The organism is Allobosea sp. P4_E12 (genome assembly GCF_056401655.1).
Genome location: NZ_JBFUIY010000002.1, coordinates 57,672 through 173,014 on the forward strand (window position 1 = coordinate 57,672; position 115,343 = coordinate 173,014).

The 115,343-nt window shown below is 64.5% G+C and carries 104 protein-coding genes, 1 tRNA gene and 2 pseudogenes (2 of these 107 cut by a window edge); 36 read left to right on the forward strand and 71 right to left on the reverse strand.

The annotated features are described in order from the left end of the window. Both AC1DW9_RS02345 and AC1DW9_RS02350 read right to left on the reverse strand, forming a co-directional pair. On the reverse strand, positions 1–106 hold the 5' portion of the coding sequence (locus AC1DW9_RS02345; protein WP_476776540.1) for a VOC family protein. The gene continues 1,439 nt to the left of window position 1, outside the view; the window shows 106 of its 1,545 coding nt (coding positions 1–106); its start codon is at positions 104–106; the stop codon falls past the left edge of the window. A gap of 63 nt (positions 107–169) precedes the next feature. Further along, positions 170–664, reverse strand: coding sequence for a class I SAM-dependent methyltransferase (locus AC1DW9_RS02350; RefSeq protein WP_441507817.1), 495 nt, complete (start codon positions 662–664; stop codon positions 170–172). 182 nt (positions 665–846) lie between these two features. Between AC1DW9_RS02350 and AC1DW9_RS02355 the strand changes: the two genes are divergently transcribed. Continuing rightward, a complete protein-coding gene (locus AC1DW9_RS02355) occupies positions 847–1,827 on the forward strand; it encodes a Bug family tripartite tricarboxylate transporter substrate binding protein (RefSeq protein WP_476776541.1) in 981 nt (326 codons plus the stop codon). 23 nt (positions 1,828–1,850) lie between these two features. Here AC1DW9_RS02355 and AC1DW9_RS02360 read toward each other — a convergent pair whose 3' ends face one another. Then, a complete protein-coding gene (locus tag AC1DW9_RS02360) occupies positions 1,851–2,408 on the reverse strand; it encodes a regulatory protein RecX (RefSeq protein WP_476776542.1) in 558 nt (185 codons plus the stop codon). A 1-nt stretch (position 2,409) separates the two neighbouring features. Then, positions 2,410–2,829, reverse strand: coding sequence for an alternative ribosome rescue aminoacyl-tRNA hydrolase ArfB (arfB, locus tag AC1DW9_RS02365; RefSeq protein WP_043234302.1), 420 nt, complete (start codon positions 2,827–2,829; stop codon positions 2,410–2,412). A gap of 37 nt (positions 2,830–2,866) precedes the next feature. Here arfB and mazG point away from each other — a divergent pair, with 37 nt between their 5' ends. Beyond that, positions 2,867–3,712 carry a nucleoside triphosphate pyrophosphohydrolase gene (gene mazG / locus AC1DW9_RS02370; RefSeq protein ID WP_476776543.1) on the forward strand — a complete coding sequence of 282 codons (846 nt, stop codon included), beginning with the start codon at positions 2,867–2,869 and terminating at the stop codon, positions 3,710–3,712. A gap of 97 nt (positions 3,713–3,809) precedes the next feature. On the opposite strand, the gene hflX is transcribed toward mazG, so the two are convergent. The 7 genes from hflX to dusB form a co-directional block, all read right to left on the reverse strand. Next, positions 3,810–5,195, reverse strand: coding sequence for a GTPase HflX (gene hflX, locus AC1DW9_RS02375; RefSeq protein ID WP_476855016.1), 1,386 nt, complete (start codon positions 5,193–5,195; stop codon positions 3,810–3,812). A 4-nt stretch (positions 5,196–5,199) separates the two neighbouring features. Further along, entirely contained in the window at positions 5,200–5,448 is a 249-nt protein-coding gene (hfq, locus tag AC1DW9_RS02380; protein WP_069880868.1) for an RNA chaperone Hfq, read from the reverse strand. A gap of 213 nt (positions 5,449–5,661) precedes the next feature. Beyond that, positions 5,662–7,029, reverse strand: coding sequence for a nitrogen assimilation response regulator NtrX (gene ntrX / locus AC1DW9_RS02385; protein WP_476776545.1), 1,368 nt, complete (start codon positions 7,027–7,029; stop codon positions 5,662–5,664). Beyond that, positions 7,026–9,308, reverse strand: a complete 2,283-nt coding sequence (locus tag AC1DW9_RS02390; protein WP_476776546.1) for a sensor histidine kinase NtrY-like — start codon at positions 9,306–9,308, stop codon at positions 7,026–7,028. Before AC1DW9_RS02390 ends, ntrX begins: the two co-directional genes overlap by 4 nt. A 130-nt stretch (positions 9,309–9,438) precedes the next feature. Beyond that, a complete protein-coding gene (ntrC, locus tag AC1DW9_RS02395; RefSeq protein WP_441491630.1) occupies positions 9,439–10,890 on the reverse strand; it encodes a nitrogen regulation protein NR(I) in 1,452 nt (483 codons plus the stop codon). 18 nt (positions 10,891–10,908) lie between these two features. Further along, on the reverse strand, positions 10,909–11,994 hold the full coding sequence (locus AC1DW9_RS02400; protein ID WP_069882745.1) for a two-component system sensor histidine kinase NtrB: 1,086 nt from the start codon (positions 11,992–11,994) through the stop codon (positions 10,909–10,911). Positions 11,995–12,067: 73 nt separating this feature from the next. Next, a complete protein-coding gene (gene dusB / locus AC1DW9_RS02405) occupies positions 12,068–13,090 on the reverse strand; it encodes a tRNA dihydrouridine synthase DusB (protein ID WP_476776547.1) in 1,023 nt (340 codons plus the stop codon). Between the two features lie 163 nt (positions 13,091–13,253). Between dusB and AC1DW9_RS02410 the strand changes: the two genes are divergently transcribed. Together AC1DW9_RS02410 and AC1DW9_RS02415 are read left to right on the forward strand one after the other, a co-directional pair. Next, positions 13,254–14,459 carry a bifunctional 2-C-methyl-D-erythritol 4-phosphate cytidylyltransferase/2-C-methyl-D-erythritol 2,4-cyclodiphosphate synthase gene (locus AC1DW9_RS02410; protein ID WP_476776548.1) on the forward strand — a complete coding sequence of 402 codons (1,206 nt, stop codon included), beginning with the start codon at positions 13,254–13,256 and terminating at the stop codon, positions 14,457–14,459. Positions 14,460–14,470: 11 nt separating this feature from the next. Further along, positions 14,471–14,968, forward strand: coding sequence for a CinA family protein (locus AC1DW9_RS02415; protein ID WP_441491633.1), 498 nt, complete (start codon positions 14,471–14,473; stop codon positions 14,966–14,968). Here the strand turns inward: AC1DW9_RS02415 and AC1DW9_RS02420 are convergent. The 14 genes from AC1DW9_RS02420 to AC1DW9_RS02485 form a co-directional block, all read right to left on the reverse strand. Continuing rightward, positions 14,940–15,428, reverse strand: coding sequence for a type II toxin-antitoxin system RatA family toxin (locus AC1DW9_RS02420; RefSeq protein ID WP_476776549.1), 489 nt, complete (start codon positions 15,426–15,428; stop codon positions 14,940–14,942). The two genes, AC1DW9_RS02415 and AC1DW9_RS02420, sit on opposite strands and share 29 nt — an antisense overlap. A gap of 14 nt (positions 15,429–15,442) precedes the next feature. Beyond that, a complete protein-coding gene (gene lipA, locus AC1DW9_RS02425; protein ID WP_441491635.1) occupies positions 15,443–16,447 on the reverse strand; it encodes a lipoyl synthase in 1,005 nt (334 codons plus the stop codon). A 91-nt stretch (positions 16,448–16,538) separates the two neighbouring features. Next, positions 16,539–16,823, reverse strand: coding sequence for a GlsB/YeaQ/YmgE family stress response membrane protein (locus tag AC1DW9_RS02430; protein WP_069880860.1), 285 nt, complete (start codon positions 16,821–16,823; stop codon positions 16,539–16,541). Between the two features lie 71 nt (positions 16,824–16,894). Continuing rightward, positions 16,895–17,239, reverse strand: a complete 345-nt coding sequence (locus tag AC1DW9_RS02435; protein ID WP_441491636.1) for a GlsB/YeaQ/YmgE family stress response membrane protein — start codon at positions 17,237–17,239, stop codon at positions 16,895–16,897. 47 nt (positions 17,240–17,286) lie between these two features. Next, entirely contained in the window at positions 17,287–17,535 is a 249-nt protein-coding gene (locus tag AC1DW9_RS02440; protein WP_441491637.1) for a GlsB/YeaQ/YmgE family stress response membrane protein, read from the reverse strand. A gap of 72 nt (positions 17,536–17,607) precedes the next feature. Then, positions 17,608–19,047, reverse strand: a complete 1,440-nt coding sequence (gene lpdA, locus AC1DW9_RS02445; RefSeq protein ID WP_476855017.1) for a dihydrolipoyl dehydrogenase — start codon at positions 19,045–19,047, stop codon at positions 17,608–17,610. A gap of 66 nt (positions 19,048–19,113) precedes the next feature. Beyond that, positions 19,114–19,860 (reverse strand): YqhG/Tai3 family protein, encoded by a 747-nt coding sequence (locus tag AC1DW9_RS02450; protein ID WP_476776551.1) that lies wholly within the window; start codon positions 19,858–19,860, stop codon positions 19,114–19,116. A 60-nt stretch (positions 19,861–19,920) separates the two neighbouring features. Beyond that, positions 19,921–21,252: a pyruvate dehydrogenase complex dihydrolipoamide acetyltransferase gene (locus AC1DW9_RS02455; RefSeq protein WP_476776552.1), complete on the reverse strand. Its 1,332-nt coding sequence runs from the start codon at positions 21,250–21,252 to the stop codon at positions 19,921–19,923. Continuing rightward, entirely contained in the window at positions 21,243–21,626 is a 384-nt protein-coding gene (locus tag AC1DW9_RS02460) for a hypothetical protein (RefSeq protein WP_113512609.1), read from the reverse strand. Before AC1DW9_RS02460 ends, AC1DW9_RS02455 begins: the two co-directional genes overlap by 10 nt. A 4-nt stretch (positions 21,627–21,630) precedes the next feature. Then, a complete protein-coding gene (locus AC1DW9_RS02465; RefSeq protein ID WP_441491641.1) occupies positions 21,631–23,040 on the reverse strand; it encodes a pyruvate dehydrogenase complex E1 component subunit beta in 1,410 nt (469 codons plus the stop codon). A 79-nt stretch (positions 23,041–23,119) separates the two neighbouring features. Further along, positions 23,120–24,100 carry a pyruvate dehydrogenase (acetyl-transferring) E1 component subunit alpha gene (gene pdhA / locus AC1DW9_RS02470; RefSeq protein ID WP_244523678.1) on the reverse strand — a complete coding sequence of 327 codons (981 nt, stop codon included), beginning with the start codon at positions 24,098–24,100 and terminating at the stop codon, positions 23,120–23,122. Between the two features lie 298 nt (positions 24,101–24,398). Then, positions 24,399–24,710, reverse strand: a complete 312-nt coding sequence (locus AC1DW9_RS02475) for an FtsB family cell division protein (RefSeq protein WP_113512615.1) — start codon at positions 24,708–24,710, stop codon at positions 24,399–24,401. A 41-nt stretch (positions 24,711–24,751) separates the two neighbouring features. Next, on the reverse strand, positions 24,752–25,834 hold the full coding sequence (locus AC1DW9_RS02480; protein ID WP_441491642.1) for a hypothetical protein: 1,083 nt from the start codon (positions 25,832–25,834) through the stop codon (positions 24,752–24,754). Then, complete coding sequence (locus AC1DW9_RS02485; protein ID WP_441491643.1) at positions 25,827–26,807, reverse strand: threonine dehydratase; 981 nt, start codon at positions 26,805–26,807, stop codon at positions 25,827–25,829. Before AC1DW9_RS02485 ends, AC1DW9_RS02480 begins: the two co-directional genes overlap by 8 nt. Positions 26,808–26,917: 110 nt before the next feature. On the opposite strand from AC1DW9_RS02485, the gene AC1DW9_RS02490 reads away from it, so the two are divergent. The 9 genes from AC1DW9_RS02490 (at position 26,918) to AC1DW9_RS02530 (ending at position 34,711) form a co-directional block, all read left to right on the forward strand. After that, positions 26,918–26,992, forward strand: a tRNA-Lys gene (locus AC1DW9_RS02490). Between the two features lie 252 nt (positions 26,993–27,244). Then, positions 27,245–27,901 (forward strand): NUDIX hydrolase, encoded by a 657-nt coding sequence (locus AC1DW9_RS02495; protein WP_441508741.1) that lies wholly within the window; start codon positions 27,245–27,247, stop codon positions 27,899–27,901. A gap of 268 nt (positions 27,902–28,169) precedes the next feature. Beyond that, positions 28,170–28,820 carry a GntR family transcriptional regulator gene (locus tag AC1DW9_RS02500; protein WP_441508742.1) on the forward strand — a complete coding sequence of 217 codons (651 nt, stop codon included), beginning with the start codon at positions 28,170–28,172 and terminating at the stop codon, positions 28,818–28,820. Between the two features lie 14 nt (positions 28,821–28,834). Then, positions 28,835–29,821, forward strand: coding sequence for an alpha/beta hydrolase (locus AC1DW9_RS02505; RefSeq protein WP_476776553.1), 987 nt, complete (start codon positions 28,835–28,837; stop codon positions 29,819–29,821). After that, on the forward strand, positions 29,794–31,014 hold the full coding sequence (locus AC1DW9_RS02510) for an ABC transporter substrate-binding protein (RefSeq protein WP_441508744.1): 1,221 nt from the start codon (positions 29,794–29,796) through the stop codon (positions 31,012–31,014). Before AC1DW9_RS02505 ends, AC1DW9_RS02510 begins: the two co-directional genes overlap by 28 nt. Positions 31,015–31,078: 64 nt before the next feature. Next, entirely contained in the window at positions 31,079–31,984 is a 906-nt protein-coding gene (locus AC1DW9_RS02515; RefSeq protein ID WP_441508745.1) for a carbohydrate ABC transporter permease, read from the forward strand. After that, positions 31,981–32,817, forward strand: coding sequence for a carbohydrate ABC transporter permease (locus AC1DW9_RS02520; protein ID WP_441508746.1), 837 nt, complete (start codon positions 31,981–31,983; stop codon positions 32,815–32,817). The genes AC1DW9_RS02515 and AC1DW9_RS02520 overlap by 4 nt, the downstream gene beginning before the upstream one ends. Beyond that, positions 32,814–33,701 (forward strand): sugar phosphate isomerase/epimerase family protein, encoded by an 888-nt coding sequence (locus AC1DW9_RS02525; RefSeq protein WP_441508747.1) that lies wholly within the window; start codon positions 32,814–32,816, stop codon positions 33,699–33,701. Before AC1DW9_RS02520 ends, AC1DW9_RS02525 begins: the two co-directional genes overlap by 4 nt. Beyond that, positions 33,698–34,711, forward strand: a complete 1,014-nt coding sequence (locus AC1DW9_RS02530) for a Gfo/Idh/MocA family protein (protein ID WP_441508748.1) — start codon at positions 33,698–33,700, stop codon at positions 34,709–34,711. The genes AC1DW9_RS02525 and AC1DW9_RS02530 overlap by 4 nt, the downstream gene beginning before the upstream one ends. A 50-nt stretch (positions 34,712–34,761) precedes the next feature. On the opposite strand, the gene AC1DW9_RS02535 is transcribed toward AC1DW9_RS02530, so the two are convergent. The 4 genes from AC1DW9_RS02535 to speB all read right to left on the reverse strand — a co-directional run bounded on the left by AC1DW9_RS02535 (position 34,762) and on the right by speB (position 40,803). After that, a complete protein-coding gene (locus AC1DW9_RS02535) occupies positions 34,762–35,664 on the reverse strand; it encodes a GntR family transcriptional regulator (protein ID WP_476770146.1) in 903 nt (300 codons plus the stop codon). A gap of 71 nt (positions 35,665–35,735) precedes the next feature. After that, positions 35,736–36,704, reverse strand: coding sequence for a Bug family tripartite tricarboxylate transporter substrate binding protein (locus AC1DW9_RS02540; RefSeq protein WP_441508750.1), 969 nt, complete (start codon positions 36,702–36,704; stop codon positions 35,736–35,738). Positions 36,705–36,748: 44 nt separating this feature from the next. Next, positions 36,749–39,424: an aconitate hydratase AcnA gene (gene acnA, locus AC1DW9_RS02545; protein ID WP_441508751.1), complete on the reverse strand. Its 2,676-nt coding sequence runs from the start codon at positions 39,422–39,424 to the stop codon at positions 36,749–36,751. Between the two features lie 338 nt (positions 39,425–39,762). Further along, positions 39,763–40,803, reverse strand: a complete 1,041-nt coding sequence (speB, locus tag AC1DW9_RS02550) for an agmatinase (protein WP_441491674.1) — start codon at positions 40,801–40,803, stop codon at positions 39,763–39,765. A gap of 212 nt (positions 40,804–41,015) precedes the next feature. Here speB and AC1DW9_RS02555 point away from each other — a divergent pair, with 212 nt between their 5' ends. The 11 genes and pseudogenes from AC1DW9_RS02555 to AC1DW9_RS02605 form a co-directional block, all read left to right on the forward strand. Beyond that, positions 41,016–41,873 (forward strand): LysR substrate-binding domain-containing protein, encoded by an 858-nt coding sequence (locus AC1DW9_RS02555; RefSeq protein WP_441491675.1) that lies wholly within the window; start codon positions 41,016–41,018, stop codon positions 41,871–41,873. A 170-nt stretch (positions 41,874–42,043) separates the two neighbouring features. Then, entirely contained in the window at positions 42,044–43,111 is a 1,068-nt protein-coding gene (locus AC1DW9_RS02560; protein WP_441508752.1) for an ABC transporter substrate-binding protein, read from the forward strand. A 5-nt stretch (positions 43,112–43,116) separates the two neighbouring features. Beyond that, positions 43,117–44,007: an ABC transporter permease gene (locus tag AC1DW9_RS02565; RefSeq protein ID WP_441508753.1), complete on the forward strand. Its 891-nt coding sequence runs from the start codon at positions 43,117–43,119 to the stop codon at positions 44,005–44,007. After that, entirely contained in the window at positions 44,004–44,837 is an 834-nt protein-coding gene (locus AC1DW9_RS02570; RefSeq protein WP_441508754.1) for an ABC transporter permease, read from the forward strand. Before AC1DW9_RS02565 ends, AC1DW9_RS02570 begins: the two co-directional genes overlap by 4 nt. A 10-nt stretch (positions 44,838–44,847) precedes the next feature. Beyond that, the gene (locus AC1DW9_RS02575; RefSeq protein ID WP_441479061.1) at positions 44,848–45,951 is read left to right on the forward strand and encodes an ABC transporter ATP-binding protein; all 1,104 of its coding nucleotides are present in this window, start codon (positions 44,848–44,850) and stop codon (positions 45,949–45,951) included. Positions 45,952–45,975: 24 nt separating this feature from the next. Then, on the forward strand, positions 45,976–46,773 hold the full coding sequence (locus AC1DW9_RS02580) for a transporter substrate-binding domain-containing protein (protein WP_441508755.1): 798 nt from the start codon (positions 45,976–45,978) through the stop codon (positions 46,771–46,773). A gap of 3 nt (positions 46,774–46,776) precedes the next feature. Then, a complete protein-coding gene (locus tag AC1DW9_RS02585; RefSeq protein ID WP_441508756.1) occupies positions 46,777–47,445 on the forward strand; it encodes an amino acid ABC transporter permease in 669 nt (222 codons plus the stop codon). Next, the gene (locus AC1DW9_RS02590; RefSeq protein WP_441508760.1) at positions 47,442–48,086 is read left to right on the forward strand and encodes an amino acid ABC transporter permease; all 645 of its coding nucleotides are present in this window, start codon (positions 47,442–47,444) and stop codon (positions 48,084–48,086) included. Before AC1DW9_RS02585 ends, AC1DW9_RS02590 begins: the two co-directional genes overlap by 4 nt. 110 nt (positions 48,087–48,196) lie before the next feature. Then, the gene (locus AC1DW9_RS02595) at positions 48,197–49,030 is read left to right on the forward strand and encodes a GNAT family N-acetyltransferase (protein WP_476776555.1); all 834 of its coding nucleotides are present in this window, start codon (positions 48,197–48,199) and stop codon (positions 49,028–49,030) included. 174 nt (positions 49,031–49,204) lie between these two features. Next, positions 49,205–49,684 (forward strand): hypothetical protein, encoded by a 480-nt coding sequence (locus tag AC1DW9_RS02600; RefSeq protein ID WP_441508758.1) that lies wholly within the window; start codon positions 49,205–49,207, stop codon positions 49,682–49,684. Between the two features lie 304 nt (positions 49,685–49,988). Beyond that, a pseudogene (locus AC1DW9_RS02605) lies at positions 49,989–50,177 on the forward strand (helix-turn-helix domain-containing protein); the annotation flags it as partial. A 416-nt stretch (positions 50,178–50,593) separates the two neighbouring features. Here AC1DW9_RS02605 and AC1DW9_RS02610 read toward each other — a convergent pair. Then, positions 50,594–51,628: an IS110 family RNA-guided transposase gene (locus AC1DW9_RS02610; protein WP_476855018.1), complete on the reverse strand. Its 1,035-nt coding sequence runs from the start codon at positions 51,626–51,628 to the stop codon at positions 50,594–50,596. Positions 51,629–51,697: 69 nt separating this feature from the next. Between AC1DW9_RS02610 and AC1DW9_RS02615 the strand changes: the two genes are divergently transcribed. Beyond that, positions 51,698–52,882: a hypothetical protein gene (locus AC1DW9_RS02615; RefSeq protein WP_476775640.1), complete on the forward strand. Its 1,185-nt coding sequence runs from the start codon at positions 51,698–51,700 to the stop codon at positions 52,880–52,882. Positions 52,883–53,026: 144 nt separating this feature from the next. Next, the gene (locus tag AC1DW9_RS02620; RefSeq protein WP_476855019.1) at positions 53,027–54,049 is read left to right on the forward strand and encodes a LysR family transcriptional regulator; all 1,023 of its coding nucleotides are present in this window, start codon (positions 53,027–53,029) and stop codon (positions 54,047–54,049) included. Here AC1DW9_RS02620 and AC1DW9_RS02625 read toward each other — a convergent pair. From AC1DW9_RS02625 to AC1DW9_RS02675, 11 genes and pseudogenes are all read right to left on the reverse strand, one after another. Further along, positions 53,974–55,338 (reverse strand): MmgE/PrpD family protein, encoded by a 1,365-nt coding sequence (locus AC1DW9_RS02625; protein ID WP_476775638.1) that lies wholly within the window; start codon positions 55,336–55,338, stop codon positions 53,974–53,976. The two genes, AC1DW9_RS02620 and AC1DW9_RS02625, sit on opposite strands and share 76 nt — an antisense overlap. Before the next feature lie 49 nt (positions 55,339–55,387). Next, positions 55,388–56,410, reverse strand: a complete 1,023-nt coding sequence (locus tag AC1DW9_RS02630) for a serine hydrolase domain-containing protein (RefSeq protein ID WP_441488122.1) — start codon at positions 56,408–56,410, stop codon at positions 55,388–55,390. A gap of 29 nt (positions 56,411–56,439) precedes the next feature. Then, positions 56,440–57,237, reverse strand: a complete 798-nt coding sequence (locus tag AC1DW9_RS02635) for an ABC transporter ATP-binding protein (RefSeq protein WP_441488121.1) — start codon at positions 57,235–57,237, stop codon at positions 56,440–56,442. Further along, positions 57,234–58,022: pseudogene (locus AC1DW9_RS02640) on the reverse strand (ABC transporter ATP-binding protein); the annotation flags it as partial. The pseudogene AC1DW9_RS02640 and the gene AC1DW9_RS02635, both read right to left, overlap by 4 nt. A 70-nt stretch (positions 58,023–58,092) precedes the next feature. Further along, complete coding sequence (locus AC1DW9_RS02645; RefSeq protein ID WP_441504495.1) at positions 58,093–59,016, reverse strand: ABC transporter permease; 924 nt, start codon at positions 59,014–59,016, stop codon at positions 58,093–58,095. A 9-nt stretch (positions 59,017–59,025) separates the two neighbouring features. Further along, positions 59,026–60,099, reverse strand: a complete 1,074-nt coding sequence (locus tag AC1DW9_RS02650; protein WP_441504516.1) for an ABC transporter permease — start codon at positions 60,097–60,099, stop codon at positions 59,026–59,028. A 6-nt stretch (positions 60,100–60,105) separates the two neighbouring features. Then, positions 60,106–61,746 carry an ABC transporter substrate-binding protein gene (locus AC1DW9_RS02655; protein WP_441488118.1) on the reverse strand — a complete coding sequence of 547 codons (1,641 nt, stop codon included), beginning with the start codon at positions 61,744–61,746 and terminating at the stop codon, positions 60,106–60,108. Positions 61,747–61,839: 93 nt separating this feature from the next. Continuing rightward, positions 61,840–63,267 (reverse strand): M20 family metallopeptidase, encoded by a 1,428-nt coding sequence (locus tag AC1DW9_RS02660; RefSeq protein ID WP_476855020.1) that lies wholly within the window; start codon positions 63,265–63,267, stop codon positions 61,840–61,842. Positions 63,268–63,293: 26 nt separating this feature from the next. Continuing rightward, a complete protein-coding gene (locus AC1DW9_RS02665) occupies positions 63,294–65,108 on the reverse strand; it encodes a S9 family peptidase (protein WP_441504493.1) in 1,815 nt (604 codons plus the stop codon). A 10-nt stretch (positions 65,109–65,118) separates the two neighbouring features. After that, positions 65,119–66,096, reverse strand: coding sequence for a prolyl aminopeptidase (gene pip, locus AC1DW9_RS02670; RefSeq protein WP_441504492.1), 978 nt, complete (start codon positions 66,094–66,096; stop codon positions 65,119–65,121). Positions 66,097–66,288: 192 nt separating this feature from the next. Continuing rightward, positions 66,289–67,203 (reverse strand): LysR family transcriptional regulator, encoded by a 915-nt coding sequence (locus AC1DW9_RS02675; RefSeq protein WP_476775636.1) that lies wholly within the window; start codon positions 67,201–67,203, stop codon positions 66,289–66,291. Positions 67,204–67,289: 86 nt separating this feature from the next. Between AC1DW9_RS02675 and AC1DW9_RS02680 the strand changes: the two genes are divergently transcribed. Together AC1DW9_RS02680 and AC1DW9_RS02685 are read left to right on the forward strand one after the other, a co-directional pair. Then, positions 67,290–68,492: a 4-oxalomesaconate tautomerase gene (locus tag AC1DW9_RS02680; RefSeq protein WP_476770900.1), complete on the forward strand. Its 1,203-nt coding sequence runs from the start codon at positions 67,290–67,292 to the stop codon at positions 68,490–68,492. Then, a complete protein-coding gene (locus tag AC1DW9_RS02685) occupies positions 68,425–69,411 on the forward strand; it encodes a Bug family tripartite tricarboxylate transporter substrate binding protein (protein WP_441504489.1) in 987 nt (328 codons plus the stop codon). The genes AC1DW9_RS02680 and AC1DW9_RS02685 overlap by 68 nt, the downstream gene beginning before the upstream one ends. Positions 69,412–69,507: 96 nt before the next feature. On the opposite strand, the gene AC1DW9_RS02690 is transcribed toward AC1DW9_RS02685, so the two are convergent. Further along, positions 69,508–70,713 (reverse strand): MFS transporter, encoded by a 1,206-nt coding sequence (locus AC1DW9_RS02690; RefSeq protein ID WP_441488111.1) that lies wholly within the window; start codon positions 70,711–70,713, stop codon positions 69,508–69,510. A 119-nt stretch (positions 70,714–70,832) separates the two neighbouring features. Between AC1DW9_RS02690 and AC1DW9_RS02695 the strand changes: the two genes are divergently transcribed. After that, entirely contained in the window at positions 70,833–71,654 is an 822-nt protein-coding gene (locus tag AC1DW9_RS02695; RefSeq protein ID WP_441504488.1) for an AraC family transcriptional regulator, read from the forward strand. Positions 71,655–71,678: 24 nt separating this feature from the next. Here AC1DW9_RS02695 and AC1DW9_RS02700 read toward each other — a convergent pair whose 3' ends face one another. Beyond that, on the reverse strand, positions 71,679–72,605 hold the full coding sequence (locus AC1DW9_RS02700; protein ID WP_441488109.1) for a LysR family transcriptional regulator: 927 nt from the start codon (positions 72,603–72,605) through the stop codon (positions 71,679–71,681). A 91-nt stretch (positions 72,606–72,696) separates the two neighbouring features. Here AC1DW9_RS02700 and AC1DW9_RS02705 point away from each other — a divergent pair, with 91 nt between their 5' ends. After that, positions 72,697–73,128, forward strand: a complete 432-nt coding sequence (locus AC1DW9_RS02705) for a PACE efflux transporter (RefSeq protein ID WP_441488108.1) — start codon at positions 72,697–72,699, stop codon at positions 73,126–73,128. A gap of 221 nt (positions 73,129–73,349) precedes the next feature. Here the strand turns inward: AC1DW9_RS02705 and AC1DW9_RS02710 are convergent, their stop codons facing one another. The 21 genes from AC1DW9_RS02710 to AC1DW9_RS02810 all read right to left on the reverse strand — a co-directional run bounded on the left by AC1DW9_RS02710 (position 73,350) and on the right by AC1DW9_RS02810 (position 95,961). Further along, positions 73,350–74,174 (reverse strand): MipA/OmpV family protein, encoded by an 825-nt coding sequence (locus AC1DW9_RS02710; RefSeq protein WP_441504487.1) that lies wholly within the window; start codon positions 74,172–74,174, stop codon positions 73,350–73,352. 78 nt (positions 74,175–74,252) lie between these two features. Continuing rightward, the gene (locus tag AC1DW9_RS02715) at positions 74,253–75,632 is read right to left on the reverse strand and encodes a sigma-54-dependent transcriptional regulator (RefSeq protein WP_441488106.1); all 1,380 of its coding nucleotides are present in this window, start codon (positions 75,630–75,632) and stop codon (positions 74,253–74,255) included. Continuing rightward, complete coding sequence (locus AC1DW9_RS02720; RefSeq protein ID WP_441504486.1) at positions 75,629–77,359, reverse strand: ATP-binding protein; 1,731 nt, start codon at positions 77,357–77,359, stop codon at positions 75,629–75,631. Before AC1DW9_RS02720 ends, AC1DW9_RS02715 begins: the two co-directional genes overlap by 4 nt. Before the next feature lie 54 nt (positions 77,360–77,413). Beyond that, entirely contained in the window at positions 77,414–77,845 is a 432-nt protein-coding gene (locus AC1DW9_RS02725) for a DUF2147 domain-containing protein (protein WP_441504485.1), read from the reverse strand. Further along, complete coding sequence (locus AC1DW9_RS02730) at positions 77,832–78,248, reverse strand: EamA family transporter (RefSeq protein WP_441504484.1); 417 nt, start codon at positions 78,246–78,248, stop codon at positions 77,832–77,834. The genes AC1DW9_RS02725 and AC1DW9_RS02730 overlap by 14 nt, the downstream gene beginning before the upstream one ends. Further along, positions 78,245–79,432, reverse strand: a complete 1,188-nt coding sequence (locus tag AC1DW9_RS02735; protein ID WP_441504483.1) for a GNAT family N-acetyltransferase — start codon at positions 79,430–79,432, stop codon at positions 78,245–78,247. Before AC1DW9_RS02735 ends, AC1DW9_RS02730 begins: the two co-directional genes overlap by 4 nt. After that, on the reverse strand, positions 79,429–80,283 hold the full coding sequence (locus AC1DW9_RS02740) for an alpha/beta hydrolase (protein ID WP_441488101.1): 855 nt from the start codon (positions 80,281–80,283) through the stop codon (positions 79,429–79,431). Before AC1DW9_RS02740 ends, AC1DW9_RS02735 begins: the two co-directional genes overlap by 4 nt. Before the next feature lie 13 nt (positions 80,284–80,296). Next, positions 80,297–80,650: an EamA family transporter gene (locus tag AC1DW9_RS02745; protein WP_441488100.1), complete on the reverse strand. Its 354-nt coding sequence runs from the start codon at positions 80,648–80,650 to the stop codon at positions 80,297–80,299. Continuing rightward, complete coding sequence (locus tag AC1DW9_RS02750; protein ID WP_473965325.1) at positions 80,647–81,564, reverse strand: arginase family protein; 918 nt, start codon at positions 81,562–81,564, stop codon at positions 80,647–80,649. Before AC1DW9_RS02750 ends, AC1DW9_RS02745 begins: the two co-directional genes overlap by 4 nt. 23 nt (positions 81,565–81,587) lie before the next feature. Beyond that, the gene (locus AC1DW9_RS02755) at positions 81,588–83,042 is read right to left on the reverse strand and encodes an aspartate aminotransferase family protein (RefSeq protein ID WP_441488098.1); all 1,455 of its coding nucleotides are present in this window, start codon (positions 83,040–83,042) and stop codon (positions 81,588–81,590) included. Then, positions 83,035–83,727 (reverse strand): MtnX-like HAD-IB family phosphatase, encoded by a 693-nt coding sequence (locus tag AC1DW9_RS02760; RefSeq protein ID WP_441488097.1) that lies wholly within the window; start codon positions 83,725–83,727, stop codon positions 83,035–83,037. The genes AC1DW9_RS02755 and AC1DW9_RS02760 overlap by 8 nt, the downstream gene beginning before the upstream one ends. A gap of 353 nt (positions 83,728–84,080) precedes the next feature. Beyond that, complete coding sequence (locus AC1DW9_RS02765) at positions 84,081–84,806, reverse strand: HpcH/HpaI aldolase family protein (RefSeq protein ID WP_441504482.1); 726 nt, start codon at positions 84,804–84,806, stop codon at positions 84,081–84,083. 7 nt (positions 84,807–84,813) lie between these two features. Continuing rightward, the gene (locus AC1DW9_RS02770; protein WP_441488095.1) at positions 84,814–85,644 is read right to left on the reverse strand and encodes a carbon-nitrogen hydrolase family protein; all 831 of its coding nucleotides are present in this window, start codon (positions 85,642–85,644) and stop codon (positions 84,814–84,816) included. 78 nt (positions 85,645–85,722) lie between these two features. Continuing rightward, positions 85,723–87,273 carry an ABC transporter substrate-binding protein gene (locus AC1DW9_RS02775; protein ID WP_476775634.1) on the reverse strand — a complete coding sequence of 517 codons (1,551 nt, stop codon included), beginning with the start codon at positions 87,271–87,273 and terminating at the stop codon, positions 85,723–85,725. Between the two features lie 24 nt (positions 87,274–87,297). After that, a complete protein-coding gene (locus AC1DW9_RS02780; RefSeq protein ID WP_441504480.1) occupies positions 87,298–88,437 on the reverse strand; it encodes a C45 family autoproteolytic acyltransferase/hydolase in 1,140 nt (379 codons plus the stop codon). 13 nt (positions 88,438–88,450) lie between these two features. After that, positions 88,451–90,004 carry an ABC transporter substrate-binding protein gene (locus tag AC1DW9_RS02785; RefSeq protein ID WP_476768474.1) on the reverse strand — a complete coding sequence of 518 codons (1,554 nt, stop codon included), beginning with the start codon at positions 90,002–90,004 and terminating at the stop codon, positions 88,451–88,453. A gap of 43 nt (positions 90,005–90,047) precedes the next feature. Then, positions 90,048–90,935: an alpha/beta hydrolase gene (locus AC1DW9_RS02790; protein WP_476775633.1), complete on the reverse strand. Its 888-nt coding sequence runs from the start codon at positions 90,933–90,935 to the stop codon at positions 90,048–90,050. A gap of 22 nt (positions 90,936–90,957) precedes the next feature. Further along, a complete protein-coding gene (locus AC1DW9_RS02795; protein ID WP_476775632.1) occupies positions 90,958–92,388 on the reverse strand; it encodes an NAD-dependent succinate-semialdehyde dehydrogenase in 1,431 nt (476 codons plus the stop codon). 34 nt (positions 92,389–92,422) lie between these two features. Beyond that, a complete protein-coding gene (gene aptA / locus AC1DW9_RS02800) occupies positions 92,423–93,754 on the reverse strand; it encodes an omega-aminotransferase AptA (RefSeq protein WP_476832144.1) in 1,332 nt (443 codons plus the stop codon). A gap of 150 nt (positions 93,755–93,904) precedes the next feature. Further along, a complete protein-coding gene (locus AC1DW9_RS02805; RefSeq protein ID WP_441504476.1) occupies positions 93,905–94,804 on the reverse strand; it encodes a GntR family transcriptional regulator in 900 nt (299 codons plus the stop codon). Between the two features lie 221 nt (positions 94,805–95,025). Continuing rightward, positions 95,026–95,961: an alpha/beta fold hydrolase gene (locus AC1DW9_RS02810; RefSeq protein ID WP_441504475.1), complete on the reverse strand. Its 936-nt coding sequence runs from the start codon at positions 95,959–95,961 to the stop codon at positions 95,026–95,028. 599 nt (positions 95,962–96,560) lie between these two features. Between AC1DW9_RS02810 and AC1DW9_RS02815 the strand changes: the two genes are divergently transcribed. The 4 genes from AC1DW9_RS02815 (at position 96,561) to AC1DW9_RS02830 (ending at position 101,230) form a co-directional block, all read left to right on the forward strand. Then, positions 96,561–97,754 (forward strand): serine hydrolase domain-containing protein, encoded by a 1,194-nt coding sequence (locus AC1DW9_RS02815; RefSeq protein ID WP_441504474.1) that lies wholly within the window; start codon positions 96,561–96,563, stop codon positions 97,752–97,754. Between the two features lie 378 nt (positions 97,755–98,132). Next, on the forward strand, positions 98,133–99,209 hold the full coding sequence (locus tag AC1DW9_RS02820; RefSeq protein WP_441504473.1) for a hypothetical protein: 1,077 nt from the start codon (positions 98,133–98,135) through the stop codon (positions 99,207–99,209). A gap of 101 nt (positions 99,210–99,310) precedes the next feature. Continuing rightward, positions 99,311–100,846 carry a serine hydrolase gene (locus AC1DW9_RS02825; protein ID WP_441504472.1) on the forward strand — a complete coding sequence of 512 codons (1,536 nt, stop codon included), beginning with the start codon at positions 99,311–99,313 and terminating at the stop codon, positions 100,844–100,846. A gap of 36 nt (positions 100,847–100,882) precedes the next feature. Continuing rightward, positions 100,883–101,230, forward strand: a complete 348-nt coding sequence (locus tag AC1DW9_RS02830) for a hypothetical protein (protein WP_441504471.1) — start codon at positions 100,883–100,885, stop codon at positions 101,228–101,230. Positions 101,231–101,567: 337 nt separating this feature from the next. On the opposite strand, the gene AC1DW9_RS02835 is transcribed toward AC1DW9_RS02830, so the two are convergent. From AC1DW9_RS02835 to AC1DW9_RS02855, 5 genes are all read right to left on the reverse strand, one after another. Further along, positions 101,568–104,444, reverse strand: a complete 2,877-nt coding sequence (locus AC1DW9_RS02835) for a hypothetical protein (RefSeq protein WP_441504470.1) — start codon at positions 104,442–104,444, stop codon at positions 101,568–101,570. Between the two features lie 229 nt (positions 104,445–104,673). Continuing rightward, a complete protein-coding gene (locus AC1DW9_RS02840; RefSeq protein WP_476855021.1) occupies positions 104,674–106,302 on the reverse strand; it encodes a GMC oxidoreductase in 1,629 nt (542 codons plus the stop codon). Continuing rightward, positions 106,289–106,567 (reverse strand): hypothetical protein, encoded by a 279-nt coding sequence (locus AC1DW9_RS02845; RefSeq protein WP_441504468.1) that lies wholly within the window; start codon positions 106,565–106,567, stop codon positions 106,289–106,291. The genes AC1DW9_RS02840 and AC1DW9_RS02845 overlap by 14 nt, the downstream gene beginning before the upstream one ends. Before the next feature lie 86 nt (positions 106,568–106,653). Then, on the reverse strand, positions 106,654–108,027 hold the full coding sequence (locus AC1DW9_RS02850; protein WP_476775630.1) for a sugar porter family MFS transporter: 1,374 nt from the start codon (positions 108,025–108,027) through the stop codon (positions 106,654–106,656). 34 nt (positions 108,028–108,061) lie between these two features. Then, on the reverse strand, positions 108,062–109,399 hold the full coding sequence (locus AC1DW9_RS02855; protein WP_441504466.1) for a DegT/DnrJ/EryC1/StrS family aminotransferase: 1,338 nt from the start codon (positions 109,397–109,399) through the stop codon (positions 108,062–108,064). Between the two features lie 193 nt (positions 109,400–109,592). Between AC1DW9_RS02855 and AC1DW9_RS02860 the strand changes: the two genes are divergently transcribed. Continuing rightward, the gene (locus tag AC1DW9_RS02860) at positions 109,593–110,894 is read left to right on the forward strand and encodes a sugar porter family MFS transporter (RefSeq protein WP_476770754.1); all 1,302 of its coding nucleotides are present in this window, start codon (positions 109,593–109,595) and stop codon (positions 110,892–110,894) included. Between the two features lie 155 nt (positions 110,895–111,049). Here AC1DW9_RS02860 and AC1DW9_RS02865 read toward each other — a convergent pair whose 3' ends face one another. Continuing rightward, positions 111,050–111,448 (reverse strand): universal stress protein, encoded by a 399-nt coding sequence (locus tag AC1DW9_RS02865; protein ID WP_441504464.1) that lies wholly within the window; start codon positions 111,446–111,448, stop codon positions 111,050–111,052. Between the two features lie 135 nt (positions 111,449–111,583). Next, entirely contained in the window at positions 111,584–114,370 is a 2,787-nt protein-coding gene (locus tag AC1DW9_RS02870; RefSeq protein ID WP_441504463.1) for a UPF0182 family membrane protein, read from the reverse strand. 298 nt (positions 114,371–114,668) lie between these two features. On the opposite strand from AC1DW9_RS02870, the gene AC1DW9_RS02875 reads away from it, so the two are divergent. Then, positions 114,669–115,343 carry the 5' portion of an NfeD family protein gene (locus tag AC1DW9_RS02875; protein ID WP_476855030.1) on the forward strand. The gene runs 726 nt beyond the window's last position, so the window shows 675 of its 1,401 coding nt (coding positions 1–675); the start codon lies at positions 114,669–114,671; the stop codon falls past the right edge of the window.

Consider the following 115,343-nt stretch of genomic DNA (forward strand, 5'->3'; position numbering starts at 1 on the left):
CGCCGGTCTGCTTGACGAGGCGCAGGCCGAGGAAGCCGACATAGAAATCGACATTGGCCTGCGCATCGCGGGTGATCAGCGTGAGGTGGTGGATGCCTCCGGTCATGTCGTCTCCTCAGACAGGTCCCGCCTCGGCCATAAGATAAGCTCAGGCTTGCAAGCGCGCGCTTTACGGAGCCGCGCGGCGATAGGCGAAGTAGCGCCCTTCCGGGATACCATCGGGGAGCGAAACGGCAACCAGTGCAGGATGCTCGAGATCGGAGCCGCTGATGATGAGTGCATCGTCCTGCGCGAGTGCAGCAACATGCTCCGGCAACCAGGCCAGATGGATACGGTCGCGTTCCGACACACCTGTTGTGGCGTCGACATGGATCAGCGCGGCATTGCGGCCATGCCGCTCCACGAAGTCCGGTAGCGTCTTTGCCATGTCGCCGAGCACCAGCGCGCTCTCCGGAGGCATCGAACGCGGATTGGCCGTGGCCTCACGGTCGAAGGCATAGATCTCCCGCTTCGGCAGGATTTCGCGCAGATGATCGTATGTGCGGCCATTGCCGAGGCCAAGCTCGAGCACGAGCCCATTGCGGTTGGTGACGGACTCTGCCGCCCAGTCGAGGATGCGGCGCTGGGCTTCGAGGCGGCGGATAAAACTGTCGAGGCGGCTCATGAAAAGCGTCTGTCTCCGGCATCGGCGCAATCGCAATTGCGGGCTTCGCATCGGCCAAATGGCTTGCTTGTCATTTGCTGCGGCCGATGCCCTAATCCATTTAGATGCATACAGAATGCCGCAATGGCATCGCGTCAATGGCCATCAAGAGCCTGGTTTCGTTTCAGGGAGGACGAGCATTCATGATCAAGTCTAGCTGGCTCATCGCGCTTGCGGTATCCGCGGGTTTCGGCGTGGCGGCCACTGCTCCGGCGCAGGCCCAGGCCTGGCCGCAGAAACCCATCACCTTCATCGTGCCATTCCCGGCCGGCGGCGGCACCGATGCCTTTGCCAGGCCGATCGCCGCCCAGCTCGAGCAGCAGCTCGGGCAGCGCATCATCATCGACAATCGTGGTGGCGCCGGCGGCACCGTGGGCGCTTCGGCAGCGGCGCGGATGGCTCCGGATGGCTACACCTTCTTCGTTGGGGCCGCGCATCATGCGATTGCGCCTGCGCTCTATCCGAAGCTCGACTACAATATCCAGACCGATTTTGTTCCGGTTGGGGTCATCGCCCAGCCGCCCCAGGTCGTCGTCGTCCATCCGGGCAAGGTCCAGGCCAAGACGCTGGCCGAGCTGATCGACTACGCCAGGAAAAATCCGGACAAACTCAACTACGCATCAGCCGGAAACGGCACGACGCACCATCTTGCAGGTGAACTCTTCAAGCTCGTCACCAAGACCAACCTGACCCATGTTCCCTACCGCGGCGCCGGACCCGCGATGCAGGATCTGGTCGCTGGCCAGGTCGATGTGATGTTCGATGGGCTTGGCTCCTCGGCCGCACAGGTGCAAAGCGGTGCGCTGCGTGCCCTGGCGGTCGCCGCCCCGGCGCGCTCGGATGCCATTCCGGACGTGCCGACCGCCAAGCAGGCCGGCCTTGACGGCTACGAGGTCGCGACCTGGTACGCCATCTGGGCGCCGAAGAACACGCCGGACGACATCGTGACGCGCATGCGCGGCGAGATCGAGAAGGCGCTGAAGGCTCCGATGATCACCGAGGCCTGGAAGAAGAACGGCTCCACGATTCCTGCGATCTACGGAGCCGATTTCGGCAAGTTCGTCACAGCGGAAGTGGCGCGCTGGGGCAAGGTCGTCGACGACGCCAAGATCAAGCTCGACTGAAGCGCCCTTCCCGGAAGTGGCGATCAGCTTTCGTCGCCCGCGCCGTCGATCACGGCGCGGGCGATTGTCATCGTAAAGCCAGCCCGGGCGAGCGCCGCGAGATCCTTCTGGCGGTTCTCGGCACGGTCCCTGCGGCTCCAGGGCCCAAGCCGCTTGCGTCGGGCGGCGATCCGCGCCGCAGCCAGTTCCTCATCCTCGGTGGCGCGGCTCACCTCCGCGACCAGCTCGCGTCCGACGCCCTTGGCCGCAAGTCGCGCGGCAACGGCGCGGGCGGACTGCCCTTTTCGGCGCAAGGTTGCCGCCCTTCCTTCCGCAAAGCGCTTGTCATCGACCAGCCCTGCCGCAACGCAGCGCGCCACCGTTTCATCGATGAGTGCGGCGAAGGATCGGGGTTCGTCGCCATGGTGGCGGCAGCTCATCATCACCTTGCGTTGAAGGACGCGCTGCAACTGCCCGGCAGGGGCCGAGTAGCGCTCAAGATAATGCATCGCCGCTCGCTGCAGATAATCGGCGCTGATCCGCCGTGGCGGTTTGCGCGGACTGGCGCTGTGCGGGGCGCCGGCCCCATTGGTAGCGCTCATTCTAGTCCAGACCAGGTTTCGATCGTGCCGACTTGATCGATGAACGCCGGTCCTTGCTTTGCAGGCGGCGCTCCTTCGATGCCTTTGTCGGCTTGGTCGGCCGGCGTGTTTCGGGGCGGACCGCGGCCTCGCGGATCATGTCCAGCAGGCGCTCCAACGCCTCCTCGCGATTGCGCTTCTGGCTCCTCTGCGCCTGGGCGACGATGACGATGACGCCGTCCTGCGTCAGCCTGCTGCCCGCGATTTTCATCAGCCGGATCGCCACATCATTCGGCAGGGACGGAGATCGGCGCGCATCGAACTTCAACTGGACTGCGCTCGATACCTTGTTGACGTGCTGTCCTCCTGGCCCGGAGGAGCGCACGAAACTCTCCTCGAGCTCGCTCTCGTCGAGGGTAATGGACGGGGTGACTTGAATCATGGGAGGACGGTAGCTCAACCTCCGGAGAATTGCAGCGTTGAAGCCCTCTCGCGATATTGCCCGGCTGATCGAGATCATGGCGGCGCTAAGGACGCCCGGCACCGGCTGCCCCTGGGATCTGGAGCAGGACTTTGCTTCGATCGCCCCTTATACGGTCGAGGAGGCCTATGAGGTCGCCGACGCGATCGCGCGCGGCGACAAGATCGATCTCAAGGACGAACTCGGGGATTTGCTGCTGCAGGTGGTCTTCCATTCGCGCATGGCCGAGGAAGAGGGCTCCTTCTCCTTTCCCGATGTGGTCGAGGCGATCACCAGCAAGCTGATCCGCCGCCACCCGCATGTCTTCGGCGATGCGCGAGACCTCTCGCCGGCCGAGGTCAAGGCGCTCTGGCACCGCATCAAGGCACAGGAGAAGGCCGACAAGGCCGCAGCCCACCGCGCTGCCGGGCTGCCCGAGGCCAGCGAGGACAGGGGTGTTCTCGCCGGCGTTCCCCATACATTGCCCGCTCTCACCCGTGCCTGGAAGCTCCAGGCCAAGGCCTCGACCGTCGGATTCGACTGGAACGATGCCAGGCTCGTTCTGGACAAGATCCGCGAGGAAACGGCGGAGATCGAGGAGGCCCTTGCCGGTGGCAGCAAGGAGGCCATCCGGGAGGAGATCGGAGACCTGCTCTTCGTCGTTGCCAACCTGGCGCGTCATGTCGATGCCGACCCCGAAGGGTGCCTCAACGCGGCCAACATCAAGTTCGAACGCCGATTCCGGGGGATCGAAGACGCCCTTGCCGCCGAGGGCCGGGACGCGAAGGATGCGACGCTCGACGAGCTGGAAGCGCTCTGGCAGGCGGTAAAGCGCATGGAAAAGGCGAAGGCCGGCGCTGGCTAGAGCGTCGGCCCGAAAGGTGGATTGCGGTTTTCGGGAAAGCCGATGCAAACACGGAAGGTCAGATCACCGGACCCGATGTGATATCCGGTCCGGTAGTCTAACCTTGGCGTTCTGCCTGGGGAAAACGCGCCCCAAACGCCCCTTCCCGCTCCGGCGGGAGCCGCACGGTCAAGGCGAGGGCGCCGTCCTCCGCATCCTCGCGGCTGAGGACCTCGCCATTGGTGTGCAGCCAGGCAAGCGACTTGCCGTCGCYGGGCTCGAGCGTGAGCCGGTAGACCGGCCGGCTGCGCGCGATGCGGGTTTCGATCGCGTCGGTCAGGCGGTCAACGCCTTCGCCCGTCAAAGCTGAAACCAGGACGGGACGTGACGCAACCGGCCTGAGCTCTGCCAGCGCAAGCTGCCGGTCGTGCTCGTCTCCGACGAGCAGGTCGGCCTTGTTCCAGACCTCGACGACCCGCTGTCCATCATCGGGATCGATGCCGAGGTCCCTCAGGATGGCCTGCACATCGGCAGCCTGCGCCTGCGTATCGTCATGAGCGAGGTCGCGCACATGCAGCAGCACATCGGCTTCGATCGCATCCTCAAGCGTGGCCCGGAAGGCCGCGATGAGCTGGGTCGGCAGGTCCGAGATGAAGCCGACGGTGTCTGATAGCATGATGCGGGCACCATGCGGCAGCTTGATTGCGCGCGCGGTCGGGTCGAGCGTCGCAAACAGCATGTCCTGGGCCAGGACGTCGGCCGAGGTCAGTCGATTGAACAGCGTCGACTTTCCAGCGTTGGTGTAGCCAACCAGCGCAACAACCGGGTAAGGCACACGTTTCCGGCTGGCACGATGCAGTGAGCGAGTACGTTTCACTGTATCGAGATCGCGCTCGATCTTGGTCATCCGCTCCTGGATGACGCGCCGGTCGGCCTCGATCTGCGTCTCGCCGGGACCGCCAAGGAAGCCGAAGCCGCCACGCTGGCGTTCCAGGTGGGTCCAGGACCGCACCAGGCGGCTCTTCTGGTAATTGAGGTGGGCGAGTTCGACCTGCAGCGCGCCCTCCTTGGTGCGGGCGCGCCGTCCGAAGATCTCAAGGATCAGGCCGGTTCGGTCGATGACCTTGCAGCCCCAGGCCTTTTCAAGATTGCGCTGTTGCACCGGCGACAGCGCGCAATCCATCACGACGAGGGCGATCTCCTCGTTGTTGATGCGCTCGGCGATCTCTTCGACCTTGCCCTTGCCGAGATAGGTCGCCGGTCTCAGCGCCGTCAGCAGCGCAGAGATGGGCTCCACTACGAAAAGATCGATCGCAGCCGCAAGTCCCACCGCCTCGTCCAGCCGCGCGGCGAAGGAGCGTTGATTCGCATCCGCCGCCGCGCCGCGGCGCTGCAGGTAAGGGCCGATGACGAAGGCACGGGTGTTGGCCGCGATGTCGCGCTCGATCTCGTCGAGCGGCTTCACCCCGGCCGGTACGTTGTCCGTGCCCGAGCGCCCCGCCACGGCCTCAGGCCTTGTCCGTTTCCTCAGGCTCGAAGAGCTGAACCGGATGGCCGGGCATAATCGTCGAGATGGCATGCTTGTAGACGAGCTGCGAATGTCCGTCGCGACGGAGTAGCACGCAGAAATTGTCGAACCAGGTGACGACGCCCTGCAGCTTCACGCCGTTGACGAGGAAAATCGTCAGCGGAATTTTCTGCTTGCGGACGTGGTTGAGGAAGGTGTCCTGAAGGTTTTGAGCCCGCTCTGCGGCCATGTTCAGCCCCTGTTGTTGGGATCGCGCTTCGGGTTGCGTTGGCGATCCAATTCGTTCCGTTCAGCGTCCGGCCGAGCGCCGGGGCATTTCGGAACACCGATAAGGTCATTAGACCGCGTGCATATGCTGCAATGCAAGTGGTTCGACAGGCATGCGCAGCAGATAGTCCTGCGTTCGACGCAGGCGCACATGCAGATCGCGCCTGCCTCTCCGTCAGCCGACCCCGAGCGACTTCAGCTTGCGGTGCAGGGCTGAGCGCTCCATGCCGATAAATTCGGCCGTGCGTGAGATATTTCCGGAGAAGCGAGCGATCTGTGCGATCAGATACTCGCGCTCGAAAATCTCGCGCGCATCGCGCAGTGGCAGGCTCATCAAGCGTTCGCCGCCAGACCCCGACGGCGTCGTCGGCACCATGGCGCCCACCTCGGCGGGCAGCATCTCGATGGTGATGTCGGCGCTCGGATCCCCCTTGGTCAGAATCATCAGCCGTTCGACATTGTTGCGCAGTTCGCGGACGTTACCAGGCCATTCATGCGACTGCAGAACCGCCATCGCGTCGCCGCCGATTCTGCGCTTCGGCAGGCCGGTCGCGACCGAGATCTGGTCCATGAAGAACTCGATCAGTTCTGGCACGTCCTCGCGCCGCTCGGAGAGTGACGGCACGCGCACCGGCACCACGCTCAGCCGATGATAGAGATCCTCGCGGAAGCGCCCGTCGGCGATCAACTGGGCGAGATCGCGGCTGGTCGATGAAATGATGCGGACATCGACATGGACGCGCGTCGCGCCGCCGACGCGCTGAAAATTCTGATCGACGAGAACGCGCAGGATACGGTTCTGCGTCTCTCGCGGCATGTCGCCGATTTCGTCGATATAGAGCGAACCGCCATGAGCTTCCTCGAGCGCCCCGACCCGGCGGGAACGGCCCTCCCCGCCCTCGACGCCAAAGAGCTCCTCCTCCATCGTTTCCGGCGTGATCGTCGCTGCGTTGATGACGATGAAGGGGCCGGTCGACCGGCTGGAGGCCTCGTGCAGGGTCCGGGCGGCCAGCTCCTTGCCGCATCCGGGCTCGCCGGTGATCAATACGCGCGCATTGGTGGGCGCGACGCGGTCGATGGTCTGGCGCAACTGGTTGACGACGGTCGACTTGCCGACGATCCGGCTTGCCTGCACCGAGCGCGTCTTCAGTTCGCGCACTTCGCGCCGCAGTCGCGACGCTTCGAGCGCGCGCTCGGCGACCAGGATCAGCCGGTCGGCCTTGAACGGCTTCTCGATGAAGTCATAGGCACCGCTCTTGATGGCGGACACCGCGGTCTCGATGTTGCCGTGACCGGAGATCATCACCACCGCAAGGTCCGGATGACTCTCCTTGATCAGGTCGAGCACCTGCAAGCCGTCGAGCCGGCTGCCCTGCAGCCAGATGTCGAGAAAGACCAGATTCGGCCGGCGGGCCGCGATCGCCGCCAGAGCCTCGTCCGCGGATCCCGCCCTGCGCGTGCGGTAGCCCTCGTCCTCGAGCAGGCCGGAAACCAGTTCTCGGATGTCGACTTCGTCGTCTACGACCAGAATGTCAGCGCTCATTCCTGAGTTCCGTTCTGCTTGTTCATGGCGATATCGGCGGGCTTGCCACCGGCTTCGGCATCAACGGGTTGCTGCTCCGGCCCGGCTTCGGGGAACCAGAGCCTGACGCGCGCGCCGCGTCCGCCTTCATGGACGTCCGGTCGGTCGAGCAGTTCGATGCCCCCGCCATGGTCCTCGAGGATCTTGCCGACGATCGCGAGACCGAGCCCGGTGCCGCCCTCGCGTGTCGTCATATAGGGTTCTAGCAGCTTCTGGCGCTGATCGATGGGCAGGCCTTTGCCGTTATCGATGACGTCGATGATGATCAAGCCATCGTCGCGACGCTGGAAAGAGACATCGATCCTGCCGGGGCCGCGTTGGTCCATCGGCAAGGCTTCGATCGCTTCGGTGGCGTTCTTGATGACATTCGTGAGCGCCTGGGACATCAGCCGGCGGTCGAACTGCGCCAGAACAGGCTCCGCCGGCAGATCCTCCGACAGCGTCAGCTCCGGATTGCCGACACGCATCAGGAAGACGATCTGGCGCACCGTCTCGACGATGTCCTCACGCTCCAACGAGGGCTTCGGCATGCGCGCAAAGGAGGAGAACTCGTCGACCATGCGCCGGATATCCTCGACTTGGCGCACGATCGTCGCCGTGCATTGCTCGAAGATCTCCTTGTCGTCGACGATCACGCGCCCGAACTTGCGCCGGATGCGCTCGGCCGAGAGCTGGATTGGTGTCAGCGGATTCTTGATTTCATGGGCAATGCGCCGTGCGACGTCGGCCCAAGCCGCCGTGCGCTGCGCCGAGACCAGATCGGTTATGTCATCCAGCGTCACGACAAGACCTGCGCCAGCTCCCTCGCCTTCACGCACGGCGCGGACATTGACCATGCGGTCATGGCCGGCACGCGTGATCGCAATCTGACCGGAGCTTTGTCTCTGCCGATTATGCAGCGCTTCGGCAACGAATCCTGCGATTTCGGGGGCGACCTGACCGATCGGCTCGCCCAGCAAACGGCCGCCGGCGCCAAGCAGGATCTCCGCAGAGCGGTTCATGATGGTGATGTGGCCGTCGGCATCGAGGCCGAGCACGCCGGAGGATACACCCGACAGGACCGTTTCGGTGAAGCGCCGTCGTCGATCGATAACTTCGCTGGCCGTGACCAGCCCGTCGCGCTGCCGGCGCAGCTCCGCCGTCATCTTGTTGAAGGTTTCACCGAGATGGGCAAGGTCGCCCTCCGATCGTCGTATCGGGACCTGGACATAGAAATTGCCGCTGGAGACCTGGTCGGTCGCGTGGATCATGCGTCGGATCGGCGCCACGAGCCCGTTGGCGAAACTGAGTCCGATCCAGATCGCCGAAAGCAGCAGGATGACGGCGATCAGGGCATACATCGAGGCAAAGGCGATCTGCACGCCCTTCCGGCGTGCATCGATCGAGAGATACTCGACGGCGGCGCCACGGGCGACGGCCGGAAACTCGACGGCGAGCGGGTTCACCTCACGGGCGACATAGAGGAAAGCGTTGTCGTAGGTCGGCAGCTTGACCAGCGCGCCGAAGATGCGCCCGGTCGAGGGCAGCACGCAGATCGGCTCGGGCGAGGATTGCGCATCCTCGAACGCGGCTTCATCGGGTTTTGGCGCATCGCGCAGCACATCGATATTCGCCCTGACGAGGACCGTCGCCGGCGGGCGCATGATCGTGGCGACTGGCACGCCAAGCGCCGTGGCACGGGCTGTCAGGAAGTTCTCGAACCATTTGCGGTCGGCATCGAAGGCAGGCTTCGCCCGCGTCAGATCGTCCGCCAGCACACGGATTTCGCGGCCGAGCGACTGGCACTGGCCCGCCGCATAGGCGTCGGCGACCTCTACCGATTTGAAGATGGCATCGCGCATCCGATCCGAGAACCAGGGCTCGAGGCCGCGTTCGATGGTAACGGTCGCGATCACCGCCACGAGCACCGCCGGCAAGGCGGCAATGATGCTGAACAGGCCGACGATGCGGACATGCAACCCGGCGGCCGCAGCCCCGGCACGCCTTGCCCGGATCAGCACCGCCGTCTCGAATGCGACGATGATCAGCAGCAGCAGGATCAGGAAGCCGTTGAGCACGAAGACGCCAATGACGACCTCGTGCACCGGCACGATGGGAGTCGCGCCGGACAGGACGAGGAACGTCACCAGTGCCGAGACGAGCGCGAACACGACGACGAGGGCCCCGAGCCAGCCCGAGACGCGTCGCGGCGTATCCTCGCCACGCGGCGTGATCCTGATATCGCTGATGGAGGCGGTCACTCTGTCTCAACAACTCCGCGAAAGCCGGACGCAAGGGTGCCCGGCTCGGCGCACTGATGCGCCGCCGCAACGGTGTTGTCAAAATATGACATATGAAAGGCAGGAAACCGCTGCCCCGCCTTACAAAGGCTCAGCGTGGCGAGCGGACCACCTGCATGTCGAGTTCCCGAATCTTCTTGCGCAGGGTGTTGCGATTGAGCCCGAGCAGCTCGGCTGCGCGGATCTGGTTGCCGCGGGTTGCGGCAAGCGCAGCGGCGATCAATGGCGGTTCGACCTCGCGCAAGATACGGTGATAGAGGCCGGGTGGCGGGATATTGTCGCCGAACCCGCCGAAATACTGACCGAGATGACGCTCGACCGAACCGGACAGGGTCTCCGCCCGCTCCGGCCCCGAGCTATGGGCGAAGCTCGAGGTTGCGGAGGCCGGCTGCAGTTCGGCCTCGACGATCGGTGCGGTGATCGTCTCCTGTGGATAGAGGGCAGCGAGGCGCCGGACGAGATTTTCCAGTTCGCGGACATTGCCCGGCCAGCGATAGCGCCGCATCACGTCCATCGCTTCCGAATCGATCTGCTTGCGCGGCAACCCTTCCTTCTCGACCAGCGAGAAGAAGTGCCGAACGAGATCCGGAATGTCTTCGACCCGCTCGCGCAGCGGCGGCAGCCTGATCGGCACGACGTTGAGCCGGAAGAACAGATCCTCGCGGAACAGTCCCTGCGCGATCGAGATACGCAAATCCTTGTTGGTCGCCGCCACGATCCGGACATTCGTCCTGATCGGCGTGCGTCCACCGACCGTCGTGTATTCGCCCTGCTGCAGCACTCGCAGGAGCCGCGTCTGGGCCTCCATCGGCATGTCGCCGATTTCGTCGAGGAAGAGCGTGCCGCCCTCGGCTTGCTCGAAGCGGCCGGAAGAGCGGGTGAGTGCGCCGGTGAAGGCGCCCTTCTCATGGCCGAACAGTTCGGATTCGATCAGGTCCTTCGGAATGGCGGCCATGTTGATGGCGACGAAGGGACCGTTGCGGCGCTTGCCGTAATCGTGGAGCGCGCGGGCAACCAACTCCTTGCCTGTGCCGGACTCGCCGTTGATCATCACGGTGAGATCGATCGGCATCAGCCTCGCGAGCGCCCGGTAGACGTCCTGCATGGCGGGCGAACGGCCGATCAGCGGAATGTCATCGGGCTCGGCCGCGGCATTGGCACGTCCGCCATCGCCGCGCGGCCGCGAGAGGGCTCTCCCGACGATCGCGACGAGTTCCTTCAGATCGAAGGGCTTCGGCAGATATTCATAAGCGCCGCGCTCGGACGCCTTGATCGCGGTCATGAAGGTGTTCTGCGCGCTCATCACGATGATCGGCAGGTCAGGTCTCACCCGCTTGATGCGCGGCAGCAGATCGAAGGCGTTCCCGTCGGGCATCACCACATCGGTGATGATGAGATCGCCCAGCCCTTGCGCTGCCCAGGTCCAGAGTGTCGCCGCCTGTCCTGTCGTCCGGACCTCGTACCCGGCCCGCGCGAGGGCCTGGTTGAGCACCGTGCGGATCGCGGCGTCGTCGTCGGCGATAAGAATGTTACCGGTGGGCATTCAATTATCCTGTGAACCTCAAGCGCTCCGTGTGGGACGCGCTTCATGCAGGGGCAGAAGAATCCGGAATGTCGTGCGCCGCGGCACAGACTCGCATTCGACGATTCCGCCGTGGTCGCCGATCACCTTCGCTACGAGTGCAAGTCCAAGGCCACTGCCCTGAGCCTTGGTGGTGACGAAGGGATCGAACAGATGCGGCAGCAGGTCGTGAGGCACGCCGGGGCCGTTGTCGCGGATGCCGATCTCCAGCGGTAGTGCGATCCGGCTTGCCGAGCCGGCATGCTGCATGCGGATGCCGGGGCGATAGGCCGTGGTCAGTGTGATCTCGCCATCAATCGCATGTTCACCAATGGCTTCCGCCGCATTCTTCATCAGGTTCAGTAGAACCTGGACCAGCTGATCGCGGTTGCCGGCGACCGGCGGCAGTGAAGGGTCGTAAACCTCGTTGAAGCGGATGTGCCTGGCAAAGCCCGATTGGGCCAGCCGTTTCACATGGTCCAGCACGTCATGGACATTGACCGGCCCGCGCTCACTCGGGCGTTCATCGCCAAACAGCTCGACACGCTCGACAAGCTTCACGATCCGGTCGGCCTCGTCGCAGATCAGCTGGGTCAGCATCCGATCGCTGTCAGGCACCGAGGCTTCAAGAAGCTGCGCCGCACCACGAATGCCGGAGAGCGGGTTCTTGATCTCGTGTGCGAGCATCGCGCCGAGGGCGGTGATGGAGCGGGCTGCTCCTCGATGCGTCAGCTGTCTGTCCATTTTTTCGGCAATTGTTCGTTCTTGCAGCATCAGCACGACGGCTTCGCTCTGATTGGGCAAGGGCGAGGCAAAAACATCGACGATGCGCTCGATGCCGATCCGGGGCGAGCCCAGATCCAGCCGGTACTCGGTGACGCTGGCGCCGCGCCGCTGCACATCCTCCACCAGGGACAGCACGGGGGAGCCAAAGGCGATCACATCGTCGAGACGCTGGCGCTTGAGCACGACCACGCTCGACTGGAAGAAGTCTTCAGCCGCCGTGTTGGCGTAAAGAATGCCGTGCCCTTCGCCGATGACGAGCACCGGCATGGGCAGGACATTCAGCGCCTGCATTTCCACCATATCGAGCAAGGTCAGATCCCGCTCATCGCCAACCTCGTCGGCAAACGCCATCGCCATACGCAATCGTCCTCGCTCAGGCTGCCTCGCGGCTGCATTCAGTGGAAAACAAGGCAGCCAGCGCGCGCAGGGCCTGATGAGGATCATCCGTGGTCAAGAGCGCGCGACGTTGTTCGGGGTCGGGGGCGCAGCCGGTTGCGACCGCCTCATCGGCATAGGCGGCCAGATGCTTCCGGGCATGACGCACGCCCTGCTCGCGGCCGAGCAGGGACAGCAGGCCCTCGTAGTGTTCCTGCGCGACCGCATGCTTCTGTGCTGCGCTCAACTCCGTCACCTGGCGTCCGGCGAGTGCGTCGCCCACCGCGCCGACAAGCCAGGGCCGCCCCAGAGCCGCGCGTCCGACCATGACGAAATTCGCGCCCGAGCGCTCAAGGCATGCCTCGGCATCGGCGACGCCATGAATGTCGCCATTGGCAACGAGCGGGAAATCACCGGTTTCGCGCACGGCCTGAATCGCACGCCAGTCGGCGACGCCCTTGTAGAATTGCTGCCGGGTGCGGCCATGGACCGTGATCATCGCGGCGCCGGCGGATATGGCGCGGTGCGCCAGCTCGGGCGCGTTGCGGGACGCGTCATCCCAGCCGAGCCGCATTTTCACCGTCACCGGAATGTTCACGGAACTGACCGCCGCCTCGACAAGCGAAAGCGCATGGTCGAGATCGCGCATCAGCGCCGAACCGGCCCAGCCGCCCGTCACGCGCTTGGCGGGGCAGCCCATATTGATGTCGACGATCTGCGCCCCGGTTGCTTCGGCCAGCCGGGCAGCCTCTCCGAGCCAGTGCGGATCGCAGCCGGCAAGCTGGACGACATGCGGGAAGACCCCTGCCCCCTCGGCGCGCAACCGGGCCTCTTCGCTGCCGCGCACGAATTCGTCGGATGCGACCATTTCTGAGACGACGAGCCCCGCACCGAATCGCGCAGCGATGCGACGCATCACGACGTCGGTGACGCCCGACATCGGCGCCAGAAAGGCTCGGGAGGCGATCGCAACCCCGGCAATGCCGGAGAGTTCGTCGCCCGATTTTGAGGCAATATCCATTGTGGCTATTTATTGGACATTGCTGCATCAGCGCAAGGGATTTCGAACCAATGCTGCAATGCAATATCGACGCAGCCCGGAACGGATGGTCGCAGCGCTTCGCGCCGCACTTGGCGATTGCATAACCGGCGACTATCAACCGGGCTCTAGCTGGAGCCTTGCCGTGTCGTCCGAAACAGTGACAAGTCTTCCGTCGGTGGCGGCCCTCGTCGTTGCGGCGGGGCGCGGCCTGCGTGCCGGCGGAGACTTGCCAAAGCAATATCGCCTTCTCGCCGGCCTGCCAGTCCTGCGGCGAACCCTGCTTCCATTGCTGGCTGAGCGGGCAATATCCCATGTCGTGGTCGTCATCGGGACCGGTGATGAGGCCTGCTATGCCGATGCTGTCGCAGGCTTCTCGTCCGGCAAGCTGCTCGGCCCGGTCACGGGGGGCGCGACCCGGCAGGACTCGGTGCGACTTGGCCTGCGGGCATTGGCAGCATCAGGATTCGATGGAACCGTGCTGGTCCATGATGCAGCCAGACCGTTCGCGTCCCGAAACTTGATCGAGCGCGCAATCGAAGCCGCGCAGAGCGGTTCGGCTTCTATCCCTGCCCTGCCGGTCACCGACACGATCAAGCGTGTGGACGGCAAGGGACAGATCATCGAGACACCGCCCCGCGACCAGCTCGTCAGCGTGCAGACGCCCCAGGCCTTTGCCTTCCGCTCGTTGCTGGCAGCCCATGAGGCGGCAGCTGCCGCAGCTGTCACCGGTCTCACCGACGATGCCGCCCTGATCGAATGGGCGGGCCATGCGGTCACGACCTTCCCTGGAGAGGCCATGAACGTGAAGCTGACGCATCCCGAGGATTTTGTGCTGGCGGAAGAGAGGCTCCGCAGGCAGCTGACCACCCGGGTCGGTACCGGCTATGATGTCCACGCCTTCACCGATGGCGATCATGTCTGGCTCGGTGGTGTCCGCATTCCGCACTCGCGCGGTGTGCGAGCCCATTCCGACGGCGACGTTGCGTTGCACGCCTTGACCGATGCCATTCTCGGGGCGCTGGCGGATGGCGATATCGGCACGCATTTCCCGCCGAGCGATCCGCAATGGCGCGGGGCCTCATCCGACCGCTTTCTCGCATTTGCCGCCGAGCGCGTCAGCGGGCGCGGCGGCGTGATCGACCATCTCGATCTCAGCATCGTTTGCGAGGCACCGAAGGTCGGCCCCTATCGCGAGCAGATTCGGGCGCGGATCGCCGAAGTCACGGGTGTGCGGCTTGACCAGGTTGGGCTCAAGGCGACGACATCGGAACGCATGGGCTTTACCGGTCGCGGCGAAGGGCTGGCGGCCTTGGCAACAGCCACGCTGCGCCTGCCCAACGACGAGTAGGGGCAACCACCATGTTCGATTCCGAGATCACCGCACTGGCCATCGACGTTCTGACGATCTGCCGTGATCGTGGACTGAGCGTCGCGACGGTCGAGTCCTGCACAGGTGGGCTCGTCTCGGGCGCACTGACCGCAATCCCGGGCTCGTCGGACGTCGTCAATGGCGGGCTGGTGACCTATTCGAACGCCGCCAAGACTGCATTGGCAGGCGTGAGTGCGACGCTGATCGACAGCTACGGTGCGGTCAGCGAGCCGGTTGCCCGCGCCATGGCGGAGGGCGGCCGCGCGGTGCTCAAGGCCGATCTCTCCGTCGCGGTCACCGGCGTTGCCGGGCCGGGCGGAGGCAGCGCCGCCAAACCCGTCGGGCTCGTCCATTTCGGCTGCGCGTCAACCGCGTTGACCACGCATCGGGAAAAGCGCTTCGGCGATCAGGGGAGAGACGAAATCCGCCGCCTCTCGGTCATCGAGGCGCTCGAGATGCTCAAGCAGGCGGCGCTGAGCCATCGGTGACCGTGGTCCGGGCACGGCCATAGACCAGGTCGGCCCGCCTCTCGAAAGCCTCGGCGAACTTGCGAAAGGCCTTGTCGAACATCGTACCCATCAGCAGGCTGAGCATGCGGCTGGCGAACTCATAGGAGATGAAGAAGGCGATCTCGCAGCCTCCTTCCATCGCCTTGAAGCTCCAGCGGTTCTCGAGATGCCGGAACGGGCCGTCGACATACTCGACAAGGATCTTCAGGTTGGCAGGATCAAGCGTGACGCGACTGGTGAAGGTCTCGCGGATCGCCTTGTAGCCGACCGTCATGTCGGCCATCAGCACCTCGCCGCCGCCTTCGCGCGGCGTCCGGCGTCGTACCACCAAGCCTTCGCAAAGCGGCAGGAACTGGGGGTATTTCTCGACATCCGCCACGAGCGCGAACATCCGCTCCGGCGAGTGCTTCACCCGGCGGGTGCTGTTGAACATCGGCATGAGATGCTACGCGCTCAACCGCCGAGCTTGGCTGCGCGGGCGTCCCTCAACCGCGCGAAATCCTCACCCGCGTGATGCGAGGACCGCGTCAGCGGCGTCGAGGACACCATCAGGAAGCCCTTCACATAGGCGATCGCCTCGAAACCCTTGAATTCGTCGGGCGTGACGAAGCGGATCACCGCGTGATGTTTGCGCGAGGGCGCGAGGTACTGGCCGATGGTCATGAAATCGACGTCGGCCGAGCGCAGGTCGTCCATCAGCTGAAGGATCTCGTTCCGCTCCTCGCCGAGACCGACCATGATGCCGGACTTGGTGAAGATGGTGGGGTCGAGTTCCTTCACACGCTGCAGCAGGCGCAGCGAATGGAAGTAGCGCGCGCCGGGGCGCACCTTCAGGTACTTGCCGGGCACCGTTTCGAGATTGTGGTTGAACACGTCCGGCTTGGCCGCGACCACCACTTCGAGCGCGCCGGGCTTGCGCAGGAAATCCGGCGTCAGGATTTCGATCGTCGTGCCGGGCGAAGCCTCGCGGATCGCGCGGATCACGCGGGCGAAATGCTCCGCACCACCGTCATCGAGATCATCGCGGTCGACCGAGGTGATGACGACATGCTCGAGGCCGAGCTTGGCCACGGCTTCGGCGACCTTGCGCGGCTCCTCCTGGTCGAGCGGCTGGGGCACGCCTGTCTTGACGTTGCAGAAGGCGCAGGCCCGCGTGCAGGTGTCACCCATGATCATGAAGGTGGCGTGCTTCTTCTCCCAGCACTCGCCGATATTCGGGCAGCCCGCTTCTTCGCAGACCGTGACGAGCTTGTTCTCCTTCACGATCTTCTGCGTTTCTGCCCATTTCGGTGAGCCGGGCGCCTTCACCCTGATCCAGTCCGGCTTGCGAAGGACGGGATTCTCCGGGCGCTTCTGCTTCTCGGGATGGCGCAACTCGGCCGCAGGTTTGGCATCCGCCTTGGGATTGCCGACATTGGGCCGCGGGTCGCGGTTCAGAAGATCGAGAACGAGAGCCATGTCGTTTCCAGTCACCCGGCGCCTGCAAGAGGCGCCAATTTGCTCTAGCTAATCTGCATCAGGCCCGGCGGCAACCTGACCGGAGGTCGCGTCAGGCTGCAGGTTTCCGCAACGCGTTCCAGATCACGATCACCACGCAGGCGCCCGCGATGGCCGCGACCAGGGTGCGAGGGAAGCCGTGGATCGGGATGTCGAGCAGCTCGGCCAGGCGGCTGCCGACGAAGGAGCCTGCCACGCCCACCAGCATGTTGGTGAAGAGGCCGTGATCGGACGACGTGATGCGCTCCGCGATCCAGCCGGCGAGCAGGCCGATCAGCAGTGTCGCGAAGAAGCCGTAGCCGGGCGTGCCGAGTGCGGCGTAGATGGGGCTATCCATGATCCGTCGTCCCTTTCGTCAGCCTGCAGGATGAATCCGTCGGACAGGCCGGGGACGGCCTGCACCGGTCGTCATGCGATGAACCTGGCCAGCAGCACCACGAGGATCGCGCCGAGCACCGCCATTGCCGCCTCGTCGAGAAAGGCGTGTCCGGTCCGCACCCGCCAGCCGGTGATCCGCACCAGCCCCTGCCCGACCAGCATGCCGAGCACTCCGACAACGGCGTGACGGATCAGCCCGCCACCGCCCACCACGAGGCTGGCGACGAAGCCCGTCACGGTCCCGAGCAGGATCGTCGGCGCGAGCGCCCGCCAATCCAATGGCAGGCCGCGACCAGGAGGCAGGACCTCGACCTTGTCATCGGGGATGACGCGGTCGTGACCACGGGATTTGCGCGTGCGCGGGCGTGTCGTCATCGCTGGGATATGCCCTCGCACAGCGCGAGTTTCCAGACCGGGAAATGTCAGGCGATCAGACGCGCCAGCAGCACCACGACGATGGCGCCGATCGTCGCCGTGATGATCTGCGAGACCAGCGGGTTGCCGATGCCGAGATTCACGCCAATCGCCGAGAGCAGAAAGCTGCCGACGAAGGCGCCGATCAGGCCGGTGATGATGTAGCGGACAAGCCCACCACCACCGACGACGATACTGGCGAGCCAGCCGGCGACGAGACCGATGATGATGGCGACGATAATCGAACGCAGATCCATGGTGGTCTCCAGCTCTCGTGTGTCAGTCTGCCATCACGGAACCTGGCGCGGAGGGCGCCCGGTTCAGCATCTCTACGCGTTCAGCACCTTCCCATAGGCGTCGAGCACGCTTTCCTTCATCGTCTCCGACAGCGTCGGATGCGGGAAGATGGTGTGCATCAGCTCTTCCTCGGTCGTCTCGAGGTTCATGGCGACGACGAAGCCCTGGATCAGCTCGGTCACTTCCGCCCCGACCATATGCGCGCCGAGCAGCTTGCCGGTCTTGGCATCGAAGATCGTCTTGACCAGGCCGCTATCCTCGCCGAGCGCGACCGCCTTGCCGTTGGCAACGAAGTTGAACCGGCCGACCTTGAGCTCGTGCCCTGCCGCCTTGGCCTTGGCCTCGGTCAGGCCGACGCTGGCGATCTGCGGGTGGCAATAGGTGCAGCCCGGGATCATGTTCTTGTCCATCGGGTGCGGATGAAGGCCCTTGATCGCCTCGACGCAGATCACTGCCTCGTGCTCGGCCTTATGCGCCAGCATCGGCGGCCCCGCGACGTCGCCGATCGCGTAGATGCCCTTCACATTGGTCCGGCAGAACTCGTCGATGGCGATGAAGCCGCGATCGGTCTTCACCCCGAGCGTTTCCAGACCGAGATTCTCGACATTGGCAACGACGCCGACGGCGGAGATCATGCGATCGGCTTGAATCGTCTGCTTGGCGCCCTTGTCGTCCTCGATATGGGCCGTGATCGAATCCGCCGATTTCTCGACCTTGGTCACCTTGGCGCTGGTGATGATCTTCATGCCATGCTTCTCGAAGGCCTTGCGGGCGAAGGCGCCGATCTCGGCATCCTCGACCGGCACGACCTGCGGCAGCACCTCGACCACCGTCACCTCGACGCCCATGGTGCGGTAGAATGAGGCGAACTCGATACCGATCGCGCCCGAGCCCATCACCAGCAGCGATTTCGGCATCTTCTGCGGGACCATCGCCTCGAAATAGGTCCAGATCAGCTTGCCATCCGGCTCGAGACCGGGAAGAGCACGCGGGCGTGCGCCCGTCGCGACAATGATGTGGTCGGCGGTGTAGCTGCCCTCGCCCTTGGCATTCTTCGGCGGTGGAACCTGCGGCTGCATGGCAGGCTTCGCCGTCTTGCCGACCACGATCGTGCCGGGCTTGGTCAGCTTGGCCTCGCCCCAGATGACGTCGACCTTGTTCTTCTTCATCAGGAACTGGACGCCATTGTTCATGCGGGCGGCGATGCCGCGCGAGCGTTGAACGATGGCGGCAAGATCGGCCTTGAAGGAGCCCTCGAGCGTCAGCCCATAGTCCTTGGCATGCTGGCCGTAATGCAGAATCTCGGCCGAGCGCAGCAAGGCCTTGGTCGGGATGCAGCCCCAGTTCGAGCAGATGCCGGCAAGGTGTTCGCGCTCGACGATCGCCGTCTTGAAGCCAAGCTGCGCCGAGCGGATCGCTGCGATGTAACCGCCGGGGCCGGAGCCGATGAYGATGACGTCGTAGTCGGACATGTCCCTAACCCTTGTTCTAAATCGAAACCCGTCGCGCCGCGCGGTGCAGACGCCAAGCTCGATCGGCTACCATTGCTGTTTCGCTGCCCCCAGCTTCTGCAAGGCAGCGATGGATTGTGGCTCCCGCCCAAGCAGGAATGGGGCCTTGGTGCGCGCGGCGAGGCCAAAGACGTCGCCCTTGCGGGTCTCCCTCAATGCTTCACGCTGTTTCGCGTAGCTGCCGCATTCAAACCCGCTACCGCGATGCCCCGTCACGGGATTGTAGGAATTCGCAGCATAGCGGAAGCAGACATAGTTGAGGTTGATCTGGCCGCGGTAACGCCCTTCCTGAGGATCGTCGATCTCAGCCGAGGCGTTTTCCCAAAGCACGTTGAAGGTCCCGCGCAGGATCACATCGTTTCCGGGATACCAAAGAAAGGTCGTGCCGTTTGGTGCGATATACTCGACCTGAGTGCCGTGCTGAGGGCTATGGCTAACGATCGTTCTGTCGGCGAAGAACGACGCGCTCACCTCCGGGGCGGCATAGGCTCGGGGGAACGCTGCCGTTCCCGAGGCTGCCTTGGGTTGCGTGTTGCGCGAGGTGTAGTCCGCTTGGGTCAGCACGGGCCGCGGCGCGAACAGTGCCCTCGGCCTGCGATATTCGCGCGCGACCGCTGGTCCGAACTCAACCACAGGCGGATGGCTCGCGTTGACCTCTTTCGCTGGCGAGGTCGCTGCCGAATGAGGGGTCTGACAGGCAGTAAGCAACAGGGGAAGAACTGAGGCGATCAGCGAATACCTTCCCAACCGCCTGTCTCTGTGGCTTGCGCCCATTTGTCCCCTCAACCGATCGTCGTGCAGGCCAATCCGACTCTTGCGACGTCTAAACGCCCATCACACCAGCATCGCTATCGGCTTCTCCACATAGCCTTTGAAGGCCTGCAGCAGTTCCGCCCCGAGCGCGCCATCGACCGCGCGGTGGTCGGTCGAGAGCGTCACCGACATGATGGTCGCAATCGCCAGCGCACCGTTCTTGACCACGGCGCGCTGCTCACCGGCGCCGACCGCAAGGATCGTCGCATGCGGCGGGTTGATCACCGCGGCGAAATCCTTGACGCCGAACATGCCGAGATTGGAGACCGCCGACGTGCCGCCCTGGTATTCCTCGGGCTTGAGCTTGCGGGTCTTGGCACGCGCCGCCATGTCCTTCATCTCGTTCGAGATCTGGCTCAGCGGCTTGTGGCAGGCGTCGCGGATGATCGGCGTAATCAGGCCGCCCGGGATCGATACCGCGACGCCGACATCGGCATGCTTGTGCTTGAGCATGGCACCGTCGGTCCAGCTGACATTGGCATCCGGCACGGCGCGCAGCGCCAGGGCGAGAGCCTTGATCACCATGTCGTTGACCGAAAGCTTGTAAGCCGGCTTGCCGTCCTTCTCGGGTGCCGCAGCATTGAGTTCTGCGCGCAGCTTCAGCAGCGCGTCGAGCTCACAATCGACCGTCACGTAGAAATGCGGGATCGTCTGCTTCGCTTCGGTCAGGCGGCGCGCGATGGTCTTGCGCATGCCGTCATGCGGAATCTCCTCATAGGAGCCTGGCTCGAACAGCTTCTTGACCGCCTCGTCGGAGGGGCCGGCCGCGAGCGGGGCACCCGCCGGCTTGGGCGTGGCTGCCGCAGGAGCGGCTGCCGGCGCGGCCTTGGCGGCGCCGCCGGCCTTCGCCGTCTCGATATCGCGCTCGACGATCCGTCCGTGCGGGCCCGAGCCCTGGACCTTTGCAAGATCGAGCCCGGCATCCCTGGCGAGGCGACGCGCCAGCGGAGAGGCGAAGGGGCGGCTGCCGTCGGCAGCATGCGCAGCGGGCTGCCCAGCCACAACCGGGGCAGCTGCGGGAGCTGCCGCTGCTGCCTTGGCCTCGACCTTCGGCGCAGTCTCGCTCTTGGCGGGCGCGGTGCTGGGGGCCGATACGCTCTTGGCGTCCTCGCCCTCGCCGGCGATCACGCCGATGATTTCGTTGACCGCGACATCGGCCGTGCCTTCCGGCACCACGATCTTGGCCAGGATGCCCTCGTCGACGGCTTCGACCTCCATCGTCGCCTTGTCGGTCTCGATCTCGGCAAGGATGTCGCCGGACTTGATGGCGTCTCCTTCCTTCTTGAGCCACTTGGCGAGATTGCCCTTCTCCATGGTCGGCGAGAGAGCGGGCATCAGGATGTTTACGGGCATGGCTGGAGGCTCGCTTTTTCCAATTGGATGAGCAGCAGGCGGCGTGTCAGGCCCATGCCGAAGCTGAGGGACACGAAAACGAAGGCGATATAGTCGAGATGTTCCAGGGCGGTGCCGGCCAGCGTCCTCCCGAACATCAGCTCGGGAGCGAAGGTCTGGACTGCCTCCGGGATCAGCGTCAGCACGCCGCCCGCCGCCAGCAGGTAGGCGCAGAGATCGAGGCGGTGCAGGCGCAGGCGGGCGCCCGCTAGATGCGGCGGAGCCAGCGGGCGCGGCCGAAGCCGCTCCCGAGGTTTGAAATACGCGACCGCTCCAGAGGCCCCGGCAGCTGCGAGGCCGACCGCTGCGATCATGGCAGGGACGGTCAGCGCCACGGCATCAGGCCCTGTAGCAGACGGCCTTCGCCGCCGCGATGACCTCGCCGACATTCGGCAGGGCGAGCTTCTCGAGATTATGCGCATACGGCATCGGCACGTCCTTGCCGGTGACGCGGGCGACCGGCGCGTCGAGATAATCGAAGGCCGCTTCCATGATGCGCATGCCGATTTCGGCGGTGACGCCGGACTGCGGGAAGCCTTCCTCGACTGCGACGCAGCGGTTGGTCTTCTGCACGGAGGCAATGACCGTCTCGATATCCATCGGCCGGATGGTGCGCAGGTCGATGACTTCGGCCTCGATGCCTTCCTTGGCCAGGGCTTCGGCGGCGCCGAGCGCATAGGTCATGCCGATGCCGAAGGAGACGATGGTGACATCCGTGCCCGGACGCACGACCTTGGCCTTGCCGATCGGGATCAGGAAGTCGTCGCCCTTCGGAACCTCGAAGGTACGCCCGTAGAGAATCTCGTTCTCAAGGAAGATGATCGGGTTCGGATCGCGGATCGCGCTCTTCAGCAGGCCCTTCGCGTCCGAGGCGCTGTAAGGCATCACCACCTTGAGGCCGGGCACATTCGAGTACCAGGCGGCGTAGTCATGGCTGTGCTGGGCGGCGACGCGGGCGGCAGCACCGTTGGGTCCGCGGAAGACGATCGGGCAGCCCATCTGGCCGCCSGACATGTAGAGCGTCTTGGCCGCCGAGTTGATGATCTGGTCGATCGCCTGCATGGCGAAATTGAAGGTCATGAACTCGACGATCGGCCTCAGGCCGGTCAGCGCCGCACCAACGCCGATACCGGCGAAGCCGTGCTCGGTGATCGGGGTGTCGATGACGCGCTTGGGGCCGAATTCCTGGAGCAGGCCCTGCGTGACCTTGTAGGCGCCCTGATACTCGGCGACCTCTTCGCCCATGACGAAGACATCGCCATCCCGACGCATCTCCTCAGCCATGGCATCGCGCAGCGCCTCGCGGACCGTCATGGTGACGACCTCCGCACCCGCGGGGAACTCGCTCGACGCGTCATAGGACTTCGCCTGAGCAGGTACGCTCGGCGTGGCGGCGGCCGCAGGCGCTTCGGCCGAGGCCTTCTCCGCCTTGGCCTCGGGCTCGGCCGGCTTCTCGGCAACCGCCGCCGGCTTGGCGCCGCCTGAGGCTGCCGCCTTCACATCCTCACCATCGGCTGCGATCACGCCGATCGGCGTATTGACCGCGACGTTCTCGGTGCCGTCGGCAACCAGGATCTTGGCAAGGATGCCTTCGTCGACCGCTTCGACTTCCATGGTCGCCTTGTCGGTTTCGATCTCGGCCAGGATGTCGCCTGCCTTGATGGCATCCCCCTCGGCCTTGAGCCATTTGGCGAGCTTGCCCTCCTCCATGGTGGGCGAAAGCGCGGGCATAAGGATATCAATCGGCATGAACACACCCGGAATTTGAAAGGACGCGGGATCAGGAGATGCCGGCAAGGCCGGCAGAGACTTAGGCGCGGTCCGGGCCTCAGGCCCGGGCGTGCTCCAGCGTAATATCGGTGAAGAGCTCCGAGACATCGGGCTCCGGATCATGCGTTGCGAATTCGGCCGCGTCGTTGACGATCTCGCGGATCTTGGCGTCGATCGCCTTGAGCTCGTCTTCGGCGATCTTGAAATCGCGGGTGAGGCGCCCCCTCACCTGCTCGATCGGATCATGCTCCTCGCGCATCCGCTGGACTTCGTCCTTGGAGCGGTACTTTGCCGGATCAGACATCGAGTGACCGCGATAGCGATAGGTCTGCATCTCGAGAATGTAGGGACCCTTGCCCGAGCGGGCATGCGCGATGGCACGCTCGCCGGCAGCGCGCACGGCGCGGACATCCATGCCGTCGACCTGCTCGCCGGGAATGGAGAAGGACAGGCCGCGCTTGGAGAAATCGGTCTGCGCCGAAGCGCGGTTGACCGAAGTGCCCATGGCGTAGCGGTTGTTCTCGATCACGAACACGACCGGCAGCTTCCAGAGCTGGGCCATGTTGAAGCTTTCATAGACCTGGCCCTGATTGGCCGCGCCGTCGCCGAAATAGGTCATCGAGACCCGGCCGTCCTCCCGGTACCAGTTGGCGAAACCGAGGCCTGCACCGAGCGATACCTGCGCGCCGACGATGCCGTGCCCGCCGTAGAAGTTCTTCTCGCGGGAGAACATGTGCATCGAGCCGCCCTTGCCCTTGGAGTAGCCTCCGCGGCGCCCGGTCAGCTCGGCCATCACGCCGCGTGATTCCATTCCGGTCGCAAGCATGTGACCGTGATCGCGATAGCCGGTGATGACCTGATCGCCGTCCTTCGAGGCCATCTGCATGCCGATGACGACGGCTTCCTGGCCGATATAGAGGTGGCAGAAGCCACCGATCAGGCCCATGCCGTACATCTGCCCGGCCTTCTCCTCGAAGCGGCGGATCAGCAGCATCTCGTAATAGGCGTGAAGGTCTTCTTCCCTTGTGAAGGCGGGCATGTTGCTCAACGCTTTGGCCGCCCCCTTCTCCGCAGTTGTCTTGGCTGAACTGGCCTTTGCCGCGCCCTTGGTCGCGGTTTTGGCTTGAGCGGGAGCTTTCGTCTTGCGCGCGGCAACGGCCATCGGCGATCCTCCAAGATCATTCGACCTTGGTTGTAGAGGATCACATACCCCTTGGYGAGGGAGGTATCTCGCAATGCAGCATGAGTTATGTCGCTGATATTTCTAAGATTTCATGTATTAACTGGAATTCAGTTAATCGATGTAACCGGAACTATTCTGCGGCTTTTCCCGCTCCTCAGCGCCCCATGATGATGACATCGTTCCGATGGATCCGGCCGAGCGACGCGCGCGCGCGCTCTTCCAGCAGATCGCGATCGACGGCTTCGTCGCGCATCAGGGCGAGGCGTTGCTCCCAGCTCTTGCGCTCGGTGGTGAGCTCCTTGAGCTCATCCTCCATGACCCGCAGCGATTCCTGCAGGCCGCCGCGGGCCTCGAGCCCGCGCGAGCCATGCTGGGCATGGAACATGAAGTAGCCGACCGCTCCACTCGATACGAGATAGAGCGCGAGCGTGATGAAAAAGGATCTGAGACCACGGCGGACGACCATGCCGGCAGGCTAGCCTTGCGTGGTTTATGCCGGGTTAACGATCAGGGCCGGGAGACCTGCACGAAGCCGTCCGAACTCACCTGGGCGTCGCGCGCGATCGCTGTCAGGTCAGCCTCGACACGCCGCGCGATCGGCAGCCGGAAATGCAGCGGATCCCAGTAATTGCTATCCTGCTGCGTGACCATCGAGCGATGAGCGAAATCGGCGATGACGGCGCCGCGCCGCGCGGCGAGGGTTCGGAGCGCCTCCTTGCAGGCGGCGTAGCGCTGCCAGCCTGCCGAGCCCTCACGCGGCAGTGCCGTGAGATGAGCCGGCGGAAGAACGATCAGCTTTTTCGTCTGCCCCGGAAGTGCTGCCAGGGCCGTGTCGAGCCAGCCCAGCGCGGGAAAGCGCCAGCTTTCCCGTTCCGTCGCGTCCACCTTCGTCGCCGGCACGATCGGAGCCAGGTCTGGAGCAACGCCGCCAAAGTCGTGGAACAAGTGAGAGCGAGCCCGCGCCAGATCATACGTCTGTTCTGGTGGCGTGAACACTTCGTAGCCGTCGCGGCGGATCCGCTCAGGCAGATATCCGAGCCTATGCGCCAGAAGGCGGCCCGCGATTTCCAGCGTGGTCAGGTTGATCAGCTTCGGCCAGTCATTCCAGCGGGCGTCGTCATAGAGCCAGGGCGGAAATGGGCGCGGCGTCAGGCGTTTACCTGGTTCGGTCGCATCGGGATCGCACCATGTCGTGTCGATGCCCCAGATTACAGCCTTGGGCGTAGCCGTTTTGCGCGCGAACAACTCCGCCATCTGGACCTGCTCCCAAGGGGTGGCAGCGTTCATGGCGAGATTGGCCATGCGGACATCGAGGCCTTGCGACAGGACCGCAGGGTCGAGCAGCCGCATCGTCGATGTCCCGAAGATGGCAGAATCGAACGCGCCCGAGCGGACGAGCTGCGGGTACATGTAGCGCTGGTTGAGATCCATCAGCGGGCGCGCCGCCTGTCCGGTGGCAAGGCGCGAACCGAACGGATCCATCACCGCGATGAAGCCGAAGACAAGCAGGACCAGGGCGAGCGCCGCGCTGAGAAATGCCAGCGACCAGCACTTCCAACCCGCTGCGTCGGCAGCTTTCGAACTAGCCAATGCGAGGGGTTTCCCCGGCAAGAACCTTGCGGAAGACCGGCATGTCGATATTGCCGCCCCCAAGGACGACGCCAACCGAGGCGCCCTGGTTGAGTTCGAACTCGGCTGCTGCTGCCGCCAGCGGCGCAGCCCCGGCCCCTTCCGCGAGATTATGGGTGTCGAGATAATAGCTCCGGATCGCCTCGGCGATCGCATCTTCGCTGACGCGCACGATCCGCGCCGCGCCCTTCAGGATGATCGTGAGCGCACCGGCATCGGGCACCCGGACCGCAATGCCGTCAGCAAAGCTCGGAGCATCCTCGACCGCGACCACCTGTTTCGCCTCGACCGAGCGGGCGTAGGAATCGGCGATCTCCGAGACGACGCCGATGATCTCGGTCTTGAGGCCGAGCGCATCGCGCGCGGCAATCAGGCCGCAGATGCCGGAGCCAAGTCCGATCCCGACATAGACGCGCGTCAGATTCGGCCGCGCAGTGAAAAGCTCGAGCGCATAGGTTGCGACACCGCAGACGAGATCGCGATGGAAGGACGGCACCATCTCATAGCTGCGCTCGCGGGCGATTTGCTGAGCCGCGGCCCGGGCCTCGTCGAAATCCCGGCCGGTTTCGATCAGCTCGGCTCCGAGCGCCTTCATGGCGGCGTTCTTTTCCACAGCATTGCCGAGCGGCACGACGATCACCGAAGGCAGCCCGACTCCGCTTGCCGCCATCGCGATGCTCTGGCCGTGATTGCCGCGTGTCGCCGAGACGACGCCCTTCACATGCGGGCGCTCGCGCTTCAGTCGGTCGAGATAGACGATGCCGCCGCGCAGCTTGAAAGCCCCGATCGGCGTGTGATTTTCGTGCTTCACCACGATTTCGAAGCCGTGACGCTGCTGCAGCAGCGGCCAGGCATATTGCGGCGTTCCCGGGAAGACAGTGTCCACAAGAGCCTTGGCGGCCTTGATCTCGGACAGGGTGGGCAAATCGGTCATGCGGATCCTCCGGAGCGCTTCTGCCACATCTCAAAGCCATCGAACAATGACGGGAGTGTGCGAACGATGTTGACCGGCGGGCGGGGCGTCCGTATGTCAGCGCCCTGTGAGGGCGGGTAGCTCAGTGGTAGAGCACGTGACTTTTAATCATGTGGTCGAGGGTTCGATCCCCTCCCCGCTCACCAAAAACTCCACTATATCAGATAGATAAAGCGGATTGACCGCATTTCGTTCCGCCTCGGCGGGGGCCAAGCATATGGTGGTGTCGATTTGCCGCTGCCGTGGGCTCTGCAGGTCCATTCACTCAGGCAATGGCGAGATCACGCCCGTATCAGGTTCAGATCCCGCTGCCAGGCACGCGGGTGGTTCCGGACAAGATGTCGGCGCGGTGTTGAGGCCGCGATTGAGCGGCTAGCTCTCGCCGCCTCGATTCTAATGTGACGATCGCATTGAGGGTCACTGCGGGCGACACCGCCGCCTTGGCGCGCCATGGCGTGCTGGGTATAGCTAAAACTATGGACATGAAATGGCGTACCCTCTCTTCCAGGACATTGCTGAAAGATCGCTGGATTGACGTCAGGGCGGATGAGTGCCTGACGCCGACAGGGCACAGGGTCTCGCCCTACTACGTACTTACTTATCCCGATTGGGTTCAAACGGTCGCGATCACGCCCTGCGACGAGATTGTTTTGGTCCGCCAGTACAGGCACGGCGCGGCGGATACTTTCCTGGAGCTGCCAGGAGGGACGATGGACGAAGGTGATCTCGACCCGGGGCGATCAGCTGCACGTGAACTCGAGGAGGAGACCGGCTATCGCGCGACGGAGTTGCGCCTCGTTTCTTCGCTCTTCGCCAACCCAGCCACCCAACCGAACAGGGTCCACGTCTATCTTGCTATGGGGGCAGAGTTGACGGGGAGCCGGAAACTGGACGCCAGCGAAGAGGGGATGAGCGTTCATCTTATGCCCGTGCGGGAGATCTTGGATCGGCTACACGATGGAATTCTCAAGCATTCGCAACACATATCCTCCCTGCTGCTCGCCCTTTCTGTCTCTGGGCATCTCGCGCTTGGTTCTCCCAAGTCAGCCCTCTGAGTTTGAGTATCCGCTAGCAATGCTGGCGCCGAAGCAGGCGGAATTCATTATTGGCAAGCGTCGAGAATGAGCGCCTGGACGCGCCGCTTTGTCCACCGCCACCGACGATTGGACTACCTGCGGCTGTCCAGCGCTGGTCTGAGTCGTTTTCGTCGAGGCCGATACATCCCCTGACCGCCGCTGCAACAGTGCGCCGTGGGATCGAGGTCCGAGCAAGCCCTCGCAAACTGACTTGACATGTCGAATATCGATATCATTATCGATATTGATGAATGTGCTTATTCCGAACCAGATTCGAAGGCCCCGTGACGTCGTCTACGAGTCACTGAAGCGGCAGATCATGCTGAATGAGTTGCGTCCCGAGAGCGCTCTCACCGAGCTCGGCATGGCGCGCGAGCATGGTTGCAGCCAGGGCACGATCCGCGAGGCGCTCCTGCGCCTGCAGGAGGACGGGCTCGTGACCCGCTCCGGGCATCGCGGCACGATGGTGACCAGGCTTGATCCGGAGGAGGCGGAGGAAATTCTGGCTCTGCGCCGCCGGGTCGAGATCCGTGGCGCCTTGCGGGCGGTGCATCATGTCGAGCGCGACAGCCTGGAGCGGCTATACGCCATACAGGCCGACATGGATGCCGTCGCCGCAGCCGGCGACGAATATGCCCTGATCATCCTCGACATGGCTTTCCACCTGACGATCTTCCGCCTGTCGGGACTGGACGCGCTCGAGCAGATCCTGACCCGCTGCACCCTGCATTCGCACCGCTCGAAGCTCTGGGCACCGGGGCATCGCCGCCCGCTGACCGAGACCGCGACACGCCACCGCTTGCTGCTCGCCTTGCTCGAGGCCCGCGATGGGGAAGGCCTGTCATCGGCCATGGCGGAGCATATCGACACGATCGTCCTGCGTGACGGAACCGCCTAATGAAGAGCCCGCGAATGACGACCTGGATCGATCCGCAGATGCAGGTGCTTCTGGAACTGCTCCGCGCCGGCCCCGCCTTCGATTTCCGCTCCGCACCCATTGCCGAAGCACGTGCAACGGTCGATGCCGCAACATTGCCGTGGAGCGATGGCGCTCCGGCCATCCCGGCGAGCGATCTGGTCATTCCCACGGATGCCGGCGCGATGCGTGCGCGGCTTTACCGACCTGAAGGCGCGCAGGCAGAGTCCGTCATCGTCTATGCGCATGGCGGCGGCTGGACCTTCGGTTCGATCGAGACCCATGACGGAACGATGCGCAATCTCGCGGTGGCAGGGGGCTGCGCCGTGCTGGGCGTCGATTACAGGCTCGCTCCGGAACACCCGTTCCCGGCGCCGCTCGACGATCTCCTGGCCAGCGTCGCCTTCGTCGAGCGTGGCGGCCTGGGCACGCCCATACCGGCGGAGCGGATCGCGATCGCGGGCGATTCCGCCGGCGCCAATATGGCGCTGGCAGCACTGCTGCGCCGGCGCGATGAGGGCTTGCCGCCGCTATCGGCTGCCGCGCTGTTCTACGGCTGCTACGAACCCGACTTCTCGACGGCGAGCCATGCGGCCTTCGGTGGCGGCGACTACCTGCTCACCAGCGCGAACATGCGCTGGTACTGGAACAATTTCCTCGGTGCCGAGCCGGACGAGACGCTGAGTCTCGCGGCGCCTGGCCGGGCTGCGCTTGCCGGCCTGCCGCCGCTCTATCTCTCCGCCGCGGGGCTCGATCCGCTGCGCGACGACACCATCCGGCTGGCCCAGCGCCTGGGCGAGGCCGGCGTGCCCTTCCGTTTCGATCACGTTCCCGGCGTCGTGCATGGCTGCCTGCGCATGAGCAGGGAACTCGCTGCCGCTGCCGACATGATCACCGCTGGCGGCCGCCACATTGCCAACCACCTCAACGATAAAAAAACCGGAGGAAGCCAACCATGGAACGCAGGACTTTCATCAAATTAGCGGGCGCCGGCGCTCTCGCCAGCCCCCTCGCCCGCCCCGCCATCGCCCAAGCCACCACAACGGTGCGCTGGTGGTACCATTTCGACAACCCGCAGCATTCGCCGGCTGAACTCATCGCCAAGTTCGAGGCAGCGAATCCCGGCATCAAGGTCCAGGCCGAGAGCATCCCGTGGGGGGGTGGTAACGACTACCAGACCCGGCTCTTCGCCGCCCTCGTCGCCGGCAACGGACCCGACTGCGCGATGGTGCGGTTGTCCTGGGCTGCGCGCTTCCAGCAGATGAAGGCGCTCTCCCCGATCGATGACCTGATCGCCGGCTGGGCCGGGCGCAGCGACATTGCGGACAACATCTGGAAGATCAACAGGGGCGCCGACGGCAAGCAATATTACCTGCCTCTGCAATATGTCGTGCTCTATCTCTATTATCGGCAGGACCTGTTCGAGCAGGCGGGGCTGAAACCGCCGGCAACCTTCGATGAATTCCGTGCGGCGGCCAAGGCTCTCACGAAGGGCGATGTCTCGGGCTTCGGCTTGCGTGGCGGCGCTGGTGGCTTCGACCACTGGGGGCCGTTCGTGCTCGGCGGCGGCGCCAGTTTCGAGAAGGGCGGAATGGTCAGCGACAAGGCGCTCGCAGCCAACCGCTGGTTCGTGGATCTCACCGTCAAGGACAAGGTGGTGCCGGCCTCGGCACCGACCGACAGCTTCCGGCAGATCGTCGATACCTTCAAGGCTGGCCGGACCGCCATGACCATCCATCATGTCGGCTCGGCCAACGAGATCGTCGGCGTGCTCGGCGACAAGGTTTCGGCTGTGCCGGTCCCGCGAGGCCCGGACGGCAAGGGCTGGACCTATTTCGGCGACGAGTCCAACGCCGTCTTCGCTGCCAGCAAGGCCAGGGAGGCGGCCTTCAAATGGTGCGCCTTCCTCTCCACGGCCGAGAACAACGTCGTGCTGAACAAGTTCACCGGGCAGTTGCCGATCGCGACGTCGGCGGCGAAGGACTGGACGCTGCATCCCAAGCGCTTCGTCGATGCGAGCGCGGCCTCGCTGCCGTTTGCGGCCTCGTTGCCGGATTCGCCCAAGACACCGGATTTCATCGCCCGGATCTGGCCGGCCAACATGCAAAGGGCGCTGCTCGGCCAGATCCAGCCTGACGAGATGATGCGTGCGATCGAGCAGCATTTTCACGGCTGACGGGATTGGCGGCAGACGGGCATCCGGCTGCCGCCTCCAGCCCTCGCTTCGACAGGTTTGAAACGTGACGTCGCTCACCCTCGCGCACAGRCAGCCTCTCGGCCGCAGCCTGACGCCCTTCTGGTTCCTGCTGCCGGCGATCCTGGTCACGGCGGGCGTCGTCCTGATTCCCGTCGCGCAGACGGCCTGGCTCAGCCTGCAGGACTACCTGCTCTACGATCCCGACAACGCCCGCTTCGTCGGACTGGGCAATTTCTCCAGGATCGCGCGAGACGAGGTTTTCTGGATCTCGCTGGGCCAATCCTTCATCTGGATCACTGGCGTTGTCGGACTGCAATTCCTGCTCGGGCTCGCGGCCGCCCTGCTGCTCAACCAGAGCTTCTGGTGGCGCGGACTGGCGCGCGCGCTCGTCATCATTCCCTGGGCGCTGCCAAGCGTCATCATCGGGTTGATGTGGACCTGGATGTACGATTTCAATCTCGGCGTCATCAACGACATCGCGATGCGGCTCGGCCTGATCGCAGCGCCGATCGCCTGGCTGGCCCGGCCCGATACCGCACTCTACGCCATCATGCTGGCGCTGATCTGGCAGGGCTTCCCCTTCTTCGCCGTCACCATTCTGGCCGGCCTGCAGACAGTGCCGGCCGAACTCTATGAGGCAGCCGAGATCGACGGCGCCACCGCCCGACAGCAGCTCTTCTACGTCACCCTGCCCTCGATCGCCGATGTCATCGCAACCGCACTTCTGCTGCGCACGATCTGGGTGGCGAATTCGCTCGACGTCATCCTGGTCATGACCGGCGGCGGACCAGGCTACGCCACCCATACCCTGCCGCTCTACGCCTTCCTGCGCGCGTCGAGCAGCATGGAATTCGGCTATGGCGCGGCGCTGGCATTGATCCTCACGGCGATGCTGCTGGGTGTGGTCTATCTCTATGTCAGGCGGGCGGCCCGGGGCATCGAGACATGATCGAACGACGCACCCGAATCCGGCGGATTCTGGAGGTGGAGCTTCCCGTCCTCCTCATCGTCCTGTTCGCGCTCGGCCCCTATGTCTGGATGATCCTGACCTCGCTGAAGCCGCAGGCGGAGCTTTCCGCCTGGCCGCTCCACTACTGGCCACGAGAGGCGACACTCGAGCATTACCGCGATCTGATCGCCCGCACGAGCTTTGCCGGCAGCCTGGGCAACAGCCTGATCATTGCAGTCGGCGCCAGCGTACTTGGCCTCGGCGTCAGCATCCCCGCGGCCTATGCCTTCTCGCGCTTCCGCTTCTCCGGACGCAGGGGCCTTCTGACCGGCTTCCTCGTCATCAACATGTTCCCGGTCGTGCTGCTCATCATCCCGCTCTTCCTGATGATGCGCCGGCTCGGGCTGATCGACACCTATCTCGGCGTCATTCTCGGTCATTCGACCTTCTCGATTCCCTTCGCGATCTGGATGCTGACGAGCTATTTCAATGCGATCCCCAAGGATCTCGACGAAGCGGCGATGATCGACGGCGCCAGCCGCCTGCAGACCATCCGCCTCATCATCCTGCCCCTGTTGATGCCCGGCGTCGTCACGGCCGGCATCTACATCTTCATCACCTCCTGGAACGAATACCTCTTCGCGATGATGCTCTCGGGCCAGGCGGTGCGCACCGTCACGGTCGCGCTCCAGCTCTTCATCGGCGAGTTCACCATCCAGTGGGGCCTTCTCACGGCCGGCGGCACGCTGATCGCGCTGCCGGTCACCTTCCTCTTCCTTCTGGTGCAAAGGCGGCTCGTGGGCGGGCTCACAGCCGGTGCGGTGAAATCATGACGACAAATCCGATCGGGGTCATCTCGATGTTCTATGCGCGGCCGTTCACGCGCGAGCATTTCGGCTGCTTCCAGCGGATGAAACGGGCCGGAGCCGATGTCGTCGAGTTGCTGGTACCGGAGCCGGGTGAACTCGATCTGGGCGAGACCCGCGCCGCCATCGCCGATGCCGGCCTCTCCTGCGTGCTCGCTGCCCGGGTCAACCTCAACCGCGACCTCGCCAGCGCCGATGCCGGCGCCCACCACGCGGGCGTCACCTATCTCGAAACATGCGTCGATGTGGCCGCAGCCCTCGGCGCAGCCATCGTCGGGGGGCCGCTCTATGGCGCCCCTCTCGTCTTCGCAGGCCGAGCTCCCTCCCCCGTCGACGACGAAGAGCGCAAGCGCCGCATCGATGCGATCGTCGTCGGCCTCTCGCAGGCTGGGAAGCGCGCCGCCGACGCCGGCATCCAGTTCGGCGTCGAGCCGCTCAACCGCTTCGAGACCGATATCTGCAACACGACCCGTCACGCGCTCGAAATCGTCGAGCGCGTGAACAATCCCACCGTCGGCGTGATGCTCGATACCTTCCACATGAACATGGAGGAGTTCGATCTGACCGATGCCATCCGGCAGGCAGGATCGAAACTCCTGCATTTCCAGGCCAACGAGAACAATCGCGGCTTCGTCGGCTCCGGCCATATCGACTGGCCGGCGATCGCCCGTGCACTCCGCGACGTCGCCTATCGCGGGCCGATCGTGCTCGAACCGTTCCGACGCCGCGACGAGCGAGCCGGCACTCCCCTGGCCCAGTGGCGTGCGCCCACGGAGAACGAGGACGAACCGCTGGCCGCCAGCATCGCCTTCCTGAAGGCTGCACTCGCATTCGCCGGGAGGACGGCATGACCGGTTCAAGGACAGGCGCGCTTCGGGTCGGCTGGATCGGCTGCGGCGTCCATGCCAACGAGATGCTGCTGCCGCAGCTGACGCGGCATGATGTCGAGATCACTGCGCTCTGCGACACGGATGAGGCGCGGCTGAATACGACCGCCCGGCGCTACGGCGTCCCCGAAACTGGTCGCCTGCGCGACTGGCGCAGCTTCTTGTCCCGTGGCGATCTCGACGCGGTCGGTCTCGCGGTCGGTCCTGCCCTGCATCACGAGATTGGATTGGCAGCGATCGCGCGCGGCTTGCCGCTCTTCATCGAGAAGCCGCCGGCGCCGACGGCGCGACAAGCGGCCGAACTGGCCGAAGCCGCTGCGAGCCGCAAGGTGCCGGTCGTGCTCGGCTTCATGAAGCGCTATTCGACGGCCAACCGCATTGCCGCCAACGTCATCCGCGCGACGGAGTTCGGCGCAACGGCGAGTTTTCTCGGCGAGTACATGACCGCGCCGACCTATTTCGCCGGGGATCCGGATTATTCCGGCTTTTACCTGCATCATTGCGTGCATTATTTCGACCTCGTGCCGCACCTGATGGGCGAAGTCGCGAGCGTGAGCGCGAGGCGGCACGAACTGGCGCCGGGCAAGCTGCTGCTCCATGTCGATTTCCGCTTTGCCAATGGCGGCATCGGCACCCTGGTCTTGGGCACGCATCAGTCGCGCGGAACGCCGATGGAATGGTGGCAGGTGATGGGCGACCATACCCGCGTCGAGGTCCGCAATGTCCATGAAGTGCGCTATTTCAGAGCGCCCCCCTTCAAGGTCTCACGGGCCGAGGCCAGCCTGATCGATGGCGAAGACACCTTGGTCTGGGAGCCGAATCTGACGGCCGCCGCCAACGAGGACCACAAGGGCTATCACGCGCTTCTCGGCGACTTCGTTCGAGCGGCACGCGGCGAGCCGACGACCGCACCGAACGCGGCCGATGGCGCTGCCGCCATGGCGCTGCTCGAACAGGTAGTCGCCGAGCGTTGAGTCTGCTTGCGCCCCCTTCGGGACGCTGCGCCTCTGCGCCTGGGAGCCTGCTAGGGGGCGAGGAGCGGCCGGATGCTGGATAGGTTCTCGATCGTATGGCCGAGATGCTGCCGCAGCCTCTCGGCCGCCTCCTCCTGGCGGCCGGCGGCCAGGCTATCGAGAATGGCGAGATGCTCTTCGCATTGCCTCCGATAGCGTTTGCGGTCGAGCATCGAACGATAGGACAGCAGCCGGCGGATGCGGTTGATCCGTCGGATCGTCTCCAGAAAGAACGGATTTCCGGAGCCGGCGACGATCGTCTCGTGGAAGCGGACACCGCGTTCGTGGAGCGCGTCCGCGCTGTCTGTCTCGATCGCCCCGTCGAGGAGCCTCCGCTCGGCAGCCCTGCAAGCAGCAATGCTCTCGGGCGCAAGATGATAGCCGGGTTCGAGCAAGGCGGCAGGCTCCAGCGCCAGCCGCAGACGGTAGGTCTGCTCGAGGCTCTCCGGGGTGGTGAGAACCGGCGTGAAGCTCCAGCCATAGCCGGCGCGGCGCTCGGCCCAGCCCTCCTGGCTGATCCGCGTCAGGACTGCATTGAGTTCGGCACGGGTCAGTCCGTAGCTGTCCCTGAGATCGGACTCGGTGACGTGTTCGGACAACCGGCCGCGCAGATGGTCATCGGCGATGCGGAAATAGGCCTTCGTCACGCCGTCCGGCTCGGCGAGGCCAAGGGCTTCGCCGGAGGGAGGCGTCCCCTGAGCGACGAAATAGCCGCGATTGTGCTCGTGGCTCAGGACGCCCTTGTCGGCAAGCAGTTGCAAGGCCTGACCGACGGGAAAGCGCGACACGCCGAAACGCGTCGCGATATCCTGTGAGCGTAGATGTGTCCCGGCACCCAGATGCCCCTCTCGGATCTGATCGAGAATCCGAGCTGCGAGCGGGATCGCCAGGTCTCGTCTCCCACTGCCTGCCATCGTCCCAGCCCTGCCGGCGCGAGCGCGCCGACAGTGGCTCTAGGTGATGACACGGCTCGCAGGCAAGGTGCCTATTTCACCAGACCAATCGTGCGCAGGATGTCGCCGACCCGAATCTGCTCTTCCCTGAGGAAGGCTGCGAACGCCTCCCCCGCAAGATAATAGTCGTCCCAGCCGCGCGCCTTCAGCAGCGCTTTCCACTCGCCGCTCGCAACCATCGTATCGAAGAGCTTGGTCAACTGAGCCCTCTGTTCGGCGCTGATGCCCGGCGCGGCCATGACCGCCCGCCAGTTGACCACCTCGACATCGTAGCCGAGCTCCTTCAGCGTCGGCACATCGACGCCGTCAAGCCGCTTGCCCGAGGAAATGGCCAGCGCGCGCAGCTTGCCGGCCTTGATCTGGCCCTCGAATTCGCCATAGCCGGAAACGCCGGCCGTGACACGGCCTCCGAGCATGGCCGCGAGCGCCTCCCCGCCACCGGAGAATGCGACATAGTTGACCTTGCCGGCATCAGCGCCGGCCACCTTCGTCACGAGCGCAGCAAGGATATGGTCGGCGCCTCCCGCCGATCCGCCGGCCCAGGTCACCCGGGCGACGTCGGCTGTGATCGCGGCGAGGAAGTCCTTCATCGTCTTGTGTGGAGAGGTCTCGGGAACGACGATGACCAGCGGATCGCCGGTGAGACGCGCAAGCGGCGTCACCTGGTCCAGCGTGACCGGCGACTTGTTGGTCAGGATCGCCCCGACCATGGTGATGCCGTTGACCAGGAGCTGGTTCGGATCGCCCTTGGCACCGTTGATGAACTGGGCAAGCCCGATCGTGCCGCCGGCCCCGGTGACATTCGTGACCTGGACGCCGCGGACCGCCTTCGTTTCGGTCAGCACCTGCTGGATCGAGCGGGCGGCGCCATCCCAACCACCGCCTGGCCCGGCGGGTGCGATGATCTTGAGTTCCTGCGGCGGCGTCTGGGCCGTCGCCAGTTCTGGCGTCATCGCCATCGCGGCAAGCAGGCCCGCTGCGAAAATTCTGCCGATGGTCATCTCGATCCTCCCCGATCGTGTTGGATTGGGCGCGTTTGCGCCGGTTACGCCCGCGCTTGGCCGGGCAACTCTTCGCCGCTGACGGTGAAGGACGTGGCGGGTGCCGTCAGGTGGCGCCCGAGGATCAACGGAATGATGCCGCCGGCGCGCAGCGTCGCGCATTCGAGCGCGGTCTCGACTGCGGCGCGCAGGAAGAGTGGTTGGGTACGCCCGGCCTTGCGATGGAGCCTTGCCGGAACCTTGCAGCGCGGAAGGATGGCGTGCGGCATGGCTTCGATCTCGATCATGTCGCCTGGCGCAAGCGCCAGCGCTTCCACGCCCTCCCCGGCCGCGAGCGACAGCGGCAGAATGCCCATCCCGATCAGGTTGGACCGGTGGATGCGCTCGAAACTCTCGGCCAGAACGGCCGCGACACCGAGCAGGCCGAGACCCTTGGCCGCCCAGTCGCGCGATGAACCGGTGCCGTACCGCTCACCCGCGACGACGACCATCGCCTTTCCTGACTGGCGATAGCGCTCGGCCACCCGCCAGAGCGGCAGGGTCTCGCCACTCGGAACATGGATGGTCGAGCCGGGCGCGATGCGCGGCGCGAGACGGTTGACCACCGTGCGATTGGTAAAGAGGCCACGCAGCATGACCTCCCAATTGCCGCGCCGCGAGGCATAGACGTTGAGGTCCTGGGCATCTTCGCCCTGTGCGATCAGCCATTGCGCGGCCTCGCTCTCGGACGGGATCTGGCCTGCGGGCGAAATATGATCGGTCGTGATGTCGTCACCGAGCACAATCAGGGGGTGGGCGCTGTAATGGCCGAGCCGGGCTGGCTGATCTGCGCGGGCAAAGGGTGGCGGGCGCAGATAGGTCGATGACGGATCCCAGGGGAAACCCGCACTCGCCGGAGCATCGAGTTCCTTCCAGCTCCTGCTCGCAGAGGCCTGCGCAAAGGCTTCAGCGAAATCGACGGGATCAAGCGCTCGCGCAAAGGCGGAATCGATCTCGGCCCCGCTCGGCCAGAGTGCTGCCAGGTCGACAGGGGTTCCGTCGGCCGTGGTCGCGAGAGTGCCCTTGGTGATGTCGCGATCGGCATCTCCCGCCAGCGCATAGGCGACGACCAGCGCTGGAGAGGCCAGGAAGCCGGCATCGATCTGGCCATGGACGCGGCCGGGAAAGTTGCGGTTGCCGGACAGGACAGCAACAGGAAGGACCGTGCCCGCGCGCGCGGCTTCATCCATTGCAGGACGAAGTGGGCCGGAATTCCCGATGCAGGTTGTGCAGCCATAACCAACGATTCCGAAGCCAAGCGCTTCGAGATCCTCGAGCAGGCCGGCACGCCGAAGATAGCGCTCGGCCGAGGGTGAACCGGGGGCGAGTGATGTCTTGACCCAGGCGGGGGGGGTGAGGCCGAGCTGGCGTGCCTTGCGCGCCACCAGGCCAGCGGCCACCAGCAACCGCGGATCTGACGTATTGGTGCAGCTTGTGATCGCGGCAATCGCGACGGGAAAGCGTGGCAATCCGGCCGCGGGCGCGGGCGTCTTCGCCTGCGGCATCGCCTCGAGCGCGGGAACCACCTCATCCGGCGCGACCAGATCCTGCGGCCGTCGGGGGCCGGCGAGGCTGATCGAGATCGCCGCCAGATCGATCTCGACGATCTCAGTAAAGCGTGGTTGCGCCTGCGGGTCGAACCACAGCGCCTGAGACCGAGCGTAATCAGAGACGAACGCGATATGATCGGGTTTGCGCCCCGTCTGAGCGAGATAGGCCAGCGTCGCTTCATCGATCGGAAAATATCCGGTCGAGGCACCGAATTCCGGCGCCATATTGGCGATGACAGCGCGCTCACCTCCCGACAGCGTCGCGGCTCCTGGCCCGAAGAACTCGACGAATGCGCCGGCGACGCCCTGCGCACGCAGCCGTTGCGTCACGGTCAGCGCAAGATCCGTGGCACTGACGCCTTCACGCAGGCGGTTGATCAGGCGCACGCCGATCACCTCGGGGATGCGCATCATCACCGGCATGCCGAACATCACGCTCTCGGCCTCGAGCCCGCCAACGCCCCAGCCGAGGACACCGATGCCATTGATCATCGGAGTGTGGCTATCGGTGCCGATCAGTGTGTCCGGGACGGCCCAGACCCGACCGTCGACGGTTTGGGTGGTCACGACCGTCGCGAGTTGCTCCAGATTGATCGTGTGCATGATGCCGGTGCCGGGCGGATGCACCCGGACGCCGTCAAGGGCCAGCGTGGACCATTTGAGAAAGCGATAGCGCTCGCCGTTTCGCTTGTATTCCCGTTCGAGATTGACGCGCATCGCGTCCGGCGACGCCGAAAGATCGACGCCCAGCGAATGGTCGACCGAGACGTCGAGCGACAGGACCGGGCTGAGCCGCTTGGGATCACCGCCGCCTTCGGCGATCGAGTCGCGCATGGCGGCGACATCGACCAGCGCAGGCGTGCATGTCGTGTCATGCATGAGAACACGACCTGGCTGAAAGGCGATCTCGCCATCCGAGCGTCCGCCCGCGAGCCAGCCGCGAATGCCCTGCAATGCGGCATTGCGCTCGTCCGCTCCCATGGGCTGGCGAACGACGTTCTCGGCGAGAATGCGCAGGACATGCGGCAGGCGCAGGAGGTCGGTCCCCAGCGTCGCCTGCAAGTCCGCAACTACATAGTCACGGCCGGCAAGGCGGCTTGTCCTGGAAATCGAGGATGGGTTTGGAATCATACCTCATGATGCATATTAACGACTATAAATGCAATGTCACCGATGGTGCCTCGACCTTCCCTGAACGCCCTGGCATTGCGGGCGCTGCTACGGACGCAACAGCCATAGATTATCGCCGGGTCGCTGGCGGTGACGGCCTTGCGGGTACAGCGGCAATCGCCGCCACCGTTTCCGTGCCGGACGCATCAGGCGCCCCGTGAAGCCATCCCTTCCTCACGGGGCGCTCGGACATCGGTCCCGGACAGATCAGGCAAGCTGAACCAAGGGTCCGGGATCGCTGAAAGGCGGAAGGCGACAGCCGGAGAATTGATCTGTGCTGGGATCCCGCTCGGGCAGGATCACTTCTTGCAGGCCACGAGGCAGAGCAACTGGAACAGAACCTGCGCCGCCACTTGCGCGGTATTGGTGGTTGGATCGTATTGTGGAGCGACTTCGACGACATCGCCGCCGATGATGTCGACGCCTGCGACGCCACGCAGGATCTCCAGCACTTCGCGCGGCAAGAGCCCTCCAACTTCGGGGGTGCCAGTACCAGGGGCGAAGCCCGGGTCCAGGCTGTCGACGTCGAAGGAGACATAGACGGGTCCGGAACCGACGACGGCCTTGGCCTTCTCGATTACCGCCTGCAGCCCCATGGTCCCGACCTCCTCGGCATGGATCACGGTCATTCCGGAATCGAAGGAGAACTCCCAGAGATATTCGCCGCCGCCCCGAATACCGATCTGGATCGTCCGTGTGGGATCGAGCACGCCGGCCAGGACCGCCTCCCGGAACGGGCCACCGTGATGGAATTTCGAGCCTTCATAGGGCCCGGCGGTGTCGCAATGCGCGTCGATGTGGATCATGCCGACCGGGCGCTTGGCGCCCAGTCCCTTCAGGATCGAGCCGGTGATCGAATGATCGCCGCCAACCGAGAGCGGAATCGTCGCGGTTTCGCCGATCATGCGATAGCAGGCTTCGATGTCTGCATGGCAATCAGCCAGACTGTAGCGACTGCTGAGCGCGATATCTCCGACATCGGCGACGCGTAATCTGCCGAGCGGCGCAACGCGCAGCACATGCTCATACGGTCCGATGCGCTCGACGGCGCGGACAGCGCGGGGCCCAAGCCGGGCGCCGGCACGGTTGGTCACGCCCAGATCCATCGGCACGCCGATCAATGCTACGTCGAGCCCGGCCAGTTTTTCAGCCGAGAGCCCGTCCGCCAGAAAGGGAGCGTCGAGGAAAGTTGCCGGATCGGCAAACGGCCATTTGCGCCGGTCCGCGCCCTGAAAAATAGTGTCCGCGACGGCCTTGAAATGAGGATCGTACATCTCGCCACCGCCGGCCGAAGCGTAGCGCTGGCGCAAGCGGTCGAGGGCGGCATTGTCGAAGGGCATGGCAACCTGCAGGGAATGATGCGGAAGCCCGGAAGGCTGGCAAAAGAACGAGGCTGCCGGAACGGCGAAAAGGCACGCGGCCCTATAAGCGAAACTGAATAGCGCCCCCTTTGCCTCCTCCCGGCGGCGGGCGGACGACGCTCGGGTCAGGCGGCTGCAGGCCAGCCGGTATGGCTGCGTAGAACCAGCTTCGATGATATGGTGCGGGTGCGATGCTGGAACTGGACCCTTATCTGCTGCGCGCCTTCCTGACCGTCGCTGAAGTCGGAACGGTCAATGGTGCCGCCTTGTCGCTGAACCGCACACAGGCGGCGGTCAGCATGCAGATTCGCAAGCTTGAAGAACTGCTGGGCAGCGACCTGTTCGAGCGCTCGTCGAAGGGGCTTGAGCTGACCAATAATGGAGTCCTGCTCACGCCCTATGCCCGCGAAATCCTGAGGCTCAACAGCGAGATCGGAAAACGCCTCAACGGCAAGATGATCGAAGGGCGGGTCCGGCTCGGGGTCGTCGAGGATTTCGCCGCGACGCGCCTGATTGAAATCCTGAAAGCCTTTCGCGACCAGAACCCCAAGGTCGACATCGATATCATCGTCGAGCCCAACAAGCGCCTTGCCGCTATGTTCGAGAACGAGAAGCTCGACATCGCAGTCTGTGACACGACACGGCTCAACCGCAAGCCAACCCTGGTCTGGTCGGACCGGCTGCTCTGGGTCGTGCGCTCGGACATGGTGATCTCGACAAGTTCGCCCTTGCCGATCATCATGTTCGAGGAATCCTGCCCGTGGCGCACACCTGCGCTGGCCGCGCTGTCGGGGCATGACCTGCAGTGGAAGATCGTCTGCGAAGCCTCGACGCTGGTTGCCATGGCGACCGCCGTGCGCGTCGGCATCGGCATCGGCCCGATGATCGCGGCGACGATCCCGGAGGATTGCCGGGTGCTCGACCATGCCGCCGGGCTGCCTGAGCCGGTCGAGGTCAGCATCGGGCTCTATTCCCGGACCGGCGCGCCAGGCGAAGCGCGCTACCTCTCGGACTTCATCGCACAGCAGAGCGACCTGCGCCGCCCCTGAATCGGTTCCGGCATTCACGCCCGCTTATAGCCGGACAAGCATTTTCGCCGTACCGCCGCGCCCTGCTTGCGAGTGCAATCGTGCCTCTGAACGGCTCGGGAGCCTGATCGTCCCGCACGATCGGCACAGCCTGTGGCCCCTCGACCCTCTGGCGCGAAGGACCTGACACCATGACGATGACACGCCGACATCTTTTGTCCCTGATAGGCGCGAGCGGCGCCGCAGGGCTCGCCTGGCCCCATGTGGCCGGGGCCCAGACTGCGAGCGGCCTCACGGCTGTCGAATGGGGCGGCGACGTCGTCGAGGCGATGAAGCAGGTCGCCGCCAGGCAAACCGCCGCCCAGTTCAACTGGGTCCTGCATCAGGGCGGAGCCGGAGCGATCCTCCCCAAGATCAAGGCGGGTTGGCCCAGGGTCGACTACGACTACATCGCCGGCTGGGAGGGCTCCTTCAACAGCATGATCACCGAGGACTGGGTCGAGACCATCACGGCGGCCGACGTCCCCAATCTGGCCGATATCCCGGAAAAGATCATGATGAGGGACGCCAAAGGCAATGTGAAAGCGGTGCCTCGCGCCATCGGCGGCATGTATTTCGGCTACCGGACCGACACTGCCCCCTTCGCCATCAGCAAGGTGGACGATCTCTTCGACAAGCGCCTCAAGGGCGCGATCTGCTGGCCCGGACCGACCCAGAGCATGATGCTGCAGATCGTCGCCCTGGCCCTGCAGGGCGGCGGCAACGAGTCCAATATGGAGCCGGGCTGGAAGCTGATGAAGGACCTGGCGAAGTCCGGCAATATCGGCCGCATTGCCGTGACCGACGTCGATTTCACCAACTCTTTCACCTCCGGCGAGACCTCAGTCGGCTTCTTCGCCGAACCGAGCTGGGCTGCCGTCGCCAAGAACTTCAAGATCACCCGCCTTACCAAACAGGCCGGCATGGCGACCTTCCTCTACCAGAGCGGCTTTGCCGTCATGAAGAATCGGTCGAACCGCAAGGCGACCTGCGATTTCATCAATTTTGCGATCAGCCCCGAAATGAGCACGCTTTACGCAAAAGTGGCTGGCGAAGCGCCGCTTAACAGCAAGGCAGCCATCCCGCCGGAGCTGGCTCATCTCTCCTTCACGCCGAAGGAGTTCGAGAGTTTCGTGCATGTGCCGGACTACAAGGTCGTGCTCGGCCAGCAGGATGCCTGGGCCAAGCGTTGGGAGTCCGACATCGCGCCACTGCTGTGAGTGTCATGACCGCTATCCCAGCCCAATACGCGCCGCTCGCGATCCCTGCGCCGCCCCGCACGACGCTCTTCTTGCTCGCACCGGGCTTGCTGCTGCTGTTCGTCATCTTTGCACTCCCCCTGTTCGGGCTCGTGCTGGAAAGCCTCAAGCAATATGTGCCGGGCCGGGTCGGCTCGGCCGTCGATGCGCCTCTGACGTTGGAGAATTATCGCGAGCTCGTGACGCCGTCATTCGCCGGCGTTCTCTACGAAACCTTCAAGCTGAGCGCAGCGGCATCGTTTGTTGGACTGCTGGCGGCGTTTCCACTGGCCTATTGCATCGTGCGGCGGTTTTCGCCGCGCAAGCGCGCCGCCTGCATCGGCTTTCTGGTGATGCTGGTCCTGCTCAGCATGCTGGTGCGCACCTACGCGCTGGAACTGGCCTTCGGCTCGGTCGGGGTTGCGCGCCCACTGCTTCTGGCGCTCGGGATTTCGCCGACAAGCCGCTGGTACACTGAAACCCTGGTCGCGGCCGGCCTACTCCATGCGGTCGTGCCGATGTGCACGCTGACCCTTCTGGGAACGATCCAGAATATCGATCCTCGCTTCTGCGATGCGGCGCAATCGCTGGGCGCTCCGGCCTGGAAGGCGCATCTCGGCATCACCGTTCCGCTGGCCCTGCCCGGGCTGGTATCGGCATTCCTGATCGCCATGACCTTTTCGATCAGCGCCTTCGTCATTCCGATGGTGCTCGGAAAGGGGCGCGTATTGTTTCTCTCGAACACGATCTACACGCGCTTCAGCGATGTCGCGAACTATCCCAGCGGCGCCGCGGTCTCGATCGTGATGCTCGTCATCACGCTGTTCGTGCTGTCTCTGGTTTCGCTGGTGCAGCGTCGTAGGGGCTCGCGCACATGACCGGTACCACAAAGCGCCTTGGCGACCGGCTCCTCGGTGGCGCGATGATCGCGATGCTGGTTCTGGTGCTCGCCTTCCTGGTGACGCCGCTTCTGGTCACCTGCCTGCTCGCCTTCGACGCCCGCAGCTTTCTTGGCCCGTTGCCGCCGCCGGCGCTGTCCATGCGCTGGTTCGAGAAGCTGGTTTCGCTCGACTACGTCACCACCGGCCTGGCGACCAGCCTCAAGATCGCCGTCCTCACGACAGCGGTCGATGTGCTGGTCGGCACGGCCGCCGCGGTCGCGCTCGATCGCAGTAATTTTCACGGTCGCTCGCTGCTGATGGCCGCGTTCCTTTCGCCACTCATCGTGCCGGCGGTGGTGATCGGCTTTGCCTTGCTGCTGTTTCTGTCGCGCATCGGCATCGTCGACGGCTTCACCCGACTGCTCTGCGGCCACATCGTGATCACCCTGCCCTATGTCGTGCGCACCGTGCTCGCCAGCCTGACCGGTCGGGACAGGCGCCTGACAGAAGCGGCGCTGGTCCTTGGCGCGACGGAACGCCAGGCCTTCTGGAACATCACCCTGCCCCTGATCCGGAGCGGTATGATCACAGGCGCAGTCTTCGCCTTCGCCGTATCGTTGGACGACGTTGCAGTCAGCATGTTCCTGACGGACCCGTCGACCTACACCTTGCCGGTCGCCCTCGTCAGCAACATGCGCGCGTCCTTCGATCTCACGATCGCAGCCGCTGCCGTTCTCCTGATGGCGATCAGCGCCGTCCTCATCATCGTTCTGGAGCGCTTCGTCGGTTTCGACCGCCTGTTGGGCCAGGGGCTGTTTCGTTCATAGGGGTCAAACCGTGAGCAACGCCGTCGAATTTCACAGAGTCAGCCGTCGCTTCGGTGCCGTTACGGCCGTCGATGACGTTTCCTTCTCGATCGCCGCCGGCGAAACCGTTGCCCTGCTCGGGCCGAGCGGTTGCGGCAAGACCAGCATCCTGCGGGTCATTGCCGGCTTCGAACGGCCCGACCACGGCACGGTCAGCATCGGGGGGCGCGACGTCACTGCGCTCAAGCCCTATGAGCGCAATGTCGGGCTGCTGTTTCAGCATTATGCCCTGTTCCCGCACATGACCGTTGCGGAGAACATTGCCTACGGACTGCGCCACCGCGGCACTGACAGGCGCGAGATTCCCGATCGTGTCGAGGCGATGCTGGCGCTCGTGAGGTTGCAGGGTTTCGGCAGCCGCCGGCCGCATCAGCTCAGCGGAGGCCAGCAGCAGCGCGTCGCCCTCGCCCGCGCCCTGGCCACGCGGCCAGGCCTCATCCTGCTCGACGAACCGCTTTCGGCGCTCGACGCCAAGCTGCGGCAGGACCTGCGCGCCGAACTCAAGCAGGTCCTGGCCGCCGTCAATTCGACGGCGATGGTCGTCACCCACGACCAGGAAGAGGCGATGAGCCTGGGTGAACGCGTCTTCCTGATGCAGGCGGGCCGCATCGTCCAGGTCGGCGCCCCGTCAGACGTCTATGGTCGCCCCGGCTCGCGCTTCGCCGCCGATTTTATGGGGCGCACCAACTGGATCGAAGCCCAGGTGACGCGGCGCGAAACCGGCCTCGCCCGGGCCCTGAGCCGATCGGGCCTGTCGCTCACCGTGCCGGACTGCCCATCGGACGCAATCGACATCTGTGTCCGCCCCGAGAACATCATCCTGTCCACCGCCGCCGACGCTGATCCGGCTGGAATGGCCAACAGTGCGAAGGGTCGGATCCTCAATGTCGCCCTGCTCGGCTCTACCCGCCAGATCCTGGTCGAGACGGCCGGCGGCGAGCAGATTCTCGTGATGCAAGCCAACCGTGTCGGCGACGGTCTCGGCCCAGGTCAGGCCGTGACGATCGGCTTTCCGGTCGATGCCTGCATCACCATGCCGTCCGGCAACGCGACCGGGCTTGCCGCCGCACTCTAGCGTTCTCAGGGAAGGATGAACGATATGACCACGACCTCCTCGATCAAGACATCGCTGCTGGCACTCAGCCTGCTGGCGGGCATCGGCCTTGCGACGGCCCCGGTTCGTGCCGACGCTCTCGACGACATCACGAAGGCGGGCACCCTGAAGGTCGGTGTCTTCGCGGATTTTCCGCCCTTCTCATCGGCCAGCGCCGATATGAGCCTCAAGGGCTATGACATCGACATCGCCGAGACCATAGCCAACGCGTTGAAGGTGAAGCTCAACCTGGTCAACGTAACCGGCCAGAACCGCATTCCGTATCTGACCGAGCGTCGCGTCGACATCCTGCTCAGCGTCGGCCACAGCGCCGAACGCGAGAAGGTCATCGATTTTACCGCTGCCTACGCCCCTTACTACATCGCCGTCATCGGGCCGCAGGCCGTAAAGGTCGAAGGCAAGGCAGACCTCGCCGGCAAGTCGATCGCGGTGAGCCGCGGCACGCTGGAAGACACCTCGCTCACCGAGGCTGCGCCGCCTTCCGCCGACATCAAGCGCTTCGACAGCTACAACTCCGTCATCCAGGCCTTCATCTCGGGCCAGGCGCAGCTGATGGTCGTCGGCAACGATGTCGGCGCCCAGGTGCTCTCGCGCCAGACCACGTTGAAGCCCGAGCAGAAATTCCAGCTGATGACGTCGCCGGACCATATCGCGCTGAACAAGGACGAGCCGCGTCTCAAGCAGGCACTCAACGAGATTGTCGCCAAACTGCTCGCCGACGGCACGCTGAACAAGGCCTCGCTCAAGTGGCTCGGCAAGCCACTTGATCCCAAGGATCTCTGAAGCTTGGCCTACAGCCTCAACTTCGACTGGCTGAGCCAGGCCTCCGAACCCATCGCGCGCGGCGCGATGGCGACGGTGGGGTTGATCGCCGTCACGACCGTGCTCGGTACAGTCTGCAGCGTGTTGGGGGCAGCGGCGGTGCGCAGCCGCTCTCCCTGGCTGCGCGGCATGGTCGGCAGCTATGTCGAGCTGATCCGGAACACGCCGTTTCTGGTCCAGCTGTTCTTCATCTTCTTCGGCCTGCCCAGTCTTGGCTTGCGGCTTGATCCTGCCGTCGCAGCAATCCTCGCGATGACGATCAACCTCTCGGCCTATGGCACCGAGATCGTCGCCGCGGGGCTGGATGCCGTGCCCAATGGTCAGAGGGAGGCCGGCCGCGCACTTGGGCTGCGACCCGCGCTGGTCTTCGTCAAGATTGTCCTCCCGCAGGCGCTGAAGGTGATTTTCCCGGCGTTGCAGAGCCAGGTCATCATCATGATGCTCGAATCCGCGGCGGTGTCGCAGATCTCGGTGCGCGAACTGACCTATGAGGCGGACATGCTGCAGGCGCGCAGCTTCCGCGCCTTCGAGACCTATTTCGTCGTCACCATGGTCTATCTGGCGTTGAGCATTGGGTTGCGCCGCATCCTCGGCCTCTCCGGACGGAAATTCCTGATCGGGGGGCCGTCCTGATGGACTTCACCTTCTGGGACATCCTGCGCAACCTGCTGCTCGCGACACGCTGGACGGTCCTGCTCTCGATTGTCGCTTTCATCGGCGGTGGCGTGGTGGGGATGGCAATCCTGCTGGCGCGGGTCTCATCCCGTCACTGGCTGCGTCATGTCGCCGATCTCTATATCGGGCTCTTCCAGGGCACGCCCCTGCTGATGCAGCTGTTCCTGGTCTTCTTCGGGCTTCCGCTGATCGGCTTCCGCATTGAACCCTGGTCCGCGGCGGTCGTCGCCTTGACCCTTTGCGCCAGCGCCTATCTCGCGGAAATCTGGCGCGGCGGGGTCGAGGCCCTGCCAAAGGGGCAATGGGATGCTGCCAAGAGCCTCGGCCTGCACTATCCCAATCAGATGCGGCTGGTGATCTTGCCACAGGCCTTTGCGATCACACGGGCGCCGGTGGTCGGCTATCTCGTGCAGCTTGTCAAAAGCACGGCGCTGACCTCGATCATCGGTTTCGACGAGTTGATGCGAACCTCCAATGCCATCTCTAATGCGACCTTTGAGCCTCTCACCGTCTATGGCCTGGTTGCATTGATCTATTTCGTCATCTGCCTGCCGCTCACCCGCTACGCCCGCCATCTCAAGGCTCACGCCCCGGCCTGAACAACGACAGCCCGGCTGACGCCCTCGGAGCGCGGTATCTATGCAATGCCGAGCGCGACGCGTTAGATCTGACCCATGTGGATCCCTCCGCCGCAAAGGCTTACAGCGAGATGAGCGAGCGCATCATTCGCAAGCTCGAGATGCTCGAAGTCGAGCAACTCATGGACTGGGCTGCCGCGGAGGGCTGGAATCCCGGTCTCAATGACGCGGCGGTATTCCGTGCGACCGACCCTGAGGGTTTCATTGGCGCCTTCGTCGATGGCGAGATGGTCGCCGGCATCTCGGCGGTTGCCTATGGAACGACCTACGGGTTCATCGGCCTCTACATCTGCCGCGCGGACATGCGCGGCCAAGGTCATGGCAAGGCCGTCTGGAACGCAGGCATGGCGCGGCTCGATGGGCGCATAATCGGGCTCGATGGGGTCGACGAGCAATTCGAGAATTACCGGCGAAAGGGCTTTGCGCCCTCTTACCGAACCATCCGTTTCGGAGGCACTTTTGCGCGCGGCCTGGCTGATAGCCGGACGGTGGACGGCGTCACCCCGGATCTCCTGCGCGAGATCATGGCCTTTGATCGCAGGAGCTTTCCGGAGACGCGGGAAACCTTCCTGACGCACTGGCTCATGCCCCCGCATCATGCGCGCGTCGCAATCTCGGATGGCGCGGTCACCGGGTACGGCGTGGTGCGCAAGTGCCGCTCGGGCTGGAAGATCGGTTCGCTCACAGCAGTAGACGACGCGACGGCCACCGCGCTGGTGCAGAATCTAGGTTCTTCTGCCGAAGGCGATCTCCATATCGACGTTCCAGCCGCGCGGCAGCGGTTCATCGACATGCTGGTCGGTGCCGGCCTTCGGCCTGGTTTCGAGACGACGCGAATGTATCTGGGCACACCGTTTCCTCTGGCGCCCGAGCTGTTCGGCGTGACCACCCTGGAGCTCGGATAGGCGCACCGCACTGCGAGCGCGGCGGCGATATCGGCGAAACCGGTCTCGACCTTGCGCCAGGCAAAGGGCCTGCGGCTGCGCGGTCGCAGGATCTTACCCTCGACGCTTGCCTGAACCGCGAAAATAGAGTGCCATCTCCACGCCGGCAGTGGCCGGGCATTGGGAGACCAGACCATGGCTAGACAAGTGATCCTGGCAGCCGCGTCGGCATTCGTGCTCGCGACCGTCTTTTCCTCACCGTCCCAGGCACTGACGATGAAGGAATGCAGTACGAAATATCAGGACGCCAAGAAGGCGAATACTCTGAAGGGCCAGAAGTGGAACGATTTCCGCAAGGCTCAGTGCGGTGATGACGATGCCGCGGAGAGCGATGCGGCCGCAGCTGTCCAGGATGCTCCCGTAGCTCCGGCTCCAGCTGCCGCGCCGGCAACGCCCGGAGCCAAGCCGGCCGCCGCTCCTGCGCGGGCAAAGGCGGCGGTGTTCCCCAAGACCGTCGCGCAGAAATACTCGGATGAGTCGCCCGGCAAGGCTCGGCTGAAGACCTGCGCGGATCAATACAATGCCAACAAATCCGCCAACGCCAACGGCACCCTGAAATGGATCGAGAAGGGCGGCGGCTACTGGAGCCAGTGCAACGCCAAGCTCAAGAGCTGACCCGATGTGGCGGCGGCCCAGGCCGCCGCCATTTTGCCAACTGTTTCCATGTAGAAGCGCGCTTTTGCGCGATCAGAACATGAACTCTGGAGTTCATCGCAACCAGGCCGCCCCGGCGCCGCCAGCTTCCCCGGATTGGTGACCGGTCCACGGCAGTATCCTTGCAGAAGATTGAGTGATTGCGATGGTCATTTACCTCTCATTAACCCTTTTCGCCCCCTTTTGGATCGTCTTCTGAGTTGGAGCTGGGGGCTCACAAAGGGAAGATGACATGCAGGCTTTCGACCCTGAGAACGGTGCCGAACATCTCGTCGGACGACCTGTCGCAGATGTCGAGCGCGATCTGATCCTCGCCACCTTGAAGGAAACCGGCGGCAATCGCACCCATGCAGCCGCCATGCTTTGCATATCGATCAGAACGCTCCGCAATAAGCTGGGCGCCTATGCCTCTGACGGCTACGAGATTCCAGAGGCCGGCCAATCCGCGCATTGAGGGATTTTGCGGCGATAAATGGGCTGCTCGCATTGGCGCGGCAGCCCATCTAGGCTCAGGACTTCGGTAACGGGGCCGTCTCAGTCAACTGGATTTTGGCGCAGATCATCGTTCGGCCGCTCTGATCGCGCGGTCGCGTGGCGATCCACATTGGCCGACACCGTCCAGCCTGGCTGGCTACGCGGCCTCGCCCTGAGATCTCCCCGGGTTCATGCTTCGGTCCGTGGTCAGCGCGACGGCTGCCAACATGATGCTGGTCCAATACGGCGTCCGATGTGCCTATCTCATAGGCGCGCTCGACCGAGGTCGGCGACAGTCCTGACCACGGCATCAATCGGAACCGCGTCCCGGTGGGGACCTCGAAGGCCTGCGCTCAGGCAGGCATCAACGGCAGCTTGCGACCACGCGAACGGCGGTCAGGCCGACATGGCGGCCGGGGGAACGTCGGATTGGAACACCGTGCCATCACTCCACATCCGGTGCAGAATAGACCCTATCCGCCGCGCCAGCGCGACCATTGCACGCTTCGTACCCCTGCGCTTCGCCACCTGTGCCGCCCAGCTTCTCAGCCATGATGAGCGCCCACGGTTCATCATGACGGTGGCCGCCTGGCAAAGTGCTCTTCGGAGATTTGCGTCACCGGCGCGGGTGATGCCGCCCGAGACGTCGCGCTCGCCGGATTGGTTGCGCGATGGCGTCARGCCGACCCAGGGTCCCACTTTTTTCGATGAAGAGAACCGCGTCGGATCATCAACCGCGGATCGGAAGGTCAAGCCGACGACAGCGCCGATGCCGGGCATCGTCATCAGGAGGCGGCAGATGGGGTCTTCCTGCGCAAGGAGCCGGACCTGTCGCTCGAGCCCGGCGAGTTCGTGGCGCAAGCTGGCGCGCGCCCGGAGCATGGGCGCTGTTGCGGCCTCCAGCATGGCATTGCCTTCGGCAAGTTCACGAATGCGGACGTCGAAGCGACCGCGGGAGATCGCGCCTACCTTCAAGCCGAAGTTCCTCAGCAGACCCCGCAGCGACAGTTCCAGCGCGATCATCCCCTGCTGAATCGCCTTGCGGGCGCCCAGAAGGGCGCGGACTTCCTGCGCCGARATGGATTTGCAGTGCACCGGGCGGAACCATCCGAGGTGAAGCAGCCGAGCAATCCCCTCGGCGTCACGACGATCGGTTTTGATCGGCATTGCCTTGAGCGCGCCCTTCACCTGGCGGGTCTCCATCAAAACCACATCCAGTCCGACGTCAGTGAGCCCGCGATGCAGCCACTGCGACAAAGGGCCGGCCTCCAGCCCTATCGTTGCAACCGTTCCGCCCAACGCCAGCACATATCCCGCCACGGCCTCTGGGTCACTGGCGACCTGCGCTTCCTTCACGATCTTGCCGTGCTCGGTGATGGCGCAGACCGCAGTCTTCGCCAATGACACATCCAATCCGATGAACAGCCACATCCCGTAATCCTCCACCTTCAGGGTCGGTACGGGAACGGCGACAGCTTGCCCTTCTAGACGCAAGTGGCAATGGGCAGCGCGCGACGCAGGCCCCGTTACAGCATCTCCCTGATCGACAATCAGATCCCGCAGACCGCGACGGTCGACCGCAAGAAGGCGAAGGTGAGCGTTCGCTATGACGGGAAGCCAGACCTGAAACCGATCGAAGGCACCAGCCTCGAATATGTCGCCAATGCCGCGATACCGGTGATCAAGGCCGGCAGTTCCTATTATGCAGTCCAGAACGGTGTCTGGTTCGTCGCGAACAGCGCGGCCGGCCCCTGGACTGTCGCGACCGAAGTCCCGGCAGCGATCTACGCTATTCCGCCGAGTTCGCCCCTGCATTTCGTGACCTATGTCAGGGTCTACAGTTCCACCCCCGAGACCGTCTATGTCGGATATACCCCGGGCTATTACGGCACGGTCACCGCACCGGGCGGCGTCGTCGTCTACGGCACCGGCTATGTCTATCCGGCCTGGATCGGATCGGCCTGGTATCCGGCACCTCTGACCTATGGATATGGCACGGCTTTCGCCTGGGGCGCGGTGTCCGGGTTCACCCTGGGGGCCATTGCCGGCGCGGCCTGGGCCGGTGGCGCCTGGGGCTGGGGCGGCGGCTGGGGTTGGGGCCACAACAATGTGGTGATCAACAACTTCAATACGTTCAACCAGTTCAACTTCAACCACGCCAACATCTACAACCGCTGGACGAACAACTCGGTGCATAGCCGCATCGACACCCGCATCGCCAACCGGGGCGGGCTCACGCCCGGCCAGCGCGCCAATCTCGGCAACGCACGCGCCAATCTGAATGCGCAGGGCGGCCTGGGCGAGCGAGCTGGCAATCTGCGCCTGAATGACGGGAACATCCGTCAGAACGCCGGCGACATCGCCCGCAACCACCCACGCGCGAATGACCACTACGCGGGTCGCAACGGTGAGGTCTTCCGCCGCGGGAGCAATGGCTGGGAGCAGCATCAGAACGGTCGCTGGGCCAATGCCGGTGGCGGAGAGATCCGTAATCTCGACCGTGAGCAGATCGGCCGGTTCCATGGCGAGCGGATGGAAAACTTCCGAGGAGGCGGTGGATTCGCGGAGGCTGGCGGTTTCCGTGGCGGTGGCGGCTTCCACGGCGGCGGCTTCACCGGCGGCGGTGGGTTCCATGGCGGAGGAGGTTTCCGTGGCGGCGGATTCCATGGTGGTTTCCGTCGCTAGCGGAGACGCTGGTGCGGCCACGGCCGGCCGCATCCGGCCATTGCGCCTTCACCGCATCGCCCCCGGTCCCGTTCGCGGCAAGCTGTTTGCTTGTCGCGTCCGGCATGGCAGGTTGCCATCCGCCGGACAGGGAGATGCGACGCGATGGAGCTGAAGTGGCTGGAGGACTTTGTGAGCCTCTCGACAACCTTGAGTTTCTCGCGCTCGGCCCGTGAGCGCAACGTCACGCAATCTGCCCTGAGCCGCCGCATCCGGCAGCTCGAGAGCTGGCTCGGCCTGTCCTTGTTCGACCGCAGCAGCTACCCGATCGGCATCACGGAGGAGGGCAAAATCTTCCTGCCGCGGGCGCGTGAGATCCTGAAGCTGGTCCAGACCTCGCGACAGGAGGCGCGCCAGCAGCATGAAGACACGGCCGAAGTGCTGGTCTTCGCCACGCTCAACACCTTGTCCCTGACCTATTTCCCCGGCTTCATCAGGCGCATCGAGGAGCGGCTTGGGTCGGTGAAGACCCGTTTCTGCGACCAGTATTCGTCCTATGACGGCAATGTCGCGGTCCTGAACCAGGGCGAATGCGATTTCCTGCTGACCTATGCGCATGAGACCGTGCCGCTGCTGCTCGATCCCGCTCGTTTCATCTATCGCCGCCTTGGCTCCGAGCGCGCGATCCCGGTCTCGATCGCCGGCGCCGATGGCAGGCCTGTGCATGCTCTCCGCCCCACAGGAGAGCCCGTCCGAATGCTCAGCTACGGCAGCTGCTCGTTCTTTGCCCGTCGTCTGGCCAAGCTCTTCGCCGATCGGCCCGCCCCTCACGTCACCGTCTACGAGAACCCGATGTCGGTCGGCCTCAAGGCGATGGTTTTGGCTGGGCGCGGCATGGCCTGGATCCCGGAAAGCCTGATTACCGAGGAGCTGCGCAGCGGCGTGCTCGTGCCGGCGGCCGATCCCTCCTGGGAGCTGACCGCCGAAATCCGCCTCTACCGTGCCGCATCGCCAAGCCGGCACGGTGCCGAGCTTTTCTGGGCCGCCGTCGATGAGAACATGCCCCTGAGTGCGCCGGACGCACCTGTGCGCCCGATGCCGGGCAGGCTCTCCTATGCGCGGCCCGTCGCGACCAATGCGGGGGACAGGAAGTTGAGATTGGCTGCTGCGTCGATGCCGGCGAGCTGATCATAGAGCGTCGCGATCTCGGCCTCGTTCATCGTGGCCGCACAGCAATCGAGGAATTTTGACTCGCGATCCATGTCGTCGAAGGGGTCCGCAATCGAGCCCTTTGCCTCCGAGCGTTCGACGGTCAGCGTTCGCCCGTCCGCAAGCCGCACGGTCACACGATGCGGCAGGCGCCCGGCAGCGGCCTCCTCGCTCTTGTCATAGGCCCTCATGACCGTGCGCGGCAGAAGTTCGCGCACGGCCTGGCGCTGCACCGCCTCGGGCGTGAAATCGGCCAGCGACAAGCGGTCCTGCAGGAGCGCGAGCGCGACGCAGTAATGCATCGAGAAACGGGCCTGCATCTCGTCTTCCGGGTCGGGATAGGCGAGGTTACGCGCATTCGCGATACCGACCAGCGTCTCCACCGCAAGCACGTCCCCGCTCGTGAAGCCATGTTCGGCCTTCAGCCCGAGGATCGCGTCCACCGTGTAATGCGTGGAGCCGCAGCAGGGATGGCGCTTGGGGATGAGGCCCTCGCTCTCGATGACATGCGGCTCGGCAATGGCTATCCCGGCCCATCCCGCCGCGCTCGCGTCGCCGAACAGTTCGGCCACCCCCATCGGGCATTCCAGAATGTCGAGACGACCTGTCATGCCAGCCGCCGCAAGCGCAGCCGCGTCAACGGCATTGCGGGCGGCAAGCCCCGCATGCAGCGGCTTTGCCGGGGTCCCGAACTGCCCCTTGGGCCCGGCCGCCATGCTTGCCGCTACGCTCATGGCGCGCGCGATGCCCGCCGCATCGAGTCCCATCAGCCAGGCCGTGCCTGCTGCAGGTCCGATAGCCCCCACCGTCGAGGTCGCGTGCCACCCGAGCGTGTAATGCGCCGGATTGATGCCTCGCCCGACTATCGCCTGCGCCTCGAGCCCGACGAGATAGGCGTCCACGAAGCTGCGCCCGTTCGCGGCTCGACCATGCGCGACGGCAAGCAGGGCCGGCACGAGCACGGCCGAAGCATGGGTGATGCCCGGCCGGAAATTGTCGTCGTAATCGAGAGCATGCGCCGCCGTGCCGTTCACCAGGGCGGCGACGGCTTCCGATGCCCTGCCGCCACCAATGACGGCGGCTGCACCGGACGGCCCGATGCTGGCGGCGAAAGCCGCACGCACCGACTGCGTCGCCTGATCGTCGGCGCCGGCAATCATGCAGCCGATCGTATCGGCGATCGCATGACGCGCACGCGTCCGCGCCAGAGGAGCGAACCCAGGTCCGGACCGGCTCCAGGCCGCAATGCGTTCGATGGCACTCGACATAGGCTCTCCAGATCTGCGACGAGTACGACGAGAAGGGCCAGCGCGTCCGTCAGCCCACGCGCGCGTTGAGGATGAGGCGCAGCAGGCGCCCGAAGGCGAAGCGGTTGACCTCCTCGCCCTTCTTGTCGGTGTTGACGCGGTGCACGATCACCAGGTCGAGCGAGGGAATGACGAGGCAGTACTGCCCGCCGACGCCCTGGGCGCTGTAGCTGCCATCCGGCAGCACGACGCCCGGAAAACCAGCACCGGACCGCGACACCCACCACATATAGCCATAGCCGCCACGCGGGCCTGCATCCGAGAGCGGCAGGACACTGGTCGCCACCCAGTTGGCCGGCACCACCTGCCGGCTGCGCCAGCGGCCTCGCCGCAGGAACATCAGGCCGAAGCGGGCGAGATCGCGCGTCGACATCCGGAACGGATAGGCCGGGTGCACGGAGCAGTCGTCCGGCTCGATCCAGCCGTCGCGACGTTCCTCGTCGAAGCGGAAATCCTGCATGCCGAGCGGCCCGGCGATGCGCCCCTGGAAGTCATCATGGATGCCGGCACCGGTGAGCGCGCCGAAGATCGTGCCGAGAGCGTTGAAGTCCCAGTTGTTATAGGACCAGAAGGCGCCCGGCGCGTGCGAATGGCGCGGCTCCTTGATCGACTTCATCCAGGCCGATTCATACCCGGCCGGGTGAAAGATGCCCGAGCGCGCAGTTAGCAGGTCGTAGATCGTGGCCGCCTTCTCGCGTTCGCTCAGGCCGTCCTTGTCGTCGACTCCGAGCTGCGCCAGGCTGCGCGACAGGTCGATCGTGCCTTCGTCCTCATGGATACCGATGAGAGCGCTGAGGAAGCTCTTGCGGATCGAATGGCACTGGTAACGATGGGCGAGATCGCCGCGGCTCGCGACAACCCGGCCGCCCTGCACGATCATCAGCGTCGCAGTCGCGATCGTGTCGGCATAGCTCCAGACGCGGTCGAGGCCATCCGCGGACCAGCCCGCATCAGCGGGGTTTACCGCACTCCAGTCCTCATTCGGCCAGGCCGCATCCGCAACCTGTCCGTCCCCCGAAACGTCTTTGCGCATGGAAAAATCGCCTCCCCTGAGGATTGCAGTCACGAGGCCGGCCGGTACCCCGTGCTCGCCTCCAGGAATTCCCGCGTGTAAGGCTCGGCGGCGCGGCCGGCGCGCACGTCCTCGGCGCTCATCTCCTCGATGATGCGTCCTTCGCTCATCATGCCGACGCGCTCGCACAGATGCGTCACCACCGCGAGGTCGTGACTGACCATCAGATAGGTCAGGTCGCGGGCACGCCGGAGCTGCTTCAGCAGGTTGAGGATTTCGGCCTGGACCGAAACATCGAGCGCCGAGGTCGGCTCGTCGAGGAGCAGCAGTTCGGGCTCGATGATGAGTGCGCGTGCGATCGCGACGCGCTGGCGCTGGCCGCCCGAAAGCTCATGCGGGAAGCGATAGCGGAACGACGGCCCGAGCCCGACGGCCGATAGGATTTCGTCGATGCGCTCCTGATGCCGGTCGAACCCGTGAATCCGGAGAGGCTCGGCCAGGACGTATTGCACCATCTTGCGCGGATGAAGCGAGGCATAGGGGTCCTGGAAGACCATCTGCACCCGACGAAAAAAGCTCTTGTCGCGCTGGCGCGGCACCACCGTGTCGCGGAACCTGATCGTGCCCTCGTAATCGCGGTTGAGCCCGACGAGCGCACGCAGGATCGTCGACTTGCCGCAGCCGGACTCGCCGATCAGCCCGAAGGCTTCGCCGTGCCCGAGCGTGAAGGAGACATCGTCGACCGCGGTCATCGCGGCTGCGCCGCTGCCGAAGATGATGTTGAGATGGCTGACTGCGAGGGCGGTCTGCTGCGCAGCCCCAGAAGCGTTCGTGGCCGGAGCACTCATGTCGCCACTCCGCTGCGGATCGTCGGACCGTCGAGCCAGGCCGGGTCGCGGCTCGGGACCTGGAGCATGTCGGTGGCGCGGTCGAGCCGCGGCAGGCTGTCGAGCAGCGCGCGCGTATAGGGGTGGCGCGCATTGCGCAGGTCGCGCGCGGCGATGTCCTCCATGATCCGGCCGGCATACATGACCAACACGCGGTCGCAGAAATCGGCGACGAGGTTGAGGTCATGGCTGATGAACATCAGGCCCGCGCCACGCCGCGTGACGAGCTCGTCGAGAATGGTCAGGACCTGCCTTCGCACCGTCACGTCGAGGGCCGAAGTCGGCTCGTCGGCAATGATCAGGTCCGGCTCGGGAATGAGCATCATGGCAATCATGATGCGCTGCCCCATGCCGCCCGAAACCTCGTGCGGGAAGAGCTGGTAGACGCGGTCGGGATCGCGGATCTTCACCGCCTCGAGCATGGCCAGCGCCCGCGCTTCGGCCTCGCGCCGGCCGACCTTGTGATGCAGGCGGTAGGCTTCGGTGATCTGCTGGCCGACCCGCATCAGCGGGTTGAGCGAGAATTTCGGGTCCTGCAGGATCATCGAGATGCGGTTGCCTCGAATGCTCCGCATCTGCCGCTCGCTGGCGGCGAGCAGGTCGATGCCGTCGAAGGAGAGCCGCCTGGCGTCGATATGTGCGGCCTTCGGCGTCAGCTTCAGCACCGTGCGCCCGGTGAGCGACTTGCCCGAACCGGACTCGCCGACGATACCGACCTTCTCCCGGCCGACGTTGAACGAGATGCCCCGGACCGCCTGGGTGGTGCGATGAGCCCCCTTGAAGGACACGAAGAGGTCCTCGACCTCGAGCAGCGGCTTAGCCATGACGCGGATCCAGGATATCGCGCAGGCCATCCCCGAAGAGGTTGAAGGCGAGGCTGGTGATCAGGATGGCGGTACCGGGAATGGCCGCAATCCAGCCATTGGTCAAAATGAACTCCCGGCCGGAAGCCAGCATGGCGCCCCATTCCGGGCTCGGCGGCTGCGCACCGAGGCCGAGGAAACCGAGCCCCGCAGCGGTGAGGATGATCGCTGCCATGTTGAGCGTGAGGCGCACCACGACAGAGGGAATGCACATCGGCACGACATGGCCAAGGATGATGCGCAACGGCGAGGCTCCCTGCAGCCGCACGGCGGCAATATAGTCCGACTTGCGGATCGACAGGGTTTCCGCGCGGGCAAGCCGGGCGATCGGTGGCCAGGCGGCGAGCGCAATCGCGATGATGGCGTTCTCGATGCCCGGGCCGAGCGCGGCGACGAAGGCGAGCGCCAGCACCAGGCTCGGGAAGGCCAGGAAGACATCGACCACGCGCATCAGCACGATATCGACCCAGCCGCCGAGATAACCGGAGGTGGTGCCGATGATCAAACCGAGCGGCGCGACGATGATCGCCGTCAGCAAGGCAATGTAGAGCGTGATGCGGGCGCCGAAGACGAGCCGGCTGAAGATATCGCGGCCGAGTTCGTCCGTGCCGAGCCAATGCGCCGCCGACGGCCGCATCAGCCGCTTGCCGAGATCCTGGGCATAGATGTCATGCGTCGCGATCAGCGGCGCAAACAAGGCCGCCAGCACGATGAGTACGATGACGGCCAGCCCGAACAGCGCCGACGGGTTGGCCTTGAGCCGCCACCATTTCAGGGACAGCTGCTGCATACGCGCCTGGAATGGCGAGGCCGGAACGGGGGCCGTAAGCCAGGCCTTGAGGCCTGTGCCGGACGTTTCAAGAGGGGGAGCGGACATGGCGTGCCTTCACCGGGTGCGCGGGTCGAAGACCCGGTAGAGCAGGTCGCAGAGCAGATTGAGCGTGACGAAGATGACGCCGACGAGCAGCGTGCAGCCGACCACGGCATTCATGTCGCCCGCGAGCAGGGCATTGGTCAGATAGCGGCCGAAACCGGGCCAGGCGAAGACCGTCTCCGTGAGCACCGCCCCTTCCAGCAGGAAGGCGTAGGAGAGCGCCACGACGGTCACGACCTGCACGGCGATATTGCGAAAGGCATGGCCCCAAACGGTGCGCGACCAGGACAGCCCCTTGACCCGCGCCGTCACCACATATTCCTGGCTCAGCTGCTCGATCATGAAGCTGCGCGTCATGCGGCTGATATAGGCGAACGCGCCGAAGGCCAGGATCGAGGCCGGCAGGATGATGTGCGAGAAGGCGTTGCCGAACATCTCCCAGTTGCCCGCCATGGCACTGTCGATGAGCAGGAAGCCGGTCACATGCTCGAGGTCGAACTCATAGGTGAAGTCGATGCGCCCCGGCCCCGCCACCCAGCCGAGCGTGGCGTAGAACAGGACGAGCCCCATCAGGCCGAGCCAGAAATTGGGGGCGGAATAACCGATCAGCCCGACGACGCGTGACAGCTGGTCGATCCACGTATCGCGGTACATGGCGGCGAGCACGCCCATCGGAATGCCGAGCCCCGTACCGATGATGATCGCCACGCTGGCGAGCTCGATCGTCGCCGGGAAGACGCGGGCGATGTCTTCCATCACCGGTTTCCCGGTGGTCAGCGCCGTCCCGAAATCGAGATGCAGGATGCCCCAGACATAGCGCGCGAACTGCACCCAGAGCGGCTGGTCGAGACCGAGCTGCCGGTACATCGCGTCATAGGCTTCCTGGGTCGCGTTGTCGCCGAGCACCGCGGCAACGGGATCAAGCGGCAGCAGGCGACCGATGAAGAAGGTGAGCGCCGCGAGCCCGAACAGGGTCACGGCAACGGAAATGATGGTCCTTCCGGTTGCCCAGACCCAGGACGGAAGACCCTTCCGCCCTGGACTCGCAAACCGACGGGAGCCGACCTCGGCGACTTCGGACACCAGCCAGCCTTACTTGCTGGTTCGGGCGTAGTAGGTCTTGAAGCCGGTCCAGCTCCAGTCCTTCAGGTCCTTGCGGACACCCGCGATGTTGTACATCTGGAACATGAAGGCCATCGGCCCCTTGGCCATGACGTCCTTCTGAATCTCGGCGTAGAGCGCGTCGCGCTTGGCCGTGTCGGCTTCCAGCAAGGCTTCGTCGATCTTGGCGTTGAGCGCCAGGTCCTGATACGACGAACGCCAGCTCGGATATTGCGTCTGCTTCGCCTCGGCCCGGTTGTCGGGATTGAAGACGAGGCGCGAGGCATTCCCATGCGCATCCGGCACGCCGGTCTGCCAGGCCAGCATCGCCGACTGGAATTCGCGGCCGCGAACCTTGCTGAACAGCTGGGCATTGGCCATACGCTCGAGCGACAGCTTCACGCCGATCTTGGAGGCGTTCTGCTGCACGCTTTGGGCGATCGGCGCCGAATGCGGCAAGGTGCCGAAGATCAGGCTGGCTTCGAAACCGTTCGGATAGCCCGCCTCGGTCAGGAGCTGCTTGGCCTTGTCGAGGTCGAGCTTGAAGGGCTGGCCCTCCTTCTCGTCCAATGCGCCGACCGCTCCAAGCTGCGCGAAGCTCGCCCGCGGCACCCCGAGATAGGTCATGATCGTCTTGCCGAGACCGTCATAGTCGATCAGGTAGCGCATCGCGAGGCGCACCTTCTCCTTGGAGAAGGGGCCGTCCGCAACGTTGAAGTTCCAGAAGAACAGCTGCGGCCGCAGAACCTTGAGGATCGAGACATCCTTCGAGGCTTCGAGGTCCTTGACGTCCTCGGGCGTCAGGTCACGCGCGACGTCGACGTCGCCCTGCCCCAGCAGCAGGCGCTGGGTGCCGGCTTCCGCGACATGCCGGATCAGCACGCGCTTCAGCGCCGGAGCCTTGCCCCAATAGCCCTCGTTCGCCTCGAGCACGATGGACTCGCCCGCGTTCCAGCGCGTCAGCTTGTAGGGGCCGACGCAGGCCGTGCGGGTGCCGAGATACTTATTGCCGAGATCACCATTCTGCTCATTGGCCATGATGGTCTTCATGTCCATCACGGCAGCGACGCGGTTGGCGGCGATCGCCTGCAGGATCAGCGTCGTCGGATAGGCCTTGTCGAGCTTGAACACGACCGTATTGGCATCCGGCGCCACGATGCGCTGATCGACCGTGTCCTTGGTGAAGCCGTATTCGGTCAGGGTCGCGGCATTGCCGAAATTGAGTTTGACCACGCGGCGCAGCGACCAGAGGACATCCTCAGCGGTCACCGGATTGCCGGACGGGAACTTGGCGCCCTTGCGCAGGTGGAAGGTGATCTCCTTGCGATCCGGCGAGACGTCCCAGCGCTCGGCGAAGAGCGGGACAACCTTGCGCTCGTCGGCCGGGTCGAAATCGACCAGCGTGTCGCAGGTGTTCTGCAGGATCTCGTTGGTCACGACCTCGCCGACCTGGGCCGGATCGAAAGTGCTGATCGCGTCGATATTCCACGCCATCACCAGGGCGTTCTTCGGCGTGGCGGCGCCGGCCGTCGTGGCAGCAGCGCAAACGGCCGCCGCAGCGGCGACGCTGGAGAGAAGATACCGCGCGGCGCGAGGCGCGCGCGTCTCCGTCGACTGGTCTTGCTTGGCCATGGTCAGTTCCCGCTCTCGTGATTGTTCTTGGTCAAGACTTGCTGTGGTCGCTAGGCCTGCGCTGTGTCTCCCGCGCAGGCCCGGCTGAAAGGCTCAGGCGGCTTCGGGCCGCGGCTGGATCGGCGGCTTCACCTCGGCCGGGATCGGGCAGATATAGGGCGTCCTGGTCGTCCGCTCCTGGTGATCCTTCTTGGCGCGCGCCAGCAGCGTCTCGTCGCTCATCACGTCGACGGCCGTACCGGCCATGATCTTGGCGGCATGAACCATGCCCTTATGCGCGGCCGGGGCCTTGCCTTGCGCCGTGATCTGCCAGGAATGGCCGGGCGTGCCGATGGCATGCGTCGCGACGCGTGCCTGGATGGTCGGCACCTTCCAGCTGACATCCGCGACGTCGGTCGAGCCGACCATCGGCACGCCTCTGGCATCCCTGGGGATCACGAAATCGCAGAGCGGGGTGTTCTCGCGCGGCGCGACGCCGGTGCGGCGATAGTCGTTCAGGATGTCGGCCTCGCTCAGCGTCGCCTGGATCTGGGCGGCGTAGGCGCGGTCGGCATCGTCGAACGGCACGGGCCCGAGGCGCTGGATGTTCTGGAACATCGCCTCTTCGAGCGGCGTATTGCCGAGCATGTTGGAAACCGCGCTCATGATCGAGATCGAGACCTTGGTCTCGGTCATCAGCGCCGCCCCCTCGGCGACTTTCTTGACCCGTTCATTGAGCTCCAGCATGCCCGCGAGATCGCGGGCGCGGATCGCATAACGTACCTTTGCCGAAGCCTGCACGACGTTCGGCGCGATACCCCCGGAATCGAGCATGGCATAGTGGATGCGGGCATCCGACGGCATGTGTTCGCGCATGTAGTTGACGCCGACATTCATCAGCTCGACGGCATCGAGTGCGCTGCGTCCCAGATGCGGCGCCGCCGCCGCGTGCGAGGCGCGGCCGGTGAAGTGGAAGTCCATGCGCGTATTGGCGAGCGACAGCGCCTCGTCGACCCGCGTCATCGACGCCGGGTGCCAGGTGATGGCGACATCGACATCGTCGAAGGCGCCGGCACGCACCATGAAGGCCTTCGCTGCGCCACCCTCTTCCGCCGGGCAGCCGAAATAGCGCACCCGCCCGGGGCGCCCCGTCTCGGCAAGCCAGTCCTTGAGCGCGGTCGCGGCCAGCAGCGCGGCCGAGCCGAGCATGTTGTGGCCGCAGCCATGGCCATGTCCGCTACCCTCGACCGGGCGCGGCTCGGCGATATTCGCCTCCTGGCTCAGGCCGGGCAACGCATCATATTCGCCGAGGAAGGCGATCACCGGGCCGCCCTCGCCCGCTTCGCCCATCACCGCAGTCGGAATGCCGGCGACATTCTCGGTCACGCGGAAGCCCTGTTCCTTCAGCATCGCCGTATGCTCGGCGACCRAGCGGTACTCGGTATAGGCGATCTCGGGCATGCCCCAGACCCGGTCGCTCAGCGCCTCGAAGGGCTGCCGCTTGGCATCGACCAATTGCCAGATCGTCTCTGAATTACGCATGGCGTCCTCTCGTATTCCAGATGCTGTCACAGATGCTTACGCAGAAAGCGTGCGACGGCCCCGAAGACCGTGCGCCGGTTCTCGATCCGGGCGAAGCCATGGCCCTCATGCGGGATGCGGACATACTCGACCGGATGGCCGCGGCCGCGCAGCACCGAATAGATCATCTCGCTCTCGCCGGGAGGCACACGCGGATCGTCGAGCCCCTGCGCGATAAACAGCGGCGCGCGAATATGGCCTGCCTTGTGGATCGGCGAGAAGCGGATCAGGTCGTCCCGATCGGCAACGAGATCGCCATATTCGACCGCGCGCAGATACTTGCGCCACGGCCCCGTGGTTTCGAGCATCGTCAGGAAATTGGCGATGCCGTAGAACTCGACGCCGACCTTCCACAATTCGGGTTGTTCGGTCAGCGCGGCGAGCACCATGAAGCCGCCATAGGAACGCCCATAGACCGCGACGCGCTCGTCATCGACCTCCGGTTGTTCGCGCAGCCACAACCGCACCGCCTTGAGGTCCGCGACACTGTCCATGCGCAGATGCTTGTCGTCGAGATGCTGGTAGGCGCGGCCATAGCCGGTCGAGCCACGCACATTGGGGGCGACGACCATGATGCCTTGGCTCAGGAAGAACTGCAGGTCGGCCCGGAAGATCGGCGTCCACTGCGCTTCCGGTCCGCCATGCACCACGACCACGGCCGGATAGCCGCCCGCCGGAGCCTTGCTCCGCGGCCGGTAGACGAAGAAGGGCACTTCGAGACCGTCGAAGCTCGCGGCGCGCTCGACGCTCGGCTCGACAAAGCTGCTTGAATCGAGACCTGCCTTGGATGCATCCGTCAGCCGCGTTGCCGTGCGGGTAGCCACATCGAAGCGCCAGATATCCGGAGACGAGGTCGCACCATCGAGCGGGAACACGAGGCCGCTGCCGTCGGGAACCCAGGCCACCGAGCCGATGGTCCCGCGCGGCAAGCCGGCGACCTCGAACTCCTCGGCCGTCGCGAGATCACGAATGAAAACGCGGTTCCAGCCTTCCTCGTTCGCCACATAGGCGAGGCGGCCCTGGTCAGGCGCGAGCGCGATCGCCTCGATATCCTGCTTCTCCCGCTCGACGATCCAGGTGACGCGCCCCTCGGCCAGTGCACAGAAGGCGACACCGAGATGCTCGCGCCCCTGATCGGACACGAAGAAGAAGCCGCTGCCATCCTTCTTCATGCGGCTGACGACATAGCGCGCGCGGCCCTCATGCGGCAGCAATGGCGTGAGGCTGCCAGTCTCGAGATCGAGGCGATGCAGGTCCTGATCGCTCATCGAACGCGTGGCGTTGGCGACGAGCAGCGACTTGCCATCGGGGAAGAAGGCGACCGCCTCACGATAGCCGGAGCCTTGATGGACGCGCTTGGCGGTGCGCGTAGCGAGTTCCATGACGTAGACGTCCATATGCTCGCAATCGCGGGCATTGGAGGTGAATGCGATGCGTTGTCCGTCCGGCGCCCAGGCGCCCCAGGCATGCACGACCGTCGGATCGTCGGTAAGCGGCTCAGGCACTCCGGAGGCGCCCGGCACCAACCAGAGTTGGTGCCGCTCGTCGCCACCGCAATCCATCGTGAAGAGGAGGTCGCGGCCCTTGGGGTTGAAGGAGATCGCGCCGATCGGCTCCGGCATATCGGTCAGGCGCCAGGGCGCTCCGCCCGCGAGCGGCCGCAGCCAGATCTGGTGCGTGCCACTCTCGTCGCTGAGATAGGCCAGCAATTCGCCGTCGGGCGCGATGGCGGGGCTCTTTGCGCTCCGGACCTCGAGATAGGGCTCGATGCCGATGCGAATCTGGTTTGCGGCCTCGTACATGGGCTCTCCCTCAGGCCGCCTGGGCCAGCATCACATCGCGCAACCGGTCCGTTGCCTCGCGCAGGGCTTGCGACAACGCCGGCGCACTCGGCGTCGCTGCGTGGTTCGCTTCGGTCACGATCGTGAACCGGGCTTCGGGCCAGGCCTTTTTCAGCTGCCAGGCCGTGCTCATCGGCGTCACCGTATCGTAGCGCCCCTGCACGATCTCGGCCGGCAAATGGCGGATGCGACCGATGTCGCTCAGCAATTGGCCGGAGGGAAGGAAGGCCCCGTTCATGCAGTAATGCGTGAAGATCCGGGAGATCGCGAGCGCGGCGTCGGTGTCGGTCAGCGTCGCGACATGGTCCGGGTCGGGCAGGAACGTCTGGGTCTGCGCCGAAAAGGTCCTGAGGCTGACCGCCGCTGCAGCACGCAACCCGGCATCGTCGCTGGTCAGGCGCTTGTAATAGGCCAAGAGCAGATCATGACGCTCCGCCGCCGGCACGAATTCGGCAAAAGCCTCCCAATGATCCGGGAAGATCATACGCGAGCCCTGGAACCACCAGTCGATCTCCGAGCGCTGCGCCATGAAGATGCCATGCAGACGGAAGCCGAGACAGCGCTCGGGATGGCTCTGGCCGTAGGCGAGCCCAAGACAGCTGCCCCAGGACCCGCCGGTGACGAGCCAGCGCTCGATGCCAAGATGGCTGCGGATACGCTCCAGATCGGCGATCAGGTCCTGCGTCGTGTTGCCGTCGAGTTCCGCATGCGGGGTCGATTTCCCGGCACCGCGCTGGTCGAAGGTCACGATATTGAAGACGGCAGGGTCGAAGGTCCGGCGCTGGGCCGGCTTGGTGCCGCCGCCCGGACCGCCATGCAGAAAAACGACCGGAATGCCGTCCGGATTGCCGCTGGTCTCAACATGGAGTTCATGCGCGCCCCCCACCGCAAGCCGAAAAGCGCGGTAAGGCTCAAGCGCGGGGTAAAGAACGTCATCGTAGGCCGACACGCCTTGCTCCAACGAAAAACGCGCTGAAGCCAGCGCTCAACCATCTCGATGACCTAACGATGCCACGCTCGGCCCGATGCTGGCTAATGCAATTTGGGTTCGATGTTATGCGCCTGTGGAATAGTTTTGCAGCATACCCGTCCCCGACCTCCTGTTGCCTTGGGCGCCGCGGCCAGCCGCGCGGGCAGGCTCTTATTTCCGCTGAGGCAAAGGCCCTCGCCATGTCCCCAGCAGCATATCGAGAAAGCGCTCCGCAGCCGGAGCAAGGCGAACGCCGCGGCGACGCACCACGCCAATGGTCCGCGAGACCTCCGGATCGCGGATCGGGCGCGTCACGATGATGGGATGCTCTCCGGTCGGCGTTGCAAGGCGCGGCAAAACCGAGATGCCAAGCCCGGCTTCGACCAGCCCCAGCGAGGTCGACAGATGCGTGACTTCGAAGGACCAGTCCAGCCGCACGCCGACCCGTACCAGGGCCGCGTCGAGGATGGCGCGATTGCCGCTCGCCCGGCTGACGGTGACCAGTGGATGCCCTTCGAGATCGGCCCAGCCGAGCGATGGCTTGCTCGCCAGGATATGGTCGCGCCGGCAGGCGAGGACGAACGGGTCTTCGAGCAGCGGCTCGAAGCTCAGATCGGGATCGGAGCCGCCGAGCAGATTGATGCCGAATTCGACCTCGCCGCGCGCCACGCTCTCCAGGCCATCATTGGCCGAGAGGTCGAGGATCCGGAACCGAATATTGGGATACTGCTCCGAGAAGCGCGCGATCACCGAGGGCAGGAAGTAAAACGCGGCCGTCGGCACACAGGCGAGCGCGATCTGCCCTGCTCGCCTCGTGCCAAGATCGCGCATCGCGAAGATCGATGAATCGAACTCGTCCAGCATGCGCCGCACCAGCGGCAGCATCTCGCGCCCGACCATGGTCAGCGCCACGCGCCGCGTCGTGCGTTCGAGCAGGGCCGCGCCGACCGCTGCCTCGAGCCGCTGGATGCGCCGGCTCAGCGCCGGCTGCGACATGTTGAGGGCCTCTGCGGCGCGGTGGAACCCCTCCAGTTCAACCACCGCGATGAACGCGCGCAGATCAAGCGCTTCGAAATTGATGCTCATGGCGCATCAATAACACCGATCTCTGCATTTCACAGAGGTTTCACGATCTGGGATGAGAGCCCGTCACTCACCGCTGGACGCCGCCCTTGCCCGATCCGCTCAAGCCCACTCATGCACGTGCCCTGCGCATTCCCTGCGTGCTGATGCGCGGCGGCACATCCCGCGGCCCGTTCTTCCTGGAAACCGATCTGCCGGCTGACCCGGAGGCGCGCGACCGCGTGCTGCTCGCAGCAATGGGGTCGCCTCACACGCTGCAACTCGACGGGATCGGGGGCGGCAATTCGCTGACCAGCAAGGTCGCCATCGTCGGCAACGCGTCACGCCCGGATGCCGATATCGATTACCTCTTCGCCCAGGTCGCAGTCGACCGGGCTCATGTCGATCTCGGTCCGAACTGCGGCAACATGCTCTCCGCCATCGGCCCCTTCGCCATCGAGGCCGGCCTCGTGCCGGCATGCGATGGTGAGACGATGGTTCGGATCTACAACCGCAATACCGCCTCGCTGATCGAGGCGGTGGTGCAGACCCCCGGCAAACGTGTCGAGTATGACGGCACAACCGCGATCGACGGCGTTTCAGGCACTGCAGCCCCGATCAAGCTGACCTTCCTCGAAGCCGTCGGTTCCAAGACCGGCTCCCTGCTGCCGACCGGCAAGCCGCGCGAGTTGATCGATGGTGTGCCGGTCACGTTGATCGACTATGCCACGCCGATGCTGCTCGTCCGCGCTACCGATTTCGGCCTTGCCGGTGACGAGATGCCGGCGGAGCTCGACGCGAATACGGCCCTGCTGGCGCGGCTGGAGGAGATACGGCGCGAGGCGGGCAGGCGCATGGGTCTTGGCGACGTCGCCGGCCGGGTCATTCCCAAGATCGGACTGCTTTCGACGGCCCGCCAGGGCGGCAGCCTGACCTCACGCTATTTCACGCCGGACCGCTGCCATCGCAGCCATGCCGTCACCGGCGCACTCTGCATCGCCGTCGCCAGTCAGGTCGCCGGCAGCGTTGCGCAAGAGGTAGGTCTCGCGGACGCCGCCTCGCTGGTGACGATCGAACATCCGAGCGGCCGTATCCAGGTCGACCTCGCTCTCGACGCATCTGGCCAGGTTGCCAGAGCCAGCCTGGTGCGCACCGCGCGCCGTATCTTTGAAGGCCATGTCATCGTCCCCGCCAGCGCGATTGGCGCGCTGCCAGAAGGGACTGCAATCGGAGGAAATTCCCATCATGACACCGACGCGTCGCCACTTCTGCAGCCTGCTGACGACTGCAGCCGCCAGCGCCTGTCTGCCTGAGCTGGCATTCGCTCAGGCAGCATTTCCCGAGCGGCCGATGCGCCTGCTGGTGCCTTACGCGGCCGGCGGCGGAACGGACGCGATCGCGCGTCTGGTCGCCCAGGGCGTTGGAGAAAAGCTCGGCCAGTCACTGGTCGTGGAGAATAACGGATCGGCCGGCGGCAACCTGATCACCGCACAGGCCGCCACCTCTCCCGCGGATGGCTACACGGTGCTGATGGCCAATCAGGGCCCGATGGTGGTCAACCCGCACCTGTTCAAGAACGTCAAGGTCGATCCGCTGACGGCCTTCGACCCGATCACCCTGATTTCCGCAGCTCCGCTGGTCGTCGTCGTGGCGCAGAATTCGCCCCACAAGACGATCAAGGACCTGATCAGCTTCGGCGAGAAGAATCCGGGCAAACTGACCTACGGCTCTGCCGGCAACGGTTCGGCCAGCCACCTGGCCACCGTTCTGCTGGCGCAGATGGCGCAGTTCACAGCCGTGCACGTGCCCTATCGTGGCGCAGGCCCGGCCCTGACCGACCTCCTCGCCGGCCAGTCCGATTTCATGATCACCACCGTGCCGTCGGTTCTCGGGCTGATCGAAGGCAGCAAGGTGCGCGCGCTGGCGGTGACCGGCAAGGAGCGGGCCAAGCTCTTCCCGGAGGTGCCCTCGGTCGCAGAAAGCGGCTGGGCCGGTTACGAGGCGACAGCCTGGTATGGTTTCGTCGTGCCGAAGGGGACGCCGAAGGATGTCGCTGCAAAGCTCCGCACCGCCACGGTGGAGGCCATCAACGACGCGACCATCCGCGAACGGCTGAAGAACGAAGGCGCCGAGCCGATCGGCAATACGCCGGCCGAGTTCGCTGCGATGATGGAAGCGGAGTCGAAGCGCTGGGCCGGCATCATCAAGCAGGCCCAGATCGCGGTAAACTAGGCCCGAGACGGGCCAATCCATACAAAGACCTGCGTCACGGCCCGCCAGCGGCAGGCCGTGACGCAGCGTACTTATCCAGCCTGAGCGATTCCGGGCCTAGCTCTCGCCTCTTTGCGGCAGGCGAGGCAGCAGGATCGTAAGCAGCCCCAGCAGCGGCAGGTAGGAGCAGACGCGGTAGACGAAGGCGATACCGTGCGTATCGGCGAAGTTGCCAAGCAGGGCCGCTCCAAGTCCACCCGCGCCAAAGGCAAAGCCGAAAAACACGCCGGCGATCAGGCCGACACGGCCGGGCACGAGTTCCTGTGCGAAGACGACAATCGCAGAGAATGCCGAGGCGAAGATCAAGCCGATCACGACGCTCAGCACGCCGGTCCAGAACAGGCTCGCATAAGGCAGCAGCAGCGCGAACGGGATCACACCCAGGATCGAGAACCAGATCACGAAACGCGCTCCGAACCGGTCCCCGATCGGCCCACCCAGAAAGGTCCCGACTGCGGCTGCACCGAGGAAGAGAAACAGCATCAGCTGCGCATCGCGCATGCCGAGCTGGAACTGGTCGATCACGTAAAAGGTGAAATAGCTCGAGATGCTGGCCATGTAGACATTCTTGGTCGCGGTCAGCAGCACGAGGATGAGGAACGCCAGTGCGACGCGCCCCTGCGGCAACGGCAGCGTGCGACTGACGGCAGGACGGCTGGCATTCTGGCGGCGATGACCGGCATACCAGGCCCCGACCCAGCCGAGCACGATCATGCCCAGCATCGCTATGGCCGAGAACCACGCCACACTGCCCTGGCCGAATGGCAACACCACGAAGGCCGCGAGCAGCGGTCCGATGGCCGAGCCCATATTGCCGCCAACCTGGAAAAGCGATTGCGCCAGGCCGTGGCGGCCGCCGGAGGCAAGGCGAGCCACCCGTGACGCCTCCGGGTGGAAGATTGCGGAACCGAAGCCGATCAGGCTCGCCGCCATGAGCAGCATCGCAAAGCTATGCGCATTGCCCAGCAGGATCAGTCCGGCGCAGGTGCAGGCCATCCCGGCCGGCAGCGAATAGGGCATCGGCCAACGATCGGTCACCATCCCGACGACCGGCTGCAGCAGCGAGGCCGTGACCTGGAAGGTCATGGTCAGCAGTCCGATCTGGACGAAATCGAGAGCGTAGTTTGCCTTGAACAGCGGGTAGAGCGAGGCAAGAAGCGATTGCATCACATCGTTGAGCAGGTGGCAGAAGCTCACCGCCAGCAGGATCGATGTCGTCGTCTTCTCGAAACGGGACCTGGTCCCGGGGAACGCTGCAACCATCTCAATTCGTCTCCAGCGCGGGCCGCAAACACCGGCTTATCGCCGCCATGCCTCTTTACAGAGCGCCTCCTTGACCTGCATTCGTGTTTCGGTCGAATTCTTTTGCGTTTGGGCCAAAGATGAGAAAACTGCCGCAGCATCTGCTCGAGGCGCGCGACGAGGCTCACCGCCGTAACCTCGGATGGATTGCCTATGCCGAGGCCGACATCCTGGTGCACAGCAACGAGGATCCGGCGGGCTACACCATCCCTCTCCATAGCCACCAGCGCATCCAGTTGCTCTGCGTCTTCTCCGGCGTGGTGGCAGTCGCGACCGAGCGCGGCCGCTGGATGATTCCGCAAGGCCACGCGCTGCTGATCCCTCACCATCTCGAGCATTCCGTGGAAATGCTGAGCGATGTCAGCATGCGATCGGTCTATCTTCTGCCCCGGGAGGGCGTCCTGGCCGATCCCGAGCCGGTGGTGCTCGAGGTAACGGATCTTGCGCGCAGCCTCATCATCGAAGCGATCCGCCTGCGCGAGGCGCCCGCCGGAAGCCGCAAGCTCACATTGAGCCTTCAGCTCCTGATGGAAGAGATCGCCTCCCTCGAATCCCGTCCTCTCGGCCTTCCCTTCCCGGCCGACAGGAGACTCGCGGCGCTATGCCGGGCCTATATGGCAGCGCCGTCGGCGAATGCCCGGCTCGACACCTGGGCGGAAGCGCTTGCGATGAGCCGCCGAACTTTCACACGCTTCTTCCTCAGGGAGACGGGCGTCAGCTTCGCGACCTGGCGGCAACAGGCCAGCCTGTTCGCCTGTCTGCCGAAACTCGCGGAAGGCGCGCCGGTGACGCAGATCGCCATGCTGGCGGGCTACGAGAACGTCGCCGCCTTCACCACCATGTTCCGCCGCCTGCTTGGGACCTCGCCGCGCAGCTACATGAAGGCCTCGATCACCGGCTAGGCCCGCGCCGGCTCGCCAGGGCCGCTATGTCCGGTTTCCTTCCGGCAGTGGCGACCTCCAGGACGAGCTGGTGTCGATCCGGGTCGTGGCGAAGCGCTCGCGGAGCCACTTGGCTGCCGGACCGCATGGCCGCTGCTTGTGCCAGATCATCTCGAGCGCGATCGGCCAATCCGCGTCGTCGAATTGAAGATCCGGCGTGATCAGACCGGGGGCGGCCGGCGAATTCGCGATGACATGGTCGGACACGAAGGCCCAGCCGATGCCGTGCTTCACCATTTCCAGAATGACCCAGTGGCTTTCCACCCACCAGACCTCGGCGGCAACGCGCAGGCGCCGCTTCTCCGGCCCGTCGCTTCTGGCGGCGACGAGGATCTGCCTGTAGCGCTTCAGCTCTTCCCAATCGACGCGGGCCTTGGCAAGCGGATGGTCCTTGCCGCAAACCAGCTTGAGCGGGACCCATCCGATCGTCTGGAAGCCAAGCTCCGTCGGCAAGACCTCCTGACGCCACATCACCCCGATATCGGCTTTCCCCGCGAGGACCAGCCGGCTCACATCCTCCATCAGCGGAAACAGGATTTCGAGCTCAACATGGGGGAAGTGCCGCGCGAAATCGGCAAAGAGCGCCCCCAGAGCGTGCTCCGGGTAAAGTTCGTCGATCGCGATGACAAGCCGCTTCTCGACATGAGCCTCGAAGCTGCGCGCGACGCCGATGAGGTGTTCGCTGCGATCGAGCACGACCTTGGCCTCGCGCAGCAATCTTTCGCCCGCCGGAGTGAGCACGGGATTGCGCCCAGCCCTGCTGAACAGAGCGACGCCGAGATCCTCCTCGAGATTCGAGACCTGCGTGCTCACGGCTGATTGCGCTTTGCGAAGCGCGCGCGCTGCCCCGGAGAACGAGCCATGCTCCGCTGCCGCGACGAAGGCCCGAAGTTGGTCCAGCGAAACCGTCATCTATCTGATTATCAGATACGATCCAACTTGATGCAATCGAAATGACAGATAGAGAACGCGGCCATCAATCCTAGTGAAGGCCCCTTAGCACATGCGCTCCGTTCGAGACCGAATCCGCCACGCACTCATGTTCGAGGCGATCGGATTAGCCATTGTCATTCCAGCGGGAGCCTATCTGTTCGGCCTGCCGGCGGGCCATATGGGCGTCATCGGCGTCGGCAGCGCAACCGTCGCTACGATCTGGAACTTCCTCTTCAACCTGGGCTTTGACCATGCGATGCAGCGTATGGTCGGCCATACCCATAAGGGTATCGGCACGCGCATCCTCCATGTCGCGTTGTTCGAGGGCGGACTTCTGATGATCCTGCTGCCCCCGATCGCCTGGTATCTCGGCATTACCCTGATGCAGGCCTTTGTGATGGATATCGCGATCGTCGTCTTCTACGTCGTCTACGCCTTCAGCTTCAACCTGGCCTATGATCGGGTCTTCCCGATCCCGGCGAGCCCGGCCTATGCCATGTGACGCTGAGACTGTCGTCGCGGCGTCAGCTCATCATGGCGGCCGCGCGCTGGACCGCGGGCCTCATCTCCAGCCGGAGACGAAGCCCGCCCGATGACGAGTGCGAGGACCCGTATCGCTGATAAATCCGCTGCTGCGGGCGAGCCGGATCGGGGTGCCGTTCAGGCTGCTTCCGGCCCGGCTCGAACAGCCCCTTCACTTGGCTCTGTGCCTGAGGGTTGGCGCTAACCGCCAATCTTGAAGGAATAGGTCGTGCTCAATCCGAACGAGAACTGGTCGCGCGCGCCAATGGTGCGGACGATCGGCGAGCGCGCGGCATCCTGGAGCAGGCGGTCATAGCGGGCATAGGCCGTGGTCTTCCAGACGTCCGACCATGCATATTCGAGTGCCGCCGCGAGGCCCGCCGATTTGACGCCTCCCGACGGGCTGTAGGCGGCGAGGATGCCGTTAGCCTGCGATTCCTCCGGCGTCACACCGAAATTCCTGCGCATGTACGCCTGGTTGCCGAAGGACAGGCGCGGACCACCCGAGAGCGTGAAGCGGCCGATCGGTTGAACCCAGTCGACGAAGATATCGGCGACGATGCCATGATGGCCGTGGAAGCCCTGCCGTACCTCGATACGAGTCCGTAGCCGGTCCTCGATCGGCCAGAACTCGGCGAAGGCGCCAGCCTCGATCGTCCAGGGCACGTCTCGCATGCCGAACAGTTTTCGATCCGAGCCGGAATAGCGACCCGACTTCAGGTCGCCGACGACGCCCATGCTGAAGCGGCTCGTCTCATACAGGGCGAAGTCCAGCCCCTCGTCGGGTGCGCTGAACCCTTCCGGCTCGCCAACCCGCCGCCAGCTCAGCGACGGCGTGCCCGACGGTCCGTAGGCCTTTGCGCCGTCATATTTGGGACCGATCTGACCCGAGCCGCCGAGCGTCACGATCCAGCCGGAGGCCGGAGTGGGGTTCAGCAGCGCCGGAGCCGGATCGGCCGCGACAGCAACCTGGGATCCAGCGACCAGGCACAGACCGGCGACGGCAAGCTTAGGGTAGGCGGGCACAATCGTCGCTCCTGCAGGACACCCAATCGCTTGCCATATCTGAACTCTGTCGCAAACCGGTAAAGATCGAACCCAGCGTCACTCGACGATTTTTCTGCCGAGTTTCACGTCCAGTTTCTTAATGCGGTGCCACAGGCTGCGCTCGGCAATGCCGAGGAGCCGCGCGGCCTGGACCTGGACGCCGTCCGTACGCCGCAGCGCCTCGATGATGAAGCCGCGCTCGAGCCGCTCGAGTTCGGCATCGAGATCGTTCGGGAGGCGATCGCGCTCGGCGCGCCGCGCGCCACCTTCAAACAAGTCGCGAGGCAGATCCGGGACGTCGATGGTCGGGGACTTCGCGACGATCACGGCGCGCTCGACGCAATTATGCAGCTCACGGATATTACCGGGCCAGTCATGGCCGTCCATCGCCGAGAGAGCGGCCGGGGTAAAGCCGGTCACGCGCTTGCCCATCGCCTCGGCCAGCGTCGCGAGGAAATGGGCGGCGAGGATCGGGATGTCCTCGCGCCGCTCACGCAGGGCAGGCAACTGGATCGGGAAGACGTTGAGCCGATAGAACAGGTCCTCCCGGAACTCGCCGGACGCAACCGCCTGGCGCATGTCCCTATGGGTTGCCGCGATCAGCCGGACATCCACCGTCTGGCTGCGGGTGCCGCCGACAGGTTCGAAGCTGCGCTCCTGAACCGCACGCAACAGCTTCGCCTGAACGGCGATCGGCATATCGCCGATCTCGTCGAGGAAGAGCGTTCCGCCATCGGCGGCGGCGAAGCGGCCGACGCGGTTGGCCAGCGCTCCGGTAAAGGCACCTTTCACATGACCGAAGAGCTCGCTTTCGAGCAATGTCTCGGGGATGGCAGCGCAATTGATCGCGACAAAGGGCTTGTTCCGGCGCGGACTGTTGAAATGGATCGCGCGTGCGACGACCTCCTTGCCGGTGCCGCTTTCTCCGTTGAGCATAACCGTGGCGCGCGTCTCACAGACCTCGGTGACCTGCTCGATCACCCTTCTGAAGGGCGGGCTTGTTCCGATCAGATTTTCGAAGCTGTAACGGCCCTCGAGTTCGCCCCGCAGCCGCTCATTGTCGCGCACCACCTCGGCCAGCCGCAAGGCGCGGCGAATGACGGCCGCGACATCCTCCATCTCGAACGGCTTGGCGATGTAGTCGAAGGCGCCCTCCTTCACGAGTTCGACAGCATCGCGAACCGTGGCAAAGGCGGTGATGACCACGACCGGAACATCCGGCCAGCGCTTGCGCACCTCCTGTAGCAGGGCGCGCCCATCCATCCCGGGCAGGCGCAGATCAGTCAACACGAGGTCGAACCGTTCCTGCTCCAGACTGGAAAGCGCCTCGCGGGCGTTTTCGACGGCGGTCGCGCGATAGCCGAGATCATCCAGCGCAGCCGCCAGAACATCGGCCAGTCGGGTTTCGTCATCGACGACCAGGATGCTGTGGGTCATCCGGGTGCTCCACGCTCCAGCAAAGGCAATGTAATTGTGAACGAGGCGCCCTGCCCCGGCGGGCTCGCATAATGGGCGCGGCCACCATGCGCAGCAGCGACGGATTGCACCTTCGCGAGGCCAAGCCCCGTGCCCTTCGTCTTGGTGGTGAAGAAGGGATTGAAGATCTCGCCCCTGATCTCGTCCGCCACGCCATCCCCCTGATCGCTGATTGTCAGCGAAATCTCTCCATCGGCCGATGTGAGCTCCGCCGTGATCATTCCGCCGGCGGGCATCGCATCGATCGCGTTCAGGACGAGATTCAGGCCCGCCTGATGGAGCTGGTCCGGGTCGCCCGAGATCAGCCCACCCCCGCTATGATCCCTGATGTCGAGGACGACGTCATGACGGTCAAGCTCCGGCATGGCGATCGAGGCCACCCGATCGATCACCGCGCGGAATGGAAAGACCGTCTTGCTCGGCGCCTTGGGCTGAGCGAAGTCGAGAAAGTCCCGCACCAGCGTCTCGATGCGGCGTACCTCCTCGATCACATAACCAAGCATGCGGTCCTCGGCGGCCCCGAGCTTGGCGCGATTGCGCACCACCTCGGTCGAGGTCTTGATGATACCGAGCGGGTTGCGGACTTCATGGGCAATCACCATCGCCGCTTGCCCAAGGGCCGAGAGCCTGTCGCGACGCCGGAGCTCGGTCTCCAGAGCATGCAGCTTGCCGAGCTGCTCCGCCATACCGTTGAAGCCTGCGGCGAGCTGCGCAATCTCGCGCCCGCCGGTTTCAGGAACCCGTTGCTTGAAATCGCCGGCTGCAATCGCCCGGACGCCGCGCGTCAACGCACGCAGCGGCTTGACCAGGATACCCGACATCGCAGCGCCGACGATGATCGAGATGAGGCTACCTAGCAGGAAGATGCCGATGAAGAGCTGGGATGGTCCAAGCTGCTCGAAGAAGTCGGCACCGCTCGGCAGCCCGATGAATGCGACAGCCGCCAGCTTGCCATCGATACCGCGGAAGGCGGTGTAGACCGCACGATAGGCGCCGCCATCGGCCTCGCGGTCGAAGATCGTATCCTCGCCCTTCGCCAGGCGCTCACGGATCGCATCGGGTACCGTGCGCGTATCGTCCGGATGGGTCAGCATGACGGATTCGAGGCCCGCGCTGGTCTCGGCGAAGAGCCGGACATCCAGCGAGGTCACCACCTTGATGCTGCCGAGATAAGAATCATCGAGCCAGGTGCCGACAAGAACGTAAGCCGGCTTGTCATTGACCTGGACGCTCTGCACGGCGCCGGCCATGAGGTGCTTTTCATCCCCGGTCGTGATCTTGAAGATGCCCTGGCTCGTTTCGGTGGGCAGGACAGCCGAGGACGTGAAGTCGCGCGAGTTGAACAGCATTTCGCGCCGATCGTCATAGATCGCGATCAGGTCATAGCCGACCGAACTGAGCAGCGCGAACTCCCGCTCGATGGCCTTGGGGCGGCGAAGATCGCCATGGACCGAAGTCTCCAGGCGGTGGCCGATGACGCTGGAGACGCGCTGCGCCTCCTGAGTCGCTTCGGTCACCTCGAGCATGAAGAAGCGCGAGGTCTCGCCGAGCCATTGCTCGACATTCGCCTCAAAGGCGGAGGAGATCAGCCGTGCCGCGACATAGGCAGAGGTCAGCATCGCCGGGACGCTGACGAGCAGGAAGCCGATCACAAGCCTCAACCGCAGCGACGTCTTGCGAATTGGCATCAAGCCGTCTCCAGGACAATGGAAGGCTGCGTTCTGCCCAAGCAGGACGTCCGCTCAGGGTCGCCTCGTCCAGGTGTCGTCATCGCAGATAAAACCACCCAGCACGCACCCCTTTACGACGAGTGTCCTCTGTGACTGCAAGCGGATCGTGGTCTTGTAAGTGCGACCATCCTCCGGATTATACCCCTCCCCTGCAAGCAGCCCCGCCGTACCCTCAGGCCTGAAGCCAGTCAGGACCTGGACACCGAGCAGCGAGCGCCCGCGCAAATTGCTGTCGGGGTTTGATCGATCGACCCGCTCCTGCTTGAGCCAGACGATCTTGCCGCAGAGCGCCTGCCCGCAGCGCGCGATCGCAATCTCGGACTCGCCATCGGAATCGCGCCAGCGCCCGACGACCTCGCTCATCGGGTCCGCAGCGGCGGCATGCAGCGACGGCATCGCCACCAATGCGGCGAGAACAAGCATTCTAGCGCTAAGTCTGGCCATCGCCATCCTCCTCATCCTCCCAACCCAAAGCAATGACGCCGGCGACGATCAGGGCGATGCCACCGGCTTGAACGGCATCGATCCGTTCGCCGAGCGCAAGCCAGGCGAGCAGAGGCACCGTGACATAGGCGAGCCCGGTCATCGGAAAGGCGCGGCTGAGCGGCATGTCACGCAGGATCAGCATCCACACGATGAACGTTGCGGCATAGCCGAGCGCCGCCAGCCAGACGCCCGGCAGCGTCGATGCCCTGATCATCATCTGCAGCCCGAAATCCATGTCGGCGAGCCCGTCCGCCCCCCATTTGAAGGCAAGCTGGGTCGCGGTATCGAGCGCAATGAAGACCGTCCAGATCCAAAGCTGGCGCCATGGCACGGGCTGCCGCGAGGTCTCGATCGTGCTCATGCCGCCTGCTCCCTTGCCGCCTGCTCCCTTGCCGGTGTCCGGGGCAGCGCCCGCAGGTCCGGATCGAACCTGTCGAAGGCGAACCAGGGACTGGCCGATTTCAGGGCCCATTGCAGCGCGGCATTCCGGTGCCTGAAGAAGACCGTTGAAGGCACCAGCCGGCTGCCGAAGCGCAGTTTCGACGCATAGGCTGTCTGGCCGGTCTGCAGCCGGGCGATGCCGCGTTCGAGACAGAAACGAACATTCGTCATCCAGCTCACCACATAGAGGTTGTGCTGACGGGCGAGCGGGTAGCGCATGCCGAGGAACTTATCGATCACCCTGTCATTCTCGATCAGCAGCAGATTGAAGGCGGCGAGCGTCTGGCCCACCCAATAGAGAGCAAAGACGGCGCGCTCGCCGAGCGCCGCCGAGACAGCCTTGAAGTAACCCGGGGGGAGCACCTCCAGATCACCGTAGTCGAGGTCGCTCTCGGCCCGCGTCGACTCGTAGAGCTCGGCGATCTCGCTCTCGATACCCTCGAGCCCATGCCGCATCTCGACCCGGATCTCGCCGGCCTTCGCCAGCTTGCGCCGGATATCCTTGCGCGTGGCAGCCGAGAGCGAGGCGAGATAGTCCGCCTCGCCAGCGAAGGGCAGATCGAGGACCGCGAACGGCAGGCTGCCGACACCAGCAAATCCCCGCGACAGCAGCGCATCACGCAGATCCGACGCACCCTGCGCGGCAACATCCTTCCAGGCCACGACATCGGCCCCCACGCTTCGGGCGTGCTGGTCGAGAATTTCGCCCAGCGCGGCGAATGCGGACGCGGATTGATCCGATTCAAGCCCATTGCGCACGCAGGCATGACAGCGTTCGGCATAGGGCGAGCCGACACAGAGCACCTTGAGGCAGACGAGACGCGGCGCCAGCCTGAACACCGCATCTCCGAAGCGCCGGAGCCCACCCTGAAATGGCGTATCAAGCCGATAGGTGAACAGGAAGAACGGCGCGATGGCACTGACGCCAAGGGCATCCTCGACACAGGCCGCGCCCATGGCGATCCCGCTGCCGCTTCCGGCCAGCGCCTGCTCACAGGCGCTGTAATAGGCATGGTTTTCGGCTTCGCCGGGGCAGCAGCGATCCCACGCCTCGGGCGCAATCTCGGCGATCCGTTCGACGATGCGGGCGCGCGGCGCGTTCATTCCGCCGCAACGGCGCAGAGGCTCGCCGGCTCCCGTCGGACCTTGTCTGGAACGGACAGCCGCGCCGCCAGGGCAAGCGAGCGGTCGATCACGACATCGCGCTGCTGGTCGATGGTCACGAGATGATAGCTGTCATTCAGCACGACGGTATCGACGATTCCGCCAAGGCGCCGCTGGATATAGGCCGCATTGGAGAGACCGGAGATGTCGTCCTCGCGCGCCTGCACGACGAGCGCGGGACAGGTGATCTCGCCCATCCGGCGGCGCGTGTCCTTGATCAGCGCCCACATCTGCTGAAGCGAGCCCGCGGGCGTGCCCAGGAGGCCGGCCTGCGAGCTGTCCCCGCCGCCCATCGCCCCCACGATCATCGCGCGGGTGCGCTCATCCTTGACGCCATAGGGCTCGCGCTCGACAAAGCGATAGCGGCGGCCCATGGGCGTGTTGATCAGCAGCTTCAGCAGAAAGCTGTACCAGGGGATCGACCAACCATCATACCAGAGCGTCGGGGCGTAGAGGGCAAGCCCCTGTACGTCGTCGCGGTGGCGTGCCGCGATATGCATCGCCATTACCGCCCCCATCGACAGTCCCCCGACGATGACCGTGTCGCAAATCAGCTTCATCCGTGCGAGCTCGGCTTCTACGCTGGCTGTCCAGTCGCGCCAGCCCGTCGCCAGGAGATCGCCCTCGCTGCCGCAATGCCCCGCCAACTGGGGGCAATGAACGGTGTGACCGGCCCGCGCCAGCGCGCGCGCGACGAGCCGCAGCTCGACTGGCGTGCCCCCCAGGCCATGGATCAGGAGGAACCCGGTCCGGCCACCGGCGAAGCGAAGGCTGTTGTCTTTTGCTGCCACGGAAACGAATCCCTCAGGCGGTGCGGGCGACGATGACGACGCCAAGAGTGATGAGACAGGCGCCGAGCCATTGCCGACGCACGACGCGCTCCTTGAGGAACACGGCGCTGGCAAGCGTGACGCCAAGGAAATTCAGGCTGGCGATCGGGAACGCGATCGAAAGCGGCACTTCGGCAAGAATCCGCAACCAAACCACGACCTCGACGAGGTAGATCAGGATTCCCCAACAGATCCAGCTGTCCCGCAGCGCGGCCAGGACGAGCGCCCGTCCGTGTACGTCGGGCAAACGATCAGCCCCAAGCTTGAAGCAGAGCTGGCCTGCGACATCGCAGATCACCGACAAGGCGAACCAGAGCACGAGCGTCATGGCAGCACCCGGTCGAAGCAATCCAGCAAGACACCGTTCACGCGCGCATTGACCGCCAGCTCGGCGTCCGTGACCGGGCGTCGCGGCGGATGATCGAAATAGGCGAGCGTCGCCCGGAACGGATCGGCGAAGCGTGGCTCGGAATAGTCGCCGCAGATATCGACGCCGACGATCTCGCACTGCTCCGCCAGCCGTTCGATCGCAAGCAGCAGATTCTCGAGCGGCAGCTCGCCCTGATCCCAGTTGGTCGCGGCATCGCCCGGGCCAAGAACATCCTTGTCAATCGTCAACCAGATCCGACGGGTCGGCAGGTTGCGGATCAGCTCATCGAGGAAGTCGCCCCAGTTCTCATTCGCGAGATTGCGCCAGTGCAGTGCCCCGGCCTTCTGCGTGTGCCCGCGTCCATCACGATAGCGGCGCCAGACGCGAGAGGGCGCATGCCGCCATGGGTAGAGTTCAATCCGCCCGTCGGAGACCGCGTCCAGATTGGCGAATTGCCATTCCGGCCTGACCAGGTCGCTGCTGCACGGGCCGATCGTCACGACCCGTTTGACGTGTTCGAGTTCGAGGGCGCGGTTGACCCAGGCGCCGCAATTCACGGTCGCCGGAAACCGCACCCAGTCGGGGTGATTGTCGAAATGCACGACCGTCAGCGGCCGACCGGTCTGCGCAAGCAGGCCGGCCGTCAGATGATGGAAGTCGCCTGATCCGTAGAATGTCACGGAAGCCTCGCCTTCGCGCATGGGTTTCGCGCGCAGTCGCTCGTGCAGCAGGCTCAGCGCCCGCCTGCTTGCGACGATACGCAATGCGCTTCCAAGATCGGTCGCATCGATGCGGGTGGCGGCTCCCGCATCGATGCGCCGGTGCAGCGGCTCCTGAACCGCCGCACTGCCGTCGAGGTCGATCACACGCAACTGCACGTCCGACCTCGCCGTTTTCAAACCCTGGCGACGCGCGTGAACAACTGATCGAGCAGCGCGAGCGCCAGATCGATCTCCGCGTGGGTCATTGTCAGCGCCGGAGCCAGTGTAATGACGTTCTTGTGGTAGCCGCCAATGTCGAGGACGAGCCCGTAGCGCTGGCCGTCGACCACCAGATCGGCCTTCATGCCTTCGTCGCACATCAGGTCGACCAACCGCTTCGACGGGGTGTAGCTGTCATGCGGCTCGCAGATCTCGATGCGCAGCGCCATGCCGAGACCATCGACGTCGCCAACGATCCGGTGCCGGCGCTTCAGTTCCTGGAGGCCTTCGAGGAAATAGGCCCCCTTCTCCATCACCATGGTCTCGTAGTCGTCCTCCTCCATCATCTTCATCGCCTCGAGCGCGACGGCGGTGCCGAGCGGGTTCGCGTTGAAGGTCGAGTGGGTCGAACCTGGCGGGAAGATGGTGGGGTTGATCAGCTCTTCCTTGGCCCAGATGCCGGAGAGCGGGTTCAGCCCGTTGGTGACCGCCTTGCCGAAGACGATCACATCCGGCTGCACGCCGAAATGCTCGATCGACCACAGCTTTCCGGTCCGGTAGAAGCCCATCTGGATCTCGTCGACGACGAGCAGGATGCCGTGCTGATCGAGGACCTTCTTCAGCTCGATGAAGAAATTCGGAGGCGGAATGACGTAGCCGCCGGTGCCCTGAAGCGGCTCGACATAGAAGGCCGCATATTCCGACTGGCCGGCCTTGGGATCCCAGACGCCGTTATACTCGCTCTCGAACAGGCGCGCGAACTGCTTCACGCAATGCACGCCGTATTCTTCCTTGCTCATGCCCTTGGGCGCGCGGAAATGGTAGGGAAACGGCACGAACTGGGCCCGCTCGCCGAAATGGCCGAAGCGCCGGCGGTAACGGTAGGACGAGGTGATGGCGGAGGCACCGAGCGTGCGGCCGTGATAGCCGCCCTCGAAGGCGAACATCAGGCTCTTGCCGTTGCTCGCATTGCGCACGAGCTTCAGTGAATCCTCGACCGCCTGTGCGCCGCCGACATTGAAATGCACCCGGCCCTTGCTGCCGAATTTCGCCTGCGCATCACGGGCGATCATCGCGGCGAGTTCGATCTTCTCGCGGTGGAGATACTGGCTCGCAACTTGCGGCAGAGTGTCGATCTGGCGCTTCAGCGCCGCGTTCAGGCGCGGATTGGCGTAGCCGAAATTGACCGCCGAATACCACATCTGCAGATCGAGGAAGCGATTGCCCTCGGCATCGAACATGTAGGAGCCGTCGCAGCCCGAGAAGATCTTCGGGAACTGCGTGTAATGGACCGTGTCGCCATGGGAGCAGTATTCCGCTTCGAGGGCGAGCAGGCGCGCCTCCTCCTCGGCATGGAGGCTCGTCGGCCGGGATTGCAGACCAGCCAGTACCGGGGAAGCCGGCTCAAGCAAGGCGTATCCGTCATCCATCGATCATATCCTTGAGTTGGTTCTGGGCTCCGCTCGTCACCGGGCTGGCCAGCAGTTCTTCCAGCAGGCCGACGGCCTCGGAAAAATCGGAGAAGGGGTGATGAGGCAGAGCGTTGTCGTGGCAATGCCCGATGAGGCTTTTCTTGGCGAAGACGAGATCCGCCTGGCCGGCGAGACAGAAATCCGAGCGGCCGTCACCGACGAGCAGGGTCAGCGGTCGTCCGAAGCCGTCGGCCACTCGGCATTTGCAGGTGCCGCTCGCGCAATCGCCGGATAGTGCGGCATGCGGCGACGTCAACTGCCAGCGCTCGCCGCCGACCGCAGCGAGGTGATTGGCGATGACGGGCAGTGCGCCGAGCCCGATCCGGCCCAGCACCGCGCGGATCGTGCGGTCAAGGCCGTCGGAGACGACCGTAACCGGGATATCGTGCCGCCGGCAGAGTGCGACGAAGGCGCTGAAGCCGCTATCGATCGCAATCGTCTCGGTGAAGCCGTCGAGCACGGCCGGCAGCACGCGCAGCAATTCGACCTGCCTGGCCATGCATTCGCGGGAGCCGATCCGGCCGGAAACCCAGTCGTCCTCGATAGCCTCCCAGCCCGGTTCCGCGAAACGGGCCAGGATCTGGTCGGTCGTGTCTTCACACGTTATCGTTCCGTCGAAATCGACGATGGCCTGCCACAGCATGCTCGGCGCTCATTTGTAGCTCTCGGTGAATGCCGGTAGCGCAAGCGCTGTGCCATCTCGCAATCAATTGATATTGCTACAAATTCGGACGAATTGTCTGCGCCGTCCGCCCCCCATTCGCGGAGCTTCCATCAAAAATTGGAGCCAAACCGTGCGTCGGCTCATCGGACAGGTAGGCCGATGGCGGCGACCTCATGCAGCGCCGCAACGACGCGGCGTTGCCCGCTTTCTTCACATGAGAAGCCGAGAGGTCCGTCTGGCGGAGGAGGTCATTGCCCCGTCAGCGCGGGGGAGGCCGACATCTCTGCAAGCCCGGAACCGCCCAGTGGTCAGGCGCACGAGGCCGCGCATCGTTACACGGCAGTGCGCGCCATCTGGAGCCCGCTGGCCATCGCTGCCTGCTGCTCCGCGACCACCAGGAGTGACGCGCCGTGTTCCCCGGCGAAGGCTCGTTCTGCTGCGGACCATGCCGGCATGATCCAGGGCTTTTCCGCTGCAGCGCAGGCTGAAGCGATCCGGCCGATATCGCCCCTGTCGGCATCACTGAAGCGATAGCGACCTCTCCCCCGCGTCAGCGAAAGGTCCGAGGGGCCAACGAAAACGCCATCCACGGTCGGCAGGGCGAGAATGGCTTCGACATCGGCAAGCGCCTCGGCCGTCTCGACCATCGGGTAACAGGCGGTTTCGCGGTTATCGTCCTCGAAATAGCTGGCGGACGGCGCGCCATAGCGGACGCTGCGGGCTCCGGCATAACTCCGGGTTCCCAGCATCGGGTATTTCGCCGAACGGCAGATTGCCGTTGCATGCGCCACCGAACCGACATGCGGGATCACGACGCCATTCGCGCCGAAATCGAGCGCCTGCTGGATCGGCTCGGCCTGCGGCCCGGCAACCTTGACCAGAACTTCGAGCTTCAGGGCGCGAGCAAGTGGAATGAGCTTGTCGAGATCCCCAAGCGACAGCGTCCCGTGCTCGACATCGAGAACGAGCGTATCGAATGCCAGGTCCGCCGCGATTTCGACGAAGACCACGTCGGGCGCTGCAAGCCAGCAGCCGATCTTGGGCTGTTTCCGCGTCATCGGATGCTCACCTGACAGAGGCAAAGGGCAGACGGCGGTGGCGCGCCAGCGGGATGCGCGTGCGGGCGAGATCGATCGCGGCAAGATCCAGCCGAGCTGCAACGATGCCTTCGCCCAGGGCGCGCTTGGCGATGACCGCGCCCCATGGTTCGGCGATGAGCGAGTGCCCGTAATTGTAGAGTATCTGCCCATCTTCCTCGAAGGGCCCCTCCTGCCCGGGCGCGAGAATGAAGCACTGGCTCTCGATGGCACGGGCCCGCAGCAGCGGCTCCCAATGCTCCTTGCCGGTGTGCAGGGTAAAGGCTGCCGGCACCGCGATCATGCGGGCGCCAGCGTCGACAAGCGCGCGAAACAATTCGGGGAAACGCAGATCATAGCAGATCGTGCAGCCGACAGTGACGCCGTCGAGATCGAAGGTCACCAGCTCGGATCCCGCGCCGTAGATCTTGCCTTCGTCATAGACCGTGCCATCCGGCGCGGTGATCGCGAAGAGGTGGATCTTGCGATAGCGGGCGACCTCGCGCCCCATGCGGTCGAAGACGAGACTGGTGTTGAAGATGCGGTCTCCGTCACGCTCGTTCAACGAGCCGCCATGGATGTAGACGGCGTGGCGGGCGGCAGCCTCTCGCAGCATGGCATAGGCTTCGCCGCCCGGGCACGGCTCGGCCGCGGCGCGCTGGGCGTCGGCATCGCCGCCATAGAGCGTGAAGCACTCCGGCAGCATGACGAGATCGGGTTTCTCTTCTCGGCAGGCCTGTTCGATCAGGCGCTGTGCGATGGCGATATTGGCGGCCTTGTCCTGGCCGGCATTCATCTGGATCAACGCGACTTTCATCATGTCTCGCTTGTTGGGGACACCTGGCGGACGACAGCGCAGGCGGCCCGCTGGAGGGCGGTTTGCCTGCGCGCCCATCGGTCACTTCTTGAGGCTGACGGCCCAGAGTCTCGGCTTCGGCATGATGGTCGCGGCATAGCCCTGGACGCTCGAGCGCGCCGCGGCGACTTCGACACCGTTATAGAGCATCAGAAACGGCGCCTGCTCGATGAAGAGAGCATGGAGCTTGTCGAACAGGGCCTGACGTTCGCCATCCTTGGTCGACGCCAGGATATCGCGCAGGAGTTCCTCCGCCTGCGGATCGTCCCAGATCCGGTTCGGCCGCTTGTCTTTCGAGCCCATCACCGCGCCATAGGCCAGGGCGGGGTCATAGCGGGCCGAATAGGAGAAGGACTGCATCTGGTAGTTGCCCTTGCTGTAACGATCGAGCTGCGTCGCCCATTCCAGCACCTCGAGCGTCGCGTTGATTCCGGCCGATTGCAGCATCGCCTGGGCGATGACAGCGCTCTCATAAGTGTCGCGCTCGTTCTTGTTCGCCATCAGCACGATCGGCTGGCCGGCATAACCCGCCTCCTTCAGCAGGCGGGCAGCCTTGGCCGGGTCATAGCTATGGAGGCGGGCCTGCTCCTTCGAGTAGAAGCGCGATTCCGTCGGGACGACCGAAGCGTTTGGTTGCCCCAGCCCCTCCGATACGGCCTTGACGAGTTCGCGCGTGTCGATCGCGGCGGCGATGGCCTGACGCATCTTGACGTTGGCCAGCAGCGGATCGCGGGTCTGCAGCAGGATCGTGTTGAGCATCATGGTCGGCGAGGACGAGACCTTGATCTCCGGCCGCGCCTTCAGCTCTGGAATATCGGCTGCCGCCAGCGAAGGCAGGATGTCGATATTGCCACGCAGCAGCGCGGCCTTGGCCGTGGCGTTGTCGGGGATCACCATGAAATTGACGGTATCGACGAGCGCGCGCTTGCCCCCGACATAACCATCCGGCTCGCCGCCGCGATCGGTATAGCCGTCGAACCTGTCAAGGCGGACATATTCACCGCGCTTCCATTCCCCGAACTTGAATGGCCCGGTCCCGACCGGCGCCTTGAACGAGCCGTCAGGGTTGAAGGACGAGCGGGCGACGATCGCAGTCTGCCCGCACTGGTTCCGCGCGATGCCCGCGAGAAAGACAGAACTCGGCCGGTTCAGGGTGAAGACGACGGTGTCCGCATCGGGAGCGGCGATCTCGACCTTGAGTATGTCCGATCCGTTGTACTCTCCCGTGCAGAGCCAGCCCGTCTTCGGGTCCATGTAGCGCTGCCAGTTCCAGACGACATCCGCGGATGTCAGCGTCGTGCCATCGTGGAACTTCACGCCCTTGCGCAGCCTGAGCGTATAGGTCAGCCCATCCGGAGACACCTCGATGCTGTCTGCGAGCAGCGGCTTCGGGGTGCCGTTGGCGGAGTAGCCGACGAGGCCCTCGACCATGTGAAGCACCACGCCATCCGTCGTGTCGTCCCGGTTCACCCCGGGATTGACGCTCCGGATATCGGCATTGAGACGCACGCGCAGAGTGTCGGCCTCAGCCGTCGACGCCTGAAAACAGGCAGCACCCATCATCAATGCGAGTGCCGTGAAACGCATTCTCATTCATTCCTCCCGTGGATAGAAATGTCAGGCCGCGAGCATCTTCGGCTCGTCGGCGAGGCTGTATTGGGTGAAGCGGCGATCGAGGGCGGGAAGAGCAGCCACCTCCATCACGCCGCTCGCCGGCTCCATCACCACCATCGCGACGGTCGCCGAGAGGTGAGCGTCGCGCAGGCCGGGCCGCGGTGGCCGGCAGACGCTGTAGGGCGTGGCGAAATCGTCGAAGAGCGCAGCCTTAACCTCGGCGGCGGACAGGGTGCCACCGCTCTGATCCAGCAATCGGCGCACACGCCAGTCGCGGTAGACGCTGTCCGGCACGTTGATGAGACCGGTATCCCTGAGCTTGCCGAGCGCAATGGGACTGACCCAGTGATTGGCGTGCACGATCAGCCCGTCGCTCGGATAGATCGCGAAAGCCTCGTCCGGGGCGCATTCGTAATTGACCGCAAACCCCTCTGCGCTCGACAGGATCATGTTGTTCGAGCAGGTCTTCTGCGTCGTCGCGACGGCCCTGATCGCGAAAGCGAGATGGGATTGCTCGAGCACCTTGCGGCGGATCAAGGCAAGCGGCACCCCCTGCTGGCGATAGTCGCGGTCGCTGTCGAGATAATTGGCGGTGATGGCGAGCCCAGCCGCATTCATGCCGGAACGGGCAAGCCCCCCGGCCTCGACGAAGGTCAGGAAATCCGGGCCGTTATCGGGGCGCACCCGCAGCACGATCGCCGTCTCCGCGCATTCGGCGCGCCAGTCCCAGTTCTGGGCGTGGATCAGCCGCCCCGACAGGCTGCGCTCCGGCATGACCACGAGACCGGTGCAGCCATCATCGGCTTCGTCTTGTTCCCGCTGCGGCCTGCTCCGTTCGATGCGGGCCTTGGCGATGACCTCGGTCCTGGCATTGACTATCACGATGTCTTCGAGCGTGACGCCAGCCCCTTCGGCTATCCCGCGCATCTCCTCGATGTAATGGGCTCCGAAGGCCTCGATCTCGCCCGCGAACGCCGTGATCAGTTCGGACTGGGCCGCGGCCGAGTAGCCGAACTCCGCGAGCTGGTCGCCATAGAGCCCGACGCTCCGGCGCACGCGCTCCCTGGCGGCCTCGCCATATTGCCGGCCGCGCTCGCGCGGGGCACCGGAGATGGAGACGAAGGGAAAGGGCGAGGTCGTCATTGGCTTGCTCCTGCTAACGGGTGATCCACACGCCCCAGGCGCGCATCTTGCCGAAGCCGGTGACGCCGATGCCGTCGACGCGGTCGCTCGAGGCTTCGACGAGGGGGGTGTTGTAGAGGCTGACGATCGGTGCCTGGTCGATCATGCGCAGGTGCAGTTCGTCGAAGATCGCCTGGCGTCGGCCGGGATCGAGCTCCGCCGTCGACGAGGACAGCAGCGCGATCGCATGCGGGTCCTCCCACTGGTTGTCAGGATCGACATCCTTGGAGCCGACGATCGTCTTGTAGTTCAGCGAAGGTTCGAGCCGTGCCGTGAAGCGGAAGGACTGAAGCTGGAAATTGCCCTTGCTGTAGCGGTCGAGCTGGGTTGCCCATTCCAGCACCTCGAGATCGACATTGAAGCCCGCCTGCTTGAGCATCGACTGGAGAATGATGGCGGTATCGTAGAGATGGGCGAGCTTCTGCGACGTCTGCAGCTTGATCGGCCGCCCGTCATATCCGGCCTCCTTCAGCAGCCTGCGGGCGAGATCGGGGTCGTAGGCATAACCCTTGCCGTGGACGGCCGTGTGGGCCGAACTCGAGTCCGGGATGGCCGAGGGATTGGGCTTGCCGAGCCCGTCCGTCCTGGTTTCCACCAGCGTCTTGAGATCGATAGCATGGGCTAGCGCGCGTCTGACGCGAATATCGGCGAAGAGCGGATCGCGTGTCTGGACGAGCAGCACGTTCCAGCTCAGCCCCTGTGCGGTCGAGACCCTGACGCCCTTGGCCGCCCTCAGCTCGACCACATCCGAAACATCGGTGACGATCCAGTCGATCTGGCCTGCCCGCAAGGCCGTCCTGCGCGTGGCATCGTCGGGCACCACCATCCAGCGCACCTGATCGACATGGGCGAGGCGCGCGCCGGCATAGCCGCTCATCGGCTCGGAACGCGGTCGGTAGCCGGCAAATTTCTTGAGGAGGATGAACGAGTTCTTGCGCCACTCGGCGAAGGTGAAGGGGCCCGTGCCGACCGGCTGACGCCACTCGCCGTTCGGCCCGACCGAATCCTTGTGCAGGATGCCGGTCAGGCATTGGACATTGGCGACATAGTGCAGGAAGAGCGCCGACGGCGCGGCGAGCCTGAAGACCACCGTGCGGGCATCGGGCGTCTCGATCGCCTCGATCTTGGCGTCCTGCGAACCGTCATACCAACCCCGGCACTGCCATTTCGTCGCCGGGTCCAGCATTCGGTCCCAGCTCCATTTCACGTCCGCCGAGGACATCGGCGCACCGTTATGGAAGGTGATGCCGTCGCGCAGGGTGAAGCTGTAGCTGCGGCCGCCATCGCCGACCGTGTAGGACTCGGCCAGCAACGGCGCGATGGTCAGGTCTTCGCGATAGGCGACCAGAGCCTCGAGCACATGATGGAGGATGGTGTCGCTGTCGCCGCTGCGCCGAACACCCGGCTCGCTGCTCGTGATATCGGTGGAGAGCGCGATGCGCAGCTCGCCACCCTGCTTCGGGACCTGAGCGAGCGCCTGCATCGGGCAGGCGAGCGCGGCCAGGGCCGCAAGCCATGCAACCTTCATGATCTCTCCCTTTCGTTCACGAGCGGCGCCCGGTTTTCCGGTGTCACCGCCCAAATGGCTGGCAGATCGCCGCGCCCTGCCCCCGCCAGAGGTTTTGCCGTTGGGCAAGCGCGCTGGCGAAGAACTCCTTCACCGGGGGGTGCACGAGATGTCCGATATGCTCGACGCCGGGCACGACATCGAAGCGCACCGGGATATCGAGGCTCAGGAAGGCGCGCTCCAGCGAGCGCAGGCGATCGACCCGCGTCACGCCGGTCTCGTTGATGCCCTCCATCCAGTTCGAGGAACTGGGAGCGACGGTGACGTCCCAGGTCTCGATGTCATCGCCGCCGATGACCATCTGGACCGCGACCTTCCGCATCTCGGACAGATCAAGTTCACGTCCGAAGATGCTCTTCAGATCGCCTGTCCCGAGCCACCACGGCTTGTCCGGGTTCGGCAGCGTCACGACGCCGGGAGCGCCGATCGAAACCCCCAGCAGTCGCTCCGGGTGCAGATAGAAGAAGCGGTGCACGAACTGCCCGCCGCCGGAGAAGCCGTGCATCAGCACCTTCTCGGCGTCGAGGCGATAGAGTTCGCCGATCTCCTCGATCATCGCCAGGACCAGGAGGTCGTAACGGATGCCGCGATAGAGGATGCGCTTGTAGTTATGCGTGTCACCCGGCTCCCCGATCCCGCAGGGAAAGAGCGGCACCAGGACGACGCATTGGTTGGCTTCGGCGAAATCGATGAACTGGTCGCGCAGGCTGTCGACCGTGCGGGTGCTGCCATGGATCAGAACGGCCAGCGGATAGCGCTTCGTGCCGTTCTCCTCATAGCCCTCGGGAATATAGCAGCAATAGGAGAAGCGCTGGTCGGCCTGGCAGGCAAAGATCGCCGTCCGTCCGAGCTGGTAATAGGAGAGCTTCTCGCCATGTCCGTTGCGCGTCATAGGTCGTCTTTCTCCGGTCGTCTCAGGCTTGGCTGATCGTCTTGGTGACAAGATAGGCGTCGAGCCCCTCGGTGCCGCCCTCGCGGCCGTCGCCGCTGTCCTTGACCCCGCCGAATGGGGTTTCCGCCGCAGCGATCTCGAAGCGGTTGATGCCGACCATCCCGGCCTCGATCCGTTCGCCGAGCGCCAGGGCCCGTGAGCAGGAGCCTGTGAATGCGTAGGCGGCGAGCCCGACCGGCAGGCCGTTGGCACGACTGATGACCTCGTCCAGATCGCGGAAGCGGGCGATCGGAGCCACCGGTCCGAAGGGCTCCTCGCTCATGATCGCCGCAGCCTCCGGCACATCGGCGAGAACGGTCGGCGCGTAGAAGAAGCCACGATTGCCGATGCGCTCACCGCCGCAGATAAGCCTGGCGCCATGGCGCTGGGCATCCTCGATCAATCCATGCACCGCTTCCAACCGCCTGGCATTGGCAAGCGGCCCCATGCCGATGCCCTGGTCGAGGCCATTGCCGACCTTGATCCGCTGGGCGGCCAAGGCGAAGGCGGTGACGAAGCGATCATGCACCGCCTCGTGGACATAGAACCGTGTCGGCGCGACGCAGACCTGGCCGGCATTGCGGAATTTTCGCTGGGCGCCGAGCGCAGCCACCGCCTCGACATCGACATCATCGAACACCAGGACGGGGGCGTGGCCGCCGAGTTCCAGTGTCGCGCGCTTGGGCCCCTGGGCGGCCAGGGCTGCAACCGCACGCCCACCCGCCGTGGAACCGGTGAACGAGACCTTTCGGATCACTGCTGAGCCGACGAGATGCCGCGAGACCGTTGGCGGATCTCCCAGGACGAGGTTGATCGCGCCCGCCGGCACGCCCGCCTCGACGCAGGCCTCGACCAGGGCAAGGCAGGTCGCCGGGGTTTCTTCCGACGGCTTGATGATGATCGAACAGCCGGCACCCAGCGCACCGGCGATCTTGCGCGCCGGCGTCAGCGCCGGAAAATTCCAGGGCGCGAAGGCGGCAACGGGGCCGATCGGCTCCCGCACCACGATCATCCGGGCGCCGGCCGTGCGGCTTGGAACGACCCGACCATAGGCGCGTCGCCCTTCCTCCGCATACCAGTCGAAGACCTCGGCAGATGCGGCCACCTCGCCGCGCGCCTCGGCGAGAGGCTTGCCCTGCTCACGCGTCATCACCTCGCGAATGGCGTCCTGACGCGCCCGCAGCAATTCGCCGACGCGACGCAGGATACGGCAGCGTTCGAAGACCGAGACCGCGCGCCAGGCAGAAAAGCCCGCCTCGGCAGCCTTCAGCGCGTCGTCGAGATCGGCTGCCGATGCCAGGCGCGCCGTGGCCAGGATGTCGCCGGACGCAGGATCATGGATCTCGATCTGGGCGCCGGAGCCCGCGCGAGCCGCGCCGCCGATATGCAGGGTAATCTCGGGATAGGCGCTCACGTCGCGCAACCTCTTCAAACGGGGATGGGCCGGATCAGGCGATGGTTGCGAGCGCCTTGCGGATGCTGGCGAAGAGGCGGTCGATCTCGTCGGGTTCGATCGTCAGCGGCGGCGACAGCACCAGCAGGTCGGCGCCGGCGCGGACGAGGACACCGTCCTGGAAACAAGCCTCGGCGCATTCCGAACTGCGCTGCCCCGCTCCGCCAGGCCGCGGTTCAAACTCGATCGCGGCCACGAGACCGATAGTGCGGATATCGATGACGTGCGGCGCGCCCTTCAGGGCATGCGCCGCATCCTCCCAGTGGCGCGCGATCCGCCGCGCGCGTTCGAACAGCCCTTCCTCTTCATAGACCTGCAGGGTGGCCAGGCCCGCGGCGCAGGCGAGCGGGTGCCCCGAATATGTATAGCCGTGGAAGAGCTCGATGCTGCCTTCCGGCCCGGTCATGAAGGCCTCGTAAATATGCGGCCCGACAATGGTCGCCCCCATCGGCACGGCGCCATTGGTCAGCCCCTTGGCGCAGGTGATCATGTCGGGAATGACGCCGAAGGCTTCGGCGGCGCAGGAGGCGCCGAGCCGCCCGAAGCCCGAGATCACTTCGTCGAAGATCAGCAGGATGCCGTGCTTGTCGCAGATCTCGCGCAGGCGCCTGAGATAGCCCTTGGGCGGCGGCAGCACGCCGGTCGAGCCCGCAACCGGTTCGACGATGACAGCCGCGATCGTTGACGCATCATGGATCTGCACGAGCCGCTCGAGATCCTCGGCGAGATCAGCGCCGTGATCGGGCTCGCCTCGCGAGAAGGCATTCCTGGCCAGGTCCAGCGTGTGCGGGAGATGGGCGACACCCGGCAGGAGGGGCCCGAAATCGCGGCGATGCCGGCTGATGCCGGCGACCGAGAGCCCGCCGAAGCCCATGCCGTGATAGCCGCGCGCCCGGCCGATCAGGCGGGTACGCCCTGCCTCGCCGCGCTGGCGGTGATAGGCCAGCGCGATCTTGAGCGCGGTGTCGACCGCTTCCGAGCCCGAATTGGAGAAGAAGACATGGTCGAGCCCCTTCGGCATCATGTTGGCGATGCGACTCGCCAGCGTGAAGGCGTCGGGATGCCCCATCTGGAAACAGGAGACGTAGTCGAGCCTGTCGACCTGGGCCTTGATCGCCTCCTTGATCCGCGGATGGCCATGTCCGGCATTCACGCACCAGAGTCCCGCCATGCCGTCGAGGATCCGGCGCCCGTCAGCCGTCAGGTAATAATTGCCCTCGGCTCCGACGAAGAGGCGCGGATCACTCTTGAAACGCCGATTGGCCGTGAACGGCATCCAATGGGCATCGAGGTCATTCGGGCGGGTGGCGGCAGAAGCGAGCAAGATTGAACCTCGGGAACGCTGGATGTTGTTTTGATCTTTTTGCAAAAATAATACAATGTCAAGCAAGCATGATGGCCGCGCTCGGGCCAACCGAATCTCACGAATGCAAAGGCGTGACGCCTTCGGCTCAGCCGCGGGGAAGGAAAGACCGGCTCAGCGCGGCGCGCGCGTCAGATGCTGGCGCATCAGGGTCGCCGCCCAGTTCGTGTCGCCCTGCTCGAGCGCATCCAAGATCGCCAGGTGTTCCCGGCAGGATCGCAGCAACGCCTCCCGATCGAGGCCGCCGTAATCGGCGTACTCGGTCAGGCGCCGCAGGGAGTTCTGCGCCTCCATCGCCTGGACGACGAAGCGATTGCCGGAGCAGGCGGCGAGCATGCCGTGAAAGCCGGCATTGATCTCGAAGAAGCGCTCTGCGGACGGCGTATGGTCGAGATCGGCGATGAAAGCATCATGCGCTGCCCGGCTTCGGGCAAAGGCCGGCTTGTTGACCCGAAAGCTCGGCTCGCACAGCCCCATGCATTCGATCATCATGCGGAAGCGATAGCTTTCCTCCCGCGCCTCAGGCGAAGCGAGCGACGGTACGAAGCTCCAGCCGTGACCGCGGCGCCGCTTGATCAGCCCATCCTCCGCAAGCCGCAGCAGAACCTTGCCGAGCGCGCTCCGGCCGATCTGATAGGTCTGCAGGAGGTCGGTTTCGATGAGGTTCTCGGGCAGGCGGCCAGCCTCGCGATCCCGCAGGATGGCATGAATGATGTCCTCGTCGCGCGCGCTCGGCAGGGAGCGCTCTGCGGCCTCGAGATCCTTGCCGTCCCGCGCAAGAAAAAAGCCCTGGTTCGCGCGCGCTTCGACTGCGCCCTGCTCCGCCAGCAGGCCGAGCGCGGCCCGCACCGGAGTACGTGAAACCTCGAAAGCTCGGGCAATCTCGGCCTCCCGCAGGTGGAAGCCGGCCGACCACTGCTTCTCGGCGGCGCAGGCCAGAATTCGCTTCGCGAGAGCGGTATGGAGATTGCTGGGCTTCCGCGATGTCTGGCGGGGAAGCGAACGCTCATTCATCAAGACGACTCCGTGCGCCGCAGCCCTAGCCGAATTGCATTATTTTTTCAACGAGAACCGAACCCTATCACGACCTCTCGTGCTGCTATCCAGATTGAGCTTCCCCTCTGTCGACCTTACCGGCCGATCCTTGGCACACTCTCGTCGGGTTCGCGACGTGCAGTCTCTCGCGTGTAGGCCTTCAGCGAAGTTCCCATGAAACGCGGCGGCGCATGCTGGCGTTACGGCGCCCGGCTCGCCTTGCCGTCACGCGCGGCGTCGACAACGTCGCGGATGGCGTCGATCACGAGCTGCGGCCGTTCCTTGTGGATCTCGTGGCCGCTGTCGGTGTTCGTGACATGCCTGGCGCCCGGCACGAGTGCAGCGAGCTTTGCCTGCGCCTCCCTCTGCGCCCTGTCGGTGACGTAGCCGAAATCGGAAGGAATGTCGGCAGGCAGCCGGCCATCGGCGATAAGCCCCGGGACGAGCGGTCCCCAGGGGTGATCCGCGCTCAGCACGGTCAAAGGCATCGGTCGGAGCGGCTCGGCAGCGAGCAGTTGATCGAAGCTGAGATTCGCATCGACTCGCTCGATCGCCGGATAGACTTTGAGGGCTTCAGTCAGGTCGCCATCGAGCAGCACGCGTTGGATCGCCCATTCACGAGGGGCCTGCGCTGCCCGAAGCCCCTCTGACAAGGCATCGACGAGCACCATCCCATTCACCTCGTCGGGATAGGTCATCGCATAGAGCCGGCTAACGAGGCCGCCATAGGAATGCCCGACGACCACGAAAGGCGTCGCGATGCCGGCAGCGGTCACCAGCGCATGCAGATCGGCGACTGCTGCCCGCGCGGTGACCGGCTGCGAGACCGGGTCGGTGCGGCTCGGCGCTTCGCCGACCGGAGTTCCCGGCCGGTCGTAGGCGCAGACCCGCGTGAACCCCGCCACTGCGGAAAAGACGTTCACCTTGCCTGGCTCGGACTGGGTCCAATCAGCGGCGGAGGCTCTCGCGCCTGCCACGATGACGACGGCAGGAGCCCCCATGCCACGACATCCGAGGTACATCTTGCGGCTGCCGTCGACGTTGACCACGCCTGAGACATCGCCGCTCTCCGCAAGCGCTGAGCCTGATGAGGCAACAAGGCCGATCATCAGGAGGAGGACGCACTGAGGTGACATTGAACGGGCTCTCCGGCGCGGCATTCGGCATCCCTGACTGGATCAGCGAGCCCACACGGCAAACGCTCGGCCACGGAGGTTAGGCAGCGACGGCTTGCGACGCAAACGAGGGCCTTCCGAAGCAGAACTTCGGCTTCGCCTCACTGGCTGCATTCCAGGCAGCCTCGCCGAACGTGTCGAGATCGACCTTGGAGAGCCCTTACTCCAGCATGCACGCAGGCCGGCCGATTTGGCCGGTGCACCGAGGACGTTTCAAGAGGCAGATCAGGTCGGCTTCGTGCATTCAGAGCCCATCCCAACTCTCGGCACCTCCACCCGATCAGTCCGGTTCCGATCGCTGCAGGGGTAAGGCCGCTCGGGCGCAGGAACAGGCGGCGATCCCGGACGCGCGGTCATCAAGTTGGGATGTACGGTCATGGTGCCTGGCAACGATATCCCCTTAGTTTCAATCGAAGTTTCCCCTTGTCCCACGCCCGTAGCGACTGCGGCATGCCCCAAAGCTCGCCATCGTCAGCTCCGCGATATCCGTTCGGCGATGATCCTGGCGACGTCCTTCTCGCGACCATTGCCTTCGCAACCCTCAGCTTTTGGGGCGCCAAATGTTCTTTGCGGCTAGGCTCGCTGTCATATTCATGGGCTGCGTCGGCGCATCATGGCCAATCGCGCAGGCGCAGGAACTCGACCTAAGGAGCCTGGAAGAGATCCGCTCAATCGCTTCTGCGCAGTTCGAAAAGCACCACCTGAATTCGCTTCTCTTGCAGGTGCGCATCGACGGCAAGGACGTGACGAGCCTCGCGCTTGGCGAAGCGATGACCGGCGTGCCGGCGAAGATAGATGGGCGTTTCCGCAACGGGGCCGTGGCCCTCACATATATTGCAGCGCTTGCCTTGAGACTCGCGGAGGAAGGCATCGTCGATCTCGACATGCCCATCTCGCGCTGGCTCCCTGATCTGCCCGCCTCAGGCAAGGCGACCATCCGTATGCTGGCGAACATGACGGCGGGGTATCCCGATCATGTCGCCAATGACGAAAAATTCGTGAAGCCATTCATCGAGGATCCCTTCAGGACGTGGAAGCCGCAGGATCTCATCGCGGTAAGCCTGTCCCAGGCGAGGCGCTTTGCCCCCGGAGAAAACTGGGACTATTCCCATAGCGGGTACGTCATTCTCGGGCAGGTTCTCGAGGCGGCCACGGGCAAGCCGATGCATCGCCTGATGGACGAGTACATCCTGACACCACTCAAACTTGGCGGCACCTTCGGATTCGACAACGCGACGATCCCAGAACCCGCCATCCACGCCTTCACGGCAGAGCGCGGCGTGTGGGAGGACGCGACCTACTGGAATCCGTCATGGACGTTGCCTGCCGGTGCGATCCAGGTCACGACGATTGACGACATGGCCCGCAGCTTCGACACGATCGTCGGAAGCGCTGGCTTTCTCTCCGCGCAATCGCTGAAGCAGATGATAGAGCCACGCCTGATCGGCTTCGGTGTGCCGCTCGAAGGCTGCCCAACCTGCCATAGTCTGACAAAGCGCTTCAACTATGGGCTCGGCGCCATGCTGCGCGGCGACTGGGTGTTTCAAACCCCTCTTTTCGGTGGCTACGCCTCTGCCGTCGGAACCTTACCGCAGGAGTGCTCGAGAATCGGGCGTATAACCATTGCCGTGGCGGTCACCTTCACCCGCGCCTCTGTCGAGGATTGGAGTGGACGCGCTCCCAATCTTGCCGATGCGACGGTCGCTCTCATCGCCGCCAAACTGGCTCCCGAACACCCTGTTCCATTTCTCTAGGTTCCGACTGCGCTGAAAGCGTGGGCCGAAGCCACAAGGGGAGTGGATTTCCTGAAGACCGCATCGCCGTTGCCGGCGGGATGACCGTCATCCTCCAAGCCAGATTGGCTCGCCCCCGACCGATCAGTCCGCTCCGATCGTTGTAGACGGCAAGTTCGGGCGGAGCGAGGGCTGTCGGCGGCCTTGGACGGACGGTCATCAAGTTGAGATGCACGGTCATGGTGCTCGCCCGCGATTTCAACTTAGCTTCAATCATAGATCCACCGTTTCCAAGGACCGCGGCGGCCGGCCTCCTGACGGGCAGCGCACAGGCGTCGCCTTCTTGGAGCTTGGTCGCCAGTTTCGGCCTCTCGTCCAGAGCAACCGTTGGGGAGCGCGGTGAAGCAATTCAGACTGGATGGCAGCGCGACACGGCCGGCGGACATGGATAGCCAGCCACCGGTTGTCTCAGCCTCGCGTCACCTCGCCCTGAAGCTGAGGCTGACGTCACTGGCGCTTGGCTGCTCGACCCACAAGGAACTTTGCGCGCGCTTTGCGGCCAGCAATCGGACGACGCTGTTCGTGCCCCAGAACGCCTATAAATGGCTCAGCGGCAAGGCCGTGCCCCGCGCATCCAGCGTTTATGAGGATTGGGCGCGGGTGCTCGGCGGCATGCTGACCGCTCCGTTCCTCGCCTCGTCCTCCTTCGATGAGTTTCAGGACGCGATCAGCACCCAGTTCGCCGTGCCGGAAACCGCGCTCTCGGCGCTGCGGAGCGAGGCAGGCCTACGGTCGGGCTCGCCCCCCGCCCTGACCGTAGTCGAATCGTCGGTAGCCGGGCGAAGTGGGCTGCGCCCCGGCGAGCATTGGCTGGAGGGCGTCTATCTCGCGATCTCACCGGCCTGGTCTCGCGTCGAGGCGGGCCGGTTGATCATCGGGACAGTGGCAATCCACGCCGATGCCATGCAGCGCCTGCAGATCAGCTACAGCGAGAACCTGTTCAACCGTCAGGTCCGCATGAGCGGGCAATTGCTGAGCGATGGCCGTACCGCACAGAGTGCCCTCGCCTGCTCCTACACGCAGCGGCTGTTCCTTCTGGCGCTGAACCTGCCCACCCTGCCGGCCAATCTCATCGGCGGCATTCTCAGCGGCGCGGCAGTGCATGATCCCGACGCTCGGGCCGCCGCCTGCCGCATCCTGCTTCTGAGGGCGCATGGCGGCCAGGCCCAGGATCTGGTCGCGCGCACGGGCTATCTCGATGCGGACGGGGCACTGGTCGAGAGTGAATTGGCCGCGCTCGGCTATCGCGGCGATGCCGCAACGGTCGCACTAGGTTCCGGCATCGTTGATTTCCTGAATGCGCCTTCGTCCTCCGGCCTTTGTGAAGCGAAACTTAAAGATTTGACATCACTTGAGCGGATCATCGATCGAATACCATCTTCTGAATTCTTACAAAAATCAGCATCATGGCATTAGATTCAAACCACCAAATCCCTGCTTCCCAGCCTCCATGGCATTTATGCCAAATATTGGCACCAAATGACGTGTCAATGCACTTTGTCCGAAAGTGGATAACCATGAAACACTGCGGTAGTCTTGTCGCTGCGGCGCTCTTCACGCTCGCTGCCGTTCATCCTTCCAAGGCGGAAATCACAGGCGAAAGGCTTCAGGCGCTCCTGCCCGGCCTCGAGAAACAGGCTGCTGCCGGGATGAAGGAGTTCTCGGTTCCTGGCATGGCCATCGGCATCGTCTTCGACGACCGGCTCATCTACAGCAAGGGCTTCGGCGTCAAGACGATCGACAAGGCCGACCGCGTCACGCCCGACACCATTTTCCAGATCGGCTCGACGACCAAGGCGTTCCTCGCGACGTCGCTCGCCCAGGCGGTGGATGCCGGCCGGCTGAAATGGGCCGATCCCGTCATCGATCATATACCCACCTTCCAGTTGGCCGATCCATGGATCTCGCGCGATTTCCGCATCCTCGACCTCGCCGCGCAGCGCTCCGGCCTCACCCCTTACGTCAATGACGACCTGACCCTTCTCGGCTTTGACAAGCAGACGCTGATCCAGTCTCTGCGCGTCGCGCCGCAGACGGGCATCTTCCGCTCGCAGTTCGGCTATCTCAACATCCCGCACATGGTCGCCGGCGAGGTGCTGGCGAAGGTGAACGGCTCGCCAAGCTGGTACGAGTCGGTGAAGCGGACGCTGCTTGATCCCCTTGGCATGTCATCGACGACGGCCACCCTGGAAGCCATCACGCAAACCGCCGACCATGCCACCGGCCACAGATTTGCCGAGCGCCCGGTCGCAATCCCGTTCCACGCTGCCTTCCCCTATGCGTACGGCCCCGCTGGCGCCTTCAACTCCAATGTCAAGGATATGGCCCAATGGCTGCGCCTGCAGCTCGGGCGCGGGCATTTCGGAGAGAAGGCCCTGGTCTCCGAGGAGAACCTCGATGTCACCTGGACACCGCGCGTCGCGATGAGCGAGCGCGTCAGCTATGCCGTCGGCTGGGTCGTCAACGCCACGCCAAACGGGCGCGTGATCTGGCATAATGGCGGAACCCCGGGCTTCGGCGCCCATGCCGGCTTCCTGCCAGATGGCAGGACCGGCATCGTGATCCTGACCAATCTCGGCAATGCGGCCATGGCGGATGCGCTCGCGCAATGGTTTTACGACCGGGTTCTCGGCAATCCCGAGGTCGACAACATCGCACTCGCCGCCGCCGCCATGCGGACAAACCGTGAGCTGCAGCGCAAACAGGCGGCCGCCTTCATCCCAGGGCCGCTTGCTCCCTCTGCCGGCGTACTTGTCGGGAGCTATGTCTCTCCGGTTCTCGGCACGGCGACGGTCGCCGCCGTCGACGGAAAACTGCAGATGACTCTCGAAAAGACCGACGCGGTCGCTCTGCTCGTATCCAGCAAGGATGATCCGAACCTGTTTTCGGCGCGCCTCATGGCGACAGCTGGCTATGAGCCGATCGTGGCCATCGCCGGCGATGTTCCCTTCACCCAGATCCGGTTCGAGCGCGACGGTTCCGGCAGCATCGCCGAACTCCGCTGGCTGTCTCCGGAACTGCCGCATGTCTTCACACGCCAGCCTGGCCAATAGGCCTGAACCCTTCCGCGCCATTCCAAGGACGAGCCCATGAGCACCCTCTCCCACAAGCTGGCCCGGACTTCGTTGGTCCTTGCCCTGAGCATGGCTGCCGCTGCGGCTTACGCGGCCCCGGTCACTGCTCCCTCTCAGGCCATGAGCGAGCAGCGGCATATCTTGCCAGCCGGCGACATGTTTCGCGGGATCATCGATTTCCTGGGCGATCAGGACAATTACGTTCACGACAATCACTACGACTGGCAGCGTTACCGGGACACGACGTCCCGGAAGGAGCGCATCCGCGATTACTATCAAATGCAGCAGGAAGCGCAGAAGGACTACTGGCGTCACCAGAAGGAGGCGCAAAAGCAGATGATCAAGCAGCAGCGTGGCTGGTAAGACCTGACGACCGCTCCATCATCCGGGGAGCGGCATTGAGCTTACGCCGCCTCGCGTTGGACCGATCCAGCGTGAGGCGGCGACTATGCCCAACCAGGGCCGTGGTTCCAGGGCAGGCCGAACGGCCAATCCCATCGACAGCCGAACCCGCCGCGCCGGAAGCCTTGGTCTTGAAGTGCGAAGACGCGCGGCTTCGTGCCGCGTGCCCCACAGAACCCGACGTCCGGGTTTGCGGAGAGCAAGGTCAGCGATGCCATTCTCGCCCTGACCGATAGTGGGGTAACCAACTCCGCGGCGAGAGACCCCGCTGGCGCACGCCGCAGCCGATCCGCTTCATTCAATCTTGCCGCTGAGCACCGCCCGCAATGGTAACGGCCCCTGTCGTCACCGTGCGCAGCTTCCAGCCCTCGGATCGGGACCCCGCGAGGTTGAGACGCCCGGCCATGAAATGCAGCCGCTTGGTATCCTCGCTCTTCGAGGTGCAGAAACGGTCCTGAAGGTAGAACGGCGGCATCGCCTGGTAGAAGAGCGTCGCCTCGATGGCAGCTGGCTTACCGTCGATCTCCGACAGGGCGATGCGATAGAGCGTCGCGTCGCCGCCACCCTCCCGATAGTCGGGATCGTCACCGACCTGCACAGGTCCGGCCTCGTCAGCCAGTTCCGAGCCGGCGCCGAGGGAGGCCGCGAGCTTCACCCGGTCATCGCGCCCGAGATAGCCCCTCGGCAGCAGGCGATTGTCCTTCACATTCGAGCAGATCGACAGGAAGCTCGTGGTCAACTGCCCCGCGGGCTGGGAGCCGATGCCACACTGGGCCGGCCCGGACAGCGGGGGGCTCGAAACCAGCTCCTGATAGATCTGGACCTGATCCTGCCGGGTGATCACCTCCCGATGCGGCTGATGCGCGAGCGGATCGAGTCTGGCCGAGCAATCCGCATTCCACCAGACTTCGCCGGCGACGGGCGCGCCCATCCCGTCGGTGATGACGCCGAGTGCGTCAGTGCGCCCCGAAGCCCAGATCGCCTTGCCGCCGGTGTCGAGCACCTTGAACGCGATGAATGCGCGCCGGAAGCCGACGCCGCTCGGGAATTTGTGCCCAGTTTTGTTGGTGACACGTACCGACGCCTCCAGCGCCGATTCAGTCATCCTGACGCTTTCGACGGCGATCGCGGCGGTGCGTTCCGCAGCCTGGTGGTCGATCGCCTTCTCGGTGAAGAGCAGCGGATCGACCCCTTTCTTCGTCAGCATCGGATCTTGCGTCCGGATTCCCATCAGCTCCGGGAACTGCTGCGCCATCTTGATCAGGAACGAGTTCAAACCGACCAGCACATGGCTGGCGAAGCCGGAGCGCACGGGCAGGTCGATCTCCTCGGGCGGCAAGGTGTGCTCCGCCTGAGGGAAGTTTGAATATTCCTGGATGCTGGCAATCTTGCTGCGATACGGGTGTCCGTCCGCATCGCGGCTGGGCATGTGACAGCCCTGGCAGGTTTCGGGGCTCTTGCCGGCGCCGAATGGCAGCGCTCCGTCGGGCGACTGGCCGGTACGGAAATCGCTGAACGCCCATTCCGCATAGGTCGTCTGCTCGTAGGTGTGTCCGATGACCTTGCCCTTGTCGAGCACCGGCAGGTGAACCGTGTGGCAGCTGCCACAAACCTCCGAGCTCTTGATGGCGGGGTTTTGCAGCGGCGTCATGCCGAGTGCATTCTCCATCGGCTTCGCCTTGGGGCCCTCGAATGGCCCCTTCATCTCGGTCATCGCGCCCATCAGGAAGCTGCCGGTGAAGGTCCTGGCGAAGCCGGTATTCTCCGGGTTGAGCCGTTCCTGGCGCTCCTCGACGCAACTGTTCTGCGGCTGCGCCTTGACCCGGCTCCGTTCGGCCTCGCTCAGCGCCATGGCGTGACAAGTTGTGCAGGATACGCCGTCGCGGGCGAGCGCACCGTGCCGGGCCTCCAGGCCGGAATGGCCGGCGGGCCAGGGCACGGCAGCGACGGCGGCACGCGGGAACGGCGAGCAGCCCTTGCCCCTTGCTCTCTCGTCGATCTTGAACTGCCGCTGCCCCATCACGCCGTGGCAGCCGAGGCAGGTGTCCTGCACGAGCTCGGCGGCTTCGGGATGGAAGGTCTCCGTCTCGCTTGCGAGCTGGGCGAAGAAGACCGGGTCGCGTCCGGCCAGGCCCATGGGCGACGAACTCCAGGTGCCATAGGGCGAAAGATTGAGGAAGCGGCCGTCCGGCCCCGGCAGCGTCATGTCGAAATGCAACCCGGTCGACCCGGCATCGTGGCAGCCGAGGCACTGGTCCGAGGTCAGGAACTGCTGCTGGGCCTCGCGCCGGTTCGCACTGGCCCAGACCACGTCATAGGTCTGGGATGGCATCCGCATCACCTTGTCTGCGGTCGGATGCGGAAACGGGATGCCGTAGAAAGTGGTGAACTCGGGCGCAGGGCTTTCGCGGGCCGGAGCGCCGAGCAGCGTGATGTCGTCGGATTCCTGCACGATGCGCAGGTGGTTGAGCATCGCGGACAGGTCGTCATGAGCTTGGGCGGAACGGTCGGTGAAGGCGTTCTGGCTCAGGAAGACCAGCGGGCGCCCGGGCTCTCCCTTGATGTTCTTCAGGTCCGCGAAGGTCGAATTGGCCTTGGCGCTGGCATGGCAGTTCACGCAGTACTGACCGAAACCCATGTTCGGGTAGCCGTTGCCGGGCCCCGCCGGCCAATCGGGCTTCCAGTCGCTCCATCCGAACCAGCCCCAGAACCAGCCGTCATGCGAGGCCTTCGCGTCGCGCACCATCACGGCCGCACCGCTCGTCGGCAGCAGCCGCAGCGGATCGACATCGCGGCACAATGCGGCAGGCGCCGGGAACATCTCCTTGATCATCATCGCCCCGTCAGGCACGGGGGGCTCCGCTGTCCCCTCATGGGCCTGCGTCCGGTTGGCCTTCAGCCAGCCGAACATTTCCGGCGAGTACCAGATGACCACCGGTGCATGGGTGCCATGGTAATTGCCGCTGGTCTTGTCGTTGCGCAGCGTCGCGGTGAACGGCCCGGTATCGCGAACCATCTTGTCGACGCGCCAGCCCGCGGCAAGGTTGCGGTGGCAGAAGGCGCCGAGATAGCGGCCGAGCTTTTCCTGGTAGACATCGAGAGGAAAGGCGCCGGGCCTTCGGATATCCCGGTCGAGCGCGGCGCAAAGGGCAGCGTCGGCCGGCACGAGCGGCATCGGGCGTTCAGCGGGACACTGGGACGCGAACGCAAGTCCTGGCACCAGGGCCAGCAAGACAAATAGCGCGATCGTGCGGAGCATGAATCAACCCGGGCGACATTCCGTTTGAGGCTGCGCACAAGATGAGCAGAGCGCAAGCGCATCCCTCCTACTCACCGCGCAGCCTCATTCTGATCGGAGGAGCAGCAGCTCCTGTCCCCGATTTCTCTCGCCACGACCTCGGGCGTCACGCCGTGACCTGCTGCTGCTTCGCGACCTTGACCAGATGGCCAGCCAGTCTGTCGGCCAGCGCCATGATCGTCAGCGTCAAGTGTTTGTCGGGGAGCTCAGGAATGACCCCGCCATCGCAGATATAGAGGTTGTCGATGTCATGGCTCTTCAGGTCGGCATCGACAACGCCGCGTCGCGGATCCTGCGCAATGGCCGTGGTGCCGGCATAATGGATGCCGGTGCCGCTGTTGTCGCGGCTGGCGTAGATCATCGTGGCGGAGGCCCGCCGCAGCACGCGCCTGCCCCAGACCGTCATCGCGTCCATCATCTGATGGCTCGCTGCAGGAATGGTGAAATCGACCTCGACCTGCGGGACGCCATAGGCATCGACGCTCCGGCCCGGACGCACCCGGTTTCCAGGCGTCGCCTCGCCCTGGCAGAACAGGCCCAGCGTGACGTAGCTGTGGAACATCATCCGCGCGAGCCGTTCCTTCAGGAAGGGCGGAAAGCCGCGCATCGCGGTCAGATAATGCGGCACGTCAGGCGCGCTGTGGATGGCATGGCCGATGAAGGGGAAGGGCGCGCCACTCGCAAGCTTGCCTTGCGACAGCAGGATCAGCAGATCGCCATAGCCGAGGTCGTAATCGCGGCGCTTGCCCCAGAGCTTCAGCAGGGAGGTGGAAAGCACGACCTTGGGATTGTCCTGCAGCCCTGCCCCGACGCGCCCATGCCGGTTGCCGAGGCCGGCGGGATCGGCGTCATCGGCCGAATTGAACAGGATGCGCGGCGTCTCGAGCGCTCCCGCGGCCAGCACGACGACGCCGGCACGCAGAAGCCGCCGCTCGCCGGTCGCCAGGTCGAGATACTCGACCCCATCGATCCGCCGGCTGCTGCCATCGCGGAGCAGGCGAACCACCTTTGCCTGGGTCCGCAGCTCGTAGTTCGGCAGGTCAACGATCTGCGGCAGCAGCCGCGTCGAGAATTTATAGACCGCGCCGACCGGGCAGCCCGAGGTACACATCCCCGTCGAGATGCAGGATGTCGGGGTTCCAGCCCGGGTGTTGATCGCCTTGCGGTTCGGGATGGCATGGGAATGCGCGTCGTTCAGCGACTTGACCGCGTTGACGACCAGCCGGTCGGCCGGGCGCAACGGCTTCGGTGGCAGATAGTCGCCGTCCGGCAGGTCCGGCAGGCCCTCCTTCGTGCCGCAGACGGCGATCAGGCGCTCGACGGCGCCGTAATGCGGGGCCAGATCGGCATAGGAGAACGGCCAGGATTTGAAGTCATCCGCCGAAAACCGGACGCTGACGCCGTTCCAGAGATTCTGCAGTCCGTTGACGGCGAGGACCTGGAAATGCCGGAACCCCTCCTTCGGCCGTGCCGTCGAGCCAACAGTACCATCGGCAAAGAGCGGGTGGACGAAGAGGCTGTCATGCGGATCGCTGGGCCAGGTCGTACTCGGATCGATGCCGAAATCCCTGGTCACGCCGGGCGGCAGTGTCGTCTTGAAATGATACTCCGGCAGCATTGCGCCATGCTCGAGCGAGATGGTGCGCAAGCCGGATTTGGCGAGCTTGTGGGCGAGAATGCCGCCGCCGGCCCCGGTGCCGACGACCACGACATCGCAGAATTCAGCCTCGGTCACGCAGGCCTCCCACGGGCCATTCCCCGACTGAGCGCAAGAAATCCGGCGAGGCGAAGCGGATATATTCGAGGAAGCCGAAGAGCGCGGTCCGGTCAGGACCGAGATCGGCGCGGCGCAACCGCCCTGTATGCGCGAAATCGGCGCGCTGCTCGACCGCTACGAGCGCCGCCCCGATCTGCCGGTTGGCTCGTGCAATCCGCGTGATGTCGGTCAGAAGCGGAAGCAGGACCGCGCGATACGGACTGAGCCCGATCAGTGCGGCCATCAACCGCTCCGCATCTTGGGAGGCAGCCCCTCCGGCTGCATCGACGTGCTCCTGCGGCTGTCTGTCGAGAACCGGCGGCATGAGGCTCATGCCGTCACGACCCGAACCGGGCCCGCATCAAGCGTCCGGAACGGCCGCCCCGATTCCAGATGCCGTTCGATCTCTTCGAGCGAGACACCATTGGTCTCCGGGACCAGCAGATAGGTGAAGACCAGCCCGGCCGCGCAGACCAGCGCATAGACCGCGAAAACCCCGCCAAGACCGAAGCTGCTGACGAGCATGGGGAAGGAGAACACGACCAGGAAGTTGAAGGCCCAGTTGGCGAGCGAAGCCACACTCATGCCGAGACTTCGGACCTTGAGCGGGAAGATCTCGGACATCATCACCCAGGGCAAGGGACCGATGCTGGCTGCGAAGGCCGCGACATAGAGCACGAGGCCAATCGTCGCGAGGATATCCAGCGCCTCCGCGTCGGTCGCCGCTGCGATGGCGATCATGCCGAGGCTGAGGGCCGTTCCGGCAAAGCCGATGAAAAGCAGCCGACGCCGTCCGATCCGGTCGATCAGATACATTCCGACGAAGGTCATCGCGACATTGACGATGCCGATCCCGACCGTCGCCAAGATCTGGGTCGAGGTCGAGTTGAAACCCGATTCCTTGAAGACCGTCGGCGCATAATAGATCACGGCATTGATGCCGCTGAGCTGCTGCAGGAAGAACAACCCCATGCCGACCACCAGCGCTGGGCGAACCGACGGGCTGAGCAAGTCCGCCCAGGTGCCGGGCCTCGTCCGCTGCTGCACCGCCTGCCGGATGCTCGCCAGTTCGGCATCGACCGCGGGATCCTGAGGCGCAAGGTCGCGAATCCGCGCGATCGCCAGACGCGCCTCTTCGGTGCGGCCCTTAAGGGCGAGCCAGCGCGGCGTGTCGCCCATGCGATACATGCCGATCAGCAGAGCGAGCGCCGGCAGGACCCCCATCAGGAACATCAGCCGCCAGGACTCCGCGAACGCGAAGTCGACGACATAGGCACCGAGAATGCCGAGCGTGATCGCCAGCTGATAGATCGAGACGAGCATGCCGCGCTTTTCGGCGGGCGCACTCTCGGAAATGTAGAGCGGCGCCACCATCGCTGCGATGCCGACGGCCAGCCCGAGCAGCAGACGCGACGCCGTCAGCATCCAGACCGCGCCAGCCGCGGCTGAGAACAGCGCCCCCGCAGCAAACAGCACCGCGGCGACCAGCAGCAGGGCACGACGGCCATAGGTTTCGGTGGTGCGCCCGGCCAGCAGCGCCCCGCCCAGCGCGCCGAGCGGGACGGCAGCGGTCATCAGCCCCTCGTCGAACGGGCTGATCGCGAATTCGCCGCGCAGAAGATGCAGCGCGCCGGCGATGACACCCTCGTCGAAGCCGAACAGGAATCCGGCAATGCCTGCGATGGCGGCTATGAAATAGATCATCATCTCGGCCTTGGTTGATCTGGAATGGCGCGCATCAGGGCAGCAGGCCGTTCGCCACCTTGCGGAATGCAGTGACGATGTCGCTTTCGTCGGCTTCGGTCAGCGTCGAGCCGATGGCGAGCAAGGCGCCGCGCGCATGGAAATCGTCGCATCGCGGCAACGCCCCAACGCGGTAATCATAGGCTTCGGCGAAGGCATTGGCGGGGTGTGTCCAGGGGAAGCCGTCCCGGCTGTTGGACCGACGCTGGACCAGACTTGGAATGTTGAAATACCAATGCATGCCCCATTCCTGCATGGTGATGCAGGCGAGGCTGCCGGGCGGCCCGGCGATTCCCTCGGCGCGCAGCGCATCGACGAAGCGTCGCGCCAGGTCGGCATCGGGCAGCAGCATCAGCAGGAACGGACCGGTATCTCCGGCCGGGTCCGGGATATGGCGGAAGCTGATGCCGCGCAGATCCGCAAGCTGCTGGCGAATGCGCCATTTCGAGCCCCGCATCGCGCCGGTGATGCGCGACAATTTGCGCATCTGCGCCAGCGCCATCGCGCCCGCGAGCTCCGACATGCGCGCGCCCATGCCCCAGAGCTGGCAGGCCTCGTCGGAGGCGTCGAGCCGGCCCTTCTCGTTTCGGGGATAGCCGAGGTCGTGCAGTGCCGCGATACGCCGGAACAGCGCATCATCTTCGGCGACGATCATCCCGCCATCGCCAGAGGTCATGTTCTTGTTCAGTTGGAAGCTGAAGATGCCGATATCGCCGAAGCGCCCGACCGCCAGCCCGCCGACATGCGCGCCGGCCGCCTGGGCGCAATCCTCGACCAGCCCCAGGCCATGGGCGCGACAGATCTCCGCGATCTCGGTGATGCGGCCTGGCGCTCCGCTCATATGCACGCACAGCACCGCGCGGCTCTGGGGCCCGATCTTGCGCCGGAGATCTTCGGGATCGATGCAGAAGGTCTCGTCGATATCGACCAGGCGGGGAATGGCGCCGACCCGCACCACGGCCGAGAGGCAGCTCACCCAGAGATAGCCGGGCACGAAGACCTCGTCGCCCGGGCCGACCCCAAGCGCCGACAGCGCAATCGTCAGAGCCGCCGTCCCCGACGACACCCCGAGCGCGTGGCGATGTCCGAAGGCTTCACACCATTCGCGCTCCAGGGTCTCGACCATATGCTGCGGATCGGGGCCGTAGAAGCGGAATGGGCTGCGCGCGCGCACGACGCGATCGACCAGTTCGCGCTCTTCTTCGCCGATCCAGTGGACCCCAGGCAGTTCCCAGGGCAGCGGCTCGCGCCGGACCGGAACACCACCGTCGATGGCGAGCCGATTGGCCCGCTCCTGACCAATCCGCGATCCTGTCTCGGCCAGATCGGTCATGAATATCTCCTGTAGGCAGCTCGTCGGCCTGGGGGCGGCCAGACCATCAAATCCGGGAAGATGTTGATCTCGCCAATGCACCGCTTGTAGCATGAAACAGAAGAACAAATCCGGCATTTAATTCTGGAAATAATTCGAAATGATTAGAAATATTTGGATTTACAGATTACGAGATCCAATATTATTGATCTTGATGCTCATATTCGCCAGCGGAACTGCTTTCGGCTTCGGTATAGCATCTGTCTCCGGCGTTCTGGATCTTATAAAGGCAGAGTTTGGACTTTCGGAACGGGGGGAACAGCTCGTCGTCGGGATCCTGGTACTCGGCTGCTTCGTCGGCGCCGCCATGGCCGGCCCCATCTCGGCCCGATGGGGCAGAAGACGGACGATCATGCTGGCGGCCGCGCTCGGCGGGCTCGGCTATACGCTGATCCTGGCCAGGTTCGGACTTGGCGGATTGCTGGCAGGACGCAGCCTTGCCGGGCTGTGCATCGGCCTGCTTTCAATGGTGGTACCGATGTACGCGGCCGAGACGACGCCGGCGCGCCGGCGCGGCGCGGTGGTCTCGATGTTCCAGCTCGCAATCACCCTTGGCATTCTCGGTGCCTATGGCGTCACGCTCGCCTACGCAGCACGCGTGCCCTGGCCGATCCTGCTCGGCGCCGGCATCCTCCCCATTGGCCTTTGCCTGCTGGCAATCCTGCTGCTGCCCGAAAGCCCGCGCTGGCTGGCGGCGCGGGGTGACCACGCAGCGGTTCTGAAGGCGGCGCAAACGCTCGGCCTCGCCGATGAATGGCGGGAGGCCCGGCCCGTCCTCTCCCATGCCGGCGCCAGCCGCGGCGCTCTGCTCCGGCGCGGCAGCACTGTAGCTGTGCTTCTGCTGTGCAGCGCCCTCTTCGTGCTGCAGAACCTGAGCGGCATCGACGGCATCCTCTACTACGCCCCCCGCATCTTCCAGGAGCTCGGCTTCTCCGCCGGAACCGCCGCACTGGCCGCTACCTTCGGCCTAGGCCTTGTCAATGTCCTCGCCACGATCGCGGCCATCGCCATGGTTGATCGCCTGGGCCGCAGGCCGCTGCTGATCTTCGGCTCGGGAGCGATGGCGATCGGGCTCGCCGCGGTCATCGTCGCCTCCCAGCTCGGCTGGCCCTGGGTCGGCCTGGCGGGCCTCGCAGTCTTCATCGCGGCCTTCGCGCTGAGTCTCGGCCCGCTGCCCTATGTGCTGATGTCGGAGCTTTTTCCGACCGCGATCCGCGAATCCGGCATCGCCATGGCCTCGGCGACGAGCTGGCTCTTCAACGCCTTGATCGCCTTCACCTTCCTGTCGCTTGTGGCAGCGATCGGCCTCTCCGGCGCGATCGCGCTGTTCCTCGTGGTCTGCCTGCTCTCGCTCAGTTTCTGCCTGGCCTTCACCCCGGAGACGCGCGGTATCCGGCTCGAAGAGATCGAGGCGGCCGTGCTGGCTGGACGCCCCTTGCGGCGTATCGGCGGCTGAGGACGCGGCGAACCGATCCGGCACGCCCTGACGCATCGATAAGTCGGGGCGCGATGACGGTGCTCGCCAAGACAAGCGGTTGAGAGGAGACCCGACGCGGCTCCTGGCCGTCTCACCGATTTTCTGGTCGCGGCTCTCGGCGGCGATCCGAGCGCTCAGCGATAAACAAGAACGGGAATCTTGGAATGAGTCAGAACCTTTACGGTCTCGCTGCCGAGCACAATCGCAGCGATGCCGCGGCGGCCGTGCGATGCCATGGCGATCAGGTCACAGCCTCGCGCAACAGCGGTGTCGATAATGGCTTGATAGGGGTGCTCGTTCTCGACCTGAATGGCGTCGCAACGTATGTCCGCGGCCGCAGCCTTCTCTTGGGCGGCGGTGAGATACTGCCTCGCTCGCGCTTCGGTGAGCTCTTGGTAGTCCTCCAGCGTCGCGACCGCCCTGCCGGGTTCAGAGGCGAAGATGTGAAAGGGCTCCGTTACAGCGAGCAATGTCAGTCGGGCCCTGACGGACTTGGCAAGCTGCGTGGCCTGCTCGACGGCTGCGGCGGACAAGGGTGAACCGTCAGTCGGAACCAGAATGTGTTGATACATGGCGTCCTCCCCGCAGCAGCCAGGTGCGCGACCTCCGCGTTCGCAATGTCCAATGCTCCGGGCCGAAGGCCACGCAAAAACAGCGAATTCGAAGCATTAGTGGCCGGTGGAATCCCGGTTCATTTCCTCCAAAATCCCGCGCATTGCATCGAACTGGGTACCGAAACCTTTCCAATCTCCGGACTTCAGTCGCTCCATTGCTTGATTGTAGCGATCAAGCGCCTCCCGTGCTTGACTTGGCGCTGGCCTTGTCCCGGGCATCCCCTCTGTCGCGCGTGAAGCTGCCGGCGCAGCACCGGGCTCTATGAATAGCGCCGACAAGGCCTCGGCGAGTGTTTCCTTCATCACCACGTGTTCACCGTAGGCTGCGATCACACGTTTCAGCTCCGGCAGATGTCCGTGCTCCGCTCGCAAATAGAGTGGCGATACATAAAGGATCGAGTTCTCGATCGGGATTACGAGCAAGTTCGCACCGCGGATCACCCGCGAACCCATCTGGTTCCACAACGTGATTTGTTGGGAGATCTCGGTACTCTGATTGATCCGCGCTTCGATCTGGAACGGCCCGTAGACAAGCTTCTCCTTGGGAAATTCGTAAACGATCAGCTTGCCATAGCCCGGACCATCGCAGCGCGCGGCGAGCCACGCGATCATGTTGTCGCGGCGGCTGGGCACCATCGGGAGCATGAGGAAAAACTCAGCATGCGATTCTCCGGGCAGCCTCATGATGATGTAATAGGGCGTCATCATCGCGGTGCCGCCGCCCCCCGGTTGCAGGGGGAATTGCCAAAGATCTTCGCGGTTATAGAAAACGTCGGCCGCCTCCATGTGGTAGGTTTGATAGAGCCGCGCCTGAACCAGGAACAGGTCCTCCGGATAGCGAATATGCTTCTGCAGGTCTGAAGGCATGGCCGCGAACGGCTTGAACAGGCCCGGAAAGATGCGCTGGTAGGTCGCGGCAATCGGATCACCGGGATCCATCAGGTAGAAATCGACGGCCCCGCTGTAAGCATCGACGACAGCCTTCACCGAATTTCGAATGTAGTTGAGATCGCCATCTTGCGCAGGCTGCGCATAGGGGAAATAGGAGCTCGTCGTATAGGCATCCTGCATCCAGAGCATCCGCCCATTGCTGATGACCAGATAGGGATCATGATCGAGCCGGAGAAACGGAGCGATCGTTCGCACCCGTTCCTGGATGTTGCGGCGGATCATGATCCGGCTATCGGCAGTGATATAGCTTGAGAGGAGCAGGTTCGGGTCGTTGAAGTAATAGGCGAACAGCATTCTGCTCGCCATCACTCCGATCGGAACGCCACCTGTGCCGTCATAGGCCGCATAGACATTGTCTTTGCCCTTCGGATAATCGAACTCCGGTGTGCTTCCCTTGACAATGACGTAGCTGTCGCTCTCTTCGCCGTAGTAGATGCGCGGCTCAAGGATTTTGGGACCTCCGTCTGCGACGGGTGGGATATCCCGCAAATAGAGGACGGGTAGTCCTTCGGTACTCTTTCGGGTGACCGGGCTCATCACCGCGCCATTGCCGTGAGTAAACAGCACGTGGCGGTTGACCCATGTCTGGGCATTCGGCGGCAGCAACGAGGGCCGTAGTTCGCGAGCCGAAAGCATCACGCTTTGGTAGGAACCATCGAGCCAGTAGCGATCAACGTCAGGATCATGGAATTTGTAGTAGGTGCGAATCTCCTGCAGCTGCGCGTAAGTATCCGACAAGGGCAGTTGGTCCCACAGCCTGATATTTTCGATTGTCGCCTTGTTGGCCGCTAGCGTGTCGAGAGATAGCTTCTGTTCCGCGGCAAACGGCTTGGCTTCGATCTGATCGAGATTATAGGCCTGCCGGGTGAAAGCGATGTTGCGTTCGATATACGGCTTCTCCAGCTGCAACTCGCTTGGTCTGACGAAGAACTGCCGGAACAGCGCGGGGGCTGCGCCGGACAGCACGACTGAGCCGATGGCAACGAGCATGAACGCTGCGGCAGGAAGCCAGTAGGTACGCATCCAGATGTTTACCCACGCGGCGAACGCCGCGATGATCGAAAACCCGATCAATAGCCACAGGCCCGGTAGCCCCACATGGACATCGGTGTAACTGGCACCGACGACCACACCGTTATCGCCATAGAGCAGCAGATAGCGGTCGAGACCATAGGACCAAGCCTTCACCGCGAAGAGAAGACCGAGCACTGCCGAGCCGTGAGCGATCACTGTCTGCGATATTGATCGCCGCGGCACGTCGTATTCGATCTCGCCATGCACCCAGTAGATCGTTCCGGCGAAGAGCGCGCTCAAAACAAGCGTGAGCAACATCCAGTTCTTGAGGAGGAAATAGGCAGGCAATGAGAAGAGATAGAAGCCGATGTCCTTGTTGTAGAGCGGGTCGTCTGCGCCATATGGCACCTGATAGAGAAACCGCAGGAAGATGCCCCAATTGCCGGCTTCCGCCGCGGCGACGAGCAGCGCGAGCAAACCAGCACCGCCTGCAACAACCCAGGGCCAGGGCAATCGATCGCGCGCGAGCGCGAGCAGATCGGGCAACAGCACGGTGCCCGGGGGTTGCCACGTGAGGCCGGCGACAGCCTGTATCGGCGGCCGCCGGGCAAAACGCACGGCCAGCCATCCGTTGAGCCAAAGAACGACGGCAGTCGCCGTCCAGACAGCAAAGAAGACGACAGCTTCAGCTTCGATTGTTGTCCAAAAGACCTGCAGATAACCGATCGAGGAAAACCACAGCCAATCGACCAGCCAGTCACTCGCGAGCCCGAGCAGGACAAGGCAAAGCCCGACGACGACGGCCGCAATGACGAGCCTGACCACGGCGTTCTGCCGTGGCGCCTTCCGTCCGGGTCCGGCGATCCCGATCGTCATGGTCCAATTATAGCGGAAATGAGGGACGCCTGCCGCTTCCTTCGTGATCAGGATCGCGCGTCAAGGCGACGCGACGCCGATGCTCAAAACTCTATCGCCGGGACCGTGGAACGAGTGAAGCTGTTTCGAACTCTTGGGGGCAGACCGGATCAGCCGATCGCGTCCTCGCGACGCCGCCTGTCATCTCCAGCGGCTCTCGCATCCGCTATCGGCCGGCGAACTGCGGATTGGCAATCGCGATCATATTGAGGTCGTCGGGGATATCCCCCATATCGCCGTGATTGAGGGAGTCCTTGCTGTGCAGACGGTACAGGCGACCCTTGTCGCGGCAATTGCAGCCGCCGCATTGGCGTTCTCTCCCCTTTCCGCCGCGACGGGGGAGAACAGCAGAGCTGCATTGATCATTTCCGTCGACGGCGCGATCGGACCGGCGACGGCCGGTTACGTGAAAGACGCTCTGGCCAAGGCAAACGAACGACGCGCCGAAGTTGTCATTCTGCGTCTGAATACACCGGGCGGCCTCGCGACCAGCATGCGCGAGATCGTCGCAGACGTGCTGGCCTCATCCATTCCTGTCGTCGGTTACGTCTCTCCTTCCGGCGCCCACGCGGCCAGCGCAGGCACCTATATCCTCTATGCGACGCACATCGCAGCAATGGCGCCGGGCACCAATCTCGGCGCGGCGACGCCGGTACAGATCGGCGGTCCGGTACCCGGTCTGCCGAGCAAATCCACCGACAAGGACGGCAAGGACAAGAAAGATAGCGCCCAGCAAACAGAGCCGACGGATGCGATGACGGCGAAGATGACGAACGATGCCGTCGCCTCAATCCGCAGCCTGGCCGAGTTGCGCGGACGCAACGCCGATTGGGCCGAGAAAGCTGTCCGCGAGGCAGCCAGCCTTTCCGCCAGCGCTGCGTTGCAGGCGAATGTCATCGATCTCATCGCGCGCAACCCGACTGAGCTGCTCAAG

Bases quoted from the DNA above. Each gene is read 5' to 3' on its own strand.
- AC1DW9_RS02350 (WP_441507817.1), bottom strand. From the start codon at position 664: ATGAGCCGCCTCGACAGTTTTATCCGCCGCCTCGAAGCCCAGCGCCGC.
- AC1DW9_RS02355 (WP_476776541.1), top strand. From the start codon at position 847: ATGATCAAGTCTAGCTGGCTCATCGCGCTTGCGGTATCCGCGGGTTTC.
- AC1DW9_RS02360 (WP_476776542.1), bottom strand. From the start codon at position 2,408: ATGAGCGCTACCAATGGGGCCGGCGCCCCGCACAGCGCCAGTCCGCGC.
- arfB (WP_043234302.1), bottom strand. From the start codon at position 2,829: ATGATTCAAGTCACCCCGTCCATTACCCTCGACGAGAGCGAGCTCGAG.
- hfq (WP_069880868.1), bottom strand. From the start codon at position 5,448: ATGGCCGCAGAGCGGGCTCAAAACCTTCAGGACACCTTCCTCAACCAC.
- ntrX (WP_476776545.1), bottom strand. From the start codon at position 7,029: ATGAGCGCTGACATTCTGGTCGTAGACGACGAAGTCGACATCCGAGAA.
- ntrC (WP_441491630.1), bottom strand. From the start codon at position 10,890: ATGCCCACCGGTAACATTCTTATCGCCGACGACGACGCCGCGATCCGC.
- AC1DW9_RS02400 (WP_069882745.1), bottom strand. From the start codon at position 11,994: ATGGTGGAAATGCAGGCGCTGAATGTCCTGCCCATGCCGGTGCTCGTC.
- dusB (WP_476776547.1), bottom strand. From the start codon at position 13,090: ATGGATATTGCCTCAAAATCGGGCGACGAACTCTCCGGCATTGCCGGG.
- AC1DW9_RS02415 (WP_441491633.1), top strand. From the start codon at position 14,471: ATGTTCGATTCCGAGATCACCGCACTGGCCATCGACGTTCTGACGATC.
- AC1DW9_RS02420 (WP_476776549.1), bottom strand. From the start codon at position 15,428: ATGCCGATGTTCAACAGCACCCGCCGGGTGAAGCACTCGCCGGAGCGG.
- lipA (WP_441491635.1), bottom strand. From the start codon at position 16,447: ATGGCTCTCGTTCTCGATCTTCTGAACCGCGACCCGCGGCCCAATGTC.
- AC1DW9_RS02430 (WP_069880860.1), bottom strand. From the start codon at position 16,823: ATGGATAGCCCCATCTACGCCGCACTCGGCACGCCCGGCTACGGCTTC.
- AC1DW9_RS02435 (WP_441491636.1), bottom strand. From the start codon at position 17,239: ATGACGACACGCCCGCGCACGCGCAAATCCCGTGGTCACGACCGCGTC.
- AC1DW9_RS02440 (WP_441491637.1), bottom strand. From the start codon at position 17,535: ATGGATCTGCGTTCGATTATCGTCGCCATCATCATCGGTCTCGTCGCC.
- AC1DW9_RS02450 (WP_476776551.1), bottom strand. From the start codon at position 19,860: ATGGGCGCAAGCCACAGAGACAGGCGGTTGGGAAGGTATTCGCTGATC.
- AC1DW9_RS02455 (WP_476776552.1), bottom strand. From the start codon at position 21,252: ATGCCCGTAAACATCCTGATGCCCGCTCTCTCGCCGACCATGGAGAAG.
- pdhA (WP_244523678.1), bottom strand. From the start codon at position 24,100: ATGCCCGCCTTCACAAGGGAAGAAGACCTTCACGCCTATTACGAGATG.
- AC1DW9_RS02475 (WP_113512615.1), bottom strand. From the start codon at position 24,710: ATGGTCGTCCGCCGTGGTCTCAGATCCTTTTTCATCACGCTCGCGCTC.
- AC1DW9_RS02485 (WP_441491643.1), bottom strand. From the start codon at position 26,807: ATGACCGATTTGCCCACCCTGTCCGAGATCAAGGCCGCCAAGGCTCTT.
- AC1DW9_RS02500 (WP_441508742.1), top strand. From the start codon at position 28,170: ATGAATGTGCTTATTCCGAACCAGATTCGAAGGCCCCGTGACGTCGTC.
- AC1DW9_RS02505 (WP_476776553.1), top strand. From the start codon at position 28,835: ATGACGACCTGGATCGATCCGCAGATGCAGGTGCTTCTGGAACTGCTC.
- AC1DW9_RS02510 (WP_441508744.1), top strand. From the start codon at position 29,794: ATGGAACGCAGGACTTTCATCAAATTAGCGGGCGCCGGCGCTCTCGCC.
- AC1DW9_RS02520 (WP_441508746.1), top strand. From the start codon at position 31,981: ATGATCGAACGACGCACCCGAATCCGGCGGATTCTGGAGGTGGAGCTT.
- AC1DW9_RS02525 (WP_441508747.1), top strand. From the start codon at position 32,814: ATGACGACAAATCCGATCGGGGTCATCTCGATGTTCTATGCGCGGCCG.
- AC1DW9_RS02530 (WP_441508748.1), top strand. From the start codon at position 33,698: ATGACCGGTTCAAGGACAGGCGCGCTTCGGGTCGGCTGGATCGGCTGC.
- AC1DW9_RS02535 (WP_476770146.1), bottom strand. From the start codon at position 35,664: ATGGCAGGCAGTGGGAGACGAGACCTGGCGATCCCGCTCGCAGCTCGG.
- AC1DW9_RS02540 (WP_441508750.1), bottom strand. From the start codon at position 36,704: ATGACCATCGGCAGAATTTTCGCAGCGGGCCTGCTTGCCGCGATGGCG.
- acnA (WP_441508751.1), bottom strand. From the start codon at position 39,424: ATGATTCCAAACCCATCCTCGATTTCCAGGACAAGCCGCCTTGCCGGC.
- speB (WP_441491674.1), bottom strand. From the start codon at position 40,803: ATGCCCTTCGACAATGCCGCCCTCGACCGCTTGCGCCAGCGCTACGCT.
- AC1DW9_RS02555 (WP_441491675.1), top strand. From the start codon at position 41,016: ATGCTGGAACTGGACCCTTATCTGCTGCGCGCCTTCCTGACCGTCGCT.
- AC1DW9_RS02560 (WP_441508752.1), top strand. From the start codon at position 42,044: ATGACGATGACACGCCGACATCTTTTGTCCCTGATAGGCGCGAGCGGC.
- AC1DW9_RS02565 (WP_441508753.1), top strand. From the start codon at position 43,117: ATGACCGCTATCCCAGCCCAATACGCGCCGCTCGCGATCCCTGCGCCG.
- AC1DW9_RS02570 (WP_441508754.1), top strand. From the start codon at position 44,004: ATGACCGGTACCACAAAGCGCCTTGGCGACCGGCTCCTCGGTGGCGCG.
- AC1DW9_RS02580 (WP_441508755.1), top strand. From the start codon at position 45,976: ATGACCACGACCTCCTCGATCAAGACATCGCTGCTGGCACTCAGCCTG.
- AC1DW9_RS02595 (WP_476776555.1), top strand. From the start codon at position 48,197: ATGAGCGAGCGCATCATTCGCAAGCTCGAGATGCTCGAAGTCGAGCAA.
- AC1DW9_RS02600 (WP_441508758.1), top strand. From the start codon at position 49,205: ATGGCTAGACAAGTGATCCTGGCAGCCGCGTCGGCATTCGTGCTCGCG.
- AC1DW9_RS02615 (WP_476775640.1), top strand. From the start codon at position 51,698: ATGGGCAGCGCGCGACGCAGGCCCCGTTACAGCATCTCCCTGATCGAC.
- AC1DW9_RS02620 (WP_476855019.1), top strand. From the start codon at position 53,027: ATGGAGCTGAAGTGGCTGGAGGACTTTGTGAGCCTCTCGACAACCTTG.
- AC1DW9_RS02625 (WP_476775638.1), bottom strand. From the start codon at position 55,338: ATGTCGAGTGCCATCGAACGCATTGCGGCCTGGAGCCGGTCCGGACCT.
- AC1DW9_RS02630 (WP_441488122.1), bottom strand. From the start codon at position 56,410: ATGCGCAAAGACGTTTCGGGGGACGGACAGGTTGCGGATGCGGCCTGG.
- AC1DW9_RS02635 (WP_441488121.1), bottom strand. From the start codon at position 57,237: ATGAGTGCTCCGGCCACGAACGCTTCTGGGGCTGCGCAGCAGACCGCC.
- AC1DW9_RS02645 (WP_441504495.1), bottom strand. From the start codon at position 59,016: ATGTCCGCTCCCCCTCTTGAAACGTCCGGCACAGGCCTCAAGGCCTGG.
- AC1DW9_RS02655 (WP_441488118.1), bottom strand. From the start codon at position 61,746: ATGGCCAAGCAAGACCAGTCGACGGAGACGCGCGCGCCTCGCGCCGCG.
- AC1DW9_RS02665 (WP_441504493.1), bottom strand. From the start codon at position 65,108: ATGTACGAGGCCGCAAACCAGATTCGCATCGGCATCGAGCCCTATCTC.
- AC1DW9_RS02675 (WP_476775636.1), bottom strand. From the start codon at position 67,203: ATGAGCATCAATTTCGAAGCGCTTGATCTGCGCGCGTTCATCGCGGTG.
- AC1DW9_RS02685 (WP_441504489.1), top strand. From the start codon at position 68,425: ATGACACCGACGCGTCGCCACTTCTGCAGCCTGCTGACGACTGCAGCC.
- AC1DW9_RS02690 (WP_441488111.1), bottom strand. From the start codon at position 70,713: ATGGTTGCAGCGTTCCCCGGGACCAGGTCCCGTTTCGAGAAGACGACG.
- AC1DW9_RS02695 (WP_441504488.1), top strand. From the start codon at position 70,833: ATGAGAAAACTGCCGCAGCATCTGCTCGAGGCGCGCGACGAGGCTCAC.
- AC1DW9_RS02700 (WP_441488109.1), bottom strand. From the start codon at position 72,605: ATGACGGTTTCGCTGGACCAACTTCGGGCCTTCGTCGCGGCAGCGGAG.
- AC1DW9_RS02705 (WP_441488108.1), top strand. From the start codon at position 72,697: ATGCGCTCCGTTCGAGACCGAATCCGCCACGCACTCATGTTCGAGGCG.
- AC1DW9_RS02715 (WP_441488106.1), bottom strand. From the start codon at position 75,632: ATGACCCACAGCATCCTGGTCGTCGATGACGAAACCCGACTGGCCGAT.
- AC1DW9_RS02720 (WP_441504486.1), bottom strand. From the start codon at position 77,359: ATGCCAATTCGCAAGACGTCGCTGCGGTTGAGGCTTGTGATCGGCTTC.
- AC1DW9_RS02725 (WP_441504485.1), bottom strand. From the start codon at position 77,845: ATGGCCAGACTTAGCGCTAGAATGCTTGTTCTCGCCGCATTGGTGGCG.
- AC1DW9_RS02730 (WP_441504484.1), bottom strand. From the start codon at position 78,248: ATGAGCACGATCGAGACCTCGCGGCAGCCCGTGCCATGGCGCCAGCTT.
- AC1DW9_RS02735 (WP_441504483.1), bottom strand. From the start codon at position 79,432: ATGAACGCGCCGCGCGCCCGCATCGTCGAACGGATCGCCGAGATTGCG.
- AC1DW9_RS02745 (WP_441488100.1), bottom strand. From the start codon at position 80,650: ATGACGCTCGTGCTCTGGTTCGCCTTGTCGGTGATCTGCGATGTCGCA.
- AC1DW9_RS02755 (WP_441488098.1), bottom strand. From the start codon at position 83,042: ATGGATGACGGATACGCCTTGCTTGAGCCGGCTTCCCCGGTACTGGCT.
- AC1DW9_RS02760 (WP_441488097.1), bottom strand. From the start codon at position 83,727: ATGCTGTGGCAGGCCATCGTCGATTTCGACGGAACGATAACGTGTGAA.
- AC1DW9_RS02765 (WP_441504482.1), bottom strand. From the start codon at position 84,806: ATGACGCGGAAACAGCCCAAGATCGGCTGCTGGCTTGCAGCGCCCGAC.
- AC1DW9_RS02770 (WP_441488095.1), bottom strand. From the start codon at position 85,644: ATGATGAAAGTCGCGTTGATCCAGATGAATGCCGGCCAGGACAAGGCC.
- AC1DW9_RS02775 (WP_476775634.1), bottom strand. From the start codon at position 87,273: ATGAGAATGCGTTTCACGGCACTCGCATTGATGATGGGTGCTGCCTGT.
- AC1DW9_RS02780 (WP_441504480.1), bottom strand. From the start codon at position 88,437: ATGACGACCTCGCCCTTTCCCTTCGTCTCCATCTCCGGTGCCCCGCGC.
- AC1DW9_RS02785 (WP_476768474.1), bottom strand. From the start codon at position 90,004: ATGAAGGTTGCATGGCTTGCGGCCCTGGCCGCGCTCGCCTGCCCGATG.
- AC1DW9_RS02790 (WP_476775633.1), bottom strand. From the start codon at position 90,935: ATGACGCGCAACGGACATGGCGAGAAGCTCTCCTATTACCAGCTCGGA.
- AC1DW9_RS02805 (WP_441504476.1), bottom strand. From the start codon at position 94,804: ATGAATGAGCGTTCGCTTCCCCGCCAGACATCGCGGAAGCCCAGCAAT.
- AC1DW9_RS02810 (WP_441504475.1), bottom strand. From the start codon at position 95,961: ATGTCACCTCAGTGCGTCCTCCTCCTGATGATCGGCCTTGTTGCCTCA.
- AC1DW9_RS02815 (WP_441504474.1), top strand. From the start codon at position 96,561: ATGTTCTTTGCGGCTAGGCTCGCTGTCATATTCATGGGCTGCGTCGGC.
- AC1DW9_RS02825 (WP_441504472.1), top strand. From the start codon at position 99,311: ATGAAACACTGCGGTAGTCTTGTCGCTGCGGCGCTCTTCACGCTCGCT.
- AC1DW9_RS02830 (WP_441504471.1), top strand. From the start codon at position 100,883: ATGAGCACCCTCTCCCACAAGCTGGCCCGGACTTCGTTGGTCCTTGCC.
- AC1DW9_RS02835 (WP_441504470.1), bottom strand. From the start codon at position 104,444: ATGCCGCTCGTGCCGGCCGACGCTGCCCTTTGCGCCGCGCTCGACCGG.
- AC1DW9_RS02845 (WP_441504468.1), bottom strand. From the start codon at position 106,567: ATGGCCGCACTGATCGGGCTCAGTCCGTATCGCGCGGTCCTGCTTCCG.
- AC1DW9_RS02850 (WP_476775630.1), bottom strand. From the start codon at position 108,027: ATGATCTATTTCATAGCCGCCATCGCAGGCATTGCCGGATTCCTGTTC.
- AC1DW9_RS02855 (WP_441504466.1), bottom strand. From the start codon at position 109,399: ATGACCGATCTGGCCGAGACAGGATCGCGGATTGGTCAGGAGCGGGCC.
- AC1DW9_RS02860 (WP_476770754.1), top strand. From the start codon at position 109,593: ATGCTCATATTCGCCAGCGGAACTGCTTTCGGCTTCGGTATAGCATCT.
- AC1DW9_RS02870 (WP_441504463.1), bottom strand. From the start codon at position 114,370: ATGACGATCGGGATCGCCGGACCCGGACGGAAGGCGCCACGGCAGAAC.